47 protein-coding genes and 6 pseudogenes (1 of these 53 only partly in view) are annotated in these 115,343 nt (G+C 70.5%); 33 read left to right on the forward strand and 20 right to left on the reverse strand.

Annotated features, from left to right (window positions below; translation table 11 throughout):
- Nucleotides 1-273: 273 nt before the first annotated feature.
- From OG379_RS38810 to OG379_RS38830, 5 genes and pseudogenes are all read right to left on the reverse strand, one after another.
- Complete coding sequence (locus OG379_RS38810) at nucleotides 274-966, reverse strand: response regulator (protein WP_405668125.1); 693 nt, start codon at nucleotides 964-966, stop codon at nucleotides 274-276.
- Nucleotides 963-2,294 carry a sensor histidine kinase gene (locus tag OG379_RS38815; RefSeq protein WP_405668126.1) on the reverse strand — a complete coding sequence of 444 codons (1,332 nt, stop codon included), beginning with the start codon at nucleotides 2,292-2,294 and terminating at the stop codon, nucleotides 963-965. Before OG379_RS38815 ends, OG379_RS38810 begins: the two co-directional genes overlap by 4 nt.
- 7 nt (nucleotides 2,295-2,301) lie before the next feature.
- Nucleotides 2,302-4,563 carry an MMPL family transporter gene (locus OG379_RS38820; RefSeq protein ID WP_405668128.1) on the reverse strand — a complete coding sequence of 754 codons (2,262 nt, stop codon included), beginning with the start codon at nucleotides 4,561-4,563 and terminating at the stop codon, nucleotides 2,302-2,304.
- A 377-nt stretch (nucleotides 4,564-4,940) separates the two neighbouring features.
- Nucleotides 4,941-5,081, reverse strand: a pseudogene (locus tag OG379_RS38825) (winged helix-turn-helix transcriptional regulator); the annotation flags it as partial.
- A gap of 42 nt (nucleotides 5,082-5,123) precedes the next feature.
- The gene (locus tag OG379_RS38830) at nucleotides 5,124-5,435 is read right to left on the reverse strand and encodes a hypothetical protein (RefSeq protein ID WP_405668857.1); all 312 of its coding nucleotides are present in this window, start codon (nucleotides 5,433-5,435) and stop codon (nucleotides 5,124-5,126) included.
- A gap of 95 nt (nucleotides 5,436-5,530) precedes the next feature.
- Between OG379_RS38830 and OG379_RS38835 the strand changes: the two genes are divergently transcribed.
- From OG379_RS38835 to OG379_RS38850, 4 genes are all read left to right on the forward strand, one after another.
- Nucleotides 5,531-5,866, forward strand: coding sequence for a hypothetical protein (locus tag OG379_RS38835; protein WP_405668858.1), 336 nt, complete (start codon nucleotides 5,531-5,533; stop codon nucleotides 5,864-5,866).
- Entirely contained in the window at nucleotides 5,863-6,120 is a 258-nt protein-coding gene (locus tag OG379_RS38840; RefSeq protein WP_405668816.1) for a helix-turn-helix transcriptional regulator, read from the forward strand. Before OG379_RS38835 ends, OG379_RS38840 begins: the two co-directional genes overlap by 4 nt.
- Nucleotides 6,121-6,702: 582 nt before the next feature.
- Complete coding sequence (locus tag OG379_RS38845) at nucleotides 6,703-7,143, forward strand: MarR family winged helix-turn-helix transcriptional regulator (RefSeq protein ID WP_405668130.1); 441 nt, start codon at nucleotides 6,703-6,705, stop codon at nucleotides 7,141-7,143.
- Nucleotides 7,144-7,225: 82 nt separating this feature from the next.
- Entirely contained in the window at nucleotides 7,226-8,116 is an 891-nt protein-coding gene (locus OG379_RS38850) for an NmrA/HSCARG family protein (RefSeq protein ID WP_405668132.1), read from the forward strand.
- A gap of 664 nt (nucleotides 8,117-8,780) precedes the next feature.
- Here OG379_RS38850 and OG379_RS38855 read toward each other — a convergent pair.
- A complete protein-coding gene (locus OG379_RS38855) occupies nucleotides 8,781-9,137 on the reverse strand; it encodes a MerR family transcriptional regulator (RefSeq protein WP_405668134.1) in 357 nt (118 codons plus the stop codon).
- A 59-nt stretch (nucleotides 9,138-9,196) separates the two neighbouring features.
- Between OG379_RS38855 and OG379_RS38860 the strand changes: the two genes are divergently transcribed.
- The 3 genes from OG379_RS38860 (at nucleotide 9,197) to OG379_RS38870 (ending at nucleotide 12,261) form a co-directional block, all read left to right on the forward strand.
- Nucleotides 9,197-10,426 (forward strand): MFS transporter, encoded by a 1,230-nt coding sequence (locus OG379_RS38860; RefSeq protein WP_405668136.1) that lies wholly within the window; start codon nucleotides 9,197-9,199, stop codon nucleotides 10,424-10,426.
- 31 nt (nucleotides 10,427-10,457) lie between these two features.
- Nucleotides 10,458-11,255 carry an alpha/beta fold hydrolase gene (locus OG379_RS38865; RefSeq protein ID WP_405668138.1) on the forward strand — a complete coding sequence of 266 codons (798 nt, stop codon included), beginning with the start codon at nucleotides 10,458-10,460 and terminating at the stop codon, nucleotides 11,253-11,255.
- Nucleotides 11,256-11,583: 328 nt separating this feature from the next.
- Nucleotides 11,584-12,261 (forward strand): helix-turn-helix domain-containing protein, encoded by a 678-nt coding sequence (locus OG379_RS38870; RefSeq protein WP_405668140.1) that lies wholly within the window; start codon nucleotides 11,584-11,586, stop codon nucleotides 12,259-12,261.
- A 64-nt stretch (nucleotides 12,262-12,325) separates the two neighbouring features.
- Here the strand turns inward: OG379_RS38870 and OG379_RS38875 are convergent.
- The 4 genes and pseudogenes from OG379_RS38875 to OG379_RS38890 all read right to left on the reverse strand — a co-directional run.
- A pseudogene (locus tag OG379_RS38875) lies at nucleotides 12,326-12,641 on the reverse strand (DUF4440 domain-containing protein); the annotation flags it as partial.
- 651 nt (nucleotides 12,642-13,292) lie between these two features.
- Nucleotides 13,293-16,490 carry an RHS repeat-associated core domain-containing protein gene (locus OG379_RS38880; protein ID WP_405668141.1) on the reverse strand — a complete coding sequence of 1,066 codons (3,198 nt, stop codon included), beginning with the start codon at nucleotides 16,488-16,490 and terminating at the stop codon, nucleotides 13,293-13,295.
- A 133-nt stretch (nucleotides 16,491-16,623) separates the two neighbouring features.
- Nucleotides 16,624-17,160, reverse strand: coding sequence for a hypothetical protein (locus OG379_RS38885; RefSeq protein WP_405668143.1), 537 nt, complete (start codon nucleotides 17,158-17,160; stop codon nucleotides 16,624-16,626).
- Between the two features lie 615 nt (nucleotides 17,161-17,775).
- On the reverse strand, nucleotides 17,776-18,126 hold the full coding sequence (locus OG379_RS38890; RefSeq protein ID WP_405668144.1) for a hypothetical protein: 351 nt from the start codon (nucleotides 18,124-18,126) through the stop codon (nucleotides 17,776-17,778).
- A 12-nt stretch (nucleotides 18,127-18,138) separates the two neighbouring features.
- Between OG379_RS38890 and OG379_RS38895 the strand changes: the two are divergent.
- A pseudogene (locus OG379_RS38895) lies at nucleotides 18,139-18,330 on the forward strand (transposase); the annotation flags it as partial.
- 483 nt (nucleotides 18,331-18,813) lie between these two features.
- The gene (locus OG379_RS38900; protein ID WP_405668146.1) at nucleotides 18,814-19,638 is read left to right on the forward strand and encodes an IS5 family transposase; all 825 of its coding nucleotides are present in this window, start codon (nucleotides 18,814-18,816) and stop codon (nucleotides 19,636-19,638) included.
- Between the two features lie 572 nt (nucleotides 19,639-20,210).
- Here the strand turns inward: OG379_RS38900 and OG379_RS38905 are convergent.
- From OG379_RS38905 to OG379_RS38915, 3 genes are all read right to left on the reverse strand, one after another.
- Entirely contained in the window at nucleotides 20,211-20,879 is a 669-nt protein-coding gene (locus OG379_RS38905) for a 4'-phosphopantetheinyl transferase (protein WP_405668147.1), read from the reverse strand.
- Nucleotides 20,880-20,934: 55 nt separating this feature from the next.
- Complete coding sequence (locus OG379_RS38910; protein ID WP_405668149.1) at nucleotides 20,935-21,630, reverse strand: formylglycine-generating enzyme family protein; 696 nt, start codon at nucleotides 21,628-21,630, stop codon at nucleotides 20,935-20,937.
- A gap of 550 nt (nucleotides 21,631-22,180) precedes the next feature.
- Nucleotides 22,181-23,410 (reverse strand): cytochrome P450, encoded by a 1,230-nt coding sequence (locus tag OG379_RS38915; RefSeq protein ID WP_393761412.1) that lies wholly within the window; start codon nucleotides 23,408-23,410, stop codon nucleotides 22,181-22,183.
- Nucleotides 23,411-24,098: 688 nt separating this feature from the next.
- On the opposite strand from OG379_RS38915, the gene OG379_RS38920 reads away from it, so the two are divergent.
- From OG379_RS38920 to OG379_RS39005, 18 genes are all read left to right on the forward strand, one after another.
- Nucleotides 24,099-24,491 carry a DUF4180 domain-containing protein gene (locus OG379_RS38920; protein ID WP_393761414.1) on the forward strand — a complete coding sequence of 131 codons (393 nt, stop codon included), beginning with the start codon at nucleotides 24,099-24,101 and terminating at the stop codon, nucleotides 24,489-24,491.
- Between the two features lie 521 nt (nucleotides 24,492-25,012).
- Nucleotides 25,013-48,421, forward strand: a complete 23,409-nt coding sequence (locus OG379_RS38925; protein ID WP_405668152.1) for an SDR family NAD(P)-dependent oxidoreductase — start codon at nucleotides 25,013-25,015, stop codon at nucleotides 48,419-48,421.
- Between the two features lie 2 nt (nucleotides 48,422-48,423).
- Nucleotides 48,424-62,094 carry an SDR family NAD(P)-dependent oxidoreductase gene (locus tag OG379_RS38930; RefSeq protein ID WP_405668154.1) on the forward strand — a complete coding sequence of 4,557 codons (13,671 nt, stop codon included), beginning with the start codon at nucleotides 48,424-48,426 and terminating at the stop codon, nucleotides 62,092-62,094.
- Nucleotides 62,091-71,459 (forward strand): SDR family NAD(P)-dependent oxidoreductase, encoded by a 9,369-nt coding sequence (locus OG379_RS38935; protein WP_405668156.1) that lies wholly within the window; start codon nucleotides 62,091-62,093, stop codon nucleotides 71,457-71,459. Before OG379_RS38930 ends, OG379_RS38935 begins: the two co-directional genes overlap by 4 nt.
- A complete protein-coding gene (locus OG379_RS38940) occupies nucleotides 71,452-80,448 on the forward strand; it encodes an SDR family NAD(P)-dependent oxidoreductase (protein ID WP_405668158.1) in 8,997 nt (2,998 codons plus the stop codon). Before OG379_RS38935 ends, OG379_RS38940 begins: the two co-directional genes overlap by 8 nt.
- Nucleotide 80,449: 1 nt before the next feature.
- Complete coding sequence (locus OG379_RS38945) at nucleotides 80,450-89,692, forward strand: SDR family NAD(P)-dependent oxidoreductase (RefSeq protein WP_405668160.1); 9,243 nt, start codon at nucleotides 80,450-80,452, stop codon at nucleotides 89,690-89,692.
- A gap of 5 nt (nucleotides 89,693-89,697) precedes the next feature.
- On the forward strand, nucleotides 89,698-91,065 hold the full coding sequence (locus OG379_RS38950; RefSeq protein WP_405668162.1) for a PfaD family polyunsaturated fatty acid/polyketide biosynthesis protein: 1,368 nt from the start codon (nucleotides 89,698-89,700) through the stop codon (nucleotides 91,063-91,065).
- Between the two features lie 78 nt (nucleotides 91,066-91,143).
- Nucleotides 91,144-92,235, forward strand: a complete 1,092-nt coding sequence (gene fabD / locus OG379_RS38955) for an ACP S-malonyltransferase (RefSeq protein WP_405668164.1) — start codon at nucleotides 91,144-91,146, stop codon at nucleotides 92,233-92,235.
- A 38-nt stretch (nucleotides 92,236-92,273) separates the two neighbouring features.
- Entirely contained in the window at nucleotides 92,274-93,533 is a 1,260-nt protein-coding gene (locus OG379_RS38960; RefSeq protein WP_405668165.1) for a hydroxymethylglutaryl-CoA synthase family protein, read from the forward strand.
- On the forward strand, nucleotides 93,521-94,330 hold the full coding sequence (locus OG379_RS38965) for an enoyl-CoA hydratase/isomerase (RefSeq protein ID WP_393761432.1): 810 nt from the start codon (nucleotides 93,521-93,523) through the stop codon (nucleotides 94,328-94,330). The genes OG379_RS38960 and OG379_RS38965 overlap by 13 nt, the downstream gene beginning before the upstream one ends.
- Before the next feature lie 2 nt (nucleotides 94,331-94,332).
- Entirely contained in the window at nucleotides 94,333-95,085 is a 753-nt protein-coding gene (locus OG379_RS38970) for a polyketide synthase (protein WP_393761434.1), read from the forward strand.
- A 4-nt stretch (nucleotides 95,086-95,089) separates the two neighbouring features.
- The gene (locus OG379_RS38975; RefSeq protein WP_393761436.1) at nucleotides 95,090-95,335 is read left to right on the forward strand and encodes an acyl carrier protein; all 246 of its coding nucleotides are present in this window, start codon (nucleotides 95,090-95,092) and stop codon (nucleotides 95,333-95,335) included.
- Nucleotides 95,316-96,563, forward strand: coding sequence for a beta-ketoacyl synthase N-terminal-like domain-containing protein (locus OG379_RS38980; RefSeq protein ID WP_405668168.1), 1,248 nt, complete (start codon nucleotides 95,316-95,318; stop codon nucleotides 96,561-96,563). The genes OG379_RS38975 and OG379_RS38980 overlap by 20 nt, the downstream gene beginning before the upstream one ends.
- Before the next feature lie 53 nt (nucleotides 96,564-96,616).
- Complete coding sequence (locus OG379_RS38985) at nucleotides 96,617-97,579, forward strand: acyltransferase domain-containing protein (protein WP_405668170.1); 963 nt, start codon at nucleotides 96,617-96,619, stop codon at nucleotides 97,577-97,579.
- A gap of 33 nt (nucleotides 97,580-97,612) precedes the next feature.
- The gene (locus OG379_RS38990; RefSeq protein ID WP_393761442.1) at nucleotides 97,613-98,476 is read left to right on the forward strand and encodes an SDR family NAD(P)-dependent oxidoreductase; all 864 of its coding nucleotides are present in this window, start codon (nucleotides 97,613-97,615) and stop codon (nucleotides 98,474-98,476) included.
- A 67-nt stretch (nucleotides 98,477-98,543) separates the two neighbouring features.
- Nucleotides 98,544-102,299, forward strand: coding sequence for a KR domain-containing protein (locus OG379_RS38995; protein ID WP_405668173.1), 3,756 nt, complete (start codon nucleotides 98,544-98,546; stop codon nucleotides 102,297-102,299).
- A 93-nt stretch (nucleotides 102,300-102,392) separates the two neighbouring features.
- Nucleotides 102,393-102,692, forward strand: coding sequence for a hypothetical protein (locus tag OG379_RS39000; protein WP_405668175.1), 300 nt, complete (start codon nucleotides 102,393-102,395; stop codon nucleotides 102,690-102,692).
- Nucleotides 102,689-103,108, forward strand: coding sequence for a hypothetical protein (locus tag OG379_RS39005; RefSeq protein ID WP_405668177.1), 420 nt, complete (start codon nucleotides 102,689-102,691; stop codon nucleotides 103,106-103,108). The genes OG379_RS39000 and OG379_RS39005 overlap by 4 nt, the downstream gene beginning before the upstream one ends.
- 393 nt (nucleotides 103,109-103,501) lie before the next feature.
- Here OG379_RS39005 and OG379_RS39010 read toward each other — a convergent pair.
- Both OG379_RS39010 and OG379_RS39015 read right to left on the reverse strand, forming a co-directional pair.
- A pseudogene (locus tag OG379_RS39010) lies at nucleotides 103,502-103,811 on the reverse strand (TetR/AcrR family transcriptional regulator C-terminal domain-containing protein); the annotation flags it as partial.
- Between the two features lie 477 nt (nucleotides 103,812-104,288).
- Entirely contained in the window at nucleotides 104,289-104,822 is a 534-nt protein-coding gene (locus OG379_RS39015; protein WP_405668179.1) for a winged helix-turn-helix transcriptional regulator, read from the reverse strand.
- A gap of 93 nt (nucleotides 104,823-104,915) precedes the next feature.
- Here OG379_RS39015 and OG379_RS39020 point away from each other — a divergent pair, with 93 nt between their 5' ends.
- Entirely contained in the window at nucleotides 104,916-105,677 is a 762-nt protein-coding gene (locus tag OG379_RS39020) for a class I SAM-dependent methyltransferase (protein WP_405668181.1), read from the forward strand.
- Nucleotides 105,678-105,863: 186 nt separating this feature from the next.
- Here OG379_RS39020 and OG379_RS39025 read toward each other — a convergent pair whose 3' ends face one another.
- Nucleotides 105,864-106,322, reverse strand: coding sequence for a hypothetical protein (locus OG379_RS39025; protein ID WP_405668183.1), 459 nt, complete (start codon nucleotides 106,320-106,322; stop codon nucleotides 105,864-105,866).
- A gap of 401 nt (nucleotides 106,323-106,723) precedes the next feature.
- Between OG379_RS39025 and OG379_RS39030 the strand changes: the two genes are divergently transcribed.
- Nucleotides 106,724-106,810, forward strand: coding sequence for a hypothetical protein (locus OG379_RS39030; protein WP_405668818.1), 87 nt, complete (start codon nucleotides 106,724-106,726; stop codon nucleotides 106,808-106,810).
- Nucleotides 106,811-106,826: 16 nt separating this feature from the next.
- Here OG379_RS39030 and OG379_RS39035 read toward each other — a convergent pair.
- Nucleotides 106,827-108,096, reverse strand: a pseudogene (locus tag OG379_RS39035) (APC family permease).
- A gap of 965 nt (nucleotides 108,097-109,061) precedes the next feature.
- Between OG379_RS39035 and OG379_RS39040 the strand changes: the two are divergent.
- Nucleotides 109,062-109,250 (forward strand): hypothetical protein, encoded by a 189-nt coding sequence (locus OG379_RS39040; protein WP_405668185.1) that lies wholly within the window; start codon nucleotides 109,062-109,064, stop codon nucleotides 109,248-109,250.
- A 166-nt stretch (nucleotides 109,251-109,416) separates the two neighbouring features.
- On the opposite strand, the gene OG379_RS39045 is transcribed toward OG379_RS39040, so the two are convergent.
- From OG379_RS39045 to OG379_RS39055, 3 genes are all read right to left on the reverse strand, one after another.
- Nucleotides 109,417-109,710 carry a hypothetical protein gene (locus tag OG379_RS39045; protein WP_405668187.1) on the reverse strand — a complete coding sequence of 98 codons (294 nt, stop codon included), beginning with the start codon at nucleotides 109,708-109,710 and terminating at the stop codon, nucleotides 109,417-109,419.
- A gap of 858 nt (nucleotides 109,711-110,568) precedes the next feature.
- Nucleotides 110,569-112,881, reverse strand: a complete 2,313-nt coding sequence (locus OG379_RS39050) for a glycoside hydrolase family 9 protein (RefSeq protein WP_405668189.1) — start codon at nucleotides 112,879-112,881, stop codon at nucleotides 110,569-110,571.
- 508 nt (nucleotides 112,882-113,389) lie between these two features.
- Nucleotides 113,390-113,527: an SHOCT domain-containing protein gene (locus OG379_RS39055; protein ID WP_405668191.1), complete on the reverse strand. Its 138-nt coding sequence runs from the start codon at nucleotides 113,525-113,527 to the stop codon at nucleotides 113,390-113,392.
- 424 nt (nucleotides 113,528-113,951) lie between these two features.
- Here OG379_RS39055 and OG379_RS39060 point away from each other — a divergent pair, with 424 nt between their 5' ends.
- The 3 genes and pseudogenes from OG379_RS39060 to OG379_RS39070 form a co-directional block, all read left to right on the forward strand.
- Nucleotides 113,952-114,746, forward strand: coding sequence for a hypothetical protein (locus tag OG379_RS39060; protein ID WP_405668193.1), 795 nt, complete (start codon nucleotides 113,952-113,954; stop codon nucleotides 114,744-114,746).
- Nucleotides 114,739-115,125 carry a GntR family transcriptional regulator gene (locus tag OG379_RS39065; RefSeq protein WP_405668195.1) on the forward strand — a complete coding sequence of 129 codons (387 nt, stop codon included), beginning with the start codon at nucleotides 114,739-114,741 and terminating at the stop codon, nucleotides 115,123-115,125. The genes OG379_RS39060 and OG379_RS39065 overlap by 8 nt, the downstream gene beginning before the upstream one ends.
- Before the next feature lie 26 nt (nucleotides 115,126-115,151).
- A pseudogene (locus OG379_RS39070) lies at nucleotides 115,152-115,343 on the forward strand (IS630 family transposase) (its annotated part continues 369 nt past the right edge of the window); the annotation flags it as partial.

Genomic DNA, 115,343 nt, shown 5'->3' on the forward strand with positions numbered 1-115,343 from the left:
AGATCGGGCGTCTCATCCGGAATAGGGTGACCGAGCCGCTGCTGAGGGTGCTGCTCGACGCGGGCACCAGTTCGGTCCGCTGCCGGCGCGCGATGATGCTGCTGGTCTCGGCAGGCAGGTTCGCGTCCCGGTGATTACTCAAAGGGTTTGGGCTGACGAGGACACTGTCCGGGACGCGAACCACCGGTCCCCGCCTGCTCAGTCCTGACGACGAGGACTTCGTTATCAAGAGGCCATCACCCGACCGTTCAGCCACAGCCGCTCCGTATCGGACTACGGCAGGCGGTCGGTGCCACCGTCGTCGGTGGCACGGGCCAGGCCCGTTTGGTAGGCGATGACGACGAGTTGCGCCCGGTCGCGGGCCTCCAGCTTCGTCATGGCGCGCTGTACGTGGGCGCGGACGGTGAAGGGGCTGAGGAACATCCGTTCGGCGATCTCCTGGTTGGACAGGCCTGTCGCGACCAGAGCCACCATCTCGCGTTCGCGCGGGGTGAGTACGGCGAGCTGTTCGGGGTGGTGCGGCGGGGTGTCGTCCGGTGTGGCGAGGAAACGGGCGACCAGGGAGCGGGTCGCGGCGGGGGACAGGAGGGTGTCGCCTTCGGCGATCGTACGCACGGCGTCCAGGAGGTCCTCGGCGCCGATGCCCTTGCCGATGAAGCCGCCGGCCCCCGCGCGCAGCGCCTGGGCGACGTACTCGTCGGTCTCGTAGGTGGTGAGGATCAGGATGCGGCTGGCACGCAGCTCCGGGTCCGCGCAGATCTCCGACGTGGCGGTGAGGCCGTCCACCTCGGGCATACGGATGTCCATGATCACCACGTCCGGGCGCAGTTCCCGGGTGAGCCTCACCGCCTCCCTGCCGTCGGCGGCCTCGCCGACCACGGTGATGTCGTCGGAGCTGTCGAGAAGTAGCCGGAAGGCGCTGCGCAGCAGGGCCTGATCGTCGGCGAGCAGCACCCGCAGCGTCACGGCGTACCCCCGGTCTCCCGGTCGCCCGTCCTTTCGTCACCTGTCGCTTCGCCGGTCATCCATCCCTCGGTGATTGTTGCTTCGTCAGTTCCCCGCGTCGGGTCCTTGACAGGCGGCAGGGGCAGTTGGGCGGAGACGAGGAAGCCGCCCTCGGGGCGCCTGCCCGCGGAGAGGTGCCCCCCGACCGCGGTGGCACGTTCACGCATCCCGATCAGACCGAAACCGGGCGCCAGGTGCCCCGCCGTGGACATAGCCGATCCCGTGGAGGCGGTTGACGTTGTACGGGCGCCGGCTCCGTCGTCGGCGATGGTAATGGTCACGCGGTCGCGATTCCAGGCGAGGCGCACCCGGGCGCTGACCGTACCGGCATGCTTGGTCACGTTGGTCAGGGCCTCCTGGACGATGCGGTACGCGGTGAGGTCGACCCCCGGCGGCAGCGGCCTGGCCGTGCCCTCCTGGTCCACCGCCACCTCCAGACCCGCGCGGCGGAACGACTCGAGGAGCGTGGGAAGCCGGGACAGCCCGGGCGCCGGTTCGGCGGGCTCGGCCGCGTCCCCGGACTGACGCAGCAGACCTACCGTGGCCCGCAGGTCGTCGAGCGCGTCGCGGGTGGTCTCGACAAGTTCCATCAGGCTCGTGCGGGTCTGCTCCGGGCGGGTGTCGAAGAGGTGGGCTGCGACCGTGGCCTGCGCGTTGGCCAGGGTGATCTGATGGGCCACGAGGTCGTGCAGTTCCCGTGCGATGCGTACCCGTTCCTCGGCCACTCTGCGGCGCGCCTCGCTGTCCCGGCTCTTCTCGGCCCGCGAGGCCCGCTCCTCCACGGCCGCCAGGTACGCCCGTCGGTTCTGCACCGAGTGACCCAGTACGCCGGCCACCAGCGGGAACGCCGCCACCGCTCCTACCCTGCTGGCGTCCTTCCACGAGAGGGCACCGAGCAAGGGGGTCGAGGCGACCAGCAGTGCCACGGAGATGAGCGCCACGGCGCTCGCCGCGCGCCGTTCGGTGCGCGCGGCGAGCGAGTAGGAGTAGGCGGTGATCACGGCGGGGGCCACGATGAGCGGGCTCAGCAGGAGGCCCAGGAGCGGAGCCAGTACGCCGCTCGCGGTCGTGACCGCCATGGCGGCCAGGGGCGCCCGGTGTCGCACCGGCAGAACCGCGCAGGACACCACGGCGATGAAGTAGGCGGCGGCGGACGGCGGTGACAGCGTGCGGCCGTCGTCCTGCACCACGCCGCCGAGCAGGCAGAGCGCGAACGCCGTCGCCGTGATCGCCGTCTCCCGCCACCACGTGCCGCGTGGTCGCGGGCCACCGCCACCCGTGTTCGCCATGGCCGGCTCAGCTCCGGCTGACGGGCAGCCGCCGCACCGGCGCGTCGGCATCGGCTGCGGGGGCCGGGACATGCTTGCTCAGTGCCTCACCCTCGATATCCACATTCGGCAACACGCGGTTCAGGATACGGGGGAGCCACCAGGCCCGGTGGCCGAGCAGTGCCAGGATCGCGGGGGCGATCGCCATCCGGACGACGAAGGCGTCGAAGGCGACGGCGGCGGCCAGACCGACGCCCATCGTCTGGATGGTCGGGCTGCTCATCCCGATGAACCCGGCGAACACACTGATCATGATGATCGCCGCCGCGGCCACCACACGTCCGCTGTGCCGGAAACCGCTGACGATCGCTTCGCCGGGGGAGGCGCCATGGGCGTAGGCCTCCCGCATCCGGGTGAGGAGGAAGACCTCGTAATCCATGGCGAGACCGAACACGATGCCGATGACGAGAATCGGCATCAGCGACATGACAGGTCCGGTCTGCTCGATGCCGAGCAGGTCCGCCCCCCAGCCCCACTGGAAGACGGCGACGAGGACGCCGAAGGCGGCGCCCACGGACAGCAGGAAACCGAGTGCGGCTTTCACCGGGACCAGGACCGAGCGGAAGACCACCATCAGCAGGAGCACCGCCAGGCCGATGACCACGCTCAGATACGGGATGAGGGCGTCGGACATGGCTTCGGAGATGTCGATGTTCAGCGCGGTGGTCCCGGTCACCAGGACGCCGGCGCCCGTGGCGGACTCGACGCCCCGGACCGCTCCGCGAAGCGCGTGCACCAGGTCCTTGGTCTTGCCGCTGTTCGGCGCGGTCTGCGGGACGGCGGTGAGGACGGCCGTGTCCTTGGCCCGGCTGAGAACCACATCACCGACCGACGCGACCCCGTCCACTGCCCGTACGGCCTTGACGACCTGGTCCGTGGTGGCCTGGGTGTCCCCGGAGTCCGGGGATGCGGGTGCCGACATGTCCACGACGATGGTCAGCGGGCCGTTGAAGCCGGGGCCGAAGCCTTCCGACAGCAGGTCGTAGGCGCGGCGCTGGGTGGTCTCCACCGACTTGGACTCGTCGCCGGGCAGGCCGAGTTCGAGGCTCAGTGCCGGCAGGGCCACGGCGCCGAGACCGAGCCCGGCGGTCAGCAGCACGGCCACCGGCCGGCGCAGTACGAACCGTGCCCAGCGGGTGCCGAGCCCGGGCCGCCGGTCGGCGGAGGTGGGGGCCGGGTGCGGGCGGTCGCGTCCCGGCCGGGTGGACTTGCGGACGGCGCGGGACAGTACCCGCCGGCCGAAGAAGCCGAACAGCGCGGGGACCAGGGTCAGTGCGACGAGTACGGCCAGGGCCACGGCGCCCGCGCCGCCCAGGCCCATCCTGGTCAGTTCGGGGATTCCGACGACGCCCAGCCCTGCCAGGGCGATCAGGACGGTCGCGCCCGCGAAGACGACGGCGGATCCGGCCGTGCCCACCGCCCGGCCCGCGGCCTCCTCCGGTTCGCTGCCCTGGGCGCGCTCGTCGCGGAAGCGGGAGGTGATGAAGAGCGCGTAGTCGATGCCGACGGCGAGGCCCAGCATCAGCGCCAGGATGGCGACGGTGGACGTCAGGCCCAGCGGCACGGCCAGCGCGGAGACCAACCCGAAGGCGATGGCCACGCCCACGAAGGCGGTCAGCAGCGACAGTCCGGCCGCGACCAGCGAGCCGAGGGCGAGGATCAGCACCACGGCCGCGACCGCGACGCCGATCATCTCTGTCGTACCGCCCAGTTCCTCTTCCGCGTCCAGGGCCGAGCCGCCGATCTCCACGGTGAGCCCCGCGTCCCGGGCACGGCTCGCGGCGTCTTCGAGAGTGCTCTTCGTCGACTCGGACAGGTCGACGGCGTCCGCGGTGTAGGTGATCGTGGAGTAGGCGATGGTGCCGTCCGTGCTGACCGCGCCGGTCTCGTAGGGGTCGGTGGTCGACGCCACCTGGCCGCCCCCGGCCAGCGAGCCGAGCGTGTTCTTGACGGCTACCCTGTTCTCCCTGGCCGTTACCTTCTGTCCGTCCGGGGCCTGGAACACCAAGCGGGCTTCGGCGCCCTGGGAGTTGCTCTGCGGGAAGCGCTCGTCCAGCAGGTCGAACGCTTTTTGCGACTCGGTGCCGGGCATGGCGAGGTCCTCGTCCTCACTGGCCGGCGCCAAGGCCGCGGCGGCCACGGCCACCACCAGGGCACCGAGCCAGAGACCGCCCACGAGCCGGCGCCGCCGGAAGGCCCACCGTCCGACCCGGTAAAGAATTGTCGCCACCGTTGATCACTCCAGACACCGTTAGGCGCGCCAGGCAAAGGAATTACGTGGGATTCACGCGCCTCCCACCCTTCCCTGCGGCGCTCCGCCGGGCATCGTCCCCGGCCACCGTCGTCCCCTGGTGCACCCGGACCAGCCATGCCCGTGATCTGGTGCGTACGCACCACATGCCGTCTCGGGGCGCTGGGGGTGACCCGGATGCAGGACCGGGTCCCCTGGTGGTCTGTCAGCGCGAGGCTCTCTGGCGGTAGTCGCGTCGGCGCGCCTAGATCGCGGGGGCATTCGCGACGGCCAGCCCCAGAGGTGAGCGAAGGGTCGCGCAGGGATTCACCCAGGGTGGTCAGCGAGTATTCGACGCGGACCGGCGACGTCGGCAGCACGCGGCGCTCGACCATCCCGTTGCGTTCGAGCCGGCCCAAGGTCTGGGTGAGGACGCGGTGCGCGACGCCGTCGAGGCGGCGCTTGATCTCATTGACCGGCGTGGTTCGGCCAGGACCGCCATCACCATCATCGACCACTTGTCGGGCGATCTGATCGAGGAAGTGCGCTATTGGCGCAGGTCAGGCGATTCCACAGTAGATGTCGATCGGTCCCAGCCGCTCCTCGGCGGCGGTGAGCGCCGCGTGCAGAGCGGGACGGTCGGTCACGTCGGCGGGGAACGCCTCGGCCCGCACGCCCGTGTCGGACAGGTCGTCGGCCCCGACTTTCGCGCTGGCGCCCTTCCGCCGGACGACCGTGTCCGGCTTCTCGGCGCGGTCCCGCGGGTTCCGTGTGCCGGACATGATGTTCAACCGCTTCGAGACCGCGGCCCCCTGCGGACGGTGGGCCGACGGGTCGGGGCCGACGATCACGTACGCCTGTGGATCGTCCACCGGGGGCCTGGCGGTTCGAGGAACCGGGAGGAGTCGAGCACACGGCACAGGCCGGTCGCCTGCTGGTACAGACGGGAAGGCTGTCACACTTCTCCGTGGCGCCACACACCGTCGTGCAGGTACTCGTCCTGCCCGCCGCGGAGGTGCGGCCCGGACGGGGCGGGCCGGCCTCCGGTCCGGCCGACACCGCCGAGGTGCGGCTGCTGACGACGCACGCCGCCATGGTGGGCCGGATGCTGGACCGTCTCGGGCCGGCGGGGGTCGACGCTGCCCGCGGCACCCTGGCCGAGTTGGCCCGGGCCGCCGCCGGGCGCGGCCTGGACGACGTGGAGCCCCTGTTGTCGCCGGCCCTGGCTCAAGCCTCGCGGGACCTGGCCGACCGCCGGCTCACCGACCCGCTCTGTCCCCCTCGGCTCTCGCCCGGGAGCTGAACGTCTCCCCGCGTACCCTCCAACGGGCCTTCGCCAGGGAAGGCCGACCGCTGAGCAGCTACATCCGGCGCCGCCGCCTCGAGGAGGCATGCCGCGAGCTCGTCGCACCGCACCGGCGCATGACCGTCACGGAGATAGCCGCCCGCTGGCAGTTCGCCGACAGCGGGCACTTCGCCCGCGCCTTCCGCAAGCACTACGGCCGGACCCCGACCGACTACGCCGCGACCGCTGCTCGTGAAACGGATGCCACATAACTGGGCGGGGCCGGTGCCGCCACCCGCCCACGGCAGGGACGCCCGGGTCAGCCGAGGCACACCACCGGCAGACAGAGCTGCGGCGACGACGGTTCCGCCGCGAGTGGTGTCCGGGGCCGCGTCCTCGCCGCTGCCGTCGCCGAGCGCGGAGGTGACGGCGGCTGCGTCGTGGCGGGGGCGAGGGAGCCCTGTCCTGCCCCGTGGCCGGCGATCGACCGAGCACACGCCCACACGCGAGTGAAAGCGGCTCGGAATCAGCCTGGGGCCGACGGGCTGACATGGTGAGGTGGTCAGGATCAACCTCCGTGTGTGGGTTTTCAGCTGAGCTGGTCTCTTCTCACCAGATCTGATCCGTACTTGATCCGTCTCATCGGTTCCGATCCGCCCGCTGCGAGGGCCAGTGGAGGATGTCGATAATTTTTGCCGGATACTGAGAGTGAAGGGACAGGGTAAGTCGATCAAAGTGGTTGGGCAGGAGTGCCAGGCCGGCCTCGCAGAGGTGTGCATCTCCTGGTGAGTGGCGTGGTCTGCCGGCCCGCGACGAGTAGGCTGACCGTTCGTGATCGGACCGGGGAGGTCGGCGTGGACTATGGCGACAAGCTCTTTTGGCTCTCGGTTGTGATTCAACGCAAGTACGCGCAGATCTCCGCCGAGTTCGACCTGACCCCCTCGCAGGCCACGCTGCTCTGCGCAGTCAGGAACGAGCCGCGGCAGATGGCTGACCTCGCCGCGTCGTTGGGTATGACCAAGAACGCATTGAGCCAGCTGGTCGATCGCACCGCGCGGCGCGAGTTGGTCGGCCGGGCAAGCTCGGCGCAGGACCGACGGGTCGTCATGCTCAGTGCGACGCCCACGGGGAAGGTGCTCGCCGAGGCCCTTTACGCCGAGGTCGCCAAGCGCCTGCCCGAGATCGCGAGGAACCTCGACGCCGACGACCAGCGCGACTTCGAGCGCGTGGCCACCGCCATCGTGGACACCTCGGACCTCTCTTCGCCCACCTCGAACCAACCCATCACACCGTGAGGTCCCGCTACACGGCACCTTGACGAAGTTCATGCCGTGAACTAATTTCGTTCACGCCATGAACTAATGAAGGGTGGCAGCGATGCGCACACAGACGACCGGCACGATCGCAGTCTTCGGTGCGACGGGGCAACAGGGCGGGGCGGTGGTCGACGCGCTGCTGGACCACAAGGCGCGGGTGCGGGCTTTGGTCCGCAACCCGCAGTCCGACCGGGCTCAGGCGCTGGCCGCCCGCGGCGTCGAGCTGGCGACCATCCGGGCCGACGACCCGGCGTCGCTGACCGCCGCGCTGTCGACGGCCGAGGGGTTCTACTTCATGACCCCGGAGGCGAACAGCCTCGAAGAGGTCGAGGCGGAGATCCGCATCGGTACCGCGCTCGTTGACGCGGCGGTCGAGGCGGGCGTCCCACACGTCGTGTTCAACTCGGTCTTCGGAGCGGACCGGGAGTCGGGGGTGCCGCACCACGACTCGAAGCACTCGATCGAGGAGCACCTGAGGAAGTCCGGCCTCAGGGCCACGATGGTTCGCGCGACCGCCTTCATGGAGAACTTCGCGAGCGTGATGGCACCGAGCCTGGAGCATGGGGAGATCGTGCTGAGACTGCCGCTGCCGGAGGACGTCGCCCTGAAGATGATCTCGGTCAGGGACATCGGCCGGGTCGCCGCCGCGCTCCTGCTCGACACCGCGGAGGCGCCCGGCGGAGCCGTCGAGCTCGTCGGCGACGAGCTGACGGGCCCCCAGATCGCCGCGGCGTTCGGCGCGCGCGCCGGGCTCCCGGCACGGTACGAGGCCCTCCCGTTGAGCGTGCTTCCCAACGACCTCGACAAGGCGATGTTCCGCGAGTTCGCGAAGGCAGCGGAATACCCGTCGGGCCTCGCGGTGGTGCGCTCGATCGAGCCGGCCACCCTGGACCTGGTCGAGTGGATCCGAGCTACAGGCTGGACCGCGCCCGCAAACGTGGCTGTTTCCTGAGCCTCCGGCCGCGATGAACGCCCCGCGATCGTGCCCACGATCTCGGCGCTCTGGGCACGGCAACGCATCCGCCAACGGTTGACGTAGTCACGAAGCCCCCGGGGCGTGCCCGAGGCAGACACCGGCACACTGGTTGTTGAGAGGCCGCCGGTCGACGGCGAGGCAAAGATCCACGTCCCGGAGCCCCGGGCCGCCAACCAAAAGACCTCACCGACTACGCTCGCGAGGCCGCCGAGCCGGCGACCAGACCGAAGATCCAGGCGCCTTCGGAAAGACTGGCAATGTTGTTCACATGGCTCATCTGTACGACGATGCCACGCCCGTCGCGGCGCGCAGCCCACGAGGATACCTAAGCGCCCTATTCATGATCGTGTTACGTGGGATGGCGGTGGGGGTGACGGACCAAAACGGACAGAGTGGCGGTAACATTCCGGTCAAAAGGGGCGCGGTTGGCGGTCCTCGCCACAGAGCGCTGCCACGCCGAAGCCGCGCTTGCGGGGCTTGCCGCGCGGTGGGTCAGGCCCTGTTCTCCCGAAGCTAAGTGGTCGGCTCCGGAAGCCCTTCGGGGGTTGACGCTGAAGGAGCGCGTGTGGGTTCAGGACTGACATGAAGGGCTGCCGTGATTGCTTCCCGCGCCCATGTGGATCGTTTCCCAGGGCGCGGTTCAGGTGGCCGGGGCTGCGGCGATGACGGTGTCGAGCATGGTTCGCGAAGCCTGCAGCTCGTTCACGGCGTGAGTGATGCGTTCGCGCTCGCGCCGTAGCTCGGTGAGGGTGCCAGAGCATACGGGGGTGAGGGTCGAGCCGTCGGTGCAGACGCAAGGCGGGATCCTGGCGATGATCGTCGTGGACAGGCCGGCGGCCAGCAGGCTGCGGATGCGCCGCACCGTGTCGACGTCGACGTCGTTGCAGACCCGGTAGCCGCTGGTGAGCCGGTCCGGGTGGAGCAGGCCCTGTTCCTCGTAGTAGCGCAGCAGGCGTTCGCTGACGCCGGTTCGCCGGACCATCTCCCCCATGCGCATGTGACCTGTACCTCACTGCGTTGACTCTCACATTGGTGTGAGACTTTAGCGTCGGCCGCATGACGATGAACAGCGCGGTCTCGATGTCCGCCATCCCTCCCGCGCCGGTGCGGCGGCGCGCGGTACTGGCTCTGCTGACCGCCTGCGTGTTCGTGGTGGGCACCGCGGAGTGGGTAATGGTCGGCCTGCTGCCGGAGCTGTCGACGGATCTGCACCGTCCGCTGCCGACCGTCGGCGTGCTGGTGACGGTGTACGCCCTGGTGGTCACCGTCGCTGGGCCTCTGGTCACCCTGGGGATGCTGGGCATCGCACGCCACCGCACGCTGCTGATCTTGCTGGGCGTGTTCGTCGCGGGCAACGCCGCCGCAGCGCTGGCCACCGGGTTCGGCGTCTTGGCGGCGGCGAGGACGCTGACCGCTCTGACGCACAGCACGGTCTTCGCAACGGCATTGGTGATCGCGGTAACCACGGTTCCGGCAGGGCACCGCGGGCGTGCCATCGCCGTGGTGACGGCGGGCTGGAACCTCGCCACGGTCCTTGGCGCTCCAGTGGGTACCTGGATCGGCGACCACTACGGCTGGCGTACCACCTTTGCCGGCATCGCCATCCTGGGCGCCGCCGTCCTCACTGCCACCACTGTGCTGGTCCGTCCGGCGGCACCGGAGACAGATGGCCGCCCCGGCGGCGAGGTCCGGGAGATGCTCAAGCCCAAAGTGGCCATAGTGCTGGCGATCATCGTGGTCGCGCAGGCCGGCCTGTTCACCACCTACACCTACATCGCCCCGCTGCTGCGCCAAGTGAGCGGGTTCACCGCCTCCGGGGTCACCATGCTGCTCGCGCTCTTCGGCCTGGGCTCCGTAGCCGGCAACATCCTCGGCGGCCGCCTGGCCGACCGCGCCCCGTGGGCAGCGTTGTGCGCGCTGCTTGCCGGCCTCGCTACGGTGCTGGCCGCCTTCACGCTCACCAGCCAGAGCCGCTGGGCGGCCGCCGCCACCGTACTCATCCTCGGTGTCATCGCCGCCGCCTTGATCCCGTTGCTGCAAGACCGCGCACTGGCGTCCGCCCCCGAAGCACCCACCCTGGTCACGGCGGTCAGCGCCTCCGCGTTCAACCTCGGGGTCGCAGCCGGCTCCACCCTCGGCGGCCAAGCCGTCACCGCCGGCTCCTCACTCGGCGACCTGCCGTGGATCGGCGCGCTGGTGACACTCGCCGCCGTCGGCCTCGCCGCCACTGCTGCCCGGCGCGGCCGCACTCAGCCACGCACCCCGATGACCTGCTCCATCCCGTAACCCCCTGAGAACCCGAAGGAAAGACATCCCCATGTCCTCAACTGCTCTGCCCTCTTCCTCCCTTGGCCGCATCGTGCGCGGCACGGGCCCGGGCCTGCTGCTCGCCCACGGCGCCGGCGGCGGCATCGACGCTAACTTCGGCCCTATCCTGACGAGTCTCGCCGCCCACCACACCGTCGTGGGACCCGACTATCCCGGCACCGGCCGCACCTCCCGCGCCGAAGCCCCCCTCGCCCTGGACGCCCTGGCCGACGCCCTGGTCGCCACCGCCGTCGAGGAAAACGTCGACACCTTCGCCATCGCCGGATACTCGCTCGGCAGCCCGGTCGCCATCCGCGCCGCCACCCGCCACCCCGACCGTGTCACCAGCCTCGTCCTGACAGCTGGCTTCGCCCACCCCAATCCGCGGTTCCTGCTGGCCGCCCGGCTCTGGCGCGACCTGCTCCGCTCAGGCGACCTCGAGCGTCTGGCCGCGTTCGTGTCCCTGATCGGGCTGAGCGCCCCCGCCTTGGAGGCCATCGGTCAGGACGACCTCGACACCGCCCTGAAGGCCACCGCGACCACGATCCCGCCCGGCACACTCGGGCAGCTGGACCTGCTTATCGATCAGGTTGATGTCCGCGAAGACCTGGCTGCCATCACGGTGCCGACCCTGATCATCTCCACCACGTTCGACCAGCTGGTCACGCCCTATCACCACCGGCAACTCGCCGACACGATCCCGGGTGCCGAGTACGCCGAGCTCTCCACGGGGCACCTGCCTTTCGTCGAGCGCCCCGAGGAATGGTCCGCGCTTCTCCTCGACTTCCTTGGCAACGTCTCCGCCTGACAGCGGCCCCACGGCCACCCGGGACGCGTGGTGGGCAAGGATCACACCGAACTCCCAATCCGCCCGGTGCCGGTGACCTCGCAGGCCCCCACGAGCTGAACCGCCAAAGGTCGTGCTCACGTCACAGACAGCAAACGGTCGGCATGGTGATCACGATGCCGACCGTTTCGTCGGCGCTAAAGGACACCTTTCGTCGGTGCCCCACAACCTCCGCCTGGGGACCGGCCACCGGATGCTGCTCCAGGCCAGAAGACCGCCGGCAGCAGCCCCGGTGGACAGCCGCCAGAACGTTGCACGACACCTTTTAACGACAGGTCGTCTGTTCACCATGCCCATACGCGCCGCCGTGACGGTGGTGCTGACCGCCGCCGAACGCCACCGGCTCAAGAAGATGGCCTACGGCCACAAGACCCCTCACCAGACCAGGCAGCGTGCCACTATCGTCCTCCTCGCAACACGCGGCCGGGCAAACGCCAAGATCGCCGCCGACACCCGTCTGCACGTGGATTCGGTGCGCACTTGGCGCGGACGGTTCGCACACGGCGGCATACCGGCTCTGACCGACCGCAGACGTTCCGGGCGCCCAGCGCGGTTCACTCCCGTACAGGTGACCGAGGCCAAAGCGCTGGCCTGCCAACTCCCGGCCGAGAGCGGGCTGCCGCTGTCACGCTGGTCCTGCCCAGCGCTGGCCGTCGAGCTGACAGCGCGCGGGATCACCGACGGCATCTCGGCGTCCACCGTGCGCCGTTGGCTGCGCCAGGACGCGCTCAAGCCCTGGCAGTACCGTTCCTGGATCTTCATCCGCGACCCCGCCTTCCGCGCCAAAGCCCGGCGGATCCTTGACCTGTACGCCCGGACCTGGCGGGGCGTACCGCTGAGCGCAGACGAGTACGTCATCTCCAGTGACGAGAAGACCTCCGTGCAGGCCCGCTGCCGCTGCCACCCGACCCTGGCCCCCGGCCAGGAGGCGCAGCAGCGCGAACCGCGCGACGCCGACGACCGCTGAGGCGGACAGATAGACGACCTCTTCGAGCGCTGCACCGGGCTCCGCCACCATGCGCTGCAGAGCAGTACATGCGCCAGCCCGTTTCCGTCATGCGCCAAAGGGAGCTCCGCCAGGCGCGGCGTCCTCCGTCCTCGGTGAAGTACGTCAGGTGCACGATGCCCGGAGCGAGTACGACTCCGGTCATCTCGCTGACCTTGACCGGCGATTTCGGGTCCACCGACCCGGCACTCGGCACGGTAAGGATCGATGCCGCGTCCCAGCGCCTGCCAGACGCTCCGATCTCGGTGAAACTCCGGGTCCAGAAGCTCAGAGACCTGGGCCGGCGAAGCACGCACGCCCGGGTCGAGAAGCCGCGTCTCCGCCGCGACGGCGGCCTGGATGTCCACCTCGCTCTCGTCTGCCGTGCACGAACCTTACGGACTGCCGCGCAGCGAGACCCTCACCCGCACACCAGCGCCCAACAGCCCTGACCGGTAGATCCCACTGCCGACCGCCACGCACGCCGGGCCCAGCCGCCACAGCCTTCAGGAGGATCCGGTAATCACAAGGGAGCCGTCGCTTGTCCGCCGGGTCTCGCTGAGCGTCAGAAACGGAGAGGCGTAGAGCAACGCACCACCGCGGTACAACTCGTACTGGAACCGCTGATGTACGCCCAGCGTGCCACGCCTACGGCCAGGAAGATCAGTGAGGGCGCCAGCCACCAGCGGGTTAGGGGTGAGGGCAGAAGCCCCCGCGAGCAGTGTGCATCGCGAGGGCTTCTGTCTGTGGTGGCTGGCTGTTGCCCGGTTTCAGGTCACATGGGCGCCCGAACGATTTATGGGGTAGGCATCGAAGATAGGTACCTCCCTCACCGCGTGGCCGACCGGTGCTTCGGTGGCGTCACCGCCTCCGGGCCCAGCTACCTCGTCGCCGGTCCCTGTCTGAGGACTAGCGCGAGATTCCAAGATCGAGAAGGTAGAGCACCACTCCGATGCACCCCAGAGCGATACCGATCCACACAAGCCGTGCAAGCATGCTCCGCCTTCCAGTCGTCATGACATACATGAGTCAATCATCGCCAGCCCAGATCCCACGAAGCCAAGACCAGCTCCGACGGCCGCCAATGATGCTGGTGTGCTGAGACCACCAGTGCCGATGGCACTGGCTATTCCCGCTCCAGTTGAGATCGCCCCACCTACCACTGAGATCCCTCCGCCAATGCAGCCAAGGACACTCGTTCCGGTCGGATCAGCGCTGTTGGCCGGGTCACCGGCGGCATAGAGGTAGGCGTTCTGTTCCTGCCCCGCCGGGTCGGGTTGGGTAAAGCGGCCGAGGTTGGGGTCGTAGTAGCGGTGGCCCATCTTGTACAGCCCTGAGGGGTCGAGGTAGGTGCTGGTGTAGCGGTAGGGCTGCTGGGTGCCGGTGTTGGTGCGCGGTTCGCCGTAGGGGCCGTAGGTGTGAGTGGCGGTGCGCTTGCCGGCGGTGTCGACCAGGCCGATGACCGAGCCCTGGGCGTCGGTGAGGTAGTACTGGCTGCTTCCCCCGGTCCTCATGGCAACGAGCGTGCCCGAGGGTTCGCGGACGAAACCGGTCGCGGTGCCGGAGGCGCTCTGCCCGGTCATGCCGACCGCCGCGTTGGTGTAGGTCGTGGAACCAGCCTTGAGGCGCTGGGTGTTGTCGGTGCCGGCGTAGGTCTGGTGAGTGGTGGTGCCGGACTGGGTGTAGGCGCTGAGCTGGGTGAAGGGGGTCCAGGTTTCGTTGGTGCGGGTGCCGGTGGGGCTGGCGGCGCTGGTCTCGTTGCCGGCGCCGTCGTAGGTGAAGGCGGTGTTGCCATTGAAGGCGGTCAGCTGGCCGGCGTCGTTGTACTCCGCCTTCTGAACGGCGTCGTCGCAGGTGGCGGGCAGGCTGGTGCCTGAGGAGCGGCCGGTGCGGTTGCCGGCCTTGTCGTAGCAGTAGGACCAGCCGGCGGTGGTGGAACCGCTCTTGGTCTCCACGGCTTTGGTCAGGCGGCCTGCGGTGTCGTAGGTGTAGGCCAGGGCGGCGCCGTCGGCAGTGCGCTTGCGGATCTTGTCGGTGTCCTTGCCCGCGTTGGCGTAGTCGTAGGAGATCGTCGACAGCGTCGTCGTGCCTGACTTGGCCTCGATCTTCGTGGGGCGGCCGGAGTCGTCGGGGGTGACCGTCTGGGTGGTGCCGCCGGGGAAGGTGGTCTTGGTGCGCTCACCGTTGTTGTTGTAGCTGTAGGTGGTCTTCGCACCGCCCGGTTCGGTGACCGAGGTGAGCTGGCTGGCGTCGTCGTAGCCGTAGGTGACGGTGCCGGCGGAGTCGGTCGCGCTCGCCACGTTGCCGGTCGCGTCGTAGGTGATCGAGGTGGCCGGGGTGCCGGGCAGGGTGCGGTTGCGTTCGCGGTTCTGCTCGTCGTAGGTGAACGTCGACGTCCCGGCCGGAGTGGTGCGGGTCTTGAGGTTGCCGTCGGCGTCGTAGGTGAAGGTGGCGGTGTCCGAGCCGGCGCTCTGGGTCTTGATGCGGTCGCGGTTGTCGTAGGTGTAGGTGGTCGTGATGCCGCGGCCGTCGGTCATGCTCTTCTGCCGGCCGAGGTCGTCGTAGGTGTAGGTGATGGGCTTGAGCGGGCTGGGCGGAGTGACCTTGGTCAGGTTGCCCTCGTCGTCGTAGGTGTAGCTGGTCTTCTTCTCCCGCGGGTCGGTAGCGGTGCAGCGCTGGCCGGGCAGGCCGTCGCAGTCCATCTCGCCCGTCTTGGGGTTGTAGGTGTACTCCCATTCCGCGGCGGTGCCGCCGGAGGTGGAGTCGGTGGAGGTGAGCAGGTTGCCCGAGGTGTCGTAGGCGTTGGCGGTCTTCTCCGCGCTGGCGGAGGTGGCCGTCTCGGGGAAGTAGCCGCTGCCCTTCTTCACCCACGTAGCCGTCGCTGATGCCCCGGTGGGGATGACGACGGATTTCGGGTTGAAGGCCTCGTCGTAGGTGTAGCTGGTGACGTTGCCATCATCGGGGGAGGCGCCCATCGCGTCGGTGGCGGTGGCGATGTCGTTGTCCGGGCCCCAGGACTTCGAGCGCTTGTGCCCGAGGGGGTCCTCAGTCTTCTTGGTGCGCCAGTAGCCGTCGACCGTCTTGAGGGTGTTCTTTCCTCGCGGGTCGGTGATCTGAACGAAGCCCTCGCTGCTGGTGTTGTCCGGGCCCAGCGCCCAGTTGAACACGGTGGTGTTGCCTGCTCCGGTGGCGTTGTCCACCACCCGGTTCAGGGAGGCGACCTTGGCGCTGCTCCAGGTGAACCTGGTCTGCCGCCCCTCCGCCGTGGTGACCTTGGTCAGGCGGCTGGAGGAGTCGTAGTCGAAGGTGGTGGTCTTGCCGTCGGTGTCGGTGAACGTTTTGATCAGGTCACCGGAGTAGGTGTAGCCGATCGAGCGGCCGGTGTTGTCGGTGACCTTAGTGATGCTCTTGCCGTCGTTGGTGAACGTCAGGGTGCGTCCCGACGCCGAGGTGATCTTCGACGTGAAGTTCCCGGAGTAGGTGATGGTGGTGGCGTTGCCGTTCTTGTCCTCCACCTTCGACACCCTCGCGGGCCCGGTGGTGCCCGAGCGGGTGAAGGTGGTCTTCTCCCCGGTGCGGCGGCTGGTGAGGGTGAAGGACTTCTTGTCCGAGGCTTCGGTGAGGTCCTGCTTGTAGCCCTTGGCCGGGGTGAAGCCCGAGCCGTCGCGGGCGAAGACGGCGGCGGTGCCCGAGGGGCCCTGGACGGAGACGCCGTTGGGAGTGGGTTCCTCGATGCGGTAGTCCGTGCCGGTGGTGGCGTTCCAGCCGAGGCTGTTGAGGCTGTTGAAGGTGTTGCCGTAGGACAGGCCGGGGCCGGCGTCGGCGATGTCGAAACCGTCGACGGTCAGAAGCAGGTTGCCATTGCCGTAGTTGACCTGGGCGCTGACACCGTCGGAGAGCTGGGCGGAGAAGAACTCCGACCAGGGGACCTGGCCGACACCGAGAGCGTAAAAACCTGGGTCGGCCGCGGCGGACTTCTCCAGTGGCTGCCCGGTGGTCTCCGCCGTCTTCAGCGGGGTGCTGGCCGGCGCCTTCGTCACCCCCAGCGGGGAGGGCTTCGGCTTCGCCGCGGTGGCCGGGGCCTCAGCAGGACGCGGAGCCGTAAGGGGCTGGGCGCTCGCGGGGAGGGCTGCGGTCATGGTGGCCGTCGCGGTGGCCACGGCCAGGACGGACAGCGGCAGCCAGTGTCTACGGCGCCGCGTTGCGGGCATGCGAGGATTCACGAAGGTCTCTCCGATGCGTGAGATGGCGAAGGAGCAGGACCTGCCGGGGCGGCATCCCTGCACGGATGCCGCCCTGCCCTGCTCCTGGCGGGAAGTGGTGTGCGATTAGCCCGGGGGGCCGTCAGCAGCGCTTGGAGGTACGGGCGCTGAGTGGATTGGGATCGGCCGGGATGTTGATCGTTCCGTCGGCCGAGGTGCACTCGTCGGCCGTGTCGGCCGCGTTGCCCCAGAACTCCTGCGCGTGTGTGTTGAAGACCGTTCGCTCGCCGACGAGGGCGTTGCGCTCGTAGGCCCACACGCCGACGGTCAGGTTGAAGTTGATGTTCTGGTCCAGGAAGGACTTCCACGCCCACACATAGCCGTAGTTCTTGTCACAGCTGGGCGAGTAGAACTGCTTGACCGAGGCGATCGTCTCCGTGCCCCGGTAGATGTACTCCGTCGTGCCGATCTGGGCGGCGTCCGCGCACACCCCCGCCGCCGTCGCCACAGCGCTGAGCGGGTTGCCGGCCTCCGTCCCCGCGGCCCCCGCCGCGCCGTTCGCCGCCTGCTGCTGAGGCGTCGCCCCCGGCCCGGTCGCCGCCGATGCCACCCCCGTGCCCAGCAGCGACAACGTTGCCCCTGCCACCGTCGCCGCCACCGTCATACGCGCACGTCTCACGTGCAAACCCCCTATGCAAAAGCGTGGCACCCGGCACGAGCGCCAGGCAACTCACGCGAATGAAGGCGCACCAACCGGTGCGCCTTCATATCTTCGCCACACCTCCCGCCGGAACGGCGCATTCCGTGGCCATCGATACGGCCGGTCAGCACATTCACGCTCCGTCACGCCATGGATTCAGAAAGCGTTTTCCTGCATACCCAAGGCAAACCATTCACACCGCTGGTGACTCCTCAGGCTGATGCCGCGCATAGACGTTCAACACACAAAACAGAGCATCAGGCGTGAGTTAAACAACACGCATGACACCCGGACAGCAGGGCACACGAGCCCATTTGACCGGCACTCGGCACACGCGCCTCACAAGCACCACACCCCGACCCACCAGGCCAACGGGTCACAGCCCCGACCCGGCCGAGCCGAGACAGGGGACTGGCCAAAGGCGGTGTGACCGGCTCTCGTGGTACTCGTGCTGGTCGTTGGGCAAAGAGAAGTAGGGGAAGATCTTTCATCCGGCTTCAAGTTGGCGGAGGCTCACCCCGGGGCGATGTCGTATATCCATCCGGTGAGTGCACGACATCGTGGTGAGCATCGAGTGGACCGCTCCGGGTGCACTCAGCGGCCGGCTTCTGGCCCGCGGTGTCGGTCCGGCCGCTGGGGGCGGTGCGCGCGCCGGTCGTCCTCGTGCACCGGGTGCGATGGGGTGGTGTCCACTCGGTCGGCGTGCTTCTGCGTCCTCGCTCGGGCTCCGTCGTCGGCTTTCGTGAAGGCGTCCGTCACACGGCGCAGCTGCTCGGCGGTGAAGTCCAGGGCCTCCACGTCCGTACGCGATGCCTTCAGCGCGCGCAGCGCCGTCAGGTCGATCCCCGGCCCTGCCCCGGCCGCCGGCTCCTGGTCGTCGTCGTCCTCGGGGTCGGCGAAGGCCATCGACCACGGTGCCCGCTTGGGCATCGATGTCGAAGTCACGCGTCGCGACCCCGCCCAGAAGGGCTTCAAGGCCGGCGCTGGGTCGTCGAGCGGACCTTCGGCTGGCTCATGCATCACCGTCGCCTCGCCCGCGACTACGAAACCCACCCCCACCGCTCTGAAGCCATGATCAAGGTGGCCATGATCGACCTCATGAGCCGACGACTCACCCACGAATCCACCTCGAACTGGCGCGACTCCTGAGTCAGGAGGAAGCGCCCTGAGCAGGGCAGTGCCAGTCGGCCAAGTCGATCGCGTCCTCCTCCGTGTCACTGAGGTGGAAGCAGTTTCCGTTGACCCACACCGTGACCGAGTCGGGCCGATGGTCGACCTGGAATGGTTCGTCCCCCCGCAGAGTTCCGGACCATGAGCCATCTGCTGCAGGCGAGTGGGCACGACTGCCTGAAGTCGCCCTGCCACCCGAGATATCAAACAGCCCTGCCGGGACAAAACACCCTCTAAGAGGGTGTTTACGCCTCTCTTGATGCGGTTTCAGGTGCTATGCGACTCGGCTTTGATGAGATGGATGCTTCTCAAGGTCCCGGTGGTGCTGGTGGGGTGCTGATGCCGTGGTCTCGCCCGCACTCCTCCTGTTTCATCCCAGGACGCGCCGTCGTGCACCGTTCGCTTCGCGCGCCTGATGCATGCGCCTGGGCCGGATCCGCGGCCGGCCGGTACTCCAGAATCATGACTGAGCGCCGTCGCTATCCAAGCGACCTCTCCGATGCCCGATGGGAGTTGGTCGAGCCAGTTCTGACCGCATGGCGGGCAGAGCGCCGAGGTCGCGGGCTGGACATCGGCAGGCCGCCGAATCACGACCTGCGAAGCCTGCTGGACGCGGTCCTCTACGTGAACCGCACCGGGATCCCCTGGCGCTATCTGCCGCACGACTACCCCCACTGGAACACCGTCTACGCCTACTTCGCCCGCTGGCAGGAAGAAGGCGTATTCGACCAGCTCAACAGCCTCCTCCGACGCCAAGTCCGCAGGCAGGAAGGCCGGGACGACGAACCAACCGCCTGCGTCATCGACTCCCAGAGCATCAAGACCTCCACCAACGTCCCCGCCACCGGGCAAGGCATCGACGCGGGCAAGAAGATCGTCGGCCGCAAGCGGAGCATCGTCATCGACACCGTCGGACTCCTCCTCGGCGTACTGGTCACCGCGGCCAGCGTGCAGGACTCGACCGCCGGCCGAACCCTCATCGAACAGATCGCCGCAGAGCATCCCACCATCCGCAAAACCTGGGTCGACGGCGGCTACCGCCAGCACCTCGTCGAGCACGCCGCCACCCTCGGCATCGACATGGACATCGTCCGCCGCACCCCCACCACCAGGGGATTTGCCGTCCTGCCCCGCCGCTGGACCGTCGAGCGGACCCTGGGATGGCTCATGAATCACCGACGCCTGGCCCGCGACTACGAAGCACACGCACACCGGTCCGAAGCCATGATCAACCTCATGACCCGCAGACTCACCGCCGAATCCACCCCAACATGGCGCGGCGCATGAATCACCCGCAACCGCGCAATCAGGGATGAAACAACAGGACGAAACACCCTCTAAGCGCCGGGGCCTGCTCTTCGGTCGAGCTGCCGCCCGTAAGGAGTGGGCAGGGGCTCCCTCTGGACGCCAGTGCGTAGCGGCTTCACAGAGAAGCAGAAGCCCTTGACCGGGCCGGGCAGATGGACCCCAGCGGGGCGGGGGTGCCAACGCTTTCGGGGAATACGGTGAAGCCGAGCCCGGCGTAGAAGGCTGTCAGTTCCGGCTCGTGCGTCACGTACCGGACGGCGTGCAGCACGTTTCGAAGCATGTGTGGGCTTGAGTAGCTGGGGAGTCAGCGATGTCCGTCAAAGCGGATCAAGCCCACTGCAGCCTGGCCCCGAGGTGGAGCACATGCCACCCCAGGAGCCCGATGAGTGGGCGGCCGGTCTGCGGGTGATGTTGGCCGAACCGGCTGGCCCGCGCGGGCGATGACGGCGGCGTGCAGGTCACCGTGGCGGTGAATCAGGCTGCGGTGGACACCGGTGGCGCGGGCGACCGAGGAAACGCTGATCTCCTCGCCGACGCCCGTGACGGTCTCGTCACGTCCTCCGCCGCAGGGCTATCGCGGTGAGGAGGAGGCCCTGGCGGGAGAGCCACCGGCCGTCGAACTCCTCGATACGTTGCCCGTCGACCATGGGACCTTGGACGAGTAGTCGAGCGGAGAAGGTGCCTTCATCCGGGTCGATGCGCATGTCCGCCTCGGAGAAGTCGAGTTCTCGCCCGGTGAGCGGGAACCAGATCTTGAACACCGCTTCCTTGGCGCTGAACAACAGCCGGTCCCAGCAGACTCCGGGGGAGGATCGCGTCAGCGTGTGAACCCGCGCCCACTCCTGGGGCAGCGAGATGAACTCCAGCAGGTCCCCCTCCAGGGGAAGGTTGGGCTCGGCATCGATGCCGAGCCCGACAAACGCGGAGGAGCGGCCCATGGCGGCGGCCCGGAACCCGGGACAGTGTGTCAAGCTGCCGACGATGCCCTCGGGCCACAGCGGTTCGCCGCGCGGACCTGACAGCACAGGCGTCGGCGGCACGCCCAGTTCGCGCATTGCGCGGCGCGCGCACAGGCGGACGTTCGCGTATTCCTGTAGGCGCTTCGGCCGGGCGCTGGCGACGGCGGCGGCCTCCTGCGGGTACAGGGCGGTCAGCGCCGCGTCGTAGTCAACAAACGCGCTGCCCGTGCCGATGGGCGAAGGTAACAGCTCAGCGATCACTACAGCACCCCGCGTTCACGGTCTCGTTCCCGGGCTCTCCTCCTGTGCGCCGCGCTCACCGTGAGCGGGCGAGCCTGAACCCGAGGTCCTCGATGGCGAGGGTCGGGTGGCTCTTGCGGCGGCACGACGCACGGCATCCCCGGGGCTCATCGAAGAAGCCGCCGCCGCGGAAGACGCGGTACGAGCCGTAGACGCGGGCGTCATAGACGTCCCAACACCACTCCCAGACGTTACCGATCATGTCGTGGAAGCCCCACGCGTTCGGCTCCCGCATCGCGACCTCGTGCAGCTCGCCTCCGGAGTTCCCGCGGTACCACGCGATCTCGTCCAGCTCTCCGTAGCGGGCCTCCGAGCTCCCGGCCCGGCAGGCGTACTCCCACTCAGCCTCGGACGGCAGGCGGTAACCGTCGGCCGACCAGTCGCAGACCACGTCCTCGGCGTCGCGGCTGTCGCCCATCGTGTAGCAGGGGTTGATCCCGACGGCCTGCGATAACAGGTTGCAGAACCGGACGGCGTCCAGCCATGAGACCTCGGTCATCGGCGTGCGCGGCCCCGCGGCGCTCTCCGGTGCCTTGTCCAGCACAGCGGTGTACAGCTCGCGGGTGACCGGACTCGGCGCCAGCTGGAAGGCGGCAACCTCGACCGTCCAGTCCGTCATCGTGCCCTCGTCCCGCAGCACGATCTCTCCAGCGGGCAGATCGATCATGGGATCGGTGGCCAACCGGCGTGGCGTCGTTGCTTCACGGTTCATCGCAGCTCTACTCCTACACATTCGGTTCGTGTCCGCCACGTGCGATCACCGTCAAGGCACCCGCAGAAGTCATCACGGACTCATGGTCTGTTCGGCCGGACGACGGGTGCGACCCGGGCGACATCTCGTGCCGCGTGCTCTCTGACCGGCCGCGAACCACGTGCGGTTGCCCTCACTCCTGCAGTCTGCCGCAGCGGGCACAACTGGGGGTGTCGGGAGATCTTTTCAGGCCGGGCCGTAGCGCTGCAACTCGGCGTGGGTGGGGCAGGACTGTCACGCATGCGGTGGTGACCCGGAGCCGTGCGCGTCGTTGACGTCTGCGTGAGCGACGTCATGAGCCGGTGCGGCCAGTCAGGTGCGCGGAGGCACGCCGCCCCCTGCCCGGTCGTTCAAGTCGCAGGCGGAGTCGGGTGGAGGGCAGTGCTCCGCCGGGCGCGTCTGCACGGGGCGGTGCACGCTGTGGATGCCCGGTGTGCAGGAGCTGGGCGACCGGGCAGGCTCCTCCCGGGGTCTTCCCGGTGCGGGAAGCCCGCACCGGGGACACCGTCAGTCAGCTCTGCGGGGCGCCGAGCGACACCGGCAGGGACCTCAGCCCGCGCAGCGCCGTCCCCGGCTGCCAACGGAGATCCGCCGGGTCGGCTGCCAACCGGATGCGCGGGAAGCGGTCGATGAGCCGGTCGAAGGCGATTTGCGCCTCCAACCGGGCCAGTTGCGCTCCGACGCAGTAGTGGATGCCGTGTCCGAAGGACAGGTTGGCGCCCGCGGAACGGTGAATGTCCAGGGTGCCGGCATCGGGGAACTGGGACTCGTCCCGGTTGGCCGAGGTGAGAGCGACCACCACCAGTTCGCCCTTTGGTATGACGACTCCGTCGACTTCGATCGGCTCGGTCGTGAACCGCAGCGACGATGTGTTGACCGGGCTCTCGTAGCGAAGGAGCTCATCGACCGCTCCGGGCAGCAATGAGCGGTCCGCGCGCAGCGCGGCGAGCTGATCGGGGTGGCGGAGCAGCGCGAACGCGCCGTTCCCGATGAGGTTGACCGTGGTCTCGTTTCCTGCGACCAGCAGCAGGAACGCCATCGACACCAGTTCCTGGGTGTTGAGTTTGCCGTCGTCACTGGAGCGCACCAGACCGGTGAGCAGGTCGTCCGCCGGCTGGGACCGCTTGCTCTCGACCAACTCGTGCAGGTATCCGAGCAGTGCCGTGGTGGCCTGCGCCATGCTCTCCGGGTCCCCGCCGGAGAGCTGGGTGGGTACCCAGCCCTGGAAGCGCTCCTGGTCGCCGGCCGGCACGCCCAGCAGCTCGCAGATCACCGCCATGGGCAACGGGTAGGCGAAGGCGCGCATCAGGTCCACCTGATCCTGGCCTTCCATGGCATCGAGCAGTTCAGTGGTTATCTTCTCGATCCGGGGACCCAGTTTCTCCACTGCTCGCTGCGTGAACACCTTGTTGACCTGCCTGCGCAGCCGGGTGTGGTCCGGCGGGTCGGCGTTCATCATGTGCGCTGCCAACTCGCTGGCGAACACCATGCCGGTCTCGCCGTCGGTGTTCTGCTGGATCACCTTCTGGCCGGCCTCGATGTTCTTGGACAGACGGTTGTCGGTCAGCACCGACTTCGCGTCCTCGTAGCGCGTGACGAGCCAGACCTTGGTCCCGCCCGGCGCGATGATCTCGCGGACCGGTGCCTCGGAGCGCAGGACGTCGTACACGGCATGCGGATCCTGCTCGAACTCCTTCTCGTCGAGTTGGAGCGGAGCCAGGCCGCTGTGATCCCTGGGCATTATTCCTCCCGTGTGTGAACAATGACGTGGGTGCGCAAGGCGTGAACACTAGGGCGAAGAGTCGGTGCGGGCAGTCGACCACTAAACGATGTCGTCTCGCAAGACCTCTCCGGTGAATAGAGAAAGGCATCCTCGGGATCGCGCGAAATGATGTCCCGAGCCTCGCCGGGAAAGCGCAAATACCGCTCCGGCCCACATCGTAGGGCGCTTGCTGAGGGTACTGCGCGCAGGAAGGATGAGGGGCTTTTCGGGAAGACCTGCGGACGCTGCCCGCCACGACCTTCGCAAACTTCGGTTCGGCGGGTGAGGCGGAGTTCGTGCTGCTGCGCCCCCGGGAGCGCCGGCTCCGGGAACCCTGGTGGCTTGGATTCGGCCATCCACGCACTGGCGTGATCACCCGTTCGGCCGAGTCGGTGCCGCCGTGCGTCCGTCCGTCCCCCACGTCTTCCGGTGCGGGGGCATCCACCGGTCGAACACCGCTCCGGTCAGCGAAAACGCTACGGAGGAACCACGACCCCCTCGATGGGTGGCGACTGCGCCTCATAGTCCATCCGGTCCACAAACATGAATGTAGGAAGATGGCTTAATCGCACAAGGTGACTTAAGCAACCTTGGCCCGTGATCAAAGCGTGTGCTAATTTCCTCCAGCGATATCTGCTCACGATTGCCTCACTTGGGGGACTGACCATTGACCGATGAACTGCAGGAACGGCATGGAGTTCAGGTGTTGATGTGTGATCCCTCGGGGCCTGTCGTGGCAACTGAGCAGGATGCACTGAACCTGATCGGCGCGGCATTGCTCGACGCCGAGATCGTGGCCGTACCTGTGAGTCGCCTGGACGACGAGTTCTTCTCGCTCAGCACCCGTGTCGCAGGCGATATCATGCAAAAGTTCGTCAACTACAAAGTCCGGCTGGCCGTCGTCGGGGATATCTCCCACCACCTGGAGGCCAGTGACGCACTGCGGGCTCTGGTGCATGAATCCAATACGGCAAGCCACATCTGGTTCGTGCCTGACATCGAAGCCCTCGACGCGCGCCTGAAGGTCACCGGCGCGAAGGCGCGGGGCCCGCACGCCTGACCTGAGGGCGGTGGGTCTCGGAAAGCCTCGGCCGTCCGGTTCCCGGGCGCTGCTGAACGGAGGCTCGAGACGCACTTCGAGCGGCACCCTCACATCCGGTGACCGGGGCGTGACGACCGCACCCACGCCACCACGCCACCTCGCGTGACGTCACCGGAGCGAGAGCAGACAGGCCCGTGGAGTCACCGCAGTAGCTGGCCTCGGGCCGTAGGGGGCGACGTGGTCCCCGGTGCATCTCGGGTGTTTCCCGGGCGCGATCGGCATGCCCGCATCGCGGCTGGTGGAAGCGCCCCCCCACAGGGAAGAACAGCGGACACCATGGTCGCGCGCAGCTCGCGAACGCAGACTGCGCCATGCCGCCGGCGCAGGCCGACGGTCCGCCGTGGTGCGTCCGAGCAGCGTGCACCGTCGAAAACAGCTCATCACGAGAAAGTCCTGCCGGTTCGGCGCGCCCAGGTTCGGTAGTGGGCGGTCGTTGCGCTGCGCCAAAACGTCGCGAACGATAAGGGGAGTCTCCACTGATGCCGCAGTACGACCCCATTGCCGTCATTGGAATCGCGTGCCGGTTTCCCGGAGCGGCCAACCACCGCCAGTTCTGGGACGTGATCAGCAACAACCGGTCTCAGGTCGGCGAAGTACCCGAGGCACACTGGGACATGGGGCGAGGCGAGGCAGCGGACGTTTCCGGTGGAGGTGCGGAGCACTCCGGCCCCAGCAGGTGGGCCAGCCTGATGGACGACGTGGACGCCTTCGATGCGCAGTTCTTCCGCCTCTCCCCGCTGGAGGCGGAGAGCACCGATCCGCAGCAGCGGATCATGCTCGAACTGGCCTGGTCCTGTATCGAGGACGCGGCCATCGCGCCCGGCGCGCTGTCCGGACGGGACGTCGGGGTGTTCTTCGGTTCCTTCAACTCCGACTACAAGGAGCTCCAGGAGCGGCAGCTCCGCGACGTCGCGGCGCACCACTCCACGGGAACGGTCGGTGCGGTCATCGCCAACCGGGTCTCCCACTTCTTCGATCTCCACGGGCCCAGCGTGGTCGTGGACACGGCGTCATCCGCCTCGCTGCACGCCGTTCACCTCGCCGTCCAGTCGCTGCAACAAGGCGAGTGCGCCCTCGCGCTCGCCGGCGGGATCAACCTCGTCCGGACCTCTGGCCGGCACACGTCGTTCGCCAAGGCCGGCATGCTGTCGCCCACCGGCTCGTGCCGTCCCTTCGACGAGCGGGCCGACGGCTACGTACGCGGGGAGGGCGGTGGCACCGTCCTGCTCAAGCCCCTTGCGGACGCCGTGCGCGACGGTGACAACGTCTACGGCGTCATCAAGGGCAGCGCGGTGAACCACAGCGGCAGGACCCGCACCCTGACCTACCCCAGCGACGAAGCGCAGGCACAGGTCGTCGCGGACGCCATCGCCCGGGCAGGGGTCTCCCCGGACACCATCGGATACGTGGAGGCGCATGGCACGGGGACGCCGACCGGCGACCCGGTCGAAATCGCTGGACTAGTCGAGGGCTTCCGCAAAGCGTGCGGGGAGACCGCGGACCTGCCGGAGAATCCTTTCTGCGGGGTGGGCTCGGTCAAGCCAAACATCGGCCACCTCGAGGCCGCCGCCGGGATCGCCGGACTGCTCAAGGTGCTGCTCGCCATGGAGCACCGGCGCATACCCGGACTGCTGGACTTCCAGCGGCTGAACCCTCGCATCGAGTTGGACGGCACGCCTTTCTACATCGCCGACCGGCAGCAGGAGTGGAAGCCCCCGCGGTCGGAGGACGGAGAGCCGCTGCCTCGCCGCGCGAGTGTCAGCTCCTTCGGAATCGGCGGCACCAACGCCCATGTCGTCCTCGAAGAGGCGCCCACCACCGCCCCGGCCGTCCCGCAGGACCATCACGCCTACCTCGTCTGCCTCTCCGCCAGAACCGGCACGGCGCTCCGGCGGCGGATCCGCGACGTACGCGAATGGCTCGACGGCGACGGTGCCCAGGAGGACCTGGCCGACCTCAGTGCCACGCTGCTCCTCGGGCGCGAACACCTCGGCCGACGAACCGCGTTGGTCGTGCGCGACCGGGACGACCTCCGCGCGAAGCTGACCGTGCTGCTGGAGACCGGGCGAGCCGACGACTGCTTCCAAGAGCCCGCGGACCCCCCCGAGGGCGGTGAACCGGCCGGAGCACCACAGCCCGCTGCCGAGGCCGTCCTCGACGCCGTCACCGACCTCTCCGCCGCGCAGTACCGCGAACGGCTGCTGGACCTGGCGGAATCCTTCGCCAGGGGGCGCAACCACCGGTGGGCGGAGCTGTTCCGGGCGGTCCCGGGACGGCGGCTTCGCCTGCCGACCTACGCCTTCGACCGGCGCCACTTCTGGATCACACCGGACGCCACCGACGAGATCACCGCCACCGGGACACCTGCGCCCGTGCGGGGCGACGCATCGGAACACCCAACGGAGGAGGAACGCGTGGCGGACCTGACCGAGCCCGGGCATCGCGCCGAGCGGACGGGCACGGACGTCCGGGAACGGGTCGAGGCGGACATCCGGAAGCTCGTCGGAGACGTGCTGAAGCTCGCCGCCGACGAGATCCACCCGGCGGACCGGCTGGCCGACCTCGGGTGCGACTCCGTCGGCAACACGCAGCTCGCTCTCCGGCTGAGCGAGCACTACGGCATAGACGTCGCGCCGTCGCTCTTCTACACGTACTTCACCCTGGAGATGCTCAGGGATCATCTGATCGAGGAACAGCACGACGCCGTGGCGGGCAAGCACGCGTCCGCCGACGAGACCGCCGCCTCCGCGGCGCAGACGCGCACCGGGGAAGAAGAGGAGCCCGCCACCGGGTTCAGGCCCGCGTCGGCTCCCGGAGCCGACGCCGACGACGGCCTCGACCACCGGATAGCCGTCATCGGCATGAGCGGCCGCTTTCCGCAGGCCCGCACGGTCGAGGAGTTCTGGCAGCTGCTCGCCGAGGGCCGGGACGCGGTGGCGCCACTTCCGGCGCACAGGCGGGGCAGCTGGGCGGGGACCGCGGGCGCGTCGGAGGTCAGGGGCGGATGGCTGCCCGGCGAAGCCGAGTTCGACCCGCTCTTCTTCGAGATCTCCCCCCGGGAGGCCGAGCACATGGACCCGCGGCAGCGGCTGCTGCTGCAGGAGGCCTGGCGGGCCCTGGAGGACGCCGGGTACGGGGCGCAGCAGCTCCGCGACCACACCATGGGCATGTTCGTCGGCGCCGAACAGGGCGACTACCCGGGCCTGGCTTGGGACGAGCAGACGTTGACCTCCGGTCACGACGGAATCCTGGCCGCCCGTCTCAGCTACTTCCTGAACTTCTCCGGGCCGGTGCTGACTGTCAACACCGCCTGCTCGGCCGGCCTGGCCGCCGTGCATCAGGCCTGCCTGAGCCTGCGCAGTGGTGAGTGCGACACCGCGGTCGCCGCAGGGGTCAGCCTGCTGGCAGGGTCCCAGTTTTACGAGCACGCCACCCAGGCCGGGATGCTGTCGCCCGACGGGGTCTGCTACGCCTTCGACAAGCGGGCCAACGGCATGGTGATGGGTGAGGCGATCGTCGCCGTCGTGCTGAAGCCGCTGGCGAAAGCCCTCGCGGACGGTGACCGGGTGCATGCCGTCATCACCGCCAGCGGCCTCAACCACGACGGCCGGACCAACGGGATCACCGCGCCCAGCCAGGCCGCGCAGGTGGCCCTGCTCGACTCCGTGTACCGGCGGTTCGCGGTCGACCCGGCCGACATCGAGCATGTGATCGCCCACGGCACCGGCACCCGGCTCGGTGACCCCATCGAGGTCAACGCGCTGACCGAGGCGTTCGGCCGCTACACCGACAACACCCGGTACTGCGCCCTGACCTCGGTCAAGACGAACGTCGGGCACACCCTGGCCGCCTCGGGCGTCGTCAGCCTGATCGCCCTGGTGCAGGCCCTGCGCCATCACACGGTGCCCGCGAGCCTTCACTCCGGTCAGGAGAGCGAGTACATCGACTGGGCGCGCAGCCCCTTCCACGTCAACAAGGAGGCCCGGCCCTGGCCGGCCCAACCGGGCCGTGAGCGGGTGGGCGCCGTCAGCTCCTTCGGCATCAGCGGGACCAACGTCCACGTCGTGGTGGAGAGCCATGGCGACGGAGCGGCGCCGCGGACGGCCGTGACCCGGCCCTCGTACCTGCTCGCGCTGTCGGCGAAGACCGACGACGCGCTGCGCACCCGGGCCGAGGACCTGCTCGCCTTCCTGCGGGCCGGTGGCGCCGAGGACGCGGGGCTGGGGCGGATCAGCAGCACGCTGCTCGCCGGGCGCCACCACTTCGCGCACCGTTGTGCGCTGGTGGCGGCCACCCCCGAAGAGGCCGAGCTGCTGCTGCAGCGGATTCTCGACGGCAAGAAGGACGCCCAGGTCTTCCGCGGGCTGGCGGGAAGGGACTTCCGCGCACAGAACGCGCTCACCGAGCACGGCAACGAGCTGATAGGCCGGGCCCGCACGGGAGGCGACGACGCCCGGTACCGGGACGCGGTCCGCGCCCTGGCCGACCTCTACTGCCAGGGATACGAGCTGGCCTGGGAGAACCTGTTCGACGTCCGGCCGCTTCCGTGCGTGTCACTGCCGGGCTACCCCTTCGCACGCGAAACCTACTGGGCCGACACCGCGAGGTCCGACCGCGCGACACGGCACGCCCTGCCCGCGTCCGCCACCGTGCACCCACTGCTGGACACCAACGACTCCACCCTCCACGCGCAGCGCTTCAGCAAGCAGCTCTCGGCGAACGAGTTCTTCCTTGGCGACCACGTCGTGGGCGGGAAGATCCTGCTGCCCGGCGTCGCCCACATGGAGATGGCGTACACGGCCTCCCGGCTGGCCACCGGCTCCGACGACGTCGTCCTGCGCGGCATCATCTGGGGCCGTCCGGTCGTCCTGGACGGTGCCTTCCGTCCCGTGCACATCGAGCTGACCCCGCTCGAACCGGACGTGCTGGAGTTCGTCATCCACGACGGGACCGCGGGAGAACGCACCGTCTTCTCCCAGGGCCGGGCCGGCTACGCCGCCCACCCGCCCGCACGGGCGCGAGGCGCGATCGACCTTGACGCGATCAAGGCGCGGTGCACCGGCCGACGCGAGCACGCCGAGATCTACGCGAGCCTGCGGGACCTGGGCTTCGGATACGGCGAGACCTTCCAGGCCATGGAGACGCTGTACTGCGGCGAGACCGAGGCGCTGGCCCGGATCGTGCTGGACGACGGCCTGGAGGAGGAGTACTCCCGCTTCACCCTGCACCCCTCGCTGTTCGACGCGGCGCTCAACACCCTCCGGGGCATCGGTGAGCAGGACGGAGTGCTGCGCATCCCGTTCAGCCTCGAAGAGCTGGCGGTGTTCGCGCCGATTCCGCGCCGGTCCTACTGCCACGCCACCATCCACCGGATCGCCCGGGACGGCGCGATGAGCGTCGACCTCGTGATCTGCGACGACAGCGGCACCGAGTGCGTGCGCCTCACCGGTCTGGTGTTCAAGGAGTTCGCGGCCGACAAGAGCGAGAAGCTGCACTACTACGTGTCGCGGTGGACCCGGGCGGACATCCCCTCCACCCATGACGCGCAACCCGTGGGCGCGGGGCGCCTCCTGCTCCTCCTCGACGACGAGGACCCGCGCCCGAGCCGGCTGGCGGCGACGTACGCGGGCCCCGTCGTGCGGGTACGGAGCGGCAGCGCCTTCCAGGAGTCGGGCCCGGACCGGTTCACCGTGGACCGCCGCAGCCCCGAGGACTTCGAACGGCTCCTGCGGACGCTGGACGAACGGGGTCTGCTGCCGCGGGCCGTCGTCAACTTCTGGCCGCTGACCGGGGACCCCTCCGACCTCACGATCGAGCTGGAGAGTCTGCTGCACCTGTTCCGGGCCGTGCACCGGGCAGGCCCCGAACAGGAGATCCAGTACCTGGCGGTGCTGCCGGCGCAGCCAGGGCCGCAGCGTGCGGCGGGCGAGGCAATGTTGGGCTTCGGCCGGGCCATGGCGGTGGTCGATCACCTGTTCCGGGTGGAAAGCCTGCAGATCCCCGACGCGCGGGACGCCGACACCACCGCCGACGGCGTGCTGCGGGAACTGGGCAGGGCCGAGAGCACCGCCCCGCAGGGCTGGCACGAGATCCGGGACGCCGACGGTACCCGCTCGGAGCGGGTACTGCGGCCGTGGACCGCGGGTCCGCGCGGCGGCGCCGCTGAGCTGCCGCTGAAGGAGGGTGGCGTCTACCTGATCAGCGGGGGTGCCGGGGCCCTGGGGCTGCACCTCGGCACGTACCTTGCCGCGCAGTGCCGGGCACGGCTCGTCCTGCTCGGCCGCCGGGAGCCGGACGCAGCACTGCGGGAGAAGATCACCACCCTGGAGGCCGCCGGGGCGGAGGTCCTCTACCTCGCTTGCGACGTGGCCGACCGGGCCGGCGTGGACGCGGCGCTCGCCGCCGCCCAGAAACGATTCGGCAAGCTGGACGGCGTCTTCCACGGTGCAGGCGTCATCGGCGGCACCGGCGTCATGGACGTGGACTGGGCCGGTTTCGACGAGGTACTGGCGCCGAAGACGTACGGGACGCTGCACCTGGACGAACTGACCGCCGCGCACCCGCTCGACTTCTTCCTCGTGTTCTCGTCCATCGCCGCTTACGTCGGTGACTTCGGACAGGGCAGTTATGCCGCCGCCAACCGGTTCCTCGACGGGTACGCCCAGCACCGGGAGGAGCTTCGGGCACAGGGCCTGCGGCACGGGCGGAGCATCTCGGTCAACTGGCCGTACTGGGACGAGGGCGGCATGCTCGGCGAGCTCGCCGAGGACGGCCCGGCGAAGACCCTCTACCGCGACCACTCGGGTCTGCGAGGGCTACGGACCGAGGAGGGCATCGGGGCGCTGCTGCAGATCCTGATGTCCGAGGAGACCCAGGTCGTCGTGACGAAGGGCGAGCGTCAGAAGATCGAGAAGGTCCTGCGCGTCGATGGGGCCGGGCGCAGCGGTGCGCAGCCGGCCGGGGCCGCGCTCCGAACGGCGCCGGTGGCTGCGGTCGCAGCGAGTCCCGCGACGGCCACTCAGGCCGTGGAACCCGGGGCCGGGGACGGCTCGGGCGAGCTGTTCGCCCGGACGGTCGAGTACCTCAAGGACCGGCTGTCGCAGGTGTTCGGCATTCCGAAGGGGCGGCTCGACCCTGCAGCGGAGCTGGGGGAGTACGGCATCGAGTCCATCCAGATCATGGAGTTGATGCGGCTTCTGCAGAAGGACTTCGCCTCCATTCCGGGGACACTGTTCTTCGAGTACCGCACGGTCCAGGAGCTCGCGGAGTACTTCACCGAGCACCAGGCAGCGCGCCTGACCGAGTTGCTCGGACTGGACCAGCCCGCCGCGGCGGCTCCGCAGGCGGTGGGCGCGAGCGCACCTGCAGCCGCCGTGCTCGCTGCGCCGGCCGCGTCGCGGGACCGGTTCGCACAGGTGCCGTCCGGCGCCGCGGGTCCCGGCAGGACCGTGCCGGCGCAGGAGCTGAGCGGCCGGGCCGCAGGCCGTTCGCGCGACGTGGCCGTCATCGGCATCAGCGGCCGGTACCCCAAGGCGGGCGACCTCGACGAGTTCTGGAAGGTGCTGGAGCGCGGCGAGGACTGCATCGAGGAGATCCCGCCGCACCGCTGGGACAAGGACGCGTACTACGCGGCCGAGAAGACGCCCGGCAAGAGCAGCAGCAAGTGGGGCGGCTTCATCGACGGCGCCGAGAACTTCGACGCGCTGTTCTTCAACATGTCGCCGCAGCAGGCCGCGCTGACCGATCCCCAGAGCCGGCTGTTCCTCCAGGCCGCCTGGGAGGCCATGGAGGACGCGGGCTACACCCGGCAGTCCCTGAGCCCCGACAAGGCCCGCAAAGTCGGTGTCTACCTGGGCATGATGTGGAACGAGTACCAGCTGTACAGCGGACAGGACGTCGTCCTGTCCGACCGCGCCGCCGCCTCCAACGCCGTCTCCTATTTCTTCAACCTGCACGGGCCGAGCCTGACCGTCGACACCGCCTGCTCCTCGTCTCTCTACGCGATCGCCATGGCGGTCGAGAGCATCCGCAACGGCTCATCCACGCTCGCGTTCGCCGGCGGGGCGAACCTGTCGCTGCACCCCAACAAGTACGTCTCGCTCAGCCAGATGAACTTCTTCGCCGAGGACGGTCGCTGCCGCTCGTTCGGTGAGGGCGGGACCGGATACGTACCGGGCGAAGGCGTCGGGTGCGTCCTGCTCAAGCCGTTCGACCAGGCGGTCGCGGACGGCGACCACATCCACGGGGTGATCCGCGGCGTCGCGACGGTGCACGGCGGCAAGACGAACGGAATGACTGTGCCCAACCCGCTGGCGCAGGCGGACATGATCGCCGCGGCACTGGACGACGCCGGGCTCTCGGCCGAGGACATCAGTTACGTGGAGGGCCACGGCACGGGCACCTCCCTCGGCGACCCGATCGAGATCAGCGGCCTGACCCGGGCGTTCCGCAAGCACACCGACAAGAAGCAGTACTGCCCGATCGGTTCGGTGAAGTCGAACATCGGTCACCTGGAGGGTGCGGCCGGGATCGTCGCGGTGACCAAGGTCCTGATGCAGATGCGGCACGGGATGCTCGTGCCCTCCCTCCACTCCGAGCAGCTGAACGCGTACATCGACTTCCCGAACTCGCCCTTCTACGTCCAGCACCGGTTGGAGCCGTGGGAGCGGCCCACCCGCATCGTCGACGGGGTGGAGCAGTCCCTGCCCCGGATCGCCGGCGTTTCGTCGTTCGGGGCCCACGGCGCCATCGCCCACGTGATCATCGAGGAGTACCCGCCCGGGCAGAACCACCCGGCCCGTGCGGCCCGGCCCCCGCATCCGGAGCTGGTCGTGCTGTCGGGCAAGGATGACGAGCGGTTGCGGGAGAGGGCCCGGACGCTGCTCATGTGGCTGGAGGGGCCCGGCCGCGACGCCGATCTGACGGACCTCGCCTACACCCTGCAGGTCGGACGTGAGGCCATGGAGGACCGCCTCGCCCTGGTCGTGGACGGCCCGGACGCGCTGCGGGCGCACCTGCGCGCGTTCGTCGACGGCGAGCAGGACGCCGCGAACGTCTTCCGGGGAGGCGTGCGGCAGAACAAGGACGCCGTAGCCCTTCTCGAAGCAGACGAGGAGATGCGGGACCTGGTACGGCAGTGGCTCGCACAGGGCCGTCTCGACAAGCTGGCCAACGTCTGGGTGAAGGGCCTGGCCCTCGACTGGACCGCCCTGGCCCGCAGCGCCGAACCGCGTCGCATCTCCCTGCCCACCTACCCGTTCGTCCAGGAACGCCACTGGCTCGACGCGCCCCCCGCGCTCGCGCTGCAGCCGCCGCAGGCGGGGGCGGCCGGCACCCCGGCGCCCGCACCCCGCGCCACCGCCGTGGAGGAGACCCGGCCGCTCGCCTTCGTGGAGGACTGGGAACCCGCGGCCCTGGACGCGAGCGCCACGCGTGCGCTGCGGGGCATCGTCTTCCTGTGCACCGGAGCGGAGCGTCAGGCGGCGGTCGCGCGGGCTGTCGGGGCCCTCAGCCCCGGCCTGCACACGGCCTTCATCGGACGCGGCGACACCTTCCGGAAGCCTGACCTGCACCGCTACGAGGTCCGCCGCGGTGTGGCCCAGGACTACCTGGAGGCCTTCCGGGAGATCGCGGCGGGGCCGGCGCCCATCGACGCGGTCGTGACTCTGGAGGCGCTCGAACCCGGTGCCGCCACCGACGACTTCAGCGACGTCGTCCTGACGCTGCAGGCACTCGCCGGCGCCGGGCTCGAGGCCGGGCGCTTCGTGGTGGCGGGGCAGTACCGCGACGGCCGGGAGCGCGCGCTGCTGGAGGCGCATCTCGGCTTCGAACGCTCGCTGGGCATGGTGATGCCCGCGCTGTCCGTGGTGGCCGTGCTCCAGGACGCCGCCGATCCGCTGCGGTCGGCGGACACCGCGGCCTGGATGGAGCGGCTGGTCGCCGAGTTGCGTCAGGAGCGGCCCGTCAGCGCGCTGTACCGCTCCGGCGGCCGCTTCGTGAGCCGCCTGCGAGAGGCCGCGCTCGACGAGGACCGCCCCTGCGCCCTCCGGCACGGCGGCACCTACCTGATCACCGGCGGCTGCGGTGGGCTGGGACTGATCGTGGCCCGGCACCTCGTGGAGCACTATGCGGCCAATGTCGTCCTGACCGGCCGCTCTCCGCTGGACGCGGCACGCCAGGAGGCGCTGCGCGGCCTCGCCGCCGGACGGCGGATCCTGTACGTCCAGGCGGACGGCTGCGACGCGGACGCCATGAAGCGGGCCGTGACCCAGGCGCGGGAGCGCTTCGGGGCCCTGCACGGAGTCATCCACGCGGCCGGTGTCCAGGGAGAGGGCAGCGTCCTGGAGAAGGACCTGCGGTCCTTCGCGGACGTCCTCGGCCCCAAGATGCGCGGGACGATGGTCCTGGACGAGGTGCTGGCCGGCGCCGAACCGGACTTCGTCTGCTACTTCTCCTCCTCCGCCGCCGTCATCGGCGACTTCGGCACCTGCGACTACGCGGTCGCCAACCGCTTCCAGATGGCCTACGCACGACACCGGGACGCCGAGGTGCGGGCGGGTCGGCTCTCCGGCCGGACCGTGGTCGTCAACTGGCCGCTGTGGCGTGAGGGCGGCATGGGCTTCGACCCCGACACCACCACGATGCTGCTGAAGTCCAGCGGCCAGGACTTCCTGGAGACCGCGGACGGCCTCGCCCTGTTCGAGCGGCTGCTGTCCCAGGACGCCGCTCAGCACCTGATTGTGGTCGGCAAGCCGACCCGGGTGGCGCGCTTCCTGGGGCTGACGCCGCCCGCCGGCACCCCGACGCCACCGGAGGCGACCGCGGCCCGGCCGGCCGCCCCCGCGGTCGTGGGCGGCACGACCAGGGTGCCGACCTCCGACGTCGGGGAACGTCTGGCCCACGACCTGCGGCAGATCGTCAGCGCCGCGGTCGGCCTGTCCCCGGACCGGCTCTACGAGGACGACAACCTCGCCGACTACGGCTTCGACTCGGTGAGTCTGGCCGGTCTGGCCACCGGGCTGGGCAGGCACTACGGCGTCGCGGTCACCCCCGCCGTCTTCTACAGCCGCTCCACGCTGCGCAAACTGCGGGAGTACTTCGCCACCGAGCACCGCGACCTCCTGGCCGCGTTCTACGGCGACCGCGGCGCGGACGAGCCTTCCGCCGTATTTGCCGCCCCCGCCCCGGTGCCGAACGCCCCCGCCCCGGTGCAGCCCGCACCGCCGAACGAGCCGGGTCCCGCCGACCGGCCGCGGCCCGGCGCGGGGCCGGAGCACGCAGCCGGGCCCGCCCCGGACCCGGGCACGGACCGCGGCGTGCGGGGGCAGGGAACGGCCGATGACGACGCCATCGCCGTCATCGGCATGAGCGGGCGGTTCCCCGGCGCCGACAACCCCGCCGAGTTGTGGTCCGTCCTGGCGGAGGGCCGCGACGTCGTCCGCCCGGTCGCCCGCGAGCGCCTCGACCTGTGGGGCGAGCCGCACGACAGCCCCTTCGCGGCCGTCCGCATCGGTCAGGTGTCCGCTCCGGACGAGTTCGACCCGCTGTTCTTCGAGATATCCCCCAACGAGGCCCGCACCCTCGACCCGCGCCAGCGGCTGCTGCTCCAGGAGTCGTGGCGCGCCCTGGAGGACGCGGGCTGGACGCCCGCGGCCACCCGCAGGATCGGCATGTTCGTGGGGGTCGAGCAGGGCGACTACGACACCCCGGACCCCGCGGCGGGCAGCGTCACCGCCAACCACGACGGCATCCTCGCCGCACGCCTGTCGTACCTGCTCGACCTGAGCGGTCCCGTCATGGCCATCAACACGGCGTGCTCGTCGGGGCTGGTGGCCGCGCACCAGGCCTGTGCGAGCATCCGCAGCGGTGAGTCCGATGTCGCCCTGGCCGCCGGAGTCAGCCTGATCACGACCTCGCAACTGCTGACCCGCACCCGGCAGGCCGGCATGCTGTCCGAGGACGGCGTCACCTACGCCTTCGACCGGCGCGCGAATGGGATGGTCCTCAGCGAGGCCGTCGCCGTCGTGGTGCTGAAGCGGCTGTCGGCGGCGGTGGCCGACGGCGACCGGATCCACGGCGTCATCCGCGCGAGCGGCATCAACTATGACGGCAGGTCCAACGGCATCACCGCCCCGAACGGCGATGCCCAGAGCGCGCTGCTGCGCGACACCTACCGGCGGCACGGCATCGACCCGGGCGACATCGAGTACGTGGTCGCCCACGGGACCGGCACGCGACTCGGGGACCCCGTCGAGGTCAACGCGCTCAACGACGTCTTCAGGGGCTTCACCGACAAGCGGCAGTACTGCGCCTTGACGTCGGTGAAGCCGAACGTCGGGCACACGCTCGCCGCCTCCGGACTCGTCAGTCTCATCGGTGTCCTGCAGGCCATGCGCCACGAGACGATCCCGGGATCCCTGCACTGCGCCCAGGAGAACGAGTACATCGAGTGGAAGAACAGCCCGTTCTTCGTCAACAAGGCGAACCGGGCGTGGCCCGAGGCAGCCGGGCGCAGACGGATCGCCGCCATCAGCTCCTTCGGCATGAGCGGCACCAACGCGCACATGGTGGTGGAGAGTCGCCCGGTACGCGAAGAGGACGAGGTCATGGAGATGCCCGCTCACCTGCTGGCCCTGTCGGCGAAGTCCGAGGAGTCGCTGCGGCAGCGAGTCGCCGATCTGGTGGACTTCTTGGAGGACCCCCGCCACCAGCACAGCCTGCGTGACGTCGGCGCGACCCTGCTGGACGGCAGATCCCACTTCCGGCACCGCTGCGCCGTGGTGGCCCGCGACCGCGCCGAGGCGGTGCGCCTGCTGCGCTCGCAGGGCGCGGACGGGCAGGACCCCGACGTCTTCACCGGGGAGGTGCCGAAGGACTTCGCGCCCAGTGTCGCGGCCCGGCAGGCCGGCGAACGCCTGCTGGAGGCGGCAGCCGAACCGGACCAGGCCGACAGCGCTCTCCGGGATGCGCTCCGGGCTGCGGCGCGGGCGTACTGCCAGGGGTACGACCTGGCGTGGCGCCGGCTGTTCGGCGGCCGCCGCACCGCACCGGTCGCGCTGCCCGGCTACCCCTTCGCCCGCAAGCGGCTGTGGCGCCCGCGCACGACACGGCCCACCCCGGACGGGATGTTCGCCGCCGCGCCCGGTCGTGCCGACGCGATGGGCCGCCGGTTCGACACGGTGCTCACCGGATCGGAATCCTTCCTGCGCGACCACGTCGTGGCCGGGGAGAAGATCCTGCCGGGCGTCGCCCACCTGGAGTTGGCCCGCGCCGCCCACGCCGCGCTGCCCGCCCAGCGGAACTCCCCGGCGGTCGCCGTCACGCTCCGCGACGTCGTGTGGTTGCGGCCGGTGAGGGTCGCCGACACGCCGCTCGACCTCTCCGTCGAACTGGAAGCGGACGGCGCCGCGGGAACCCCCTACCGCATCCTGACGCCCGGCACCGACGGCCCCGTCGTGCATAGCCAGGGCCGCATCCAGTCCGGCGCCGCACCGGCGACACGGCCGCGGCTCGATCTCGAGACCCTGCGCACCGAGTGCGACCGCTACGAGATGGCCGCGACGGAGGCGTACCTCGTCTACCGGCGCCAGGGCATCGCGTACGGGCCCACCTTCCAGGGACTGAGGCGACTCCTGGTGGGGGACGCCCAGGTCCTCGCCGAACTCGCGCTGCCCGAGGCGCCCGAGTACGGCCCCGGAACCCACGTGCTGCCCCCGGGGCTGCTGGACGCCTCACTGCAGGCGTCCATCGGCCTGCGACACGGCACCGACCTCCGCCTTCCCTACGCGGTCGAGGAGGTGGAGATCCTGGGCCCCTGCGAACCGATTATGTGGGCGTGGCTCCGGAGCACCACCGACAGCGGCGACACGTTCGACGTCGACCTGTGCGACGCGCAGGGCGAAGTCCGCGTGCGGTTCCGGGCCTTCAGCACCCGGCCGCTGCGCGCCGTGGCCGACGTGCCGCCGACGGCCCGGCGGCCCGCCTCCGAGGCCGGGGGCCCGGTGCTGCTCGAACCGCGCTGGGAGCCGGCCCAGCCCGCCCTGTCCGCGGACGACGACGGGCCACGGGGCCGGACGCTGCTGGTTGGCGCGGACCCGGAGGAACTGGCCGTTGCCCTCACCGGGCCCGGGGAGGACGTGGACGTGGTCCTCCTGCGGGCCGAGGACACCGTCGACGGTCTGCGCGAGCGGCTCGCGCGTGGTGGGCCCTACGACAGCGTCGTGTGGATCGCGAGCGGCGGCACCACGGTGCTGCCGGAGAGCGAGGACCTGATCGCCGGCCAGGAGGCGGGGGTGTACGCCGGCTTCCGCTTGGCGAAGGCGCTGCTGGCCCTCGGCTACGACAAGCGGGACCTGCGGTGGACCGCCCTGACCGTCCGCAGCCAGCAGGTCGTCGACACCGACCGCATCGACCCGACCCACGCCGGCGCGCACGGCCTGCTGGGGTCGTTGGCGAAGGAGAACCCGCGGTGGCGGGTGCGGCCGGCCGATGTGGAGGCGCTGCGGGACGACGTGCTGAGGGAGGCGTTACGGCTGCCGGCTGAGCCCTCCGAGGGCAGCTGGGCGCACCGCGATGGGCGCTGGTTCCGGCAGGTCCTGGCACCGGTGCCGTTCGAGGCGCTCCCCGCGCAGGCGGTCCCTTATCGAGGCGACCGGGTCTACGTGGTCATCGGCGGCGCCGGCGGCCTCGGCGCGGTCTGGACCGAGCACGTCGTACGCACCTACGGGGCACAGGTGGTCTGGATCGGCCGCCGTGCCGAGGACGACGCCATCCGGGCCAGGATCGCGGAACTGTCCCGCCTGGGTCCGGCGCCCTGGTACCTGCAGGCCGATGCCACCGACCGGGAGTCGCTGGCGTCCGCCGTCGCGCGGATCAAGGCGCGCTTCCCCGAGATCAACGGCGTCGTCCACTCGGCGCTCGCGCTGCTCGACCAGAGCGTGGCCAGGATGCCGGAGGAACGGTTCCGGGCCGCCGTGCGCGCGAAGGTGGACATCAGCGTCCGGATCGCGCAGGTCTTCGCCGACGAGCCGCTGGACTTCGCGCTGTTCTTCTCCTCGACCAACTCCTTCCACCGATCCGCGGGGCAGAGCAACTACGTGTGCGGCTGCGTCTTCAAGGACGCGTTCGCCCGGCTGTGGCAGCAGACCCGACCCACCACCGTGAAGGTGATGAACTGGGGCTACTGGGGGAGCGTCGGGGTCGTCGCCTCGTCCGCGTATCAGCAGCGGATGGAGCAGAGCGGCATCGGCTCCATCGAACCCGCCGAAGGGATGGCGGCGCTGGACCTCCTGCTCTCCGGGCCGTACCACCAGCTCGCCCTGGAGAAGACCACGGCTGATCGAGGGGCCGATGACGGCTCCCGCCCCACCGGGTCCGACGGTCCGGCCGACCAGCGGCTGCAGCGCGTGCTCGCGGACTCCGGCAGTGCCCGGGGCTTCGACGACGACCTGCTCTGCGAACTGCTGCTGCTGCAGTTGCGGACGCTGGGGATGGACCGCGCCGGCGGGACGGTCGCGGACCTGAGAGCCGCCCTCGATCCCGATGGCGGCTACGACCGCTGGCTCACCGAGAGCCTGCGCATCCTGGCGGAGCACGGTTACCTGGAGTACAGCCCCGAGCGCTACACCCTGACCGACCGGGCGCGTCTCGACGGTGGAGACGTGTGGCGGCGCTGGGAGGGGGTGTGCCGGCAGTGCGCGGGCACCAACCCCTACGTCAACTTGCTGGATCCGGTGGTCCGCGCGTTGCCCGAGGTCCTCGCGGGCCGACGGGCCGCGACCGAGGTGATCTTCCCCGCGTCGTCGATGAAACTGGTCCGCGGGGTGTACCAGGACTGCGACAGCGCCACGGCGCTCAACGAGCTCGTGGCGGATCTGGTGGCGGCCCGCGTCGAGCTCCTGCTCGACCGCGACCCCGGCCACCGCGTCCGCATCTTCGAGATCGGCTCCGGTACTGGCGGCACCAGCGAGAAGGTACTGAGCCGGCTGACGCCCTACCGCGAGAGTATGGCGGAGTACTGCTACACCGACGTCTCCCAGTACTTCCTGCGCAACGGGCGGCAGGAGTTCGCCGCCGACCACCCGTACCTGCGGTTCGAGCTGTTCGACGCGGAGCGCGCCCCCGCGGAACAGGGAATGGACGAAGGCGGCTACGACATCGTCCTCGCCACCAACGTCCTGCACGCGACCCGCGACGTCCGGGCGGCCGCGCGGCACGCGCGGGCACTGCTGGGCGCGGACGGCGCCCTCGTCCTCAACGAACTGGCATTGCGCACCCCGTTCCTGCACCTGACCTTCGGCCTGCTCGACGGCTGGTGGCGCTACGGGGACGCCGAACTGCGTATACCGGGCTGCCCGGGGCTGGCCCCCGAAACCTGGCAGCAGGTGCTGGGGGAGGAGGGCTTCGCCACCGTGTCCTTCCCCGCCGCTCCCGTGCACGACGCCGGCCACCAGATCGTGGTGGCCGACACGGGCGCGCGGACCGGCGCGCCCGACCCCGCACCGCGGAGTGCGGACGACGTGCGGGAGCGGGTGCGGTCCGTGATCGTCGCACGGCTCGAGACGTCGCTGGGCCTGGACCGGGGGGAGATCTCCGAGGAGGACTCCTTCGCCGACTACGGCGTGGATTCCATCCTCGGCGTCGAACTCACACAGCAACTCGGCGCCGACCTCGGCATCTCGCTCTCCGTCACGGACCTGTTCGACCACAGCTCGGTGCGCGCGCTGGCGGGTTACGTGGCGGAGCACCACCTCGACGTGGCGCCGCCGCTCCCGGCTGTGCCGGCGCCCGCTGTGGCCCCGGCGGCCGTTCCCCCACCGCCGGCCCCGCCCGCCGCAGTGACCGCACCCGGAGCAGCGGGGCCCGCAGTGACGACCGCGCCCGTAGGAGCCGAGCCCGCAGTAGCCGCGCCCGCCGCGACGGGCATGCCGCGACCGGCGGTGTCCGCGGCCGGCACCGACCCGGCCGGCGAGCCGGTCGCCATCATCGGCATGAGCGGGAGGTTCGGCACGGCCAAGGACACCGACCAGCTGTGGCAGCACCTCGCCGAGGGCCGGAGTCTGGTCGGCGAGATCTCCCGCTGGGACATGTCGGCCTTCGTGGCGCCGGGCGCGTCCCACCCCCGATACGCCTCGTTGATGGACGACATCGATCAGTTCGACCCCCTGTTCTTCCAGATATCCGGCCTCGAAGCCGCCTATATGGACCCCCAGCAGCGGGTGGTGCTGGAGGAGGCGTGGAAAGCACTGGAGGTCGCCGGCTACGCGGGCGACGCCGTCCGCGGCCGGTCCTGCGGCGTCTACATCGGCACCCAGGTCAGCGACTACCTGCGCGACTACAGCGAGGACGCCCCGGCCCAGGCCATGTGGGGCAACGCCGCGGCGATCACCCCGGCCCGCCTGTCCTACCTCCTGGATCTGCAGGGTCCCGCCATCGCCGTCGAGACGGCGTGCTCCGGCTCGCTCGTCGCCCTCCACCTCGCGTGCCAGGCTCTGCGTACGGGCGAGGTCGAGACGGCCCTGGCCGGCGGAGTGTCCGTACAGTGCGCCCCCGACTACTACCTGAACGCCCACAAGGCCGGGATGCTGTCGGAGACCGGTCAGTGCCACACCTTCGCGGACGGTGCGGACGGCTTCGTCCCCGGCGAGGGCGTCGGCGTCGTCATGCTCAAACGGCTGCGGGACGCCCTCGCCGACGGTGACCACATCCACGGCGTGATCCGCGGATCGGGCATCAACCAGGACGGGACGTCCAACGGCATCACGGCGCCCAGTGCCAAGGCGCAGGAACGCCTGGAGCGCCAGGTCTACGACACCTTCGGCATCGACCCCGCCGGCATCCAGCTGGTCGAGGCGCACGGCACCGGCACCCAGCTCGGTGACCCCATTGAGTTCCAGGCGCTGACCCGCGCGTTCCGCCACTACACCGACCGACGTGAGTACTGCGCCATCGGCTCGGTCAAGACCAACATCGGGCATGCCGCGCCGGCCTCGGGGATGGCGGGACTCATCAAGATCCTGCTCGCCCTGCGCCACCGCGAGCTGCCGCGCAGCCTGCACTTCGAACAGGGCAACGCCCACATCGAGTTCACGGGGAGCCCGTTCTACGTCAACACGGAGCACCGCCCCTGGACGGCCGAGCCGGGCCAGCCCCGGCGCGCGGCACTCAGCTCCTTCGGGTTCAGCGGGACCAACGCCCACGTCGTGGTCGAGGAAGCCCCCGACCCGGCGCGCCGCGACACCGCGAACGCACAGGAGCACCTCGTGGTGCTGTCCGCCCTGTCCCCGGAGCAGCTGCGGACGCAGGCGGAACGGCTGGTGGCGCACGTGCGCCGCCATCCCGACCTGGACCTGGGCGACGTCAGCGCGACCCTGCTGCGGGGCCGGCGGCACTGCCCCGTCCGGCTGGCGTGCGTGGTCCGCGACACCGCCCACCTGGCGGCGTCGCTGGACCGCTGGCTTACGGACGGACGGGAGGAAGAGGTGCGCACAGCCGACCTCACGGAGAACGCGGTGAGCCCGCAGCGCGCTCTGGCGCAGTTCGGCGAGAGCTGCCTGCGGGCGTGCGCCACGGGCGTGACCGGGACTGCCCGCCGGGAGCACCTGGACGCCGTCTGCGTCCTCTACCTGCAGGGCTACCAGCTCCGGTACGAGCAGCTCTTCGAGAGCGGCACGTACCGTCGCGTCCCCCTGCCGACTTATCCGTTCCAACGGCAGCGCCACTGGCTGCCCGCGGAGGGCGGTTCCCGCGGCACCGCGTCCCCTCGGCCCGCCGACCGCACGCCCGCGCCACGCCCGCGGACAGGCGCCGGCCATCTGGCGCTGGCACCGTTGTGGGTGGGGGAACGGGCCGCGGAGCCGGGCCCCGGACGGGACCTCCGCGGCGGTACCCTCGTCGTGGGCGGGAGCGCCGCGGAGCGTGCCGCGCTGACGGCCGAGTGCCCCGACGCGCACTTCGTCGCCGACGGCTCGGCGAGCACGGGGTCACTGACCGAGCAGGTGCGGGGTGCGGGCGGCGTCCGCCACCTCGTATGGCTCTCCCCGACGGACGAGGGCGCGGAGTCCGACGCGCTGCTGCGGCGGACCGACGCCGGAGTGATGGCGTTCTTCCGCCTGATCAAGGCGTTGCTCGAACTGGGCTACGGTGACAGGGAACTGACCTGGACCGTGGTCACGCGGCAGACCCAGCCCGTACGCCAGGGCGAACCGGTGCTCCCCGCCGACGCAGCCGTGCTGGGCCTGGCCGAGGTCATGGCGAAGGAACTGCCCGCCTGGCGCCTGGGCGCCTTCGACCTGGGCGTGTCCGACGAGCTGCCCGCCCGGGCCCTGCTCGCCGCCCCGGCCCCGACCGTGCGGGCGCTGCGCGACGGCCAGTGGTTCCGTCGCGGCCTGTACCAGGTGGAGCTGCCCGAACCGGCCCACCCGCCGTACAAGGAGGGCGGGGTCTACGTCGTCCTCGGCGGGGCCGGCGGCATCGGCCGGCTCTGGAGCGAGGACCTGATCCGGCGCTACCGGGCACAGGTCGTCTGGATCGGCCGCCGGGAGGAGGACGCCGGCATCCGGGCGGAGATCGACCGGCTGGCCGCGCTGGGACGGGCACCGTGGTACGTCCGGGCCGACGCCGCCGACATGGACTCCCTGCGGAGCGCCCACGCCCGGATCCAGGAGCGGTTCGGCACCGTCCACGGCGTGGTGCAGTCCGTCTTCGGCCTGGTGGACCAGAGCCTGCCCAACACGACCGAGGCGCAGTTCCGGCAGGGCCTGAGTGCGAAGGTCGACGCCAGCGTGTGCATGGCGGAGGTCTTCGACGCCGACGGCCTCGACTTCGTGCTCTTCTTCTCCTCGATCGCATCGGTCAACCCGTCCAGGGGCTACTGCAGTTACGTGGCCGGTAACGCGTTCGAGGATGCCCTGGCCCGCCGGCTCGCCGGCACCCGTCCGTACGCCGTGAAGGTGGTCAACTGGGGCTTCTGGGGCTCCGTCGGCAGCGGACTCGACGTGCCGGAGCACGTGCGGGAGCGCATCTACCGGCTCGAGGGCCTCGGCGACATCGACCCCGCGCTGGCGATGGACGCGGTCGAGCGGCTGCTGGCCGCTCCGCTCGGGCAGATGGCCTACCTCAACACCAGCGAGCCCGGGCGGTTCGAGGGCTTCAGCGATCACGAAACGCTCCGCGTGCTGGGCCCGGCGGCGTACCGCGGCGAGTCGCTCACACCGCTGCTGCCCGGGAGCGGAGACCAGCTGCGGACGGTGGAGGCACAGGCCAAGTCCAAGCTGCGGCTGCTGGACGAGCTGCTCCTGCGGCTCCTGTGGTGCGCGCTGCACGGCCGCGGCTGGATCGGGACGGGAACCGTCGACGCGGACTCCCTGCGGCGGGCCGGCGGGATGCCGGAGAAGTACGACCGCTGGGCGTCGGAGACCCTGAAGCTGTTCGCGCGTCAGGGCTGGCTCACGGCGAGCGGTTCCGAGGGCCGCTACCGGGCGCCCGCGGCGGGCCCCGTCGATCCCGACGCCACCGCTGCCGAATGGGAGCGCCGCCGGGGCGAATGGCTCGCCGACCCCGAACTGCGCGCGTCCGTCGACCTGGTCGACAGGACGCTGCGCGCGCTGCCGGACGTCCTCACCGGCACGGTCGCCGCCGTAGACGTGATCTTCCCCGGCTCCTCGCTCGAGCTGGTCGAGGGGATCTACAAGAACAACATGATCGCCGACTACTTCAACGACGTGGTGGGCGACTGCGTCGTCGCCCTCGTCGAGGGCCGGATCGCGCAGGATCCCGCGGCCCGCGTCCGCATCCTCGAGATCGGTGCCGGAACTGGCGGCACCACTGCCACGGTTCTGCGCCGGCTCCAGCCCTACCAGCAGCACATCGGCGAGTACTGCTACACCGATGTCTCCAAGGCGTTCCTCCTGTACGGCCGGCGGGAGTTCGGCGCGCGCAGTCCGTTCCTGCGCTGCGAGACCTTCGACGCCGGCCGGTCCGCCGCCGAGCAGGGGTTCGACGAGGGCGGGTACGACCTGGTCATCGCCACCAACGTGCTGCACGCCACCAAGGAGATCCGCACGTCCCTGCGCAACAGCAAAGCGCTGCTGCGGACCGGTGGGGGTGTGGTCGTCAACGAGATCGACGGCCACACCGTCTTCGGGATGCTCACGTTCGCGCTGCTGGACGGCTGGTGGCTGCACGACGGTGATCTGCGCGAGACCGGAGGCCCCGGCCTGCGGCCCGGGACCTGGCAGTCGGTCATGGAGTGGGAGGGCTTCGAAGGCGTCGAGTTCCCCGCACGCGACGCGCACCCGCTCGGCCAGCAAGTGGTGGTCGGCTTCAGCGACGGGGTGATCCGCCGGCCCCGCGGCGAACAGCCGCGGTCCGCGGCCCCGCCGCTGCCCGTACCTCCCACCGGAGCACCGACCGCCGCCGCGCAGCCGGAGGCGCCGGCTGAAGCAGCCCCCAGGGACGGGGCGGTACTCGGCGACGCCGTCCGCACCTATCTGAAGGAGCTGGTCGCGGGGACCCTCCTGATCCCGGCCGGATCCATCGACACCCGCGAGCAGCTGTCGGCCTACGGCATCGACTCCATCCTCATCCTGCAGCTGCTGACCAGCCTCAAGAAGGATCTGGGGGAGACGAGCAGCACCCTGTTCTTCGAGTACCGCACGATCGAGGCGCTGACGGAGTACTTCGTCACCGAGCGGGGCGAGGCCGTGGCCCGCGCCCTCGGAGTGGACCAGGGCCCGGCCGCCGAACGGGGGGCCGCGGCGACCCCCGAGCAGGTCACCACGCAGGCTCCGGCCGAGCCGGCCTCGCGGCCCGGGCCCGCCCGCGCGGCGGCTCGCCCCGCACCGCTCCCCGCGCGCACCGGGGGCATCGCCATCGTGGGAATGAGCGCGCGCTTCCCCCAGGCAGAGAACCTCGACGCGTTCTGGGAGGTACTGCGCGAGGGCCGGAACACCGTCACGGAGATCCCCGCCGACCGGTGGCCGCTCGACGGCTTCTACGAGCCCGACAAGGAGGAGGCCGCAGCGAAGGGCAGGAGCTACAGCAAGTGGGGCGCCTTCCTCGACGGATTCGCCGACTTCGACCCGCTGTTCTTCGAGATGACGCCGAACGACGCCACGGAGATCGACCCGCAGGAGCGGCTGTTCCTCCAGGAGGCGTGGCGGGCCGTCGAGCACGCCGGCTACACCCGGAGCCGCCTGGAGCGCGAACACCGCTCCCGTGTCGGCGTCTTCGTGGGGATCACCCGCGCCGGACACAACCTCTACGGTCCCGGACGATGGCACCGAGGCGACACCGCCCAGCCCTACACCTCCTTCGGTTCGGCAGCCAACCGCGTCTCGTTCAAGCTGAACCTCAACGGTCCGAGCATGCCCATCGACACGATGTGCTCCTCGTCGATGACCGCGCTCCACGAGGCGTGCGAGCACCTGCTGCACGGCGACTGCGAACTGGCGGTGGCGGGCGGGGTGAACCTCTACCTGCATCCCTCCAGCTACGTCAGTCTGAGCGGTCTGCAGATGCTCGCCGACGAGGACAAGTGCCGCAGCTTCGGCGCCGGTGGCAATGGCTTCGTCCCCGGGGAGGGCGTGGGCGCGCTCGTACTCAAGCGGCTTGAGGACGCCGAGCGGGACGGCGACCACATCCACGCGGTCATCCGCGGCACCAGCATCAATCACGGCGGGACGACCAACGGCTACACCGTGCCCAATCCGGTGGCCCAGGGCCGGGTCGTGCGGGACGCGCTCGACCGGGCGGGCATCGACGCGCGCACGATCAGCTACGTCGAGGCGCACGGCACCGGTACCGCGCTGGGCGACCCGATCGAGGTCAACGGCCTGACCCGGGCGTTCTCCGAGGACACCGGGGACCTGCAGTACTGCGCGATCGGTTCGGTCAAGAGCAACATCGGCCACGCCGAGGCCGCCGCCGGTATCGCGGGCGTGTTCAAGGTCGTACTGCAGATGCGGCACGGGGAACTGGCCCCCAGCCTGCACGCCGACGAGGTCAACCCGCACATCGACTTCGACGCGACGCCCTTCGTCGTCCAGCGCAAGGGCGCCGAATGGAAGCGTCCCGTCGTCACCGTCGACGGCGTCAGCTCCGAGGTGCCCCGCCGGGCCGGCGTCTCGTCCTTCGGCGCGGGCGGCTCCAACGCCCATGCGGTGATCGAAGAGTACGTCCCCGATCAGCCGGATCCCGGGACCGTCAGGACCGTCGGTCCAGTCGTGGTCGTTCTGTCCGCCAAGGACCAGGAGCGGCTGCGGGACCAGGCGCGCAGCCTGCTGGGCGCGCTGCCCGAAGCGGAGCGGACCGGGGCTTCGCCGGCCGATGTCGCGTACACCCTGCAGGTCGGACGCGAGGCCATGAGCGAGCGGCTGGGGACGGTCGTCGGCTCGTTCGCCGAGCTGAAGGACCGGCTGCAGGCCTTCGTGGACCATCCCCGGGGTGCCTCCGGGCTGCACCGCGGCCGCGCCGCACGCGCCGACCGGGCGCTGACGGCTCTGACCGCCGACGCGGACATGAGCGCGGTCGTCGGGACGTGGCTGGCCAACGGCCAGTACGCCAAGGTCCTCGACCTGTGGGTGCACGGCTTCGAGATCGACTGGGGCAGCCTCCACCCGGCAGGGGCGGCGCGCATCGTCCCGCTGCCCACCTACCCCTTCGCCCGGGAGCGGTACTGGATCGCGGAGCGGCCGGTCGACGGCGGCCTGCCGGACACCCTTCCCGTCGCCCCGGAGGGTGAGGCGGCGGACGACCTGCCGGATGCGCTGATCGACGACCTCCTGGACGAGGTGGTGAGCGGCTCCGTCGGCGTCGCAGCCGCCGCCGAGCACCTCCGACGGTCCGTCCTCGACGGCACCGCCCGGACCACCGACAACGAGGGGCGCTGATCATGGACAGCCAGCTGGAGCGGCTTCTGCTGGATCTCAAGGCCGATCGCGTCTCCAAGGAGCACGTCAAGAGGTTCTTGAAGGAGCGTCAGGAGCCGGCGGAACCGGGATCGCCCACGGGCGCCCCGCCGGCGGTGCCCCCATCCGAGCTGCTGCGGTGCCACCCGGTCTGGAAGACGGCGGACACCCCCGCGACCGCGCGGAAACCGGGACACGTGGTGCTCCTCGCCGGGCCGTCGGCACTGGAGGACGCCCTGCGCCGGCAGGACGCGACGGTCGACGTACGCCTGCTGCGGTCCGGGGCCACGGGGTTCGCGGACCGATACGCCGAGCTCGCGGCCCAGGCGCTCACCTCGCTCCGTCCGTTGGCAGGCGACCCGGAACTGCGGCCCACGCTGGTGCAGCTCGTGGTCTCCCCGCAGGGGGACGACATCCTGCTGTCGGGTCTGATCGGCATGGTCAGGAGCGCGGGGCTGGAGAACCCCGGGATCGTGCCCCAGCTGCTTCTCGTCGACCCGGCCGCCGGGCCGACGGACACCGCCGCCCGGATCCTGGACAGTCGTGAGCGCGGCCAGGACCGCGTCGTGCGGTTCCGCGACGGCGTGCGCGAGGTACTGACGTGGCACGAGTCGGTGAGCCCCGAGCAAACGGCCACGTCCTGGCGGGAAGGCGGTACGTACGTCGTCACCGGAGGCCTCGGCGGGCTCGGACTGATCTTCGCCCGGGATCTGCTGCGGTCCGTACAGAACACGACCGTCCTGCTGAGCGGCCGCTCCGCCCTCGACAGCAGCCGGCGCCATCTGCTCGAAGGCCTCTACCGTCCGCAGGCGCGGGTGGAGTACAACCGGCTCGACGTGTCCGACCCGGCCGCTGTCGAGGCGTACCTGGCCGGCGTGCGGCGAGAGCACGGTGCCATCCACGGCGTCATCCACAGCGCCGGAGTGCTCCGGGACGGATTCGTGGCGCACAAGAGCGCCGAGGAGGTGCGTGAGGTCCTCGCCCCGAAGACGGCGGGCACCCTCAACCTCGACGCCGCCACCAAGGACGACGCACTGGACTTCTTCGCCCTGTTCTCCTCCACCGCGGCCGTCACGGGCAACGTCGGCCAGTGCGACTACGCCGCCGCCAACGCGTTTCTCGACGCGTTCGCCCACCACCGGGGCGGTCTGGTCGCGCAGGGGCTGCGGTCCGGGCGCAGCCTGTCGCTGAACTGGCCGCTGTGGGCCGAGGGCGGAATGCCGGTGGACACGGAGACGGAGCAGGCCCTGCGCGAGCAGACCGGCATGCACGCTCTGCGTACCGAGTCGGGCATCAGGGTCTTCCACGAGTCCCTCGGGTCGGAGCACTGCCAGGTGATGGCGGTCGAGGGCGACGTCCCTCGCATCCGCCGGACGCTGCTCGGGCAGTCGGCGACCAGCACCGGATCCGCCCCGGCCCCCGCCACGGTCACCGCTCCCGTTGCCGCGCCGCCCGAAGGCATCGGTGAGGAGGCACTGCTCGACCGGGTCGTCAGCAGGCTTCGGCAGTTGCTCAGCGATGTCATCGGCCTGCCCGTCGGGAAGATCGACGCCCAGACGCCACTGACGGACTACGGCATCGACTCCATCGTCGTCACCCGTCTCAACCGCAAGCTCGCCGCGGTCTTCCCGGATCTTCCCCGGACGTTGCTGTACGACTTCAACGCGCTGGACGCCCTCGCGTCCTACTTCCTCCGGGCGCACCGGCAGGGGTGTCTGGACTGGACGGGGACGGCGGCGCCCCGGCAGGCCGCTGCGGCACCGCGGCAGGAGACCGCCCACCCCGCTGAGCGGCAGGCGCCTGCCCAACCCGCTGAGCGGCCGGCGCCCGCGGCGGGGCCGTCCGCCTCCGCTCCCACCGAGGACGCGATCGCCGTCATCGGCATGAGCGGGCGGTTCCCGCAGGCCCGCAACCTGCGGGAGTTCTGGGAGAACCTGGCCGCCGGGCGGGACTGCGTCACGGAGATCCCCGAGGGCCGCTGGCCGCTGGAGGGCTTTTACCACCCCGACCGCGACGAGGCGGTGGCGGCGGGCCTGAGCTACAGCAAGTGGGGCGGATTCCTGGACGAGTTCGCAGAGTTCGACCCGCTGTTCTTCTCCATCTCGCCGCAGGAGGCGATGAGCATGGACCCGCAGGAGCGCCTGTTCCTGCAGGAGTCCTGGAACGCGCTGGAGGACGCGGGCTATACCCGGCAGCGGCTGGCCGATGCCCATCGGCGGAACGTGGGTGTCTTCGCCGGCGTCTCGAAGACCGGGTTCGACCTGTACGGGCCCGACTTGTGGAGGCGCGACGAGAAGCTGCACCCCTTGACCTCGTTCGCCTCGGTGGCGAACCGGGTGTCGTACCTGCTCGACCTCACCGGGCCCAGTCTGCCGGTCGACACCCTCTGCTCCTCGTCGCTGAGCGCGGTCCACGAGGCGATGCAGCACCTTCGCCGCGGCGAGTGCGACCTGGCTGTCGCCGGCGGGGTCAACCTCTACCTGCATCCGTCGAACTACACCCTGATGTCCGGCAAGCGGATGCTGTCGGAGGACGGCCGGTGCCGCAGCTTCGGTGCCGGTGGCAACGGGTTCGTGCCGGGGGAGGGCGTGGCGGTCGTCCTGCTCAAGCGGCTGTCCGATGCCGAGCGCGACAACGACAGCATCCGGGCCGTCCTGCGCGGCAGCAGCATCAACCACGGCGGCCGGACCAACGGCTACACCGTCCCCAGCCCGGTCGCGCAGGCCGAGGTGGTACGCGAGGCGCTCGCCAGGGCGGGCGTCTCCGCGGGCGAGGTGAGCTTCATGGAAGCGCACGGTACCGGCACCGAGCTGGGCGATCCGATCGAGATCGACGGGCTCACCCAGGCGTTCGCGTCCGACCAGGGCTCCGGGCAGCACTGCGCCATCGGCTCGCTGAAGAGCAACATCGGCCATCTGGAGGCCGCCGCCGGCATCGCCGGACTGCTCAAGGTCATCCTCCAGATGCAGCACGGGCAGATCGCGGCCAGCCTGCACGCGCAGGAATCCAACCCCAACATCGACTTCGCCCGGACGCCGTTCCGTCTCCAGCGGGAGACGGCCCCGTGGGAGCGGCCCGCGGTCAGTGGCGGCGACGGGCGGACCACGGAAGGCGACCGGATCGCCGGCGTCTCCTCGTTCGGCGCCGGCGGATCCAACGCCCACGTCGTCGTGGCGGAGTACCGCCGAGCCGACTCCCCGCCCCTTCCCGCACCCGAGGGCACCCCGCGCCTGGTCGTCCTCTCGGCGAAGGACCCCGAGCGGCTGCGGGAGCGGGCCCGGGACCTGCTCGACTGGCTGCTGCCGCAGGACCCCGCCACCGTCGACCTCGGTGCCGTCGCCCACACGCTGCAGCTCGGCCGTGAGGCGATGGACCATCGCCTCGCCCTCCTCGTCGCTTCGCCCGCCGACCTCACCCGGAAACTCACCGGGTTCGTCGCCGGCGAGCAGGACATCGACCTGCACCTCGGCAACGTCAAGGAGCACCGGGAGGCCCTCGCCGCCCTCGGTGACGACGGCGACATGGCCACGACCGTCGACGTGTGGATCGAGAAGGGCAAGTTCGACCGGCTGCTCGGTCTGTGGGTCAAGGGCCTGAGCGTCAACTGGGCCAAGCTGTACGGGTCCCGGCGGCCCCCCGTGCTCCCGCTGCCCGGTTACCCCTTCGCCCGCGAGCGCTACTGGGTGGGCGACCTGGGCGCGGCGGCCGGCTCCGCCGATTCCGCCGCCGGCCGGCACCACCCGCTCATCCACACCAACACCTCCACCCTCGACGCCCAGCGGTTCGGCTCGTACTTCTCCGGTGCGGAGTTCTTCCTCACCGACCACGTCGTCAACGGCCGCAAGGTGCTGCCGGCGGCCGCGCACCTGGAGATGGCCCGAGCCGCGCTGGAGGCCTCACTCGACGGTCCTACGGGCCGGACCGTGCTCCGCAACGTGGTGTGGGCCCAACCCCTTACGGTCGCCGAGCACCCGCTACGCGTCACGACGACGCTGTACGCCGCGCCTGCCGGTACCGTTCCGCCGCCCGGGGACTCCGCGCCCGCCAGGGAGGTGGCCTTCGAGATCTCCAGCGTTCCGGGAGAGGACCCGGACACGGACGCCGTCGTGCACAGTCAGGGCACCGTGCGCGCCCTCGCCGCCGCCACGCCGGTGGCCGTGGACGTGGCCGCGCTGCGGGAGGCGTGCGGTGCCGCCCGGATGGACGCCGACGAGTGCTACCGCATATACCGGTCTCTGGGCCTCGACTACGGCCCCGCGCAGCGCGGCATCGCGAGTGTGGCGATAGGCGACGGGCAGGCACTGGGCCGACTGCGCCTGCCGTCCGGTACGCCGGCCGGCACGGACGCCTACGTGCTGCATCCGAGCCTGCTGGACGCCGCCCTGCAGTGTGCTGTCGGCCTGTTCGGCCGGGACGGCGACGGCGCGGACTCCGGCCCTGCCCCGCTCCACCTCCCCTTCGCGCTCGACGAGTTGGACGTTCTGGGGCCGTGCACCGCGCAGATGTGGGCGTGGGTCCGGTACAGCGACGACGACCAGCCCGGTCTCGGGATCCGCAAGCTGGACATCGACCTCCTCGACGACACCGGGGTGCCGTGCTGCCGCCTGCGGGGATTCACCTCCCGCGTGTACACCGCCGAAACGACCGCCCAGCGGGCCGGCGGCACCCAGCCGACCGGTGCCGTCCGGCTCCCGGACGCCACCGCCGCGCAAGACGGCGGCGGCGCCCCTTCAGGAGACACGCTGGAGGAGCGGACCTGCCGGTACCTGGTCGACTTCCTCGCCACCGAGCTCCGCGTCCCCGCCGAGCGGATCGACGCGGACGACGCCCTCGAGCACTACGGCATCGACTCCATCCTGGCGATGAACCTGACCAACCGGCTGGAGCGGGTCTTCGGGTCGCTGTCCAAGACGCTGTTCTACGAGCACCAGAGCATCAGCGCCCTGTCCGGATACTTCGTCGATGCGCATCGGCCGCGCCTGGTCGAACTGCTCCCAGCGGAAGCCCCCGAGCCGTCCGCCACCCCGGCGGACGAGACCACCGTGCGGGGCGGGGCACGGCCGGGGCCCGCCCGCCCGGCCGTCGTGCGGCGCAGCCCGCGCGAGCCGGTGCGCGGGGACACGGAGATCGCCGTCATCGGACTGGCGGGGCGCTACCCCCAGGCACGCAACATCCGGGAGTTCTGGCAGAACCTGGCCGAGGGCCGCGACAGCGTCACGGAGATTCCCGCCGACCGCTGGGACCACGGCCGTTACTTCGACCCGGACAAGAACGCGCCCGGCAGGACCTACACCAAGTGGGGCGGCTTCCTGGACGGCGTCGACCGCTTCGACTCGCTGTTCTTCAACATCGCCCCGCGCGAGGCGGCGTTCATGGACCCGCAGGAGCGGCTGTTCCTGGAGTGTGTGCACGAGACGTTCGAGGACGCGGGGTACACCCGCGAGGCGCTGAGCCGCTGCGACGACCGCGGCCTGCCCGGCAACGTCGGCGTCTTCGTCGGCGTGATGTACGAGGAGTACCAGCTCTACGGTGCCCAGGAGCAGGCGCGCGGCCGGAACGTCACGCTGTCCGGCAGCGCGTCGACCATCGCCAACCGGGTGTCGTACGTCTTCGACCTGCACGGTCCGAGCATGGCCGTCGACACCATGTGCTCCTCGTCGCTCACCGCGCTGCACCTGGCCTGCCAGAGCCTTCGGACGGGGGGATGTGAGGTGGCCGTCGCGGGCGGCGTGAACCTCTCGCTGCACCCCAACAAGTTCCTGATGCTCGGCAGCGGCAAATACGCGTCGAGCAAGGGCCTGTGCGAGAGTTTCGGGCAGGGCGGGGACGGCTACGTCCCGGGGGAGGGTGTCGGCGCGGTCCTGCTCAAGCCACTCGCCCGCGCACGCGAGGACGGCGACAGCATCTACGGCGTCATCCGCGCCACCTCGGTCAACCACGGCGGCAAGACCAACGGGTACTCCGTGCCCAACCCGCGCGCGCAGTACAACGTCATCGGCCATGCGCTCCGTGAGGCCGGGGTCTTCGCGGACGCGGTCAGCTACGTCGAGGCGCACGGAACGGGCACCTCACTCGGCGACCCCATCGAGATCACCGGACTGACCCAGGCCTTCCGCGAGCACACCGAGCGGACGCAGTTCTGCGCGATCGGCTCGGTCAAGAGCAACATCGGGCACGCCGAGAGCGCGGCCGGCATCGCCGCACTGACGAAGGTGCTGCTGCAGATGAAGCACGGCCGGCTCGCACCCTCCCTGCACTCCGAAGTGCTCAACCCCCACATCGACTTCGACAGCAGCCCCTTCTACGTGGCCCGGGAGCTGGCACCGTGGAGTCGCCCCACGGGCGCCGACGGCACCGCCGCGTCGCGGATCGCCGGCATCTCCTCCTTCGGGGCGGGGGGCACCAACGCGCACGTCATCGTGGAGGAGTACCTTCCGGCGCCCCGCCCCGCGGACGGCTCTCCTGCTCCGGGCGGTCCCGCGGCCGTCGTCCTGTCCGCTCGGACGGACGACGCCCTGCGGGCACAGGCCGAGCAGCTGCTGCGCTGGACGACCGGGGAGGGCGCCACGGCCGAGCTCGCGGACATCGCCCACACCCTCCAGACAGGCCGGGAGGCCTACGAGGAACGCCTCGGGCTCCTCGCGGCCACGACCGGTGAACTCACCGGGAAGCTCCGGGCGTTCCTGGCCGGCGAGCCGGTGATCACCGGCCTGTACCGGGGCCGGGTGGAACGCCGGCAGGGCACCCTGGCCGTCTTCACCGCCGACGCCGAGCAGACCCGCACGCTGGATGCGGCGCTCGCGCAGCGCGCGTACGGCGAGCTCGTCAGGCTGTGGACGACCGGCCTCGTGGTGGACTGGTCGACGCTGCACAGCGCATCAGCATCCGCGTGGGCGCCGCGCCGCATATCGATGCCGACCTACCCCTTCCAGGGCGAGCGCCACTGGTTGGCCGACGCCACCGCGGCCGAGCCGGACCAGGCGGCGGTCCCGGGGCATCTCCATCCGCTGGTGCACGTCAACAGCTCCACTCTCCATGGCCAGCGCTTCACGTCCGTCTACACCGGCGAGGAGTTCTTCCTGCGGGACCACCAGGTCAGGGGCAGGCCCGTCCTGTCCGGCGCCGCCTGTCTGGAACTGGCCCGAGCCGCAGTGGCGGCCTCCGTCGACGAGCCCTACCGCGTCTCGGGCATCCGGAACGTGGCCTGGACGCGGCCGGTCACCCTGCACGAGCCGGGCCTGACCGTCCAGGTCCGCCTGCGGCCCGAGCAGGACGGTGAGGTCGGATTCACCATCCTCAGCCCGGGCGACCCGGCCACCGGAACTGCCGACACGGTCCACAGCGAGGGCGTGGTGCACGTGACCGCGCAACCCCTGGCTGCGGACACCGACGTCCGCGTCGACCTGCCGCGACTGCGGGAAACCTGCTCGACCCCGGGACCCGACGCCGACGCGCTGTACGCGAGCGCCGAGGCGCGCGGCATCAGCTACGGTCCGGGTCATCAGGGTGTCCAGCAGCTGTGGACGGGCGCGGGACAGGCCCTGGCCAGGATCGGGCTGCCGCAGGCGGTGCGGGACACCCAGCACGCCTACGGGCTCCACCCGTCGACCCTGGACGCCGGCCTGCAGGCGTGTGCGGGTCTGCTGTCCGGGGCAGCGGGCGAGGAACCGCAGCTGCCGTTCGCGCTGGACGAGGTCGAGATCCTCGGCCCCTGCCCACCGGAGGCCTGGGCCTGGGTGCGGGACAGCGCGGGCCATGAGGGCGCGGGCCTGCGTCGCCTGGACATCGACATCTGCGACGACGAGGGGCGGGTGCGGGTCCGGCTCAAGGGCGTCGCGCTGCGCGCCCACCCGGTGGCCACGACCGCCCGGGAGCTGTTCGCTGCTCCGCACTGGGTGACCGCGGTCCCGGCGCCGGCCACGGCCCCGGCGCCCGAGGGCCTGGTGCTCGTCGTGGAACTTCCCGACGTCGCCGCGGCACTGGAGGCGCAGGGCACCGTGCGCGTGGTCCGGCTGTCCTCGGGCGCGCCGGATGTAGGGCGCCGCTACACCGACTACGCGCTGCAGGTCTTCGACGAGGTCAAACGCCTGCTCGCGGCACCCGCCCACCACCCGGTCCGGGTACAGCTGCTCGCCCCGGCCGTCGATGCGTCGCTGTGGACGGGACTGGCCGCCGTCGTGAGATCGGCGGGACTGGAGAATCCCCGACTGCTCGGACAGATGGTGCTGGTGGACCCGGAGGACACCCCGGAGCGCGCCGTGTCCCTGGTCACGGTGGACCGCGCGGTTCTCACGGACGTCGCGGTGCGGTACCGCGGTGGCCTCCGCGAGGTCCTGAGGTGGCGCGAGGAGGACGTCCACCGCCGGTCGGCGGCGGCACCCTGGAAGGACGGGGGCGTGTACCTGGTCACCGGGGGCGCCGGCGGTCTGGGCATGGTCTTCGCCCAGGACATCGCCCGGCGGATCCGTGGAGGCCGCATCGTGATCGCCGGCCGTTCGCCCCGCGACGCGGCCAAGGACACGCTGCTGGAACAACTGCGCCGGCACGGCGCGGAGGCGGTCTACGTACAGGCCGACGTGGCGGTCAGGGACGACGTCGTGAGGCTCGTCCAGGAGACGAGGGAGCGGTACGGTCGGATCGACGGCGTCCTGCACGCCGCCGGCTTCACCAGCGACGCGTTCGTCATCAAGAAGGACGCGGACGCCTTCGCCCGGGTGCTGGCACCGAAGGTCGCCGGACTGGTGCACCTGGACGAGGCCACGCAGGACGCGGAGCTCGACTTCCTGATCACGTTCTCCTCGGTCGCGGGGGCCCTGGGCAATGTCGGACAGAGCGACTACGCGGCCGCGAACGCGTTCATGGACGCCTTCGCCTCCCACCGCAACGCGCTGGTGGCCCGGGGCGAGCGGCGGGGGAGGACACTGTCGGTCGCCTGGCCCCTGTGGGCCGACGGCGGGATGCGGGTCGACGCGCCGACGGAACGCGCGCTGCACGAGCGCTTCGGCCTGGTGCCGTTGCCGGACGGGGACGGGCTGCGCGCCCTGTACCTGGCCCTGGCTTCGCCCTCCGACCAGGTGATGGTGCTGTGGGGCGATCGCCGGAGGATCGCGCAGACCCTCCTCAGCGGACTCCTCGTGAACGGCCCGGTGCCCCGGCCCATGCCGTCGCCGGACGCCGCGGATTCCCCCGGGACGACCAGGAGGATGGCGGCAGTCGCGCAGGGCCTGGACGAGACGACCACGCAGCAGGCCGTGGCCTACTTCAAACGGCTCCTGTCCTCGGTCATCGACCTGCCCGCCGACCGGATAGACGCCGAGGCGTCGCTGGAGGACTACGGCGTCGACTCCGTCATGACCATGGAGATGACCCGCGCCCTGGAGGAGGTCTTCGGCTCGCTGCCCAAGACCCTGTTCTTCGAGCACCGGACCATCAGCGCCCTGACCCGCCACCTCCTGCAGACCCACCCGCAACAGATCGGGGAGCTGGTCCCCGCGGCGGGCGGACTGCGGCAGCCACCCGCCGTCGGGCCGGACGCCCCGGAACAGCCCGTTCCCGGAGCGGGACGGACGTGGCCAGTGCCGTCCGCTGCGCCGGCGGCGCGCCCCGCCGGTCCGGCCACGGCATCACCCGACGTGGCGGTCATCGGCCTGGCGGGCCGCTACCCCCAGGCCCGCGACGTGCGGGAGTTCTGGCAGAACCTCGCCGCAGGCAGGGACTGCGTCACCGAGATCCCGCGCGACCGCTGGGACCACGAGCGCTTTTTCGACGCGCGCAAGGGGGCCCCGGGGAAGTCTTACAGCAAGTGGGGCGGATTCCTCGACGGCGTCTACGACTTCGACCCGCAGTTCTTCAACATCTCCCCGCGCGAGGCGGAGATCATGGACCCGCAGGAGCGGCTGTTCCTGCAGTGTGTGCACGAAACCCTGGAGGACGCCGGGTACGTCCGGGACATCGGCAAGGACCGTACGGGCAACCGGCTCGACGGCCCGGTGGGCGTCTTCGTCGGCGTGATGTACCAGGAGTACCAACTCCACAGCGCCCGGGCGCTGGAGAACGGCGCGGCGCCGGTCGTGCCGGGCAACTCGGCATCCGTGGCGAACCGGGTCTCCCACGTGTTCAACTTCCGCGGCCCGAGCCTGAGCGTGGACACGATGTGCTCGTCCTCGCTGACGGCCGTGCATCTGGCCTGCCGGAGCCTGGAGGCGGGGGAGTGCGACACGGCGGTGGCCGGAGGAGTGAACCTCTCGCTGCACCCGAACAAGTACGTGCTCCTCAGCCAGGGCCGGCTCGCGTCGAGCAACGGCCGCTGCGCCAGCTTCGGCACCGGAGGCGACGGCTACGCACCGGGCGAGGGAGTGGGCGCGGTCCTGCTCAAGCCACTGGCACGGGCGGTAGCGGACGGCGACCGGATCTACGGCGTCATCAAGGGCACCGCCGCCAACCACCGCGGCAGAACGAGCGGCTACTCGGTTCCGGAACCGCTGGGGCAGGCGGAGGTCATCGGCGAGGCCCTGCGGCGCGCCGGCGTCGACGCGCGGGATGTGAGCTACATCGAGGCGAACAGCGTCGGCACCTCCCTGGGCGACCCGGTCGAGATCGCCGGACTGTGCAAAGCGTTCGACACCGACGACCGGGGGTTCTGCGCCATCGGCTCGGTGAAGAGCAACATCGGGCACGCCGAGAGCGCAGCCGGCATCGCCGGCATCACCAAGGTGCTGCTCCAGCTCGAGCACGGCGCGCTGGCCCCGTCCCTGCACGCCTCGGAACTCAACCCGCACATCGACTTCGAGCAGACCCCGTTCGTCGTGCAACGGGAATCGGCCGAGTGGCCGGCCCCTGTGGCGGACGACGGCACGCGCGGTGCGCTGCCCCGTGTCGCCGGCGTGTCGGCCTTCGGTGCCGGAGGCTCCAACGCCCACGTGGTGATAGCGGAGTACGTCCCCGACAGCCCCCTGCCGCGCTCGCCGGCCGACACCGGTGCGCGCGCCGTGATACCGCTGTCCGCCCGCACGACCGAGCAGCTTCGGGCACGGGCCGAACACCTGGTGGAGTGGCTGGGCCGCCCCGAGAACGCGGACCTGGTGCTCACGGACGTCGCCTACACCCTTCAGGTCGGCCGCGAAGCACGCGAGGAACGCCTCGGCGTCGTCGCTGCCTCCGTACCCGAGCTGGTCGCGCGGCTCGGCCGGTTCCTGGCCGACGAGTTCGCCGGAGGAGACGTGGTCCGCGGTTCGGTCGCCGACGGCGCCCAGAAACTGACGCTGTTCTCCTCGGACTCCGACCTCGACGTGATGATCGCGGCGTGGGCCGAGAAGGGGAAGTACGAGAAGCTGCTCGAACTGTGGGTCAGCGGAGTGCCCGTCAGCTGGCAGTCCCTCTACCGGACCGCGACTCCGCGGCGGGTCGCATTGCCTGCTTACCCGTTCGCGGCGGAGCGGTACTACGCCTTCGACGACCTGTCCGCCGCCGCACCGCCCGCGCTCGGCGGACCGGCGCCCCTGCACCCGCTTGTCCAGGCCAACACGTCCGACTTCAGCGAGCAACGCTTCACGTCCGTCGTGACCGGACAGGAGCGCTTCCTGGGCGACGGCGCCGCTCGCACCGTGCCGGGCGTGGCCTTCCTGGAGATGGCCGTGGCCGCGTGCTGCCTCAGCAGCAGGGCGAGCGTCGATCCCACCGCGCCGGTGGTGCTGCGCGACATCTCGTTCGCGCAGCCGCTCGCTCCGGGCGACGGCCGCCGCGCGACGCACGTCGGTCTTCGCCCGGAGGACGACGGCGACATCCGGTTCCGGATCCGGAGCACACCGGCAGGCGGGGACAGCGACGGGGACGCCGTCGAACACAGCACGGGGGTCCTGTACTTCGCAGAAGGAGCCGCGGAGACGGTCCTGGACGTGCCCGCCCTGCAAAGGGCCTGCCGCGGTGCCGGCCTGACCGGCGAGCAATACCACCAGGACCACCAGGACGACGGACCCGCTCCCGCATCCACCCTGCACGTGGTGCGGCACATCTGGACCGGACCCGGCCACACCCTGATCCGGCTGGCGCTGCCTGACCCGGACCGCGACACCGAGGACGGTCTGGTGCTACATCCGGGCCTGCTCGACGCCGCGGTACAGGTGTGCTCCGGCGTTCGAGCCCGGCCGGCCGGACCGGACCTGGCGGAGGGCGGCAGTGGACCCGCGACGGTCCGCGCCATCGACGAGATCCTCGTCCTCGACGCCTGCACGGCCTCGATGTGGGCCTGGGTGCGCCCCGCCGCAGAGCCGGCCGGCCCGGGGCGGGCCGCCGGCTTCGACATCGACCTGGCCGACGATCAGGGCCGGGTCCGCATCCGGATCGGCGGACTCTCCTTCGACCCGGCCGCCTCCGACCGGGACCACGTCGAACCGGCGGCACTCGGTCCCGCGGCGGGACCCCGCGACACCACTCCGGCCGAGGTGGAGGCGGCCGGGGGGCAGCCGCTCCTGCTCCGCGCGCAGTGGCAGGCCCGACCCGCGCCGACCCGGCCGCCCGCGGTCGACGCCCGCCCGACCGTGCTGCTCGCCGGAGTGCCCGGCTTGGCGCCGCTCCTGCGGAGCGACGACGCCGACGTGCTCGTGCTGGCCAGCGAGGAGGAGGTCCCGGAACGCCGGTACACCGCGTACGGCCAGCAGGTGCTGCGGCACCTGCGCTCCCTGGAGCGCGGCGCCGCCGGCCCGACCCATGTCCAACTGGTGGTTCCCGGTACTCCCGAAGCGACGCTGCTCACCGGACTCGCGGCCGTGCTCAGGACGGCCGGCCTCCAGAACCCGGCACTCACCGGGCAGGTCGTCGTGCTGGACCGGACGGACACCCCTGAGCGCGCCGTGCTGCGGATCCGGGAGAACCGCGACGTCCCCGAGGAGACTCTCGTGCGGTACGTCGACGGCCGGCGCGAGGTGCTGGCCTGGGCCGCGTGCGAGGACCGCGCCGCCCCTCACCCGCCGCCCTGGAAGGAGAACGGGGTCTATCTCAGCGCCGGCGCGTCCGGTGCCCTCGCACGGACCGTTGCGCGGGAGATCGCCACACAGACGGGGAACGCGACCGTGATCATCGTCGGCCCGTCGCCGCTGGACGCCGAGACCCGTGAGGTGCTGCGGCAGCCGGCGGTCGGCAGCGCAGTGCACTACGAGCAAGCCGACATCTCCAGCCGTTCCGCGGCGGACGCACTGGTCGCGCGGCTTCTGGAGCGGCACGGAGGGATCGACGGAGTCGTCCTCAGTGCCGGGGCCACCCGCGACGAGCTCGGCGTCCTCGCCCCGGAGGCGGCGGGCGTCGTGAACCTGGACGCCGCGACCCGGTCGCTCCCGCTGGACTTCTTCGTGACCGTCTCCTCCCCTGCCGGGGCAGGTGGCGGAGCCGGCCAGGTCGACGGCGCTGCGGCCCACGGGTTCCTGGACGCCTACGCGCGCCACCGGCAGGACCTGGTCGCCGGTGGTGAGCGCCGCGGGCACAGCCAGTCCGTGAACTGGCCGCCGGAGGCAGCCGGCATCGGCGAATTCCACCGGATCCTGCACTCCGAGTACAGCCAGATCCTGGTCGCGGTTCCTCCTGGCGGCCGCACCCTGGGGGACGCCTCGGTCCCGACGCAGCGGAAGTTCCTTACTTTCCCCACCGATGGGACGAATTCGTGACCCACTATGACGGCGACCTGCTCGAGGAGAAGGCGAGTGAGTTCCTCGAGCACCTTCTCTCCGAGACCACCAAGCTCCCCCTCGCCCGGGTGGACGCCAGCGCGTCGTTCGAGAGCTTCGGCCTCGACTCGGTCATGGCGATGGCCATGACCGCGCGGATGGAAGCGGTCTTCGGGTCGCTGCCCACCACCTTGTTCTTCGAGTTCGGTACGCCCCGTGAGTTGGCCCGGCACCTGGTCGCCACCCGTCGGTCCGACGTGTCGCGGCTGCTCGGAGAGGCCGCGACGGACCCGGTGGTCCCGGCCGCCGGCTCCCCGGCGGCCCGCGGCGGTGTCCGGCCCACGGGCCCGCTGCGACGCAAACCCCTGGCGTCGACGAGGTGGTCGGCGCAGCAGACCGAGGTACCGTCGCCCTCCGCGCCCCGCCCCGCTGCCGCGCGCCCCGCACGGCAGGGACTGGACATCGCGATCATCGGACTGGCCGGGCGCTACCCCAAGGCCCGCACCGTCGACGAGTTCTGGGCGAACCTGGCTGCCGGACGCGACTGCGTCACCACCATCCCGGCCGACCGGTGGGACCACGAGGCGTACTTCGATCCGGACCCGGACGCCCCCGGCAAGACGTACAGCCGGTGGGGTGGATTCATCGACGGCGTCGACGAGTTCGACCCGCTGTTCTTCAACATCTCGCCCGTCGAGGCGGAACGGATGGACCCCCAGGAGCGCTTGTTCCTCCAGTGCGTCCACGAGACCGTCGAGGACGCCGGATACACCCCGGACCGGCTGAAGGCTCCGACGGACTCCGGCCGCACCCCCGCCATCGGCGTCTACGTCGGCGTCATGTACTCGGAATACCAGCTGTACGGAGCCCAGGAGCAGGTGCTCGACAACCCGGTGGCCGTGTCCGGGAACATCGCGGCCGTCGCCAACCGGGTCTCGTACTACTTCGACTTCCAGGGCCCGAGCATGAGCGTCGACACCATGTGCTCGTCGTCGCTGACGGCCATCCAGCTGGCCTGCCAGAGCATCCGGTCCGGCAGCTGCGACCTGGCGGTCGCCGGCGGGGTCAACGTGTCGGTGCATCCCAACAAATACCTGCTCCTGGGGCAGAGCCGGTTCGTCTCCAGCACGGGACGGTGCGAGAGCTTCGGCGAGGGAGGCGACGGATACGTCCCGGGCGAGGGTGTGGGCGCCGTCCTGCTCAAGCCGCTGGAGCAAGCCCTGAAGGACCGGGACCACATCCACGGGGTCATCCGGGGCGTCGCCGTCAACCACGGCGGACGGACCAACGGCTACTCCGTCCCCAGCCCGGCCACTCAGGCACGCGTGATCACCGACGCCTGGCAGCAGGGCGGCATCGAACCGGACGCGGTCACCTATATCGAGGCGCACGGCACCGGCACGGCTCTCGGGGATCCCATCGAGGTCGCCGGACTCACCCGGGCCTTCGGTGAGCACGTGCGCGAGGGCCGGTCCTGCGCGATCGGATCGGTCAAGAGCAACATCGGCCACGCCGAGAGCGCCGCCGGCATCTCCGGGCTCACCAAGGTGCTGCTCCAGATGCGGCACGGCCAGATCGCCCCCTCGATCCACTCCACCGCACTCAACCCGAACATCGACTTCGACGGCACGCCCTTCACGGTCCAGCAGACTCTCACCGACTGGCCGCGGCCGGTCATCACCGTCGACGGCCGGGAGCGCGAGCTTTCGCGGACCGCCGGCATCTCCTCCTTCGGGGCGGGGGGAACCAACGCGCACCTGGTCGTAGAGGAGTACCGGCCGGACCCGGACGACGCGCCGGATCCCGCGGTCACCTCCAACGGCCCCGTCCCGGTCGTCCTGTCCGCCCGCACCATGGAGCTCCTGCGGCAGAAGGCGGCGCAACTCGCGGACTGGATCGAGCAGAAGGACCTTTCGACCTCCGATCTGCCCGCGCTCGCCCACACGCTCCAGACAGGGCGCGAGGCCATGCGGGAACGGCTCGGTCTCGTCACGCACGCCATGCCGGACCTGCTCGCCCGCCTCCGGGACTTCGCCGACGGGCGCCCCGACGTCGAGGGAGCGGTCCACGGCCGGGCGAGCGGAGCGGCGGCGGACCCGGACGGGCCCGTGGCGCTCGCCCGGGGGGACCTCCCGGGGCTGCTGGCCTCGTGGGTCCAGGGCGGCACCGTCGACTGGCACGCGCTGCACGGCAGCCGGTGCCCGGCCCGCATGGCCCTGCCCTCCTACCCGTTCGCCAGGAACCGGTACTGGATCGACACCACGCGTTCCGCAGCGGCCCTCGCTCCGCGCGGTGCGTCAGCGCGTTCCGGCGCGGCCGCGGCGACCGGGGAGGACCAGCCGCCGGCAGCCCTCCTCTTCGCAGAGTCCTGGGAGCCGGAAGCCCTCCCCGCCATCCGCCGGGGCGACGCCCCGCAGACCCTGGTCTGCCTCTGCACCGACCCGGCGGACCGTGTCGAGCTGGCGCGCACCGCACGCGGGCTGGACCCCGCGGTCACCCTGGTGTTCGTCACCCGGGGACCGGGTTTCGCCCGGACGTCCGACCACTGCTACGAAGCCGATCACCAGTCCCCGGACGACTGCGTCCGCGTCTTCGACGACATCCGGGCGCGGTACGGCGCGGTCGACGGCGTCCTGAACCTGTGGTCGCTGGACGGCGCCGAGCTGCCCGGCTCGTACACCGCCACCGTGCACCTCCTGCAGGCCATCGCCGCGTCAGGGCTGCCGGTGGGGCGTGTCCTGCAGGCCGGGGAGTTCCGCGACGGCGTCGAGCGGGCGTACGCGGAATCGTGGCTCGGCTTCGAGCGCTCCCTCGGCAGGGTCCTACCCGACGTGCCGTTCGCCGCGATCCTGCAGGAGTCCCAGGACCCGCCCGCCGGGGCAGCCCGAGGCGGCTGGTTCGAGTGCCTGTGGAACGAGTGGTCCGCCGGGACGTCCGGGAGCGCGCTGTACCGCGCCGGTGTCCGCCATGCCAGCCGGGTCCGTCCGAGCCCGCCCGGTGCCGGCAAGCACCTCCTGAGGCCGGACGGCACGTACCTCATCACGGGCGGAACCGGCGGACTGGGCCTCCTGCTCGCCGAGCACCTGGCCAGGACCTGGTCTGCGCGCCTGGTACTGACCGGGCGCTCGGCCCTCGACGCCCGCAAGCGCCGCAGCATCGCGAGGATCGAGTCGCTGGGCGGCGAGGTCCTGTACCGACAGGCCGACGTCGCCGATCGGCAGGCCATGCGGGAGGTGGTGGCCACCGCGCGGGAGCGGTTCGGTCCGATCCACGGCGCGGTGCATGCCGCCGGTGTCACCGAGGGCACGTCGCTGCTCGCCGGCGACGCCCGGTCCTTCCAGGACCTGCTGTCCGCCAAGGTGGACGGCACGCGCGTGCTCGACGACGTGCTGGCCGCGGAACCCCTCGACTTCGTCTGCTACTTCTCATCGACGTCGGCAGTCCTCGGTGACTTCGGCGGCTGCGCCTACTCGGTGGCCAACCGCTTCCAGACGTCCTATGCCCGGCACCGCGACCAGCAGGTCCGCCGGGGAGCGCTGTCCGGCGCGACGGTGGCCGTCAACTGGCCCCTGTGGAGCGGCGGCGGTATGGGGTTCGACGACGCGGACGGCGTCGCGCTGTACCTCTCCACCAGCGGGCTGCGCCTGCTGGGGGAAGCCGAGGGACTGACGCTCTTCGAACAGCTCCTGGGACAGGGGAAGACCCAGCAGATCGTCATGGCCGGTGATCCGGCACGCGTACGGCGCATGCTCGACGCGGAGCCCGGGCCGGCGGCATCACGACGCGACGTCCCCGCTGCCGCCCCCGCCCCCCACGTCCCCACCACCCACGCAGACGCGTCCCGCCGTACGGAGGTCCCGGAGCCGGAGGCCGGCAGGGACGCGGACCTCGCACCGCTGGTGCTCGCGGCCCTCAAGACGGCGATCGTCGACGTACTGCGGGTAACGCGCGAGCAGATCCACACCGACGAGAGCCTTTCCGAGCTCGGCTTCGACTCGGTCAGTCTGGTCAAGCTGGCCCGGACCCTGGAGGAGAGTCTTGCGATCGAGGTGCTGCCCTCGGTCTTCTTCTCCTACCCCACCCCGCAGAAGCTGGTCGAGCATCTGGTCGCCGAGCACCGCGAGGCGCTGCGCCGGCCCGGCGCGGGGGACGCAGCCACGGACAGCGCCCCCGCCACTTCCGGGACTCCGGACGCCGAGGTCTCCGGCGCCGCAGCCGACGAGCGGTCCGAGTCCGCCCCGGCACAGCGGCCCGGGGCGCCCACGGAACCGGAGCCGATCGCTGTCATCGGCATGAGCGGCCGTTTCCCCGGCGCCCGGTCCGTCGACGAGTTCTGGGAGAACCTCCTGCAGGGCAAGGACGCGCTGACCGCCGTCCCGGAGGACCGGCGCACCGACTGGGACGGGCTGGAGGCGGAGCAGCAGGAGGCCGTCCGCTGCGGTTTCGTCCCGGGCATCGCGGAGTTCGACGCCGCGTTCTTCGAGATCTCGCCGCGCGAGGCACGCACCCTGGACCCGCGCCAGCGACTGCTGCTCCAGGAGGCCTGGCGTGCCCTGGAGGACGCGGGCTACGGCGAACGCAAGCTGCGTGCCGGAACGATCGGCATGTTCGTCGGTGCCGAGCAGGGCGACTACCCCGAGCTGACCGGAGGCGAGGGTGGCATCACCGCCCAGCACGAGGCGGTCATGGCTTCGCGTCTGGCCTACCTCCTCGACTTCTCCGGGCCGGTGCTGGCCGTCAACACCGCTTGTTCTTCGGGGCTGTCAGCCGCCCACCAGGCCTGCGCGAGCCTGCGGGGCGGCGAATGCGACACGGCGCTGGTCGCCGGAGTGAGCCTGGCGACCACCGCACGCGGCTACACCGAGATGAGCAAGGCGGGCATGCTCTCCGAGAGCGGCGTCTGCCACGCCTTCGGCAAGGGGGCCGACGGCATGGTCCTCGGTGAGGCTGTTCCCGTCCTCGTCCTCAAGCGCCTGTCCCGGGCGGAGGCCGACGGCGATCGCGTCCTGGCGGTGATCCGCGGCAGCGGTATGAACTACGACGGGCGGACGAACGGCATCACCGCCCCGAGCGGGGCAGCTCAGGCGCGGCTCTACCGCCAGGCCTACGACCGGCACGGCATCGACCCCGGGCGCATCGAGCACATCGTGGCGCACGGTACGGGAACACCGCTCGGCGATCCGGTCGAGGTGAACGCCCTGAACGAGGCGTACCGGGAGCTCACCGACCGGACCGGCTTCTGCGCGCTGACCTCCACCAAGACGAACGTCGGTCACACCCTGGCGGCGTCCGGACTGGTCGGTCTGATCACCCTGGTCCAGTCGGTCCGGCACGGCGTCGTCCCGGCGAGTCTGCACTGCGACCAGGACAGCGACTACATCGCGTGGAGGGACAGCCCCTTCTACGTCAACAAGGAGACCAGGACCTGGCCGGCGGGGCCCACGGACACCAGGCTCGGCGCGGTGAGCTCCTTCGGGATGAGCGGGACCAACGTCCACATGGTGGTGGAGAGTTACCCCGAACCCGCCCGCCGCGCTCCGGTCGCGGAGGCCCCGGTGCTGCTTCTCGTGTCCGCCAAGACTCCCGACGGACTGCAGCGGCATCTCCAGGAGCTCCGGTCGGCGCTCGCGCAGGGAGAACTCGACCACCCGCGGCTGAGGGACACGGCCTACACCCTGCAGGAGGGCAGACAGCACTTCACCTACCGCTGCGCACTCGTCGTCAGCGCGGGGGACGCCCTCTCCGTGCTGTCCGCCGCGGGAAGCGGCCAGGCACATCCGATGGTGAGGCGTGGCGAGGCACCACGCGACCAGGACCGTTCGCTGCTGGAGGTCCAGGTGCGGGCGCTCCTGGACGTGATCCGGGCACCTGGCGTACCGGCGGAGCGGTACCAGGAGGTGTGCTGCGTCCTGGCCGAGCTCTACTGCCAGGGCGCGGCCCCGGACTGGCCGGCGCTGTTCACCGGCGACAGGCCCCGGACCGTCACGCTGCCCGGCTACTCCTTCGCGCGCTCGCCGCACTGGGCCACGGACGGACGGCGCGCTCCGGCAGGGACGCCTGCGCAGGCGATCGCACCGGCACGGGAACCAAAGGAGTCGGCCGCACCGGTGGCGCTGCGTGCGCCCGCCGAGCTCGCCGCACCGGGTGCCGTCCCGGGGAGGAAGCCGCGGATCCTGCTCCAGGACGCGGGCGCAGCGGACGCCTGGGTGACAGCTCCACTCGCCAAGCCCAGCGGTGTCGTACTGACCGGCACCGGTGGCGCGGTGGCGCGGGCGGTTCCTCCGGTGACCCGGGCTCCTTCCGTCTCCCCGGCACCTTCGGCCTCTCCGGTGTCTCCGGTGGCCACCTCGCCGGTGGCGGGGGAGCGGGCCGGCGGGCCGGGGCGTCCGTCGAGTGCGCTGCGGGAGGAGTTGAGGGCGGGACTCGCGGCGGTGCTGTTCCTGTCGGAGAGCGAGATCGATCCCCGGCGCAACTTCGTGGAGCTGGGTCTGGACTCCATCATCGGGGTGGAGTGGGTCAAGGCGATCAACAAGGCGTACGGCACGTCGTTGACCGCGACGCGGCTGTACGACTACCCGACGGTGACGGAGTTGGCCGCCTACGTGGCGCAGCTGATGCCGGCCGGGGAGACCGACGCGCCGGCGGTGCAGCCGGACCCGGAGCCGGAGCCGGAGCCGGGGTTCGTGCCGCGGCCGGGTGGTCCTTCGGCCTCTCCGGTGTCTCCGGTGGCCACCTCGCCGGTGGCGGGGGAGCGGGCCGGCGGGCCGGGGCGTCCGTCGAGTGCGCTGCGGGAGGAGTTGAGGGCGGGACTCGCGGCGGTGCTGTTCCTGTCGGAGAGCGAGATCGATCCCCGGCGCAACTTCGTGGAGCTGGGTCTGGACTCCATCATCGGGGTGGAGTGGGTCAAGGCGATCAACAAGGCGTACGGCACGTCGTTGACCGCGACGCGGCTGTACGACTACCCGACGGTGACGGAGTTGGCCGCCTACGTGGCGCAGCTGATGCCGGCCGGGGAGACCGACGCGCCGGCGGTGCAGCCGGACCCGGAGCCGGAGCCGGAGCCGGGGTTCGTGCCGCGGCCGGGTGGTCCTTCGGCCTCTCCGGTGTCTCCGGTGGCCACCTCGCCGGTGGCGGGGGAGCGGGCCGGCGGGCCGGGGCGTCCGTCGAGTGCGCTGCGGGAGGAGTTGAGGGCGGGACTCGCGGCGGTGCTGTTCCTGTCGGAGAGCGAGATCGATCCCCGGCGCAACTTCGTGGAGCTGGGTCTGGACTCCATCATCGGGGTGGAGTGGGTCAAGGCGATCAACAAGGCGTACGGCACGTCGTTGACCGCGACGCGGCTGTACGACTACCCGACGGTGACGGAGTTGGCCGCCTACGTGGCGCAGCTGATGCCGGCCGGGGAGACCGACGCGCCGGCGGTGCAGCCGGACCCGGAGCCGGAGCCGGAGCCGGGGTTCGTGCCGCGGCCGGGTGGTCCTTCGGCCTCTCCGGTGTCTCCGGTGGCCACCTCGCCGGTGGCGGGGGAGCGGGCCGGCGGGCCGGGGCGTCCGTCGAGTGCGCTGCGGGAGGAGTTGAGGGCGGGACTCGCGGCGGTGCTGTTCCTGTCGGAGAGCGAGATCGATCCCCGGCGCAACTTCGTGGAGCTGGGTCTGGACTCCATCATCGGGGTGGAGTGGGTCAAGGCGATCAACAAGGCGTACGGCACGTCGTTGACCGCGACGCGGCTGTACGACTACCCGACGGTGACGGAGTTGGCCGCCTACGTGGCGCAGCTGATGCCGGCCGGGGAGACCGACGCGCCGGCGGTGCAGCCGGACCCTGACCCGGCGGCGCAGCCGGACCCGGACCCGGAGCCGCCTTACGTACCCGCGCCGGTGCCCGTCACCGAGCCGGTGAGAGCGCGGGTGCCCGTACCCGTACCCGTACCCGTACCCGTGCCTGACCCGGTGCGGGCGTCCCTGCCGGCCCCCATGCCTCCACGGGACCGTTCCCCCGGGACGCGCGAGCATGGGGGGAAGACCGCCACCGGGCCCGCAGCGCCGGACGGGTACACTCCGCCCGCCGCACGTCGCGGTGACCGCGCGGCCGTGGTCGGAATGTCCGGGCGCTACCCGGACGCGGACAACCTCCGCCAGTACTGGGCCAACCTCCGCGACGGCCGTGACTCCGTCCGGGAGGTGCCCGCCGACCGGTGGGACGTGTCCCGCTACTACGACCCCCGACCCGGCCGAAAAGGAAAGACCTACTGCAAGTCGATGGGCTATCTGGAGGACGCGGACTGTTTCGACCCGCTGTTCTTCAACATCTCGCCGGCCGAAGCGGAAGGCATCGACCCCCAGCACCGCCTGTTCCTGCAGGAGGCCTACCGGGCTTTCGAGGACGCCGGCTACGACCCCGGGTCGCTGAGCAAGAAGAAGTGCGGTGTCTACCTGGGCATCAGCGGCAACGAGTACAGCTTCCTGGCAGCAGCCAACCGGAGCGAGGAGGAGACCGTCGCGACGAGCAGCAGCAACGCGATCGCCGCGGCACGCATCGCCTACTTCCTCAACCTCAAGGGCCCGGCGATCGCCCTGGACACCGCATGCTCGTCCTCGCTCGTCGCATTGCACCTCGCCCAGCAGGCGCTGGCCAGCGGTGAGATCGACATCGCCCTGGTCGGAGGCGTCTCGCTCTACCTGCTGGCGGGCTCCTACGTCAGGATGTCGGGAGCGCAGATGCTGTCGGCGCGCGGGCAGTGCCGCTCCTTCGACCAGGGGGCCGACGGTTTCGTGCCGGGCGAGGGCGTAGGCGCCCTGGTGCTGAAGCGGCTGAGCGACGCCGAAGCCGGTCACGACCACATCTACGGTGTGGTCCTGGCGTCCGGTACGAACCAGGACGGCAAGACCAACGGCATCACGGCGCCCAGCGCCAACAGCCAGATGGAACTGTTCCGCTCGGTCTACGACCGGCACGGCATCGACGCGGCTTCGATCGGCTACGTCGAGACGCACGGTACGGGGACGAGACTCGGGGATGCGATCGAACTCGACGCCCTCGGCACGGTCTACCGCGAACGGGGCGTGGCCGCGGGATCATGCGCCATCGGCTCGGTGAAGAGCAACATCGGACACACGTCCGCCGCCGCCGGCATCGCCGGCGTCCACAAGGTGCTGCTCGGCCTGCGTCACGGGCTGCTCGTACCGTCGCTCCACGCCGACACACCCAACGAACTCCTCGACGCCGACGACTGCCCGCTGTCGGTCAGCAAGGACCTCCAGTTCTGGGAGGCACGGAACGGCCATGAGCTGAGACGGGCCGCCGTGAGCTCTTTCGGATTCAGCGGGACGAACGCCCATGTGGTGCTGGAGGAGTATCGCTATGCGTGACACGCGACAGCAGGCCGAGTCATCGACTGCCGTGATCATCCTGTCGGCAGCGGCGGAAGAGCAGTTGGACACCCGGGTACGCGATCTGCTCGCCTTCGTGGAGGAGCAGCCGCAGCTCGATCTGATGAACCTGGCCTTCTCGCTCCAGGAGGGGCGGGCGGCGCTGGACTGGCGGTTGGCCTTCACCGCTGACTCCCTCGACGGGGTGGTCCAGGGGCTGAGGACCCACATGGGACAGGGCGGCACGGTCGAACTCTTCCGCGGCCGGGCACCTGAGTCGCCGACGTGGGAGGAGCAGAGTGAGGCCGACAGCGACCTGGTCACCTCGCTGGTCGCTGCCCGCGCGTGGGGACGCGTCGCGGAGGTCTGGGCCGGCGGCCGTGCCGTCGACTGGGCCCAGGTCCACGCACCGCGGAGGCCCTTTCGCATCCCCCTTCCCACGTACCCGTTCGCCAAGGAGCGGTACTGGGTGGCGGCGGAGCAACCAGGGCGGTCCGGATCCGTACCGCCGCCGGCAGCCGTCCCCCTCCATCCGCTGCTGCACCGCGCCGCCTCCGAGCCCGAGCCCGGGGGCCGGCGTTACCGCTCGGCCTTCAGCGGCGACGAGCCCCTGCTGAGGGACCACCTGGTGCACGGGGTGCGGACGCTGCCCGGTGCCGCGTACCTGGAGCTGGCACTCGCGGCGGCCGCCGCCGTCTCGGGACGGCCGGTGGCCGACAGCGCCGGAGTCGCCCTCACGGACGTGGTGTGGATCCGGCCGCTGCGCGTCGCCACGTCGCCGCGCGACCTGCAGGTGGTGCTCGGGTCCGGCTCCGCGGACACGGTCCCCTTCGAGATGTCCGTCGCCGACGAGGGCGCCGAGGCCGCCGTGCTGTGCACGGGTTCGGTGGGGCCGTGCACGACGGCGCCGGCCACCGTGGACCTGGCGGGGCTGCGCGCCGCCTGCGACGGCGGGCGGTTGGAGGCGGCGGAGATCTACCACGCCTTCCGGTCGGCCGGTCTCTCGTACGGCGAGACCTTCCGCGGTATCGACCATCTGCTCCTGGGCGAGTCCCAGGTGCTCGCGCGCCTGGTGCTGCCCGCCGCGGCGTTCAGCGACGCGGCCGGCTGCTGTCTGCCGCCGAGCCTGCTGGATGCGGCATTCCAGACCTGCGCGGGACTGCCGACCGGGGAGCCGGACGCCCGGCGGCAGGTGTTCGTGCCGTTCGGGGTGGACCGGGTCGAGGTGCTCGCCGCCCCCAGCCGAGCCCTCTGGGTCTGGGGCCGACCCGGTGCTCGCGACACGGCGGGCGGGTACACCCGTTCCTTCGACCTCGATCTGTGCGACGACGCCGGACGGGTCCAGGTGCGCGTCCGGGGCCTGACACTACGGGCGACGCACCCGGAGGCGGCTGCTGAGGCACCTGCCGCGCGGGCGGACGGCGAGGTGTTCGCCGTTCCGCGTTGGCAGCACCGGGCGTTGCCCGACGCGGCTGTCCCCTCCGTCGGCGGGCGGGCCGTGGTGTTCGCCGAGGAGGGTGCACTCGCGGCCGGTGCCGCGGCGGATCCGGACTGCGCGACGGTGACGCTCAGCTCCCCGGGCGCCACCGCCGACGCCCGCTACACGGATTACGCACTCCAGGTGTTCGAGATCACGCAGAAGCTTCTGCGGGACGGCACGCAGGAGGAGTACGTCCTGCAGATCATGCTGACCGACCGGCCGGAGTCCCGTGTGCTGGCCGGTCTCGGCGCGCTGCTGAGGACCGCGGCTCTGGAGAACCCGCGGATCACCGGACAGGTCGTGGTGGTAGCCGCAGAGACCCCCGTCGCGGCACGGCTCGAACTCCTCGCACGGGAGCGGCGCGACCCGGTCGACGCCACCGTGCGCCTGCGCGGAGCCACACGTGAGGTGCTCACCTTCGAAGAGGAGTTCCCGGCGGCGCCCTCCGGCTCGCCGTGGCGGGCCGGGGGCGTCTACCTCATCACCGGCGGCATGGGCGGCCTCGGTCGCATCTTCGCGGAGGAGATCGCCGGGCAGGTGAAGGACGCCACGCTCGTCCTCGCCGGCCGCTCCCCGGAGCAGGAGCAGTCCCGCCGGATCCTGGAACAGCTGCGGGCCTCGGGCGCGAACGTGTCCTACGAGCCGGTCGACGTCGCCGATCGCAGCGCGATCAAGGCGCTCGTCGACAAGGTCCGGCGTACCGCGGGAACCATCCACGGCGTGATCCACAGTGCCGGGGTGGTCGAGGACGACTTCATCCTGCGGAAGTCCCACCGGACGTTCCGCGAGGTGCTGGCACCGAAGGTGAACGGTCTGGTGAGCCTCGACGAAGCGACCCGGGATCTCGACCTGGACTTCTTCGTGGCGTTCTCCTCCGGTGCCGCTGTCACGGGCAACGTCGGTCAGGCCGACTACGCGACGGCCAACGCGTTCATGGACGGGTTCGCGGAGTACCGCCAGGGCCTCGTGGCCGACGGACACCGATCGGGCCGCACCCTGTCGGTCAACTGGCCGCTGTGGGCCGAGGGCGGTATGGGTGCCGACGCCGGCACCAGGACGGTGCTGTACGACCGCTTCGGGATTTCCCCGCTCGGGCGCCGTGCCGGCATCGAAGCCTTCGCCCGGTGCCTCCATACGCACCATCGCCAGGTACTCGTTGCCGCTGGGCACACCGACCGGATCAGGAAGGCGCTGACAATGCAGCACGCCGGAGAGCACACGGCACCTGTGACCACCGGAGCCGCCGGCCGGCCGGCACCGGCCCCGGACGACGGCCTGGAGGAGTGGACCGTAACCCACATCACCTCGCTGCTGGCGGAGGGGCTGAAGGTGCCCATCGAGCGCCTGGAAGCGGGCAGCCGGCTGGAGCGCTACGGCATCGACTCGATCCAGGCCATCAACCTCACCACCCGGCTCGAGGCGTCCTTCGGGAACCTGCCGAAGACGCTGTTCTTCGAGTACCGGAACATCAACGAGCTGAGCCGGTACTTCCTGGAGGTCCACCAGGACCGGCTGCGCGAGCTGCGGGGACCGGGCGGCCGGGCCGCCACGGCGCCCCCTCCCGCCGAACCGGAAGAGTTGCCCGCCGAGTCCGCCGCCCCCGGAAGGGCGGCGGCGGTCCTGGGCACCGCACCGGCGGACGACGCGCCGCCATCCCGGCCCGCAGCGCGCGGCACGGAGATAGCGGTCATCGGCCTGGGCGGGCGCTACCCGCAGGCACCCGACCTGCGGACCTTCTGGCGCAACCTCGCCGAGGGCCGGGACAGCGTCACCGAAGTCCCCAAGGATCGCTGGGACGTCGGGGCCTACCACGACGCGGACCGCTCCGAGCCCGGTAGGACGAACTCGTGGGGCGGATTCCTCGAAGACGTCGACCGGTTCGACCCGCTGTTCTTCAACATGTCGCCGCGCGAGGCGGAGTTCACGGACCCGCAGGAACGCCTGTTCCTGGAGTGCGTCTACGAAACGCTCCAGGACGCCGGATACACGCGAGAGGACCTGACGGCGCCCTCCCCGAAGGGCGCCGGCGGCAACGTCGGGGTGTTCGTCGGCTCGATGTACGACGAATACCAGCTCTACGGTGCGACCGACCAGGCCATGGCCGACGGAAGGGCGGTGCCGGGCAACGCCGCGAACATCGCCAACCGGGTCTCCTACTTCTGTGACTGGCAGGGGCCGAGCCTCACGGTCAAGACGATGTGCTCCTCCTCGCTGACCGCGCTCCACCTCGCCTGTCAGAGCCTGCAGTTGGACGACTGCGAGATCGCCATTGCCGGCGGGGTCAACCTGTCCCTGCACCCTGCCAAGTACCACCTGCTGGAGCAGGCCGGCTTCGCGTCCAGCAAGGGCCGCTGCGAGAGCTTCGGCCAGGGCGGCGACGGCTATGTGCCGGCCGAGGGGGTGGGTGCGGTGATGCTCAAGCGGCTGGACCGGGCCATCGCCGACAACGACCGCATCTACGGCGTCATCAAGGCGACGGCGGTCAACCACGGCGGACGGACGAACGGCTACACCGTCCCCAACCCGAACGCCCAGGCCGATGTGGTCGCCCGCGCCCTGGACCGCGCGGGAGTCGACGCGCGCACCGTCAGTTACGTCGAGGCACACGGTACGGGCACCTCCCTGGGGGACCCGATCGAGATCGCCGGCCTCGCCAAGGCGTTCGCCCGGCACACCGGTGACCGGCAGTTCTGCGCGATCGGCTCGGTCAAGAGCAACATCGGACACGCCGAGAGCGCCGCAGGCATCTCCGCCTTCACCAAGGTGCTGCTGCAGCTCGCGCACGGCCGGTTGGCGCCCTCGCTCCACTCGGAGACGCTCAATCCGTACATCGACTTCAGCGAGACCCCCTTCCGCGTGCAGCAGGAGCTGGCGGAGTGGCGGCGGCCGGTGATCGACACACCCGACGGACCCCGGGAGTACCCGCGCGTCGCCGGTGTCTCGTCGTTCGGAGCCGGTGGATCGAACGCTCACGTCATCGTGGAGGAGTACGTGCCGGCCGGACCCGCGCCGGCCAACGACCCGGCCCTGTGGCCCCTGGGACCGGTCATCGTGCTCTCGGCCAGAACCGAGGAGCAACTGCGCGAGCAGGCTCGGCGCCTGCTGGACTGGGCGCGCGAGGAGCGGATCGAGGACGCCGACGTGCCACTGGTCGCGGCCACACTCCAGGTGGCGCGCGAGCACATGGCCGAGCGGGTAGCGTTCCTGGCGGGCACGGTGGCCGAGCTCACCGCCCACCTGGGTGACTACGTGGAGGGCAAGGACGACGCCGCGCTCCACCGCCGCCGGGACAGGCGCTCCAAGGACGTCGTCTCCGTCCTCGTCGAGGACGAGGACATGGAGCACACGATCGCGGCCTGGGTGGGCAAGCGGAAGTTCGGCAAACTGCTCGAACTGTGGACCAACGGGCTGGACCTGCCGTGGCGCAGCTACTACCCGAACGCGCTGCCGCGCCGGATCTCACTGCCCACGTACCCCTTCGCCCGTAAGCGGTTCTGGATGGCAGACGGTGCACCGTCCGCCACCGGCACGGACGACCGCGGCGCCGTCACGGGAGCCGGGCCTGCTGAGCCCACCGCGCTCCCGGCACGCCCGGCCGCGCCGGTCCTGACCGCGCTGCCGGCCACCGCCCCGGAACCCGGCCCCCGGACCGGCGAGAAGCCCCGCGGAATCGGCCTGACACCCCTGGACGCAGGGTTCGGGCACCGCGGCGGGCCGGCGTCCGCGCGACCCTCCCCGCCGGACCTCGTCGCGGTGCCGGAGGAGCCGGCCGTCGCCGCAGTGGTGACCGCTACCGGAAGCCTCCCGGACCCGGCCCAGGCGGATCCGCCCCGCCCGGGGCCCGGCGCGCCGGCCTCTCCGGCGCCTGCTGCTCCGGACCCGGACAGGCTCGTCGCCGAGCTGGCGGCGAGCCTCGCCGACGCCCTGTACATGGTCGAGGAAGAGATCGATCCGGACACCAAGTTCACCGATGTCGGCCTGGACTCCATCGTGGGCGTCGAGTGGATGAACGCCGTAAACAAGCGCTACGGCCTGGATCTCACGGTCACCCGGCTCTACGACCATCCCACCCTCGTGGACCTGTCGGCCCACATCGTCCAGGAGCTGGCCCGGGGAGGCGCCCCTCAAGGGCGACCCTTTCGTGAGGTGACCGAGCCTGAGACGGTCATCGCGCCTGAACCGGTCGCCACTCCCGCGCCGGTCGTCGAACCCGCGCCCGAGCCGGTCGTCGTGCGTACGACGCGCACCCAGTCGTCCGCCGAGCCGGCGCGAGCGGACTCCCACCCTGCCGGCGCGATCGCCGTGGTGGGCATGTCCGGCCGGTACCCGGGGTCCGGGACCCTGCACGAGTACTGGGACAACCTGGCCCAGGGCCGCGACTGCGTGAACGAGGTCCCCGCCTCCCGGTGGGACGTTGCCGGCCACTACGACCCGCGCCCGCACCAGGACGGCAAGGTCACCTGCAAGTGGATGGGGCACCTCGACGACATCGACCTCTTCGACCCGCTGTTCTTCGGCATCCCGCCCGCGGAAGCGGAGTCGATGGATCCGCAGCAGCGGCTCTTCCTTCAGGAGGCGTACCACGCGTTCGAGGACGCGGGATACGATCCCAGCTCGCTGAGCGGCCGCAAGTGCGGCGTCTATCTCGGGATCATGAGCAGTGAGTACGGCATGCTCATGCAGCGGCAGAGCGGCGGGCCGGGTGCGGCGGCCACGAACGGCAGCAACGCCATCACCGCGGCACGCATCGCCTACTTCCTCAACCTCAAGGGTCCCGCGATCGCGCTGGACACCGCCTGCTCGTCCTCTCTGGTCGCCACTCACCTGGCGACGCAGGCACTGCACAGCGGTGAGATCGACATGGCGCTCGTCGGCGGCGTCACGCTCTACCTGAGCCTTGACTCCTACCTCAGCATGTCCAGCGCGGGCATGCTGTCCCCCGACGGCCGCTGCAAGGCCTTCGACAACGGGGCGAACGGGTTCGTGCCGGGCGAGGGGGTGGGCGCGCTCGTCCTCAAGCGTCTCGACGACGCGGTGCGCGACCGCGACCACATCCACGGCGTGGTCGTCGGCTCCGGCATCAACCAGGACGGCAGGACCAACGGCATCACCGCGCCGAGCGTCGCGAGCCAGATGGAGCTGGAGCGCGACGTCTACGAGCGGTACGGCATCGACCCCGCCGGCATCGGGTACGCCGAGATGCACGGCACGGGCACCAAGCTCGGCGACCCGATCGAGCTGGAGGCCCTGGCGACGGTCTACCGCGAGCGGACCGACAGGACCGGGTACTGCGCCATCGGCTCGGTGAAGAGCAACATCGGCCACACCTCGGCCGCCGCGGGCATCGCCTCGATCCAGAAGGTGCTGCTGTGCATGCGACACGAGCAGCTGGTGCCGACCCTTCACTTCGACCGGCCCAACGAGCACTTCGACTTCGAGGGCTCGCCGTTCCGGGTGAACACAGAGCTCACCCCGTGGAAGACCGAACCGGGCGCCGCGCGCCGCGCGGCCGTCAGCGGGTTCGGCTTCAGCGGCACCAACGCCCACCTGGTCGTGGAGGAGTTTCCGCCGGATGCAGCGGAGCGGCCGGCCGGGGGCCCGCAGATCGTCGTGCTGTCCGCCCGGAGCGAGGAGCAGCTCAGGACGGCGGCTGCCCGTCTCGCGGCGCACTTGCGCCTCCACCCGTCGCTGGTCCTGGCGGACGTCGCCCGCACCCTGCAGCTGGGCAGGGAGGCCATGGCACAGCGGCTGGCCGTCGTCGCCGGCACCCCGGGAGAGTTGCTGGAGAAGCTGACGCGGTACGCGGAGGACGGCCGGGCGGACGGCGTGGTCTCCGGCCGGGCCGTCAAGATCCGGGCCGGCCGCACCGCGCTGGTGCCGCAGATCTCCCCGGACGGCACGGTGTCGGCGGCGGAGGCCGAGCGGCTGGCCGCGGCGTGGAGCGGCGGCGCGTCCGTCGACTGGGCGCCGCTGTCCGCTGGGACCGGCGCTCGCAGGGTCCCGCTGCCTACGTACCCCTTCGCCCGTGAGCGCTACTGGTTCGACGACGCCCCGGCGTCCCGGCAGCCCGTGGCGTCCCTCCCGGTAGCGAATCTCGTCGTCGCCGAGGAGGCGTACATACCGACCACGCCCGAGGGCGAGGACCCGGACGGTACGACCGTCCTGCTGGCACCGGTCTGGGACGCGGTTGCCACGCCGGTCCCGCAGGCCGCCGCCCTGCCGTCCGGCCGAGTCGTCGTGATCGGCGGCACGGCGGAGCACTGGGCGCAGGTCCGTGCCGTCCATCCGCGGGCCGAAGTCCTGCCGCTGGACCCCGCGGACACGGCGGAGACCATCGCCGCGAAGCTCGACGTCCCCGGTGCGGCTCTCGGGCACCTGGTCTGGCTGGCTCCCGGGGAGACGGCCGCCGACGTCGTGGACGACGCGATGGTCGACGCGCAGGAGGCCGGTCTGTACGCCTGTTTCCGCACGCTCAAGGCGCTGCTGATCCTGGGGTTCGGTCGCCGCGCACTCGACGTCACGGTCGTGACCGAGCGGACGCTGCGGCTCCGGCGCACGGACACCGTGGAGCCGACCCACGCCGGACTGCACGGACTGCTCGGCTCGGTGGCCAAGGAGTACCCGGGCTGGACGGTGCGCCTGGCCGATCTCGACCCGGACCGTGCCTGGCCGGTGGCGCAGCTGTTCGCGATCCCGCGCGAGGACAGCGGCAGTGTGTGGGCGTACCGCCGCTCCCGCTGGTTCCGCCAGAGCCTGGTGCCCGTGCGCGACACCGCAACGGAGCCCCCGCGCGGGGCGGCGTACCGGCAGGGCGGCGTCTACGTCGTGATCGGCGGTGCGGGAGGCATCGGCGAGGCATGGACCGAGCACGTGATCCGCGCTTACGGGGCGCAGGTCGTGTGGATCGGCCGACGGGAGGAGGACGAGTCGATCCGGGCGAAGCTGCGGCGGCTCGGGGAGCTCGGACCCCGACCGCGCTACGTCCAGGCCGATGCCACCGACCGGGCGGCGCTGGAGCGGGCATACCAGGACATCAGAACGACCCATTCGGTCGTCCACGGGGTGATCCACTCGGCGATCGTGCTGCTCGACCAGAGCCTGGAGCGCATGGGGGAGGAGTGCTTCCGTGCCGCGGTCACGGCCAAGGTCGACGTGAGCGTCCGACTCGCCCAGGTCTTCCGGGACGAGCCGCTGGACTTCCTCCTCTTCTTCTCCTCGATGAACTCGTTCCTGAAGGCCTCGGGGCAGTGCAACTACGTGGCTGGATCCGTGTTCGAGGACGCGTTCGCCCACCACCTCGCACGCCGGCTGGGCCTTCCGGTCAAGACCATGAACTGGGGCTACTGGGGCACCGTCGGCATCGTCGCCGCACCGGAGTACCGGCAGCGCATGCACCAGGCCGGTGCCGGCTCGATCGAGCCGGCGGACGGCATGGCCGCCCTCGACGTCCTCCTTTCGGGCACGTTCGATCAACTTGGGCTGATCAAGGCCCACGGGGGTAATTCCTGACATGCTCAACGACATTCAGCACGAAGCCATCACGATGGTGCCCGAGGGCACGCGAGTTCCCCTGCGCCACCTGTGTCAGGAGCCGGCCGATCCGGCGGGCCCGGCAGCGGGTCCGGCAGCCGGCCCTGCCGCGGACGTGGACGAGGACCTGCTGCACCGCCTGCTACTGGTGCAGTTGCAGAGTGCCGGGCAGCTGTCCGGCACCGCGGACACCCCGCTGCCCGGCGGCGGACTGCATCGCTGGCTGGAGGAATCCGTGCGCCGGCTGCGCGCGCACGGACTCCTGGCCGGCTCCCCCGCACAGCCGGCCCCGGCAACGGCGGTGAACCGCTCCGCCACGTGGGCGGAATGGGACGACACCGGCGCCCGCTCGCGGGGCGACGCGTCGCTGCGAGCACAGTTCACGCTGCTCGACGCCACCGTGCGGGCGCTGCCCGCGATCCTGCGCGGTGAGGTGCTCGCCACCGACGTGATGTTCCCCGGCTCGTCGATGGATCTGGTCGAGGGCATCTACCGGGACAACTCCGTCTCCGACTGCTTCAACGGGATCCTGGCGGACACCGCGGCCGCCGTGGTGCGGGAGATCGTGCGCACCGACCCGGCCGCCCGCCTCCGCGTCCTGGAGATCGGCGCGGGCACCGGCGGCGGCAGCGTCGCCGTGTTCGAGCGGCTGGAGCCCTTCGCGGCGCACGTCGAGACGTACGCCTACACGGACCTGTCTCGGTCCTTCCTGATGTACGCGCAGGAGGAGTACGGGCCGCGGTACCCCTACCTGGACTACCGGTTGTTCGACGTCGAGGAACCGCTGGCCGCGCAGGGCATCGTGCCCGGCTCCTACGACCTCGTCCTGGCCACCAACGTCCTGCACGCCACGAAGGACATCCGCCGGACGCTGCGCAACGCCAAGGCGGCGCTCAAACAGCACGGTGTCCTGCTCGCCAACGAGCTCTCCACCCACTCGCTCTTCACCCACCTGACGTTCGGGCTCCTCGACGGCTGGTGGCGCTACGAGGACGAGGAGTTGCGCATGCCGGGCGGTCCCGGGCTCGCCCCGGAATCCTGGGAGGAGGCGCTCGAGGACGAGGGATTCGACTCGGTGTCCTTCCCCGCCCGGCGGCTGCACGCGCTGGGCTACCAGGTGATCGCCGCGGAAAGCGACGGCCTCGTCCGGCAGGGGGCCCCGCAGGACGGGGCTCCGGCCGCGCGCACGGTCGGCGCCGGTCCCGTCCGGCCCCAGGACCCGGCGCCCGCCACCTCCGGCGAGGCGGCGGAACGGTACGTCCGGGACACCGTCTTCGAGCAGCTAAGACTGTCGTTGAAGATCGACCGGACGCAGATAGCCGCGGACGACGCCTTCATGGACTACGGCGTCGATTCGATCATCGGTGTGCGGCTGATCCAGGAGATCAACCGTGCGCTCGGCACAGACCTGTCGACGACCGACCTCTTCGACCACGGTTCCGTCAGTCGGCTGACCCGGTACATCGTCGACCACGCCCACCTGGAAGGGCTTGCCGCCCCGCATCCGGCAGAGCAGCCCAGCGCACCCGAGGAGCGCACACCGCCCGCGACCGCGCCCCACCCGACAGCGCGGCCGGCCGCGGGGCGGACCGCCGCCGGCGCCCCGTCCCGCGAGCCCATCGCCGTCGTCGGCATGAGCGGCAGGTTCGGCGGCTCGGCCGACGTCGCACAGCTGTGGGACCACCTCGCGCAGGGCCACGACCTCACCGAACCGGTCGCGCGCTGGGACCTGTCGCGCTACTACCCGCCCGGTGCGCAGAACTGCGAACGCGGCAGCTTCATCGACGGGATCGACCGCTTCGACCCGGCCTTCTTCAACATCTCCGGCGTCGAGGCGACCTATATGGACCCGCAGCAGCGGCTCTTCCTCGAGGAGTCGTGGAAAGCGCTGGAGGACGCCGGCTACGCGGGTTCCGACACCCAGGGGCGGCGTGTCGGCGTGTACGTCGGCTGCCAGGAGAGCGGGTACGGTCGGCTGTTCGGCGCCGAAGCGCCCCCGCAGTCCATGTGGGGCAACGCGCTGTCGGCGATGCCGGCGCGCATCTCGTACCACCTCGACCTCCAGGGCCCCGCGATCGCGGTCGACACGGCCTGCTCCAGCTCGCTCGTCGCCATCCACCTCGCCTGCCAGGGGCTGTGGGGCGGTGAGACCGAGATGGCCCTGGCCGGCGGCGTCTCCGTGCAGTGCACGCCGCAGTTCTACGCGCTGGCCGGCCGCGCCGGCATGCTCTCCGCGAGCGGCCGCTGCCACACCTTCGACGACCGGGCCGACGGTTTCGTGCCGGGCGAGGGCGTCGGAGTCCTCCTCCTCAAGCGGCTCAGTGACGCGCTCGCCGACGGCGACCACATCCGCGGCGTCATCAGCGGCTCGGGAATCAACCAGGACGGCGCGTCGAACGGGATCACCGCGCCGAGCGCCGCGTCCCAGGAGCGCCTGGAGGCCTCGGTCTACGACACCTTCGGTATCCGCCCCGCCGACATCCAGATGATGGAGGCGCACGGCACGGGCACCAAGCTCGGCGACCCGATCGAGTACCAGGCGCTGCGACGGGCCTTCCGCCGGTACACGGACGAGCGGGACTACTGCGCCCTGGGCTCGATCAAGTCCAACCTCGGCCACACCATCACCGCCGCCGGCGTCGCCGGAGCCATCAAGGTGCTGCTCTCGCTCGAGCACCGCAGCATTCCGCCCACGATCAACTTCGAGCAGCCGAACGCGCACATCGACATGTCCGACAGCCCCTTCTACGTGAACACCGTCAACCGCCCCTGGCCCGCCGGGAACGACGGCACCCGACGTGCGGCGGTCAGCTCCTTCGGGGTCAGCGGGACGAACGCGCACCTGGTGTTCGAGGAAGCGCCGGGCACGGTGCGCTCCTCCACGGCAGCCACCGCGCATCTCGTCACCCTGTCCGCGGTCACCGCCGGGCAACTCGTCGAGCAGGCCGAGCGCCTGATCGCGCACTGCGAGCAGCGGCCCGAACTGGACCCCGGCGACGTCGCCTTCACCCTCCTGCTCGGCCGCAAGCACCTCGCGCACCGGCTGGCCTGCGTTGTCCGCGACCGAGAGGAACTGGTCCGGAGCCTGCGCACCTGGCTCGACCACGGGCACACCTCCCGCGTGTGCGCCGGCGAGGTCCCGGCCCAGGGGCTCGACGAGCGTGCCGCCCTGCGGAACCTGGGCAACGACTGCCTCCGGCAGGCCGCCACCGACCCGGCAGCCCGCCCCGAGCTGCTGTCGACCGTCGCGGACCTCTACGTCCAGGGCTACGCCCTGCACTACGCCGCCCTCTTCGCCGACGACCGCCGCACCCGCGTACCGCTGCCGACCTACCCGTTCGCCCGCGACCGCTACTGGGTGCCCGAATCGCCGGCGCAGGCCGCGGCGCGCCCCGGCCCTGCCGTGCCGCACCCGCTGGTGCACGAGGACGTCTCCGACTTCGGCGCCCGGCGCTACCTCACGCGGTTCACCGGCCAGGAGCACTTCCTCACCGACCACGTGGTCAAGGGACGCAAGGTGCTGCCGGGCGTCGCCTGCCTGGAGATGGCCCGGGCCGCCGCGGCCCTGACCCTGGGCACGCCCGCGACCGGGGGCGGCGCCGACGGAATCGTGCTGCGCAACGTGGTGTGGGCCCGGCCCGTGGCGGTGGACACCGACCCCGTCACCCTCGTGACGTCCCTGGTGCCCGGGGGCCCCGACGAGGCCGAGTACGAGATCAGCAGCACGCCACCCCCGGCGCCCGGCGCCTCCCCGGTGGTGCACAGCCAGGGGCAGGTGGTGCGGAGGACCCTGGAGCCGGCACAGCTCGACGTGCCTGCCCTCCGGGCCGCCTGCGGCCAGGGGGAGCTGACCGCGACCCAGCTGTACGAGGCCTACGCGGCCATCGGATTCAGCTACGGTCCTTCCCACCGGGGCTTGGAGCGCCTGCACGTCGGCCATGGACAGGTCCTGGCCCGCCTGGTGCTGCCCCCGTCGGTGCGCGCCGCCCACGACACGTTCGTCCTGCACCCGAGCCTGCTCGACGCCACCTTGCAGGCGTCCCTGGGCATCGGGCTCGCGACCGGGACGGCTGCGGCACTCGACGTGAGCGGCATGAAGCCCTCCCTGCCGTTCGCACTGGACGAGCTGGAAGTGCTCGGCAGCTGCCCGGAGTCGCTGTGGGCCTGGATCCGGCCCAGCGCGGGCTCACCGGCGGACGGTGCGGTCGTGAAGCTCGACATCGACCTGTGCGACGACCAGGGACGGGTGTGCGTCCGTATCCGCGGCATGTCCTACCGCGTCCTGGGGGGCGAGGTGGGCGGGACTGAACCGGACGCGGTGTCCTGCGTCAGCTTCCTGCAGGTGTGGCGCGAAGCCGTACCCGGCGACCCGGGCACCGAGCCGCAGGAGACGGTCGTGCTGCTGCCCGACCTGCCGGCCCTCGGCGAGCTCCTCCACCGGCACGATCCCCGGACACGGCTGCTGCCGATGACGTCCGGCGCACCCGGGACAGCGGAGCGGTACACCGACTACACCGTCCAGGCCATCGACCACCTGCGCCACCTGTTTGCCGCAGGACTGCCGCAGGGGGTCCGCGTCCAGCTCGTCGTGCCCGACGAGAGGGCACTCGCCACCACTCGCGGTCTGTTCGGGCTGCTGAAGTCGGCGCAGGCCGAGGAGCCCGGCATGCTGCCGCAGGTCGTGCTCGTCGACGCGGCCGCGACCGCCGAGCAGATGATGTCCCGGGTCGTCGACGCCCGCCGGTATCCCGACGAGTCCTGCCTGCGGTTCCGGGCCGGCCGCGTCGAGGCCCTCGCCTGGCGCGAGGCCGAGGCGCCCGCAGAGGCGCGGGTGCCCTGGCGCAGCGGCGGGATCTACCTCGTCACGGGCGGGCTGGGCGGCCTCGGCACGCTCGTCGCACGCGACATGGCCACCGGGGTGCGTGACGTCACGATCGTCCTGGCCGGCCGCTCGCCCCTGGGACCCGAGCAGGAGGCGGTCCTCGACGCACTGCGCGGCCTGGGGGCCGATGCCTGCTACGCGCAGGTCGACGTCGCCGACGCCGCGGCCGTGCGGTCCTTGGTGGCCGGCATCGTGCGGGAGCACGGCACCTTGCACGGCATCCTCCACGCGGCCGGAGTGCTGCGCGACGGCTTCGTCCGCGGCAAGACCGCCGAGGAGTGCCGCGCGGTGCTCGCACCGAAGGTCGCCGGCCTGGTCAACCTCGACGAGGCCAGCAAGGACGTGCCGCTGGACTTCCTGCTGTCGTTCTCCGGCGCGGCCGGGGTGTTCGGCAACGCCGGGCAGAGCGACTACGCCGCTGCCAACGGCTTCCTGGACGCCTACACGCACCACCGGCGTCAGCTGGCCGACCGCGGTGAGCGCGCGGGAGCCTCGGTGTCCGTCGACTGGCCGCTGTGGGCCGAGGGCGGAATGCGGGTGGACCCCGCCACCGCGGCGATGATGAAGGACCGGCTGGGGATGGTGCCCCTTCCGACCGCTGCGGGCATGGGCGCGCTGTACGCCGCGCTGGAAACCCCGCACAGCCAGGTCCTGGTCGTCGCGGGCGACGCCGACCGGATCAGGCACACCGTGCTGGGCCGGCCGGCGGCGCCACAGGCCTCACGGCCCGCACCGCCGCGCTCGGCCGCCGGCACTGACGGCCCGGCCGCCGCCCGAACCTCCCAAGCGGCGGGCCCCGGCACCGACGCGGTGCGTGACGCCCTGGTCGCGCACCTGCGGAGGGCACTGAGCGAGGTGATCCAGGTGCCCGGTCACCGGATCGACGCGGCGGCGCCCTTCGAACGCTTCGGTATCGACTCGGTGCTGGCCCTGTCGGTGACCAACCGGCTGGAGGCCGATTTCGGCTCGTTGTCGAAGACGCTCTTCTTCGAGTACCAGAACCTCCAGGAGCTGAGCGGCTACTTCCTGCGCGCCCACGCGGACACGGCCCGGGAGATGGCCGGCATCGACGGCGATCCCGCCGGGCCGCCCGCACCCGAGAAGGCCGGCCCGGTCACCGTCACCCCGTCGGCGGCGCCGGTCGCGGTGCCGCCTCCGGCCGCGCAACTGCCCCCCGCGACGCGCGAGGACGCGATCGCCGTGATCGGACTCGCCGGCCGCTACCCCGGCGCCCCGGACCTGGACGGGTTCTGGGAGAACCTGGTCGCAGGACGGGACGGCGTGACGGAGGTGCCCCAGGACCGCTGGGAGCACGGCCTCTCCTACGACGCCGACCGGAACACGGCGGGCAGGACCCCCACCAACTGGGGCGGATTCCTCGAAGGGGTGGCCGACTTCGACGCCCGCTTCTTCAACGTCTCACCGCGCGAAGCCGCGATCATGGATCCGCAGACGCGGCTGTTCCTGGAGTGCGTCTGGACCCTGCTGGAGAGCTCCGGCTACCCTCGCGCCCGGCTGCACGACGGGCACGGCAGCCAGGTCGGCGTCTACGTCGGCGCGATGTACCAGCACTACCAACTGCTGGCGTCCGACAGCGTGCACGAGTCCGTCACCTCGGTGATGAGCCACAGCGCCATCGCCAACCGGGTCTCGCACTTCTTCGACCTGCAGGGACCGAGCCTCGCGATCGACACCACCTGCTCCTCGTCGCTGGTCGCGATCCACATGGCGTGCGAGGAACTGCGCCGGGGCGGCAGCGAGATGATGATCGCCGGTGGCGTCAATCTCTCCCTGCACCCCAAGAAGTACCTGGGGCTGAGCCTGACCGGCCTCACGGGCAGCCGACCCGACAGCCGCGCCCTGCTGGACGGGGACGGCTTCATCCCCGCGGAGGGCGTCGGTGCCGTACTGCTGAAGCCGTTGTCCCGCGCCGTCCGCGACGGGGACGAGATCCTCGCCGTCATCCGGTCGAGCGCGACCAACCACAAGGGCCGCACCAGCGGCCCCATGGTCCCCAGCCCGGGCCGGCAGGAGCAGTTGATCCAGCAGAACCTGGAGCGGGCGGGCATCCACCCGCGCACCGTCAGCTACGTCGAGGCGTCGGCCAACGGCTCGCAGATCGGCGACGCCATCGAGTTCGCGGCACTGCGGGACGCCTTCGCCGAGCACACCCGGGACGAGCAGTTCTGCGCAGTCGGTACGGTCAAGTCCACCCTGGGCAACCTCGAGGCGGCCTCGGGCATCGCGCAGCTGAGCAAGGTCGTCCTGCAACTCGGGCACCGCCGACTGGTCCCGTTCGTCGGGGCGGGCCGGCTCAATCCGGGTGTGGAGCTGGAAGGCACCGCGTTCTATCTGCCGCAGGAGGCGGAGCCTTGGCTCCGCCCCGTCGTGAACCTCGACGGCCAGGAACGGGAGTACCCGCTGCGCGCGACCATCAACTCCTTCGGAGCAGGCGGTTCCAACGCCCACCTCGTCGTGGAGGAGTACGTGGCCGAACCCGTGGCCGGGGACGCCGCCGCCCCTTCGTCCCCCGACGCCGGCCCCCCGCAGGTCGTGGTCCTGTCCGCCCCCACCGAGGACCGGCTGCGGGCGGTCGCCGGCCGGCTGCTGGAGTTCCTGCCCGCCCACGCGGACCTGTCCCTGGCGGACCTCGCCCACACCCTGCGGTGCGGGCGAGAGGCCATGGACCGCCGGCTGGCACTGGTGGCGGGCAACCTCAAGGAGCTCGAAGCGGCCCTCGCCCACTACCTCGACGGCTCCGCGGAGCCCGCCCCCGTACCGCTGTTCACCGGCACGGCCGGACGCGACGACTCGGACCTCGACCTGCTGCTCAGCGGTCCGGCCGGTGACACGCTGGTCCGCGAGCTGCTGGCGGAGAACCACCTCGAGAAGCTGGCCCTGCTGTGGGCGCGGGGCGGAAGAGTGCCCTGGGGGTCGGTGCCGCGCGGCGGCCACCCCCGGCGGATGCTGCGGACGCTGCCGCCCTACCCCTTCGACAGGCAGCGGTACTGGGTGCCCCTGCCCCCGGAAGGGACACCCCGGCCCCCGGCACCGGACACCACGACCGCCCGCACCGCTCCGGCGGCAGCCACCGCCGTGCCGGCTGCGGCTCCGGCCCCCGGAGCCCCGGACCGGATCACGGCCATCGTCGCCGAGTTGCTGGGCATGCGGACGGGCGACCTCGACCTCACCGCACCGCTGCAGGATCTGGGCTTCAGCTCGATCCACGCCACTCAGCTGCTCCAGGCGCTGCAGGCGGAGGTCGACCCCACGGCCGATCTCGGGGCGCTCACCGAGTGCCGGTCGACCCGGGACCTGCTGCGCCGCTTCGGGGCCCGGGCAGCCCTGCCGGGCGCCGCCGGGCCCGCGCCGGCCGCCGCGCTGCGCATCCCGGAGATCGTGCACCTCAACGCCGTCCACGTGGGGCGACCGGTCTTCTGGTTCCACGGCGGACTGGGCGGCGTGGAGGTGTACGCGACGATCACCGACAGCATCGAGCGGCCCTTCTACGGGGTCCAGGCCCGCGGCTGGATGACGCACAGCGATCCGCTGCACGGGATCCCGGCGCTGGCCGCGCACTACGCGCAGATCATCCGCAGGGTCCAGCCCGAGGGGCCCTACGACCTCGGCGGCTACTCGTTCGGCGGCCTACTGGCCTACGAGGTCACGCGGCTGCTCCAGGAACAGGGGGAGACGGTGGAGAGCATCGTCATGGTGGACACCTACGACGACAGCGTGGGAGATGTGACCATGTCCCGCACCGACATGCTGCTGCAGCAGGTCAACGCCCTGCTCTTCGCGGCGTCCAAGCCGGCTCCGGAGGACTTCGCCACCACCTTGGTACCCGGCCGGGCGGTCGACTGGGACCAGGACGAGGACGGTCTGCTCGACCAGATGCTCACGCTGGCCGAGCAGCGCGGCCTGAAGGGGGATCCGGAACTGCTGCGCGACCGGGTGCTGCGGAACCTGCGCGTCCAGGAGGGCTACGGCCTGCTGGACTACGACATCGTCCCGCTTCCCCGGCCGGAGGCGGTCACCTGCTTCTACTTCCGCAACCGGAGCGGCCTGTTCTACGGGGAGATGGAGCCGCTGTTCTCCACACAGGAGGAGGGCGCAGCGCTGGACCACACCGTCTACTGGGAGCAGTGGCGGCGGCACCTGCCCCACTTCCACCAGGTCGACGTGGACGCCGCGAACCACTTCGTGATGCTCGGCGACCCGGCGGCCCTCACCACGGTGCGCTCCTTCTGCAAGCTGCTCTACGCCGGCCGGCGCGACAGGCGGCTGCCGGTGGCGAAGGCGTGGGCCACCCGCCACCAGAAGGCGCGGGTCGCCAAGTGAGCGCGGTGGCGGAACACAGGGAGACCGACGCGGGGCGGTTGGGCAGTGCGTCCTTCCGCCGTGCCTTCGGCGTCGACTACGCCTATCTGTCGGGGTCGATGTACCGCGGTATCGCCTCGAAGGAGCTGGTGGTCGCCATGGGGCGGGCAGGCTGCCTGGGATTTCTGGGCGCCGCCGGCCTGAACCCCGCCCGGGTGACGGACGACATCGCGCACATCCGGCGCCACCTGGCGCCCCGCCAGCCCTTCGGCGTCAACCTGCTGTGCGACCTTCAGCACCCGGCACGGGAGACGGCCGTCGTAGAGATGCTCCTCGCCCACGGAGTGCGCGTCGTCGAGGCGTCGGCCTTCATCAAGGTCACCCCGGCCCTGGTCCTGTTCCATCTGTCGGGGCTGCGGTCCCGGCGGGACGGCGGGACCGCCCGTGACACGCGGATCGTCGCCAAGGTCTCGCGGCCCGAGGTGGCCCGCGCTTTCATGCAGCCCGCGCCGCAGGAGATGGTCGCGCAACTGGTGGCGGAGGGGCGGGTCACGCGCGAGCAGGCCGAGCTGGCCCGTGGGGTTCCGGTGGCGCAGGACCTCACCGTCGAGGCGGATTCCGGGGGCCACACCGACCGCGGGGTCTCCACGGTGCTGCTGCCGTCCCTGCAGAGCCTGCGGAAGCGCATGACCCGGGAGTTCGAGTACACCGACGAGATCCGTCTGGGACTCGCCGGGGGCATCGGGACGCCGCACGCGGTCGCCGCCGCCTTCGCCATGGGTGCCGACTTCGTCATGACCGGTTCCATCAACCAGTGCACGGTCGAGGCGGGCATCAGCGACGCGGTGAAGGACCGGCTGCAGACCATCGACGTCCAGGACACCGACTACTGCCCCGCGGGCGACATGTTCGAGATCGGTGCCCTGGTCCAGGTGCTGAAGAAGGGCGTGCTGTTCCCCGCCCGCGCGAACCGGCTGCACACGCTGTACAAGACCTACGACTCGTGGGAGGAGATCCCGCAGGGCACGCGCCGGCAGATCCAGGACACCTACTTCAAGAGGAGTGTCGACGAGGTCTGGCGCGAAACCTGTGAGCACCTGCGGAAGACGGGCCGCGAGTCGGAGATCGAGCGGGCCGAGCGCAGTCCGAAACGCCACATGGCGCTCATATTCCGCTGGTACTACGGCTACACGAGCCGCCTCTCGTTCCTGGACACCGATCTGGACCGGGCCAATGTGCAGATTCACACAGGGCCTGCGCTGGGGGCTTTCAACCAATGGGCGCGAGGAACTCCGTTGGAAAGCTGGAGAAATCGGCATCCGGACCGGATGGCGATGGAGCTGATGCGTGAGGCTTCCTCGATTCTCTTGGAATGCGGGAGGACTTCGGCGTAGGTTTTCTGGCAGGGTGTAGGCGACACGGTCTCGTGTTCGTCGCGAAGATTTGTGTAAGACGACGAGAAAGGATTTCCCATGCTGACCTACGTCTTCCCCGGGCAGGGGGCGCAGCAGAAGGGAATGGGTTCCTCCCTGTTCGACGAATTCGAGGAGCTCACCCGCTCGGCCGACTCGGTCCTGGGCTACTCCATCAAGGACCTCTGCCTGGAGGATCCGGACAAACTGCTCGACCAGACGCAGTACACCCAGCCCGCGATGTACGTCGTCAACGCCCTCTCCTACTACCAGAAGCTCCGTGAGACCGGACGGGTGCCGGACTTCGTCGCAGGTCACAGCCTGGGCGAGTACAACGCGCTGCTGGCGGCCGAGGTCTTCGACTTCAAGACGGGCCTGCTGCTGGTGCGCAAGCGCGGAGAGCTGATGGGCCGGGCGTCGGGCGGCGGGATGGCCGCGGTACTGAACGCGTCGGAGGCCGAGATCCGGACCATCCTCACGGAGAACGGGCTCGGCTCCGTCGACCTGGCCAATTTCAACACGCCGTCGCAGATCGTGCTGTCCGGCCGCGCCGAGGACATCGAGGTCGCGAAGCCGCTGTTCCAGACCGGAAACCACTTGTTCGTACCGCTCCGGACGAGCGGGGCTTTCCACTCCCGGTACATGGAGCCGGCCCGCGCCGAGTTCGCCGCGTTCCTTGGCGGAATAGAATTCTCTGAACCGCGTATACCGGTGGTCTCCAATGTCACCGCGAGGGTGTACGAAAACCATCTGGCCAAGGAGTCCCTGGCGCAGCAGATGGTCAATGCCGTGCGGTGGTCCGACACGGTGGAGCACCTGCTTGAACATTCTGGTATGGAATTCGAAGAAATCGGTCACGGCAATGTTCTCACGAAATTGCTGACCAAGATCCGCCGCGAACTCGCGGCCGAGAAGAAGACTCCGCCGCCCGTCGCGCGCACGTCGAGCGAGAATCCTGTGGAACTGGTCCGGAAGTGGAATGAGCGCTATGCGATCGGCTCGCGCTTCCGGTCGACCACCGGCAACTACGGCCACCTGGAGACCGCCACGGCGGCAAGTGTCCTCTTCGGCCACCGGGCCGCCGTCTACATGCACGGCTACCGGGGATATTTCGACCTCCAAGAGCTGGAGCCGGTCCCAGCCACGCAGTGAACCGGACCGAACCGACCAGAAGCCCCGTAGGAGAACTGATGACGACCGTGGGAATCGAAGCACTCAACATCTTCGCCGGCACCTGCTATCTCGACGTGGAGAAGCTGGCGAACCACCGCGGACTCGACACCGCGAGGTTCGCCAACCTCCTCATGAAGGAGAAGACCGTCGCGCTGCCCTACGAGGATCCGGTGACGTTCGGTGTCAACGCGGCCAAGCCCCTCATCGACGCCCTGTCGCCCGAGGAACGCGATTCCATCGAACTGGTCATCACCGCGACCGAGTCCGCGTTCGACTTCGGCAAGTCGATGAGCACGTACTTCCACGACCTGCTCGGGCTGAACCGCAACTGCCGGCTCTTCGAGATCAAGAACGCGTGCTACTCGGGTGTCGCGGCACTGCAGACAGCGGCCAACTTCATCCTGTCGGGAACCTCGCCGGGGGCGAAGGCCCTGGTGATCGCCACCGACATCACGCGCTTCATGGTCGCGGACGGCGGCGACGCGCTCTCCGAGGACTGGTCGTTCGCCGAGCCGAGCGGCGGCGCCGGCGCCGTGGCGATGATCATCAGCGACACCCCGCACGTCTTCCAGATCGATGTCGGCGCGAGCGGCTACTACGGCTACGAGGTGATGGACACCTGCCGCCCCCTGCCCGACAGCGAAGCGGGTAACGCGGACCTGTCCCTGCTGTCCTACCTGGACTGCTGCGAGAACTCCTTCCGGGAGTACCAGCGGCGTGTGGGGGACGTGGACCTCGTGTCGACCTTCGGCTACCTCGCCTTCCACACGCCCTTCGGCGGAATGATCAAGGGGGCGCACCGCAACCTGATGCGCAAGATAGCCAAGGCGCGTCCGGCGGCCATCGAGGAGGACTTCCAGCGGCGCATGCACCCCGGTCTGACCTACTGCCAGCGCGTCGGCAACGTCATGGGTGCGACCACGATGCTGTCGCTGGCCAGCACCATCGACAACGCGGACTTCTCCAGCCCCCAGCGCATCGGCGTCTTCTCGTACGGCTCAGGCTGCTGCTCCGAGTTCTTCAGCGGTGTGTCCCGCCAAGAGAGCCAGGACCGCACCCGCGGCCTCGGGATGGAGAAGCACCTCGATTCCCGCTACGAGTTGACGATGCCGGAGTACGACGCCCTGCTGCGGGCCAACCACGCGGTGAAGTTCGGTACCCGCAACGCCGTCCTGAACACCGACGTCATCCCGCACGCCCGTGCCGCGCTCGGCAGGGAACTGCTCTTCCTGAAGCAGATCGACGAGTTCCACCGGGAGTACCAGTGGGTGTCCTGAACCCGGCGCGGTACGACACCGTCAACGTCCGCTTCGAGAACGAGATCTGCTTCCTGCAGCTGCACCGGCCGGAAGCGGGCAATACCATCAGCAGCCGCCTGGTCGAGGAGTGCACCGAGGTGGTGCGCTTCGCCGAGGAACACGCCAAGATCCTCGTCCTGGAAGGCCTGCCCGAGGTGTTCTGCTGGGGCGCCGACTTCGGAGAGATCGCAGCAGGGGACGGCGACAGGCACGGGGACGGGGGCGGCGTCGGCGGGGACGGGCGATCGCCGGCGGCGGACCTGTACGACCTGTGGCTCTCGCTGGCCTTCGGATCCTTCGTCTCCGTGGCGCACGTGCGCGGCAAGGTCAACGCCGGAGGCGTGGGGTTCGTGGCCGCGTGCGACATCGTGCTGTGCGCGGACACCGTGACGTTCAGCCTGTCCGAGCTGCTCTTCGGCCTGATGCCGGCCTGCGTCCTGCCCTTCCTGATCCGGAAGGTCGGGCTGACCAAGGCGAACTTCATCACGCTGATGACCCAGCCGTTCACCGCCGAACAGGCCGTGGCCTGGCACCTCGTCGACGCCGGCGCGGACAACAGCGACAACCTGCTGCGCCGGCACCTCCTACGGCTGCGTTATCTCCCCAAGACAGGAGTGACGCGCTACAAGAACTACCTGCGCGAGCTCGACGACATCCTGATCCCCTCCCGGGACAAGGCCGTCGCGGCCAACCAGGAGGTGTTCTCGGACAAGGAGAACCTGCGCAAGATCGAGCGCTATGTGACCACCGGGCAGTTCCCCTGGGAGGGAGAGTAGACATGCAGAACCGACCCGTGGAATACCGGGAGATCACCCCCTCCGTCGTCCAGATCACGATGCAGGACACGGTCCACAAGAACACCTTCTCCGATCAGCTCATCACCGGCCTCCAGGACGCCTTCGCACAGGTGGGGGCGAACGACCGGTGCAAAGCCGTCGTGCTCACCGGCTACGGCAACTACTTCGCCAGCGGCGGTACCAAGGAGAGCCTGCTGCTGATCCAGGAGCGGCGCATCAGTTTCACCGACGCCGACATCTACGGCCTGGCCCTGGACTGCCCCGTTCCCGTCATCGCCGCGATGCAGGGCCACGGCATCGGCGGGGGCTTCGCCATGGGGATGTTCGCCGACTTCGTGATCCTCAGCCAGGAGAGCATCTACACCACGAACTTCATGAAGTACGGGTTCACTCCCGGCATGGGCGCGACCCTGGTCCTGCCCAGGAAGCTCGGCTCCAGCCTGGCAGGAGAGATGCTGCTCTCGGCGAAGACCTACTACGGTCACGAACTGAAGCAGCGGGGCGTCCCCTTCCCCGTCCTGCCACGAGCCGAGGTTCTGCCCCACGCCCTCGAACTGGCCGAGAGCCTCGCCGAGAAACCCAGGATCTCCCTGGTCACACTCAAGAGCCATCTCGTGTCCGAACTCCGCGCCGAACTCCCGCACTACATCGAGCGCGAGGTGGCCATGCATGCGAAGACCTTTCACCAGCCCGAGGTCCGGGCACTCATCACGTCCCACTACACAGGAGGCTGACCACATGCCGGAATCCCGCGTCTTCGACTTGATCGTGGAGCACGTCCGCGAGGTGGTCCCCGAACTGGAGGACCACCGTTTCCAGCCCTCCGACTCACTGCGCGACCTGGGGGCCAATTCCATCGACCGGGCCGAGATCATCATCATGACCCTGGAAGCGCTGTCGGTAAGCATCCCCCTGGTCGAGCTGGCGGATGCCAAGAACATAGGCGAGCTGGCGGATCTCATCCATGACAAGTCCGCGGTCTGACACGCGCGATGTCGTCGTCACGGGCCTCGGCGTCACCACCGCCGTGGGGCAGGGCAAGGACGACTTCATCGCAGCGCTTCTCGACGGCCACCATGCCTTCGGGGTCATGCAGCGCCCGGGGCGACAGGTGCCGGCCGGCTCAGCCGACGACACGGCGGCCTTCCTGGGCGCCGAGATGGGGGAGCCGGTCCTGCCGGGGAGCATGACGGCGCGCACCCTGCGTACCGCGTCACTCTCCGCCAAGGCAGCACTGACCACCCTGCACGAGGCGTGGCACGAGGCCGGGCTGGACCTTGCCGACCCGTCCCGCATCGGCCTGGTTATCGGCGGATCCAACGTGCAGCAGCGTGAGTTGACCCTCCTGCACGCACGCCACGCGGACCGGCCCGAGTTCCTGCGCCCGACGTACGGCATGGGCTTCATGGATTCGGACCTGTGCGGGTTCTGCACCGAGCAGTTCCCGATCCGGGGTTTCGCCCACACCCTCGGCGGCGCTTCGGCCAGCGGTCTGCTCGCGGTGCTCCAAGCCGTGCGGGCGGTGCAGTCCGGCCAGGTCGACGTCTGCATCGCCCTGGGCGCGCTCATGGACCTGTCGTACTGGGAATGTCTGGCGTTCCGGGCCATGGGCGCCATGGGCTCCCACCGCTGGGCCGATGATCCGGCCGCGGCCTGTCGCCCCTTCGACCGGAACCACGACGGCTTCGTCTTCGGCGAAGCATGCGCCGCGATCGTGGTGGAGCGGCTGGACGGGCGCCGGCATCCGACGCCGTACGCGCGGTTCCGCGGCGGAGCCACGGCGATGGACGGCACCCGCAACCCGCACCCGTCACTGGAGGGAGAGGTGGCTGTCGTCGAGGGCGCACTACGGGAAGCGGGCATGCCCGCGTCCGCCATCGACTACGTCAACCCGCACGGCACCGGATCGCCCACCGGGGACGCGGTCGAACTGCAGGCGCTGGCGCGCTGTGGGCTCACCCACGCCCGTATCAACGCGACCAAGTCGATCACCGGGCACGGGCTCGCCGCGGCCGGTGCCGTGGAGGTGGTGGCCACGCTCCTGCAGATGCGGGAGCAGAAGCTGCACCCGACCCGCAATCTGGACGATCCGCTGGACGCCGCCTTCCCCTGGGTGCGGGAGAAGGCGGAGGACCACGCGTTCCGCACGGCCGTCAGCCTGAGCATGGGCTTCGGCGGCATCAGCTCGGCGATCTGCCTCGAACAATGGTGACGGCGAGCGCGCGGCGGAGCCACGACGCGGATCCCTCGAAGGCAGCGGAGACGATGCGACCGACCGTGTTCATGTACTCGGGGCAGGGCTCTCAGTACTTCCACATGTCCCGCGAGCTCTACGAGCAGCACCCGCGCTACCGGCTGTGGCTGGACCACTGCGACGACATCGCCTTCCCGGTGCTCGGCACGTCGGTGGTGGACACGCTCTTCGCCCCGGACCGCAGGAAGAGCGATCCGTTCGATTCGCTGGCGGACTCCAACGCGGCACTGCTGTGCGTCGAGTACAGCCTCACCCGGGTCATACAGGAAATGGGGTACCAACCCGACCTCCTGGTGGGCTACAGCCTGGGCGAGATCACCGCGGCCGTGGTCGCGGAGGCGCTCCCGCTGGAGGACGCCCTCTCCTTCGCCGTGGACTTCGCACGGATGCTGGCCGAGCGGACCCCGCCGGCCGGCATGCTGGCGGTCCTCTGCCCGGAGGACATCCTGCGCAGCCACGCCGGGCTGTTCGCCGACTGCTGGGTCACGGGGCGCAACTTCAACGGCAACTTCGTGGTCAGCGGCCGGGTCGAGGCGGTGGCGCAACTCGAAGAAGCCCTGGGGCGGGAGTCCGTCGTCTGCCAGCGCCTCCCGGTCAACTACGGGGTGCACACCCCCCTCATCAGCCCCGTCGAGGATCAGGTGCGCGCCCTCCTCGGCAGCGCGAGCTTCGCCCCGCCGAAGATCCCGATGGTCTCGTCCGCGTCGACGGACCGGGTCGTGGAGCTGACGGCTGACGGCATCTGGGCAGCGATGAGACGCCCGGTGGACTTCGCGCGGACCATCGACAAGATCACTGCTGACGGCGACGCGACCTTCGTCGATCTCGGGCCCAGCGCGACACTCGCGACGTTCGTGAAGTACATCCTGCCGCCGGGCAGCGGCTCCACGCAGGTGCACACGATCAATCGATTCGGACAGGACCTGAGCTCGCTCCGCGAGTTCCAGGCACAGACAGCCGCAACCCGCGACTGAGGGCACGTCGCATTCCAGGAGGGACATCCGTTCATGTCGGACTTGAGCGCCATCAGGACCTATCGGGACGCCACCGCGATCATCACCGGTGCCGCGTCGGGCATCGGCCGTGCGCTGGCCGAGGAGCTCGTGGCCCGAGGCTGCGAGGTCGTCCTGGCCGATCTGCAGCTCGGACAAGCAGAAGAACTGGCCACCGCGCTGCGGGGGACCGGCGGAAAGGCGACCGCCGTTCGGCTGGACGTCACCGACCACGCGAACTTCGAACAGCTGGTGAAGGACACCGTCGCGCGCACCGGGCGCCTCGACTACCTCTTCAACAACGCCGGCATCAGCCACGGCATGGGGGCGGGCGCCCGGCATTATCAGATCGAGGACTGGCGGCGCATGATCGACGTCAATGTTCTCGGAGTCGTCAACGGCGTCCAGGCCGCCTACAACCTCATGATCGCCCAGGGGTTCGGTCATATCGTGAACACCGCCTCGCTGGCGGGCCTGGTCCCGAGCGCGGGGACGACCTCGTACGTCACCACCAAGCACGCGGTCGTCGGGCTCTCGCACAACTTGCGCATCGAGGCGGCCCAGCTCGGAGTACGCGTGAGCGTGCTGTGCCCGGGCGTCATCCGGACCCCACTCATCGAGGGAGGAGTGTACGGCCGCAGCGTCGAGGGAGTGACCAGTGAGATGACGCGGAAGATGTGGGAGGAGCAGAAACCGATACCGGCGGAGGAATTCGTCAAGAAGTCACTCGACGCGGTCGCCAAGAACAAGGGAATCATCGTGGTTCCCGCGGTCTGGAAGCTGTTCTGGTGGCTTTTCAGGTTGTCGCCGACTCTCTGCCTGAACATCGCGACCAAGAAGTTCCGGGATCTCGGCAGTCACGCGGCCTCCAGGAGTTGACCTCGGAAGGTACCGGAGAGCGCACCAAGAAACCTCTGCCGACAGTATGCGAACAGGGAGTACCGATATGACCGATGGGGCGCCCAACCCCCAGCCCAGGCCGGTCCCGCGAGCCCAGGGCGGGTCGGCGAGTGCCTCCACGGCTGCCGTGCCCCCTTCTGCGGCCACCGACTGTTTCTACTCGACGGTATGGGTCGAGGCGGACGCGCCCTCGGGGGTTTCGCTGCCCGGTCCACATCTGCTGCTGTCCGGTACAGCCGTCGGTGTCGACCTGCCGGGCGGGTGGGTCAACCGCGTCGTGCGCGCCTCGGATGCGCTGGACGACGTGCTCGGCGAGCGGGAGTGGGGCTGTGTCGCGGTGCTGAGCGACGGGCGAGAGGCCGATGTCCTGCGGGGGCTTCGAGTTCTGCAGGCCTGTTCGCAGGGGGCCCCCTCGTCTCCGGGAAGAATCGTCTTCCTCCCCGTGTCGGGCGCGGTCGACGATGCGGGACTGTGGGGGCTGTGCCGGACCGCCCGGCTGGAGCGGCTCGATCTGGCGGTCCACTGCATCGAAGCATCGGCGGAGCAGTTGTCACGAGCGCTGACACTGAGCCGGAGTGACCGACTGGAGGAGGAGTACCGGTTCACCGGAACTGGCGTCCTCGAAGTCCCGAGGCTGCGACGGCATTCCCTCGGCGACGAGGGGTTCGCTGCTCGTCCGGATGTGACGTACGTGGTGAGCGGAGGGACGGGCGATCTGGGTCTGGTGGCGGCGGAGTTCCTGGTGGATCGGGGAGCGCGGCATCTGGCGCTGCTGTCCCCGTCGCCCCCCGCCGAATCCCCCGTGCCGCCTGAGGTCGGGGTGTTGCGTCGGTCCGCGCGGGTGGAGTGCCTGACGTGTGATGTGAGTGATCTACGCAGTGTCCGGCGGGCGCAGGACGCCATGACGCGGGCCGGCATGCCGCCGGTGGCCGGAGCGGTGCATGCTGCGGGCGTCCTCGCCGATGGCGTGTGGGCACACCAGTCGGAGTCGCAGCTGAAGCAGGCCTACGGGGCCAAGGTCGACGGCGCGAAGAATTTGCGGAGTGTCTTCGGTCCGCCGGACTTCCTGGTGTTGTTCTCCTCGACCGCCTCGGTCTTCGGGGCCATAGGCCGGACACCGTATGCCGCGGCGAACGCGACGTTGGACGCCCTGGCCGAGTCGTGGTCGCTGCGGGGTGAACCCGTGCTCTCCATCCAGTGGGGCGCGTGGTCCGACACCGGCACCACGGCGCGTCACGAGGCCGCCGAGCGCGCGAGGACCTCGGGTTTCGGAGTGCTCGGCAAGGCGCTGGGGACCACGGCTCTGAACCGGCTGCTCGCCGGGCCCGAGCGGGGAACAGTCTGCGTTTCCCCCGTGGAGTGGGACAGAGTGTCGCCGGCCAACCGTTTCGTGTCACGTTTCACCGCCACCGCCACCGCCACCGCCACCGCCACCGCCACCGCCACCGCCACCGCCACCGTTATCGCCACCGCCCCCGCCCGGCAGACGGCCGAGGCACCGGTAGCGGGCCCGGGCGATGTCCCTGCGCCGAAGGAGCCGGCCTCTTGGGTGCCCGCTGCTTCGCAGACACCGGCTTCTTCGCGTCTGCCGATCCTCGTCATAGGGGCAGGCATGGGCGGTATCAGCTTCGCCCGCCGACTGGAGAAACTGGGCGTCGCAGCCATCGTTCTGGAGAAACGGGACTGTGCGGGCGGTGTGTGGAGCTCGCTCGCCAACGCGGATTCCCGAGTCCAGATCGATTCTCCGGCGTACAGCTTCGACAGCGCGTCGCCCACGACGCGTGGTGACCACCGATGGCGAGCAGTATTCCCCGGCAGGGACGAGGTCCTCCAGCAGTCAAGTTCCGTGTCGTCCGAGCTCAAGGAGCCCGTGCACTTCAACTGCGAAGTGATGTCCGTCAGGAAGGTCCGAGAGCAGGAGTACGAGGCCGAATACCTTCAAGGGGGCGTTGCCAAGTCCGTCCGGGTCTCGGGTGTCGCGGCGCTCACGGGTGGGCTGCACCAGCCCGTGCAGCATCGCTTCCGTGAAGAGCATCTCTTCGCCGGGCATGTCGGGCTCGGGGTCGCCGATGACACGCCACCGGAGACGTTCAAGGACGCATCCGTGGTGATCGTCGGACACGGCGCTTTCGCCCTGGAGAACATGCGGACCGCCCTGGAGAACGGTGCGCGCCATGTGACGATCATCTGTCGGCGACGAAACCTCGTCGTGTCGACTCTCTGCAACTGGGTGGTCAACTCGAGCGAGGGGCCGACGCCGCTCAACGACGTGGTCGGCATCATGCGGCCGTTCTACGACCTCTGCGGTGTGGACATAGAGGCTCTTCCTTCGCTCTCCCGTGAAGCGGACGGAAGTTTCGTGCTGGACCAGTCCACGGTTCCGGCGGCCTCGGATGTGTACTTCCTGGCGCAGGCGCTCGGCAAGGTGACGGTCATGGAGAGCGAGATCGACCACGTGGCGGCTCACTCGGTCGTCACGTTGGACGGGAAGGAGGTGGAGGCCGATGTGCTGCTCAAATGCCTGGGATCGCACACGGACCGGAGCGTCCTGTCGAAGATCTTCGGTAACGACAGCACAGTGGAAGGGCTCTGGGTCGACGGAGACCCCAACCTGTTCACCTACAACGACGGCGCGCAGATTCCCCGGAGGGCGAAATCCCTGCTCTGTTCGAGCTATGTCTTCTTCCTGCAGGCATTCGCTGAAGCGTATCTGCATTTCCGGGACAACCCCGCCGAGCTGAAGGCGTTGTTCGAGAGGAGTTCTGTCGAAAGCCCGGAGAAGTCCTCCTCCGAGAGTCTGCTGGTGGAGTTGTGGGACTTCATCGAGCGGGCGAAGAAGAACGTGGCATCGCGAACCGTGGAACTCTGCCCGTTCGACCGCTTCCAGAAGGAGAGGGAGGCGGAGTGGCAGATGTACGCCGCGCTGATGGGGGAATCGCCAACGGGGGGCGAAGGACTTTGGGGTGTGATGTCCCCGACCCTGTCGCTGCTTCACCGAAGGAATCCTTCCTTCCCCGTGGAGCGACGTGTCAGGCATACCGACTTCGGCTCCGTGAGCATCTTCGTGCCGCGCCGGCACCGGGTGCTGTTCCTGCCGGGGCAGGGGACTGATGGGCGCCTGGCGCGCGCCATGCTGAGGAAGACTGGCTGGACCAGGCGCGAGGACCTCGAGTTCGTCATCCCCGACGCGCCTTACCCGATGCCGGCGTTCGCCGGCGCGGACCAACTCGAAATCCGGGGCCTGGACTCCCTGGTCGAGGAAGGTCTCTACGATGTGGCGGGTACCTACCGGGAGTGGAGAGCGGGTTTTCCGGAGCTGTGGCAACAACACCACGGCCCGTCGGCCGGCGTGGAGATCGCTGATCCCGAGAGGTCTCTGAACCAGGCGCTGCAGTACCTCAAGTCGGTGGCAGAGGACCATGGACCGATTGAGGGCGTCGCCGGGTTCGGTGAAGGCGCTGCGATCGCCTCTGCGGCTCTCCACTGCCAGGCACGCGGGCGGGACGTGGGGCTGGGTGATGTACGGTTCTTCATCGCGATGTCCGCGTGGCGGTCACCCGCCCACGAGCGGGCGGGGATATTCGAGAAGACCCGGCCCATCGATGTTCCCGTGCTCCAGACGCTGGGCGAGAGAGAGGCGGCTGTCTTTCAGGCCGCTGCCCCGGCGTTCGCCCAGGACTTCCGCAGGGTGTTCGCATACAGGCACTTCGGAAAGCACGCCTACCCTTCGCTTACCCGCAGCCTCGATCAGAACCTCAATCGTCTGCTCGACGCCGCCTTCAGCCCCTCAGGTGACCTCTGACCTCGATCCCGGGGGATTCCCGCCGTGAAGCTTCCCCTTGATCGTGGACACCTGGAAACGGGGACCCTGAGGTTCCAGAGGAAGTAGCGCCAGGTGGGCAACAAGTACACGAAGCGGTACACCGAGGAGTCCAAGCGCGACGCGATCGCGCTCGTCGACTCCTCTGGCAAGACGGTCACCGCCGGTCGCCCGGGAACTCGGCATCAGCTCGGAGTCCTTGCGCGGCTGGTACCGCCGGGCCAAAGCCGACCGGGGCGAGGGCGCCCCGGTCGAGCTGGCCAGCGCCGAGCGCGAGGAACTCGCCGGCTGTGCAAGGAGAACCGCGAGCAGCAGCAGACGATCGAGATCCTGAAAGAACCGACGGCCTTCTCCGTGAAGGAGAGCGATCGGTGACCGCTTTGTACCGGTTGATCCACGCGGAGAAGGCGAACTATCCGGTCACGCTGCTGCGGCGGGTGCTGCACGTGACCCGCTCCTCCTACTACGCCAGCCTGGACCTCCCCGACGACGTCGGCATGCCACCGGCGCACTACGCCGTCTACGTCGAAGCCCGCCGTGCCGACCCCCGCCAGGGTTTCACCCTGCTCCGGCTCGGCCCGTACACCCAGGCCCAGGACGCCTCCTGGGACGCGGACCGGATCGACGCCGCGCTGGTGGGGCGGGCGACCACAGTCCGCCCAAGGTTCAAGGTCGCCGCGAGGCGGGCCCGTTCGCCGTCAGCGACCACCAGCAGTTCACCGACCCGTACGAGACCGACGTCGTCACGCTCCTGGCCGCCGCCCTATCAAGGCAGGCCACCTGAGGGGTAACTACGCGCGGGGTGCCCGTTCCGTCGCCGATTCCGGGCACACGAACCAGCCGGCCACCCCGGGTCGCCCGCCACCCTGCCACACCCTCGATGACGGCGAGATACGGGCAAGTGCGGCTATTGAGACTTGCGGAATACTCAAGGGGCCGAGGGTGCGCCGACAGGCCCGCAACCGCCGACAGCGCCTGGCCGCCGATGCCCGGGCCGCGCTACAGCACCGCCGCGGCCACGGTCGGAGACACCGTCTACATTCCCGGCGGCGGCACGGCCGCCGGGCGGGTCCCTGGTCGCCGATGATGGCTACTGGCCGCCACAGCGCTGACCGGCAGTCTCCAGCAGCGTTCCGGGGGTCCAGGGGTGGGCGCCGTCCGCACCTGCGGCGGCGCCGGAGCCCTCAGGAGTGCTGCGGTTCGCCGGCACTGCGGCCGTAGCGGGCGAGCATCGTTGTGACCGCCTCCTCGACTGCGTGGGCGACGTCGGCAGGTGTGGGGCTCCAGTCGGCGAGCAGCATCCTTGGCCACAGGACGTAGTTGGCATCATGCCGAGGAACTGGTTGGTGGCGCTTTCCGCGTCGGGTCCCACCGCAGTGCCCGCGGCATGCTCGGCCTTCAGGTAGTGCTGGACGGAGATGAAGTAGGGGGCAGCTTGCCCAGCTCGAACTGAGCCCGTCCCAGTTCCGGGAAGCGCGGCAGTTCGGCGATGACGTCGCTGTCCACCAGGAGGGCGTCATCGATGCGCCGAGCCGTGCCAGTCTTCCGCGTCTGCGGGTACCTGCATCGCGGTGTCTGTGGCGGCCTCGGCGGCCCCCTGCGCGAGAAGGGCGTGGGTGACCGAGGCCATCATCGGCGGCGTCACTGCCTCACTCCGTCGCCCCCACGTCCTGCTTCTGGGACGCTTCGACACCCATGGACGCTTGCGGCTGGTCGGGAAGACGCTCCCGCTGAAGTCGAATGCAGCCGCCGAGGTCGCCGACCAGCTCACCGTGGCCGGGCGCCAGGCCATCCATGGACCGGCGTGCGGTTCAGAGTCCACTGGGGGAGTCGCGACATCCTCGACCCGGCCTTCGTCGAACTCTGGCGCGTCGCGGAGCTCAGTACGGACAGAGCACAGGATCGCGGCGTGAGGCATCGTCCGCTGCGATAGGTCCGTCACGCCGGCCTCCTCAGCCACGGCGACAATCGTCAGAGCTCCGTCGGAGTGCTGAGGTGTGCCCTGCGCCCCCGCTCGGCGATCAGCGGTCCCAAGAGTCGCGTGCCTGGCCCCACCCGTCCGCCGGGGCCGGGCAGTTGTGTCGTGTCGGCCACCGTGAGTGGCTCCCGGCAGTCATTGCAGGCCACGACCGGCGTGGTGACGTGTCCGCAGGCGTCGTGGCGGATCCGGGCGGGCGGCCCCGCGGGTTCCGAGTACCACTTGTCGCCCCAGGCCATCAGCGCCAGCAGGACGGGGTAGAGCTCTTGGCCCTTTTCCGTGGCCACGTACTCCTCGCGCGGCGGGCTGGCCTGGTATCGCTCGCGCGTCAGCACGCCCTCCTCGACCAGCCGGGTCAGCCGCGCGGCGAGGACCTTGCGAGACAGGCCGAGGTCGTCCGCCAGCTCGTCGAAGCGGCGGATGCCGATGAGGACGTCGCGCATGATCAGCGCCGTCCAGGCGTCGCCGAACAGATCGGTCGCGCGGGCGATCGAACACGCAACGGCGGAAAGGGGGGTGCGGGTCACGCTTCCATCGTATCGACGACAGGTTCCCTGAGGGAACCCGTCGATGCTAGGTTCCCTCAGGGAACCTGATCCTCCACGTCGAGGGAGCCTGACATGACCGCCGCCCCGCACATCGCCCTCGACTCTGCCTCGGCCGTCGACGGCCGCCACATCCGGGCCATGGCCTTCCAGTCCGTACGGCTGGAGTACCTGCAGCACGTGCTGTCGGAGCTGAGCCTCGCGGCGGCCGGCAGCCGGGCACTCGTCATCGGCAGCGGGCGCGGCCTTCTGGCCCGCCGCCTCGCCCAGCTCGGTTTCGAGGTCGTCGCCGCCGACCCGTCCCCCGCCGCGACGGCCCTCGCCCTGGACGCGGACGATGGTGTCGGCGTCACGTACCTGACGACGCCCGCGGAGGAACTCGACCTGCCGGGCGACTCCTTCGACCTCGTGTACTGCGCCGACACCCTCGAGATCACCGAACGGCCGGACGCGGTCCTCGCGCAGGCGGCGCGCGTGCTTCGCCCAAGCGGGGCCTTCGTCTACGACACGGTGAACCGCACCCCCGTGTCCCGCCTCATCTACCTCGTCGCTTTCCAAGCCTTCCCGGGCACACGGATCATGCCCCGCGGCCGCTACGCCGCACACCGGCTGCGCCGCCCGGCGGAGCTCGCCGGGTCCCTCGACCGGGCAGGGCTGTCCGCAAGGGATGTCTCGGCGTTCAAGCCGCGCGACGTACGCAGTCTGGTGCGCGCGACGCGCGGGCGCAGGCGTGGCACGCTGACCGACGAGCAGCTGCCGGAGCTCTTCGACATGGTGCTCGAGCCGGAGGGCAACCCGGTGGTGACGTATCTGGGGTATGCGCTCTCCCAGGCATGAGCCACACTCCCGGCCCCGGACCGGCAATTCCCCGTACGCACCCCAAAGGGCATCGGTGGTTTTTACCCGGCCGGACCTCGCCATGACGCCGTAACACGATTACGAAGCGGCTCTCTTCAGGCGGCGCCGGCAGATCAGGCTGTAGGCCAACGAGACGAACGTGTCGTGGAGTTCGAGGCGACGTTCTCAGCGCACAGCCTGGCGCTTGAACTGATGAAGCAGTGTGGAGGGCCCGACGTAGCGGAGCTTGCCCAGGCCCTTGATGTGCGCAGGACCGCCTGGGAAGACCAGGGAGGTGAGAAGGAGTGCGGCCAGCAGGCCCAGGGACGCGGCCAAGGTGACGGCGCGGTGCCCTGCGCGTACGGCGCTGTACACCGCGACCAGGTAGGAGACGGCGAGCACCTCGAACCCGGCCGCCTGGTAACCCACAGCGGACAGCCCGGCGACGGCCACCACCACGAGCGGTGCCTGACGGCGCGCGGCCAGCGCCAGCGCGCCAGCCGCCAACAGCGCCAGGCCGAGCACCTCGCGGCCCCCGGACGGTTGGGGCCCGGACAGTCCGGTGCCCAGCAGAAGTGCCGCCACCCCCGCAGCGATCGACCAGTCGGTGACCTTGGCCGGAACAGTGAACCGCCCCTTGTTCATGGGGGCACCGTAACCGGACGCGGTGGCTGGCGAGTCCGGCCCACGGACGAGCGGCCGACTACTGCGGGCGCGGTATTTGCGCGCCGCCTGCCGTATCCGCAGTACCCGGCTGCCGCACCTGCGGCAGGGGAAAGTGCCTGCGCCTGCTGGACGACCCGCAGGGGGACGGGGCGCATTCTCAAGACGCATCACAGCTTGGGTTCAGCGACGTAGAAGGAGGAGAGCGGTATGAGCACTTCGGCAGTACTGATAGCGCCGGCTGAGGGCGGGATCATCGGCGACGGGCGGACGGGGGCCAACCTGGCCATCGGGGCAGGGGCGCTCGGCACGGTCCTCGCGGTGCTGCACCTGGCCACCTCCAGCGGGGCCCCGGTACCGGCAACGGGCTCGTCGGCGCCGTCGTGGCCGTCCCACTGGGGCTGGGCGCAGTGTTCCTCGGCCGCGGGGCGCTGACCCGTTTGCGCCGCGCCGGCCAGACCATCGGATGACCGTCTGACCAACAGGTCACGGCGTGCGGGCGGCCACCGCGCGCCGGACCCCGGAGGCGGCGGCACCGAGGGCCAAGACCGCGGCACCCCAGATCACCGAGGACAGCGGGAGGGCGAAGGCCATGATGAGGCAGCCAGCCAGCCCGAGGACAGGAATCACTCTGGCCGGGCGGCCCTCGTCCGGCGTGAGCGTCCAGGCGGAGGCGTTGGCGATGGCGTAGTACGCCAGGACGCCGAAGGAGGAGAACCCGATCGCCCCGCGCACGTCCGCCGTCGCGGCGACCACGGCCACCACCGCGCCCACCAGGAGCTCGGCGCGGTGCGGCACGTTGAACTTCGGGTGGACCGCGGCCAGGCCGTGGGGCAGGTGCCGGTCGCGGGCCATGGCCAGGGTGGTGCGCGAGACGCCCAGGATCAGCGCGAGCAGCGAACCGAGCGCGGCCCCCGCCCCACCCACGCGCACCACCGGCACCAGCCAGTCGGCCCCCGCCGCACGGGTCGCGTCCGACAGGGGCGCGTCAGCCTGTGCCAGACCCTGCGGGCCGAGGACGCCCAGCACGGAGATGGCGACGACGGCGTAGACGACCAGGGTGATACCGAGGGCGATCGAGATTCCCCGGGGGATGGTGTGCTGCGGGTCGCGGACCTCCTCGCCGAGGGTGGCGATGCGCGCGTACCCGGCGAAGGCGAAGAACAGCAGGCCCGCCGCCTGGAGCACCCCGCCGAAGGCTACGTCGTCCCCTACACCGAGCCGGGCCGCACTCGACGCGGAAGAGGTGAGCGAGGAGACCGCCACGGCGGCGAGCACCGCCAGGACCACGGCCACGATCACCAGGGTCAGCAGTGCCGACTGCTGCACCCCGGCGTAGTTCACCGCGGTCAGCGCCACCACCGCCGCGACCGCGACGGCATGCGCCTGGCAGGCCACACCTACGAGCCGACCGTGATGGCCATAGCCGCGCAGGAGGCGGTCTTGCCCACCACGAAGGCCCCCCGGCGAGGTAGCCCCAGAAGTCGCCGAGCCGTTTGCCGCCGTAGACGTAGGTGCCGCCGGAGGCCGGGTAGCGGGCGGCGAGCCGGGCGGAGGAGGTCGCGTTGCAGTAGGCGACCACCGCGGCCGGGGCCAGGCTGATCAGCAGCCCGGAACCGGCCGCGGTCGCGGCTGGCGCGAGAGCGACGAAGATACCCGCGCCGATCATCGACCCCAGGCCGATCACCACGGCGTCGGAGACCCCGAGCTGCCGGTGCAACTCCTGCGGCCCGGCTGCCTTCGATGGCTTGCTCATGGACCCACTCCCCGGCAACACGTCCGCATCCCTTACGGATCCCGATATCGGCTGACGTGAGCCCTCGCTCCGCCATCAGTGGACCTCAGGCCATGGGCTGTGCGTACGGTGAGTCTCATAAATGGTTGTTTGTGAGAGCCCCGAACCGGAACCACGCTGCCGCTAACCGCTGTGCCGATGTTCCCTGAGGCCGGTGTCGGACCGTCGGCCGCAGGGGCGCAGCGAGGGCCATGCGCGACCGGCGGGGCGGCGCTGCGCTGGCCTCACGGGGGACTGCGGCGGCCCAATGGGCGCCGCAGAACCAGACACCGAACGGGGCGCCCACCATCTACTCCAGCATCAGGCGCGCACGGTTGCGCCCGCCGCCCGCGGGAGGCGGGCGGCCACCATGGGACAGCTCCTTGCGGGGGAAAGCGCGTCGAACTTGTCCGTGCAAGCGATCTCGCGCGGATTTTCTGGACGCCCGGGCGCAGGGGATGCTGCTGCTCCCTGCCCGATGGCACGGGAGGCGGGCGGGTCGGGCCGGCGCACGCTTGCGCTACGACGAGGGAGGCTTCGGCGGGCGGCGGAGGGTGGCCATGAGCACGGCGGTGGCCCAAAGCAGCGCGCCCAGGCCGGCGCCCACCGCACCCAGCGTTCTGATGATCTCCCACGCCGTGTTCTCCGTCAGGTGGCAGCCCGGGTTGCATACCCACGATTGGGCGCCGTCCGTCCGCGCGCCCGCGAGAGCGGTTAGACCTAGCAGCAACAGGGCGAGGCCGGACCAGAACATCCTGCGGGCGGCTGTCTCGTAACCTCGCGAGCGAGTGTCGACCATATCGGCCACGGTCCCACCCCGGTGAACGGGTCGGCAATGGTGCCGTGGCGGTCAAACTGGTAGGGGTGGCGGTGCTCGCGGGCGGTCGCGGCGACTTGCAAGGGGCTAACCCCTCGGTGCGGCACAGTGCGTCAGGCGCTGTCGCCCAGTGGAGCCGGCCCGGGTTGCCGGGCTGTCCCTCGTAGTCGGCTCGCCCGCCGGGCCCGCGGGCGCCGAGCTCGGTGATGAGCGCCGCGCCGTCCAGCAGCTGCTGCACGCTCCACTCGGTGACATCGAGGCGCTGCCCGTCCAGCGGCCCACCAATCAGCGCCCGCGTACCGGTGCCTGGCAGCCTTGACGTCGGGCTCGCTCCCTTAGATCCTCTTCCGCGCATCCTCGCGGCGGCTGGCCGGCCGCGCCGTGGGCGGGTTCGGGAGCTCGCGGGTATCTGGCTCCCTTCCTGTTCTGTATACCGGGCGTTCGGCTCGCTCGATGACTTCGAGGGTGCCGCCAGCCGTGCCGAATCAGAGAGTGTCGTTGTCCGGGCCTCGTGCCCATTCCTCGCGCGGCCGTATGCCTGCGAGAATCCTTTGGGCCTCGTCGCGGACACCGTCATCGCCATCCGTCACCAGCTCCCGCAGCTGCTTGATCAATCGGTCTGCGCCCTCGGTCGTCATCCAGTCCGGGTCGCAGTTCAGTGCCGCTTGGATCTCGTCTGCCGTCGAGGGCTCGGCAGCGTAGCTCCTGGCCAGCAGGACTTGGCGTAGGCCAACGGTGTCCTTGCGTGCCAGCAGTGCTTCGGCTGTCTGCGACGTCACGGCAGTGTCCTACGTGTCCAGGAGGAGATGGTGGAGGACGTCTGCCACCTCGTGGATCCTGTCCGATATCGCGAGCTGCCGCCCGGCTGCGGCTCGAACCGACCAGGCCGGAGAGCGGGCATTCTTGATGGCCACGCTCAGTTCTTGATCGTCGGGGGACACCATGCTCCCAGCTTGCCAGGGAAGCTGTTGATCTCGCGTCCATGGCTTCCAGCCGCGCTGTTGCCCGGCTTTGGTCTGAGCGAGCCGGTACGACTCTGTTCCGGACTCATCGCGTCGTTGCGGGTTCGCGCTGAGTTGACCCTGCCATGGTGAGTAGGCCCCGGGGCGTGGTGAGTTTTCCGGCCGGCCACTCACCACCGCACGTCACAGGCGGGTACAGCCACTCACCACGACATTGCTCCCCGTGCACGTGGGGACGATCCGGCGGTTGCCCAATTGGGCAAAAATGATCTTGACCTGTTCTCCGCGCATGCGGGGATGGTGCCTTTGTGCTTGGTCGGTCTCAGGCGTATTTCTGGATCTTCCGGGAGGAACCTGGAAGAAACTCCGAACGGTCCACACTGGCGCGGCTTGAGCGGCACACTCGGTCTTGGCGCAGAGGAGTCCTTGGACCTTCCTGACCTTCCTGCAGGAGTTCTCCCCCGCCAGGCGCCTCGGGTCGGGCTGCGTGTCCACTCGTCTGGGTTGAAGTGCTGCATATCCTGTCCGGCTCTCCCGGAGGCACGCTACGCGACCTGGGTGCGGAGCCCGTTCACGGGCGGGACTACGCGGGCTTGGGGCACTGCATGCCCTGAGACCGCGATCGTGCGGGGCGGAGGCCGACGGAACGGCCTCCGCCCCACGTGGTTCAGGTCGTCAGGAGCAGCTGACGCCGTTCAGGGTGAACCCGGTGGGCGCGGAACCGGGTGCCCCCGATCCCTGGAAGCCGAACGAGGCCGAACCGCCGGGCGGGACCTTCCCGTTGTGACCGGCGTCGGTGGCGGTCACGAGAGTTCCGGACTGGGTGGCGGTGGCGTTCCAGGCGCCGGTCACCTTCTCGGAACCGCTGAAGGTCCAATTGAGGCGCCAGCCGTCCACAGCTGTGCTGCCGGTGTTCTTAACGGTTACGTCGGCGGTGAACCCGCTGCCCCACGACGAGCCGACCTTGTAGGTCGCCGAGCAGCCGGCACCGGCGGACGGAGTCGAAGTCGGCGTAGGCGTCGGAGTGGGGGGCGGGGTCGGCGTGGGAGTGGGCGTGGGAGTCGGGGTCGGGGAGGGGGACTCACCGGGATCGCCGTCGGGCAGCTCACCCCACCGCTGTGACGTTCCGTCTAGCAGCACCAGCCTCGGCGCGTCCACCGGGGTGGAGCCCGGTGTCGTCGGCAAGCCCGCGTACGACCAGTCGTTCGATGGGTCCCAGGTGCCCGAGGAGGCGACCCGGAACTGCACTTCCTTGCGGTAGGCCGACTGCCCGGCCGGGGCGATCACGGTGTTCGAGCAGTCCACGCTGATGTAGTGGACGTCCCCCTCGTACTGCTTGGCGCCGGAGGCCGTGCCGCACTGGTTGTAGTTGGTGGTCACCGTGATGTCTGCCGGCGAGACCCCAGGCTCCAAGGTGAAGTAGTAGCGCAGCGAGGCCTTGGCCAGCGGCCTGGCTGGCCAGGCCGACTTGTTGACCAGGTACGCCTTGATCTCGGTGAAGTTCGCCCCGGACGCGTTCACCGACGCCTGGGCCAGCACTTCGGGCCCGTCCGGTGTCTCGGCCCGGGGGAACGAGGTGAGCGGGGCACCGCCGTACTCGGCGTACAGCCGGGCGAGGGCACCGGTGAAGGCGGCGTTGTAGTCGGTGGCGACCTCGTTGTTGACGTAGTTCTGCCGGTCGTCGGTGTAGGAGTCGTCTGCGGCGCCCGGCCCGCCGACGAGTGCGCCGTACAGGACGTGGCGAGTCTCGATGGGGTTGGTCATCTGGTCGGTCCACGACCCGTGCGCGGTCCGGTGGTGCGGCTTGGTGGGCGGGGTGGCGCCGAAGCCGACGACATAGCTGGCCTTGCGCGGGTTGTCCCCGAGGGCGTAGTTGATCTGGCGTACCGCGAAGTCGTGGTAGCGGGCCTTGCGAGTCGCGTCACCGGAAAGCCAGTCGCTGTAGGAGAGCGCGGCGAAGGCCGTGTTCGCCGCGTAACGCAGCGATCCCCAGGAGTCCAGCACGGCCTGGCCGCCGGGGGAGTACGCCACCTTGGCGCCGTTCACCCCGGTCGTCCACCAGTCGAGCCAGCGGTTGGAGTCGTCGATGTACCTCTGCTTCCCGGTGAGCTTGGCGAGCATCACGTACGAGCCGTACGAGGTGTCGTCCCAGGAGAGCGTCCACCGGTATGAGCGGGTGGAGGTCTGCGGCTCCCTCGACAGGCCGTCGTAGTAGGTCTCGGCCTTGGCCAGGTAGGTGGCGTCACCGGTGGCCTTGTGGAGCCAGATCGCGCCCCACACCAGCTCGTCCTGGTAGCCGCTCCAGGAGTTGTAGTACGACTTCGCGTCTGTGATGCAGTCGCTGTACTTGCCGCGGTAGGTGTCGGCGAATGAGTAGAGCTGCTTCGCGTGGGTGAGGAGCTTCGCCGCGTACGCCGGGTCGTCGTCGGTGAAGAGCATCGAGGAGGACGCCATCGCGGCGGCCGTCTGCCCGGCGAGGTCGGTGCCGGGGCAGGAGGCGTCGATCTTGTACGCGGGCCGGGCCATGGACATCACTTCGGCGGGGCCCCACCACTTGTGGTCGTCGCCGCCGTTGCCGACCTGCCCGTAGAGCACGTTGGCGGAGGGGTGGGCCTTGACGAAGTAGTCGTTGACGAAGCGCAGGTTGTCCTTCAGACGAGCCAGCTGCCCGGACGCGGCGTAGGCATCCCTCTGCTCGATACCGCCCCAGGCGAGCACCGTGGCGCTGTAGGCCATCGGCAGGCCGAACTTCACGTGGTCGCCGGCGTCGTACCAGCCGCCGGTCAGATCGAGCCCGACGTCCTTGCCGTCGTCCATGCCGGAGTCGCCACGCCAGGAGACACGGTTGTCCTCGGGAAGTTTGCCCGAGCGCTGGGCCTCGTAGAAGAAGAGCGACTTCTGCAGGGCCTCGCCGTAGGCGAACGCCGGGGCTGCCTGGGCCGGGGTGGCGGCCAGGGGCATGAGTCCGCCGGCGAGCAGCGCGGCCACGCCGGCGAGGGTGCCCCCCAGGCGGGAGCGGCCGGTGGTGCTCGGCGGAGAGTGGCGGGATATCGATCTGTGGAACGCGTGGGGAAGGGAGGGCAGTCGCAACGGATCGTCCTTCGGTGCGGCGGGCGGCGTGGGGTGCCCGTGGTCGTACCGGCCCGGCGGATGACACGCCGGACCGGGTCGACGGGGCGGGGGTGCGGCTCGTGCGGAAGTGCGGCGTGCGGGTGCTGAACGGTGCAGATGCGCGGCTCGTGCGACGGGGCCGGCGCGGCGTGACACCAGCCCACGCGGAAGCGTCGACAGCCCGGAGCGACGTCCGGCGCGACGGGCGTGGGAGCGCTTCCATGGACGTGCTCATGAAGCCAGCGCGGGGCCCGCCCTGTCAACGGGGCACGCAGGAAGAGAGTGGACTTGCGGGGGCAGGGCGTCCTTGGCCGGAGCTCGGCGGGCGTGGTTCGACGGGGGTTCGGTCGGCGGGACAGGGGGCGCCGGACGCCGGGGCCCGGCGTCAGGAGTTCAGGATGCGGGCCTTCTCGGCGGCGAACTCCTCCTCGCTGAGCACCCCTTGCGCCTTGAGCTCGGCGAGCTGGGTGACCCGGTCTGCGATGGTGCCCAGCAGGCCGGGGCGTCCGAAGCGCTGAATCATGACTGGCCGTCTCCTTCGTCTGTGGGTCAGTTGCCGTCGAGCATGACGAGTGCCGAGCAGCGGGGGGTGAAAGCCTCGGATGGGGCATCGTCATCGACACGGGCGGTCTGCTGCTGACGGTCCTGGTCAACGCGGCGAGCGTGCAGGACATCGAGAGGGTCGCTGTTGTGGTACCGCACCCCGGCGAGGGCTAGGGACCCATACGTCTTCGGAATCACCCCCACCGGTTAGAACCACGCCGTACCCACCGCGGACCGCCTCCCCCTCGAACCGACCGCCTCCCCGTCCGCGCGTCACGGGAACCGCACCGCTTCGGAACCCGTCTTCCCCTCGCGCCGCCTTGTATCGAATGCTTGACACAAGATCCCCAGCCACGGCACCTTGTACTCACTGCTTGATACAAGATGATCCGGGGGATCTCCGCATGCTCGACACCGCCCCGCCCCAGTACCGGTTGCTCGACCACGCCGACCACTACGCCCGCTGGTCCGGTCTGGCCATCGGCCTCGTGGTCGCGCAGGCGCTGTCCACACTGGGGGACGTCGAGTTCGAGCAGCGCGTCGTGTTCTGCCTCACGGCCTTCGGCCTGTGCGCGGTGGCGGGTGTCCTGCTCGCCGACGCCCTGACCCTGCGCCCCCAGGAGGCGGTACGCACCGCGAGTCTCGCACCACGCCTGGTCAGAGACCATGTGCCGCCGCACATGGGTCCCCTGATCGCCCTCCAGGGGCTCTCCCTCGTCGTCCTGCTGGTGATCACGGCCGCCACGGCCTCCGTCGACCCCGACCGCGTCTTCAGCATGGGAAAGGTCCTCACCCTCACCTGCAATGGGATGCGGGCGACCACTGGCCCCTGGCCCGGCCTGTACTACACCCTGCCGATGTTCGGCGCGCTCGCCATAGCCACCCCCACCTGCGTCTGGGCCCTGCGCCGCATCGCCCACGGTCCGGGTGAGGAGCAGCAGCGCCGCGACCGCGCGTGGGCGGTCACCGGCGCCTGGGGCCTGTTGGTGTCCAGCCAGCAGTTGTACGCCGTGCTGATGGTCTCCCTCGCGCTGACGGAGACTGGCTGCTCCGGCGCGCTGGGCGTGCTCACCTTCTGGGTGTTCTACCCGCTGGCCCTGCTGAACCTGTTCACCGCCGTCTGGTCCCTGGCCACCGTGGTGGCACCGCGGGCCGTCGCCGACGAAGCGGCGGCAGAGGGGTCCTACGACGATGAGTGAGGCCGCCGTCCGCGTCGACACCACCAGCCAGGTCCCGCCGTACGAGCAGATCCGCGCGCAGCTCGCCGCACTGATTGTCACCGGGCGGCTGGCCGAGGGTGACCGGCTGCCGACCGTGCGCCAGCTGGCCACGGACCTCGGGCTGGCACCGGGCACCGTCGCCCGCGCCTACCGTGAGCTGGAGGCTGGCGAGCTGATCCGCACCCGTCGGGGGGCGGGTACCCGGGTGGCGGCGCCGCCCATCGGCCCGGCCCGCCCGCATGCTGTCCAACTGGCTACTCTCGCCCGTGACTTCACTTCTTCCGCCCGCGCCCTGGGCGCCGACACCGAGGCCATTCTGGCCGCCGTCCGCGACGCCTTGGGCCCGGACCGTGCCTAGTGACCTGAGTCGGAGGTTCGTCGTTCTGGCGGGCGTTCGCGCTCGCCCCCCACCGCTCACAGACTTTCAAGCTGTCCACGGACCCGTTCTTCATCGACAAGGCCCGCGACGTCGTGGGCCTCTACCTGGACCCACCGGAGCGAGCTCTGGTCCTCTGCGTGGACGAGAAGTCGCAGATCCAGGCCCTGGACCGGTCCCAGCCCGTGCTGCCGATGATG

The organism is Streptomyces sp. NBC_01166 (genome assembly GCF_045039765.1).
Taxonomy (GTDB): Bacteria; Actinomycetota; Actinomycetes; order Streptomycetales; family Streptomycetaceae; genus Streptomyces.

Coding starts and splice junctions, on each gene's coding strand:
- OG379_RS38815 (WP_405668126.1), bottom strand. CDS start 2,294: ATGGCGAACACGGGTGGCGGTGGCCCGCGACCACGCGGCACGTGGTGG.
- OG379_RS38850 (WP_405668132.1), top strand. CDS start 7,226: ATGCGCACACAGACGACCGGCACGATCGCAGTCTTCGGTGCGACGGGG.
- OG379_RS38855 (WP_405668134.1), bottom strand. CDS start 9,137: ATGCGCATGGGGGAGATGGTCCGGCGAACCGGCGTCAGCGAACGCCTG.
- OG379_RS38860 (WP_405668136.1), top strand. CDS start 9,197: ATGACGATGAACAGCGCGGTCTCGATGTCCGCCATCCCTCCCGCGCCG.
- OG379_RS38865 (WP_405668138.1), top strand. CDS start 10,458: ATGTCCTCAACTGCTCTGCCCTCTTCCTCCCTTGGCCGCATCGTGCGC.
- OG379_RS38870 (WP_405668140.1), top strand. CDS start 11,584: ATGCCCATACGCGCCGCCGTGACGGTGGTGCTGACCGCCGCCGAACGC.
- OG379_RS38880 (WP_405668141.1), bottom strand. CDS start 16,490: ATGCCCGCAACGCGGCGCCGTAGACACTGGCTGCCGCTGTCCGTCCTG.
- OG379_RS38900 (WP_405668146.1), top strand. CDS start 18,814: ATGACTGAGCGCCGTCGCTATCCAAGCGACCTCTCCGATGCCCGATGG.
- OG379_RS38910 (WP_405668149.1), bottom strand. CDS start 21,630: ATGAACCGTGAAGCAACGACGCCACGCCGGTTGGCCACCGATCCCATG.
- OG379_RS38915 (WP_393761412.1), bottom strand. CDS start 23,410: ATGCCCAGGGATCACAGCGGCCTGGCTCCGCTCCAACTCGACGAGAAG.
- OG379_RS38925 (WP_405668152.1), top strand. CDS start 25,013: ATGCCGCAGTACGACCCCATTGCCGTCATTGGAATCGCGTGCCGGTTT.
- OG379_RS38930 (WP_405668154.1), top strand. CDS start 48,424: ATGGACAGCCAGCTGGAGCGGCTTCTGCTGGATCTCAAGGCCGATCGC.
- OG379_RS38940 (WP_405668158.1), top strand. CDS start 71,452: ATGCGTGACACGCGACAGCAGGCCGAGTCATCGACTGCCGTGATCATC.
- OG379_RS38945 (WP_405668160.1), top strand. CDS start 80,450: ATGCTCAACGACATTCAGCACGAAGCCATCACGATGGTGCCCGAGGGC.
- fabD (WP_405668164.1), top strand. CDS start 91,144: ATGCTGACCTACGTCTTCCCCGGGCAGGGGGCGCAGCAGAAGGGAATG.
- OG379_RS38960 (WP_405668165.1), top strand. CDS start 92,274: ATGACGACCGTGGGAATCGAAGCACTCAACATCTTCGCCGGCACCTGC.
- OG379_RS38970 (WP_393761434.1), top strand. CDS start 94,333: ATGCAGAACCGACCCGTGGAATACCGGGAGATCACCCCCTCCGTCGTC.
- OG379_RS38975 (WP_393761436.1), top strand. CDS start 95,090: ATGCCGGAATCCCGCGTCTTCGACTTGATCGTGGAGCACGTCCGCGAG.
- OG379_RS38980 (WP_405668168.1), top strand. CDS start 95,316: ATGACAAGTCCGCGGTCTGACACGCGCGATGTCGTCGTCACGGGCCTC.
- OG379_RS38985 (WP_405668170.1), top strand. CDS start 96,617: ATGCGACCGACCGTGTTCATGTACTCGGGGCAGGGCTCTCAGTACTTC.
- OG379_RS38990 (WP_393761442.1), top strand. CDS start 97,613: ATGTCGGACTTGAGCGCCATCAGGACCTATCGGGACGCCACCGCGATC.
- OG379_RS38995 (WP_405668173.1), top strand. CDS start 98,544: ATGACCGATGGGGCGCCCAACCCCCAGCCCAGGCCGGTCCCGCGAGCC.
- OG379_RS39020 (WP_405668181.1), top strand. CDS start 104,916: ATGACCGCCGCCCCGCACATCGCCCTCGACTCTGCCTCGGCCGTCGAC.
- OG379_RS39025 (WP_405668183.1), bottom strand. CDS start 106,322: ATGAACAAGGGGCGGTTCACTGTTCCGGCCAAGGTCACCGACTGGTCG.
- OG379_RS39055 (WP_405668191.1), bottom strand. CDS start 113,527: ATGATTCAGCGCTTCGGACGCCCCGGCCTGCTGGGCACCATCGCAGAC.
- OG379_RS39060 (WP_405668193.1), top strand. CDS start 113,952: ATGCTCGACACCGCCCCGCCCCAGTACCGGTTGCTCGACCACGCCGAC.
- OG379_RS39065 (WP_405668195.1), top strand. CDS start 114,739: ATGAGTGAGGCCGCCGTCCGCGTCGACACCACCAGCCAGGTCCCGCCG.